Below are 115343 nucleotides of genomic sequence, written 5' to 3'. Positions count from 1 at the left end.
ACGCGATAGACCAAGTGCGCGTCAAGGCGGCGATGGCGGCTTATTTTGTGCGGCACAATCAGCCGTTTATCCTCAGCGGCGGCGCGGGCGGACAGAAAAATCCGGCATTGATTCAAACCGCTGATTTGAGCCGCGTTACCCACGACCCGCTGCTTGCCAACCTGCGCTACACCTTGCGCAAACGCTACGGCTTCAGCCGCGATACCAAAGAAAAAATGCGCGTGCCGTGTGTGTTCTCGACTGAAAACATTACGCCGCCGCAATCGGGCGAAGCGTGTTCGACCGATACCGCGCCGCAAGGGCTGTCCTGCGCGGGCTATGGCGCGAGTATGCTGGTGACGGCTTCGTTCGGTCTGTACTGCGCGCAGGCGGCGGTAGAACATATTGCGGGACGGAAGTGAGATGAACCGATTTTTTAAAACCTATTTTATCGCCAGCTTGATTTATGCGGTTGTCTTCGGTTTGATGGTGTACAGTGTCGGTTTGCTGTTTTCAGGATTCGAATGTTTTGATATTGACGCTGACAATGAACAGTATGCAGAGTATTGCCTGCGAGCTGCTGAAATGTCGGCTTTTGAGAAAGTGTCTTTGAAGTTTTTCTTCTTTCCGTTTTTATCTGTAATGTTATTGTCCCTTGTATATCGGAACTCCCGTATCATAGCAACAAACCGCCCGGCCGCCATCCGTACACACCCAAGGCAAACAACCGTTGAGTAGCTTAGGGAGCGGTCGGGCAACCCATCGACACAACCGGACAGTTGCCAGACAACACAACCGAATGCAAGGCAGGTTTATGATGAGTACCCAATACAACTGTGCAGGCATCGACATCGCCAAACGAAACTTCGTCATCGCCGTTTCGTCTTTGTCTAAAACCAAAACCGAAACCAACAACCCCAAAGGTATCGCCCATACTATCGAATACCTTAAAAAGCACAACGTCGCCCTCGTTGTGATGGAAAGCACCGGCGGTCTCGAAATCCCCGCCGCCAAAGCCATCCACCGCGCAGGTATGGCCGTGATCATCGCCAACCCGCGTCAGACGCATCAGTTTGCCCAATCGCAGTCGCTGACCAAAACCGATGCCAAAGATGCCCAAATGCTCGCCTTCTTCGCACAGATGATGATGCAGAAAGAAGATTGGCAAACCATGCTCTACCAACCGCCCACCGAAGCGGAAGAAGTGTTGGAAGCATTGGTCAACCGCCGCAACCAACTGGTGGATATGCGGACTGCCGAGAAAAACCGTCTGCATCAGGTTCACGAAACGCAAGTCGAAAGCGTCAAACAACTGATTGCCCATTTTGACCGTCTGATTGACGAATTGGACAAACAAATCGACGACCACACCCACACGCATTTTGACGGCAAAGCCAAAGTGGCGGAACAAATCAAAGGCATTGGTTCGATAACGACGGCTACGCTGATGGCGATGCTGCCCGAATTGGGGCGGCTGTCGCACAAACGGATAGCGAGTTTGGTCGGCATTGCCCCGCACCCGAGGGAGAGCGGGGAAACCAAATTCAAAAGCCGCTGCTTCGGCGGAAGGTCTGCGGTGCGTAAGGCACTGTATATGGCTACCGTGGTAGCGACACGTTTTGAACCGCTTATTCGGGATTTCTACCAACGCCTGCTGTCCAAGGGTAAGCCGTATAAGGTTGCCGTTACGGCATGTATGCGCAAACTGCTGACGATATTGAATGCCCGGATGCGTGATTACTTTGCCGAAAACGGTATCACCGAAAACGGTATCCAAACGTCTTGATTTGAGTTTTTGTATTTTTGCCCGACGGGGTGAAAAATACAGTTGCTACTCAATGCCGGCATTATGAAGTGGACCAAACGCTGTACAACTTCGATGACTCTTGCCTTGCCTATTGTCGAATGGTTGATTGTTTGGTTCGTTTTTTTGCTGTGGGAGTGGAGTAGTCTGGATAGTTGGACGTCAATAGGAGGACTTCTTCTTTTCGGATTGCCTGTTTATGGCATGGCAGCAGTTCAAGCCCTGAGTGTGTTGGTCTCTTCTGCAAATGCCAATCAGAAAATTTGATGTGGGTTTAAGCCTTTTGAAATTTATTTTTTCAGACGACCTTTTTTGCCTATGAACCGATTTTTCAAAGCCTATTTTATTGCCAGCCTGATTTATGCGGTGTGGTTCGGCGTGTTGATGTATGCCGTCGATCTGATGTTTGGCGCAATGGGATGCGACATGCAGTCGGGCGATTATTTGTGTTTTCAGGACGGCTCTCCGCGGCCGTTTACCAATTTCCTTTATCCTTTCCTGTCCGTTCCGATATTCAGCCTTTTGCACGCTGCCATCATGAAGTGGCGCAAACGCTTGCCATCGCTTCTTTGAAAAGCCAACGCAAAAAAGGCTGATTTTTGTTTTGCCGCATTCGTTTTGACGAAACCCGCTGCGTTTTCAGACGACCCCGTTATTGATTAACCACCCATCAAACCTAATAAGAAAAAGCTCCTCTAATCATGCCTTCAGAACACCTTATCTCTCCCGCTGCGGCAACGTCGTCTGAACACACGGTCGCGTGGGTATTCGGTCAGCCCGTTACCGATTTGCCGCAGGATTTGTTTATTCCGCCCGATGCTTTGAAGGTTGTCTTAAGCAGCTTCCAAGGGCCGTTGGATTTGCTGCTTTACCTTATCCGCAAACAGAATATCGACGTTCTCGATATTCCGATGGTGAAGATTACCGAGCAATATCTGCACTATATCGCCCAAATGGAAGCGTATCAGTTTGATTTGGCAGCGGAATATCTTTTGATGGCGGCGATGCTGATTGAAATCAAATCGCGCCTGCTCTTGCCGCGTCCCGAAGAGGTTGAGGATGAAGAGGCGGATCCGCGTGCCGAGCTGGTGCGTCGCCTTTTGGCTTACGAACAGATGAAGCTTGCGGCGCAGGGTTTGGATGCGTTGCCGCGCGCGGGACGGGATTTTGCTTGGGCGTATCTGCCGTTGGAAATCGCGGTCGAGGCGAAGCTGCCGGAGGTGTATGTCGCCGATTTGACGCAGGCGTGGCTGGGCATTTTGTCGCGGGCGAAACATACGCGCAGCCATGAAGTGATTCAGGAAACCATTTCCGTGCGCGCGCAGATGACGGCGGTTTTACGTCGCCTGAACGAGAACGGGATATGCAAATTCAGCGATTTGTTCAAACCGGAGCAGGGCGCGGCGTATGTGGTTGTCAATTTCATCGCGCTCTTGGAGCTTGCCAAAGAAGGTTTGGTCCGCATCGTCCAGCCGGACAGCTACGGCGAAATCGAAATCAGCCTGAAACAGGAAAATTTAGAACGCCCGGAAGCGGAAGAGGGCGTTTCAGACGACCCCTCTGCCGACGTTGAAGGCGAAACGGCATGATGATTTCACGCTTGGCAAACCCATACCCATTTCCATCAACTGTCCTTTATATAGTGGATTAAATTTAGATCAGGACAAGGCGAGGCAACGCCGTACTGGTTTAAAGTTAATCCACTATAAACAAACAGGTACGAATTTATGAACAGTGTTTCCCCGCTCAACCGTAAAGCCTCGCTGTGGGCGGTCGGTTTGATGTTGTTCGCTTTGTTTTTCGGTGCGGGCAATCTGATTTTCCCCGCTTATCTCGGACAACAGGCGGGGGAAAACTGGTTCTCTGCGATGACAGGTTTCCTGTTGACCGGCGCGGGTCTGCCGCTGTTGGGCGTGATTGCCATCGGCTATTCCGGTTCGCGCGACGTGCAGGCGCTGGCTTCAAGGGTTGCCCCTTGGTACGGCGTGGCGTTTGCCGTCGCACTGTATTTGTCCATCGGGCCTTTGTTTGCCATGCCGCGTACGGCGACGGTGTCGTTTGAGATTGCCGTTGCGCCGTTTTTGAATGAAAGCCAAAAAACAGTCGGGCTGGCGGCGTTCAGCGTGGCGTTTTTCGGCGTGGCGTATTGGCTGTCGATGTCACCGGGCAAACTGGTGGACCGCATCGGTAAAATCCTGACGCCCGTATTGCTTTTGACGATTGCCGTTTTGGTCGGCTACGCCGCGTTGAATCCGATGGGCGTTCCCGCCGCGGCGCAAGGCGATTTTGCCCTCCGTCCGTTCATAAAAGGCATTTTGGAAGGCTACGGCACAATGGACGCACTCGCTTCACTGGTGTTCTCCATTATCGTCATTGACGCCGTGCGCGCGATGGGCGTGGACAACCGCTCCGAGCTGCTGCGGACGACCGCCGTTTCAGGCATCGTTGCCGCATCTTGTCTGGCATTGGTGTACCTCTTCATCGGCTATATGGGCGCGACCAGCGTGTCAGGCTTGGGACTTCAGGAAAACGGCGCGGAAGTGTTGTCGAAAACCGTGCATTTCTACTTCGGCGTCCCCGGAAACATCCTCTTGGGCGTCATCGTCCTGCTCGCCTGCTTGAGTACCGCCGTCGGACTGATTACATCATGTTCCGAATATTTCAACCGCCTGTGTCCCGGCATTCCTTACAAAATGTTCGTCGTCATCAATACGGTCGTGTCTATGGCGTTGGCGAACAAAGGCCTGTCCTCCATCCTGACCTTCTCCATTCCGATGCTGATGCTGCTGTACCCGCTGACCATCGTCATCATCCTGCTGGTCTTCCTACACAAACTGTTCGGCGGCAGCCGCATCGTCTATTTCTGCACCATGATGGCAACGCTGGCAGTCGGTTTGCTCGATGCCTATAAAGCCGCGTTCGGTTTCAGCGAAGAAGTCGCCACCGACATCAACGGCGCACTGCCGCTTTACAACGTCGGACTGGGTTGGCTGCTGCCCGCAACCGTCGGCTTTATTTTAGGGTGCATCCTGAACGCCGCGATCAAGAAAAAACATAAGGCTTAAATCACAAAACAAAGGTCGTCTGAAAGATTTCAGACGACCTTGGATTCGGATTTCAAGTGCAACACTAGGGTACCAGTGGTTGGAACAGATTCAAGAATAAAACACTTGGCGTTTCGTAGCCAAGTGTTTTTCTCGGACGGTGGTTCAACTCATCTTGAACCCTGCGTATCTCCCGATCGCTGATGTTTCGGAAATCGGTTTGTTTGGGGAAATATTGCCGGATGAGTCCGTTGGTGTTCTCATTCAGCCCTTTCTCCCAAGAATGGTAAGGGCGGCAAAAATAGGTTTCCGCCTTCAATGCTTTGGCTATTTTGGTGTGTTGGTAGAACTCTTTGCCGTTATCCATGGTAATGGTGTGGACTCTGGCTTTATATGCCTTTAATACCCTAATGGCCGCCCGGGCAGTGTCTTCGGCTTTTAAGTTCTTTAATTTGCAGATGATGGTGTAGCGGGTAGTGCGTTCGACCAAGGTCAATAACGCGCTTTTCTGATTTTTGCCGACGATGGTGTCGGCCTCCCAATCGCCGATGCGGGTTTTTTGGTCGACGATGGCGGGTCGGTTTTCTATGCCGACGCGGTCGGGCACTTTGCCTCTGGTCCATGTGCTGCCGTAGCGTTTGCGGTAGGGTTTGCTGCATATTCTGAGATGTTGCCACAAAGTGCCGCCGTTGCTTTTGTCTTGGCGGAGGTAGCGGTAAACGGTGCTGTGATGGAGTATGATCTCGTGGTGTTTATGCAGGTAGGCGCATACTTGTTCGGGACTGAGTTTGCGGCGGATAAGGGTGTCGATGTGTTAAATCAGCTGCGAATCGAGCTTATAGGGTTTTCGCCGGTGCTGTTTGGTCAGCCGGCTTTGCTTCTGTGCTTTTTCGGCGCTGTATTGCTGTCCTTGGATGCAGTGCCGCTTGATTTCTCGGCTGATGGTGCTTTTGTGGCGGTTAAGTTGTTTGGCGATTTCGGCGATGGTGCAGTGGCGGGACAGGTATTGGATATGGTATCGTTCGTCTTGGGTCAGTTGTGTGTAGCTCATGGCAATCTTTCTTGCAGGAAAGGCCGTATGCTACCGCATACTGGCCTTTTTCTGTTATGGAAAGTTGCACTTCAAATGCGAATCCGCCGACCTTTTCAGCATTTCCCCTGTCAAAAAAAAGTAACACCCGTCCGTCTAACCGTGTTCTAATAATGCTTTACATTTACGCTGAACGAGAGAAAAGCCATGACCGCACCTCAAACGCCCGTTATCCGCTCCCTGCTCGACACCGACCTGTACAAGTTCACCATGCTTCAGGTGATACTGCACCAATTCCCCCAAACCCACAGCCTTTATGAGTTCCGCTGTCGCAACGTCGACATGGTTTACCCGCTTGCCGACATCCAAAGCGACTTGGAACGAGAACTCGACGCACTCTGCCAACTGCGCTTCACCCACGACGAACTCGACTACCTGCGCAGCCTGCGCTTCATCAAAAGCGACTTTGTCGATTATCTCGAACTCTTCCAACTCCAACGCCGCTTCGTTAAAGTCAGCCCTGATTCAGAAGGTCGTCTGAACATCCGCATCGAAGGGCCTATGATTCAGGCGATGTTCTTTGAAATCTTCATCCTCGCCATCGTCAACGAACTCTACTTCCGCCGTCTCGAAACCCCCGCCGTCATTGAAGAAGGCGAACGCCGCCTCCAAGCCAAAGCGCAACGCCTCAAAGAAATCTCCGCTGCGCAAAATCCCGATGATCCGCCGTTCCTCATCTCCGACTTCGGCACCCGCCGCCGCTACACCCTCGATTGGCAGGAACACGTCATCCGCACCCTGATTGAAGCCGCCCCCGACATCGTGCGCGGTACCAGCAACGTTTATCTCGCCAAAAAAATCGGCATCACCCCCATCGGCACGATGGCGCACGAGTTCCTCCAAGCCTTCCAAGCCCTCGATGTGCGCCTGCGCAATTTCCAAAAAGCTGCCCTCGAAAGCTGGGTACACGAATACCGCGGCGACCTCGGCATCGCGCTGACCGACGTGGTCGGCATGGACGCCTTCTTGCGCGACTTCGACCTCTATTTCGCCAAACTCTTCGACGGTCTGCGCCACGACAGCGGCGACCCCTATGTATGGGGCGACAAAGCGCATGCCCACTATAAAAAACTCAAAATCGACAGCCGCACCAAAATGCTGACCTTCTCAGACGGTTTGGACATCGAACGCTCGTGGGCGTTGCACCAATATTTCAAAGACCGATTCAAAACCAGCTTCGGTATCGGTACCAACCTCACCAACGACATGGGCCATACCCCGCTGAACATCGTTTTGAAACTCGTCGAGTGCAACGGTCAGTCCGTCGCCAAACTCTCCGACTCTCCGGGCAAAACCATGACCACCAACAAAACCTTCCTCGCCTACCTGCGTCAGGTGTTTGACGTTCCCGAGCCGAAGGCAGAGGAGTGATTAACTGAAAAACGGCAAAAGGTCGTCTGAAAACCTTGATTTGGGGTTTTCAGACGACCTTTTGATTGAAACGCTTGAGATATAGTGGATTAAATTTAAATCAGGACAAGGCGACGAAGCCGCAGACAGTACAGATAGTACGGCAAGGCAACGCCGTACTGGTTTAAAGTTAATCCACTATATAAGATTTGAGACAGTCAAAGGCAAAAAAAACAGCCCGGTCAAAAATGACCGGGCTGTTGAATTTTTGGTCGGAGTGAAAGGATTCGAACCTTCGACCCCTTGCACCCCATGCAAGTGCGCTACCAGACTGCGCCACACTCCGACTCGAGAAGTTTGGGATTATAGTTTTCTTGTCCGGCTTTGGCAAGCGTAAGGCAGGGCGGTTTGGGCTATCTGTTTGAAGCGGCTTTGAATTTGTTTGACGTAAGGTCGGGTAGGGCAGACGGGATGTCTTGTTTTTCACTTGAATCCGCCATATTTTCAGACGACCTTTGTTCGGTAAACGAGTGTGGCGGAATTTTATGGCTGCTATATAATTGCTGCTTTGATTTTTAATGAAAAAACAGGGCTGATGGACAATATTTTGCATGAATTGTTTGCGCGTCAGGCGTTTACGTCTAGCTTGGTAGAGCGCAATTTCGGACAGGTTTCGGGCTGGATTGAGCTGGTCGGCGTATTGATACTGATGGCGGTAGCGTTTTGGTTGTCAAACCGACTAAAAAACCGTTATTTCTTTGCGGAACAAGGTAACTTCGCGCTATTGCGGCATATCGGCAGGCGGATTTTGTGGCCGGTGCTGATGATGATTTTCGGCGCGGCGGCTTTGTTTGTCTGCAACCTGACGGAGTTTCGCGCGGTATGGCTGCATCTGCTGATTTTGGCGGCGCGCTGGATGATTTTGATTCGGGTCAGCGTGGCGGTCGTTCATGCCGCTTTGCCGCAAAACAAACTGACCGACTGGCTGGAGAAATCAGTCTCTATGGTTTTGTGGGTAGGGTTCGTGCTTTGGCTGTCGGGCTTGGACGATAAGATTTTGGCGATGCTCGACGGCATCAGCTTCTCGGTCGGTTCGGGCAAACTGAGCCTGTTGATGATTCTGAACGGGATTTTGTGGGTCGGGCTTCTGATGATAGGCGCGTCGTGGTTGGCGCGTTTTATCGGCGAGCGTTTGGAGAAAAGCAGCCTGGACAATAACCTGTCCATGATTTTGTCCAAAATCATCAAAACGGTGATGATGGTTTTGGCGGTCTTGATTGCGCTGCCGCTGGTGGGGATTGATTTGACGGTATTGTCGGTGTTCGGCGGTGCGTTGGGTGTCGGTATCGGTTTCGGTCTGCAAAAAGTGGCGAGCAACTATATTTCCGGCTTTATCATTTTGGGCGACCGCTCTATCCGTATGAACGACCGTCTGACGGTCAATAACTTTACCGGCTATGTCACCAAAATTACCTCGCGTTTTGTCGTGTTGCGCAATGCAAACGGCACGGAAGCGCTGATTCCGAACGAGACGTTCGTTACTTCAATGGTGGTCAACGAATCGTATACCAGCCGCGAATTACAGCAGGCATTCAATATACAGGTCGCCTATCATTCCGACTTGATTAAAGCTTTGGAAATCATAAAAAGCGCCGCCGCCGCACAATCCCGCGTATCAGAAAATCCTGCACCTTTGGCAGTGGTTACCAATTTCGGCGACAACGGTATTGATTTGCGCGTGACATATTGGGTAAAAGATCCTGAAAACGGTTTTGCCGCGCTGCAATCGGCGATTTTTCTGGATATTTGGCGGCAGTTTAACGAACACGGCATCGAGTTCCCTTATCCGCAGCGCGAAGTCCGCATCCTGAACGAAAGCCAGGCACCGAGCAGCATCGCGATGATTAAGGCGGGAATGCAGGCGCGCAGCGATACCAAATCCGATCCCGCGATGGATTCCGGCGGAGACGATTGATGGCAAAGCCCTTGAAGTATCCCGTGTCCGCGCTGGTGGTTTTGCATGATTCAGACGGTAATATTCTCCTAATCGAACGCACTTCGCCGCAAGGCTTTTGGCAGTCGGTAACCGGCAGCATCGAGCCGGACGAAACCATAGAGGAAACCGCCAAGCGAGAAGTTTGGGAGGAAACCGGCATCCGCCTTGCGGACGGACAGCTCTGCAACTGGCACGACAGCACGGTTTACGAAATTTACCACCACTGGCGGCACCGCTATCCCAAAGGCGTGTTCGAAAACCGCGAACACATCTTTTCCACCGAAATTCCGCGCGATGCGGTGATTGTTTTGCAGCCTGACGAACACGTCGCTTACGGATGGTTCGGCATTGAAGAAGCGGCGGAAAAAGTGTTCTCCCCGTCGAACAAAAGGGCGATTTTGGCATTGGGGAAAAGGTTGGGGAAATAGAACCGGCCTGATTGCTTAAAGGTCGTCTGAAAGAAGGAATTGCGTTTTCAGACGACCTTTTTCCGCATTTTCAGAGAGTCTTTTGTTTGCTATACTTCCGCCGTTCAAACTTCCGTAAAATAAAGGAAATCAAATGGCAGACTTCAATAAAATCCTGACTCCGGGCGATGTGGATGGCGGCATCATCAACGTCGTCAACGAAATTCCCGCCGGCAGTAACCACAAAATCGAATGGAACCGCCGCCTCGGCGCATTCCAACTTGACCGCGTCGAACCCGCGATTTTCGCCAAACCGACCAACTACGGCTTCATCCCGCAAACCTTGGACGAGGATGGCGACGAATTGGACGTATTGCTGGTTACCGAACAGCCCTTGGCGACAGGCATCTTCTTGGAAGCGCGCGTCATCGGTGTGATGAAGTTTGTCGATGACGGCGAAGTGGACGACAAAGTCGTCTGCGTCCCCGCCGACGACCGTAACAACGGCAACGCCTACAAAACCCTTGCTGATTTGCCGCAGCAGTTGATCAAGCAAATCGAGTTCCACTTCAACCACTACAAAGACCTGAAAAAAGCAGGTACAACCAAAGTCGAATCTTGGGGCGATGTGGAAGAAGCAAAAAAAGTAATTAAAGAATCCATCGAGCGTTGGAATAAACAGGCTTGATGTTTCATTTCAATAAATAAAGAAAGGTCGTCTGAAAATGGTTTTCAGACGACCTTTTGTATTTTGATAGTAACCCGTACTGAAAGAATGGATGCTTGTATCCGGCGTACTCTTTAATGGGGCGCCCCCTGCGCAGCTTTCGGATGCATATGAAAAAGTCGGATTTGAGAATCTGAACTTTATTTTTACAAATAAAGAGGTCGTCTGAAAATTGAAAACAGGTTTTCAGACGACCTCTTGCTTTTCCTCTAAATCCAACCGTCACACCGATAATTGTTCCAACAAAGCCTGTTTCAACGACGACTGCGTTTTCGGGTTTTTCAAATCGGGGCTGAAGACGATGAAGCTGTCTTCGACGCGTTCGTCCAGCGTGGAAATTTTGGCGTAGCGCAGGCTGACGTTGTGGGCGAAGAAGACTTCCGCCATGTCGGCGAGCAGGAAAGGGCGGTTGACGGCGGTGATTTCGACGGAGTACCAGTCGGGGTAGTCTTCTTCGGGGGTGATGGTGATGCTTGGCGCAATTGGCATGTAGCGGCTGCGGCGGCTGATGCGGCGGCTGTGGCTTTGGGTTTCGGCAACAGTGTGTCCGTGGATAAAGCTGTTGAGTTCGGCTTCGAGCGCGCTTTGGATGTCGGGGTAGTCTTCGGGGGCGTGTTGTGAGGGGATTTGCACGATGAAGGTGTCGAGGATGTAGTCGTGTTCGGTGATAAAGGCGCGGGCGGCGAGGATGTCGAAGCCGTGGCGGCTGAAGATGCGGCAGAGGCGGGCGAACAGGCGCGGACCGTTAGGCATGAAGACCATGACTTGGAAGCTGTCGCTTTTGGGCAGGATGCGGCTGCGGACGATAGGGGTTTCAAAGTCGTGTACGAGGTTGGCGGCGTGCCACAGGATTTCGCGGGACTGATGGCGGGCGAAATAGGCGGAACCGAGCGCGTTCCATAGTTTTTTCTGCTGTTTTTCGGGGACGGCAGCACGGGTGAGCAAATCGGCGGCTTCTTGTTGGCGGCGGCCGAAGAGGGCATGCGGATTGCCTCCGTTGCCTGCGAGGTAGCGTCCGGCGGCGTGGAACAGGCTTTCCAGCAGGCTGGCGCGCCATGCGTTCCACAGTTTGGGATTGGTGCCGCGTATGTCGGAAATGGTCAGGAGGTAGAGTGCGCTGAGGCGTTCGTGGGTTTGTACGCGTTTGCAGAAGGTATCGAGTACGTCGGGGTCTTGGATGTCTTCTTTTTGGGCGACGGTGGACATGAGCAGGTGGTTTTCGACCAGCCAGGCGAGCAGGCCGCTTTCTTCTTCGGTGAGGAAGTGGTCGGCGGCAAATTGGCGCGCGTCTGCGATGCCTTGTACGGCATGGTCGCCGCCGCGTCCTTTGGCGATGTCGTGGAAGAAGGCGGCGAGATAGAGGATGTCTTGTTTTTCAAAGGACTGCATCAGTGCGGAGGCGTAGGGCAGCTCATGGCTGTGCATGTCTAGGGCAAGGCGGCGGACATTGCGGACGACGGCGAGGATGTGGTCGTCCACGGGATAGATGTGGAACAGGTCATGCTGGAGCAGGCCGACGATTTTTTCCCACGCGGGCAGGTAGCGGCCCAACACGCCGTAGAGGTTGAGAAAGCGCAGGGTTTGGGTCAGTCCGTTGCCGCGGCGGAAAAAGCCGGCGAAGCGGCGGCGGTTTTCGGGATTTTGGTAGAAGCTGCGGTTGATTTTACGCGTCGCGCCCCACCAAGCGCGCAGGGTTTGCGGTTCGAGCGCGGTAATGTCGTTGCGCTGCTGCATGATTTCAACGATTTTGAAAATGTGTTCGGGTCGTCTGAAAAAAATATCGGTGTGTCGCGCAGCGATTTGGTTGTTCACTTGGATGTAGTCGTCGTCAATCCGCAGGGTAACGCGCATCGGCGTCGAAGAAACGCGGCTTTGTAGCATGGGCGTGAGGATGCCGCTCAGTTGTTTGACGGTTTTAATCGCGCGGTAAAACACGCGCATCAGTTCTTCGCTTTGGCGGCGGAGGTTCAAGCCTTGATAGCCCATGCTTTCGGCGACTTGCGGCTGCAAATCGAACAGCAGGCGGTCTTCGGCGCGTTTTGCGTTTAAATGCAGATGGATGCGGATGTGGGCGAGGCGGCGGTAGCCGTGTGAAAGCATGCCGGCTTCGGTGCGCGTCAGAATACCTTGTTGTACCAACGCAGGAAGATTGGTTGCCAAACCTTGCGCTTTCGCTATCCAAAGCAGGGTATGGATGTCGCGCAGACCGCCCGGACAGCTTTTGATGTTCGGCTCCAATACCGCACCCGAACCTTGCGATTTGGCATGGCGGTGTTCCATCTCCACCAGTTTTGCTTCGATAAACGCCGCTACATTGCGTTGCGCGTTCATTTTTTCCGTCAACTCGTCCGCGGTTTGGCGGTTGCCGAACAAAAAACGGGCCTCTAAAAACGCCGTATCCCCCGTAATATCATCGCGCACGCTTTCGCACAGTTCGTCAACGGTGCCGCTTTTGACCGACGGCGAAAGTTTCATATCCCATAAAGCCTGCACGAAAGCCGCAATTTTTTCCTGAAGGTCGTCTGAAACGGTTTCAGACGACACGACTGCCAAATCTAAATCAGAATAAGGATACAGTTCGCCGCGCCCGAAGCCGCCGGTCGCCATCAGGCATAATGCGCTGTTTTGAAAATGCTCTGCCCACAATGCCGCCAACAAGGTTTCGACTGCCGCCGTGTATTCCCTGAAAAATACCGACACGCGGTTGGCTTTCAAATAATGCGCTTCGGCGGCAGCACGCTGCTGATTGAAGGTTTCCAATGCTGAAGACAGGTTTGCAGACATTTTTTATTCTTTCAAGTAGTGGGGAGAGGGGGCGGATGATTTGGTGGTCAAATATCGTTTTCAGACGACCTCTGTTGGGCATCAGAGGGATTGGTCATCAGGTTTAGCAGCTCCTGCGGCGACAGCAGCAACTGATACGCCGCTACACCCAAAGCCGTCGCCATTTTTTCAATATTCGACAACGCAATGTTCCAGCGTTTGCGCTCCACAGCCGATACATAAGTCCTGTCCAAACCGCATTGCCGCGCCAGCTCTTCCTGAGACCAGCCTTTATTCACGCGGAAAAGCCGCATGTTGTACGCCAAGACCGCCCGTAAATCCTGCTCATCAGGCAGTTCGGCAGGCGGAGTCAATTTATTGCTCATGATTTTGTTTCCGGATAAATGGTTGAAGTTAAGAATTTGCTGTTACGGATTTTACTTCACATAAAAGCCAAAAAAAAGGGGTGGCAACAGCCACACCCAAACACACACACATCAAGAGGAAAGAGATAGAGAGTATTAAATCAAAGCAGATGTATCATCTACTGATCAGAAAATCTTGAGGACTTTGAGAAGTGTCGTCTCAGTTCCAATGTCGGCGATTATAAATGAAACTCAATTTGGAGCTTTGATTCAAATCAAGTAGTTATATATTTATAAAATATATTTTTTAAATAGATTATTTTAATAATAAAAAATAAAAAACCGCACCATTCGGTGCGGTTTTTTATTTCCACATAAGGAATTAGCGTTTTTTACCGGTAACGGTAGCAACCGCCAGGTTTTCGTTACGTTTCAGAGAAACGCTTTCTACACCTTCAGGCAGTTGGATGTCAGACAGGTGAAGGATGTCGCCGGCAACGACTTTAGTGCAGTCCAAATCCAAGTATGCAGGGATGTTGGCAGGCAAAGCAACCACTTCAACAGTAGTGTTCAACAGGGATACGCGACCGCCTTGCAGTTTCACGGCTTGAGAGTTTTCAGCGTTAACAATGTGCAGGGGAACACGGATGCGTACCGGTTGGTCGGCTTTAACGGCCTGGAAGTCGATATGTTGAACTTCGCGACGGAATGGGTGCATTTGGAAATCACGGACGATAACGTCTTTGGTTTCACCGTTCAGGGACAGTTTGATCAGTGCAGTGTGGAAAGATTCTTTTTCCAATGCGTAGAATACAGTTTTGTGATCCACAGCAATTGCAACGGGCTCTTGACCTTCACCGTACAAAATACCGGGGATTTGGCCTTCGCGACGCAGGCGGCGGCTCGCACCAGTGCCTTGTGCTTCACGAACAGAGGCTTGAATTTCATAAGTCATGTTAAATACTCCAAATTAAATAAAACTACCGTCATCGGCCGCGACCAGCTTAAGACGGCTTCGGGGTTATGGCAGCAACATGCTGCCTGTCATCACTTCTTCATTGAAAAGATATGAGACGGATTCTTCATTGCTGATGCGGCGGACCGTTTCAGCCAAAAGGCCGGCAATCGTCACTTGACGGATACGGTCGCATTGTTTGGCCGCTTCAGACAGAGGGATGGTGTCGGTAACGACAACTTGGTCGATTTCGGACGAGGCAATACGGCTGACTGCCTCTCCGGAGAATACGGCGTGGCTGGCATATGCCAAGACACGTTCTGCTCCGCGCTCTTTCAAAGCGACGGCAGCTTTACACAGCGTATTCGCAGTATCAATCATGTCATCCACAATCAGACAGGTACGGCCTTGAATATCGCCAATAATATTCATGACTTCCGCCACATTGGCTTTCGGGCGGCGTTTGTCGATAATTGCCAAATCGGCATTTAATGATTTTGCAACAGCACGGGCGCGGACTACACCGCCAATATCGGGGCTGACTACGGTCAGGTTTTCAATCCGCTGCTGTTTGATGTCATTCAACAGAATAGGAGTGGCGTAGATGTTGTCAACAGGGATATCAAAGAACCCCTGAATCTGGTCGGCATGCAAATCAACAGTCAAAACACGGTCGATACCTGCGGAATACAACATATTAGCCACCAGTTTGGCGGAAATCGGAACGCGCACAGAACGCGGACGGCGATCTTGGCGGGCATAGCCGAAATAAGGAATTGCCGCGGTAATACGACCGGCGGAAGCGCGTTTCAGCGCATCGGCCATCGTCAGGATTTCCATCAGGTTGTCATTGGTTGGGGCGCAGGTGGGCTGCAGGATAAAAACATCACGACCACGGACGTTTTCCATTAATTCGATGGCAATTTCGCCGTCTGAGAATTTGGATACGGAGGCTTCGCCTAACGAAATATCCAAGTGTTTGACAACGCGTTGCGCCAACTCCGGATTTGCGTTGCCGGTAAATACCATCAAACTGTCGTATGCGGCCATATTTTCACCTGTTTTTATGTTTAACTTCCGCTCAGAAAACGTCATGCTTCCCTCTGCTTTATGTCCAAGACATTATGGGCGTTATTATACGCATAATGACCGGCATAGTGAATTAAATTTGCGGCGTTGCATTACCGTTCCGTCTTTTTTCGCCCCAAATTTATCACGACAAAACAAAGTTTTTCAGCGTTGTCATTGATTCTTAACATAAAAGAGCGTGTAAGGAAACTTACACGCTCTTATTTGGCTGGGGAGGAAGGATTCGAACCTTCGCATGCTGGAATCAAAATCCAGTGTCTTAACCGCTTGACGACTCCCCAATAAAGGGTGTTGGCTGGGGAGGAAGGATTCGAACCTTCGCATGCTGGAATCAAAATCCAGTGTCTTAACCGCTTGACGACTCCCCAACAAAGGGATTTGGCTGGGGAGGAAGGATTCGAACCTTCGCATGCTGGAATCAAAATCCAGTGTCTTAACCGCTTGACGACTCCCCAACTTTATTAAATCATTTGAAACAAAGGATGAATGTCTAAACCTTCAACACAATATGCTTCATATGATTGTGAAACTTGTTGGTATATATTGTTTGCTTCTTGCTGACTATCCGTAGAGAGAAATACACATGCTCCAGATCCTGTCATTATTGCAGAACCGTATTTGGATAATTCACAATAAGCTTCCCAAACTTCAGGATATTCCTGAAAAACAACAGCCTGCATATCATTCCTGAATGGCTGCAAAGATTGGAAAGTCGGCATTATGCTTGGTTTGGAATTTCGTGTCAAGTTCCCATGCGAGAAAATTTTGGGAGTGGAAACATGAGCCTTGGGTTTGATGATGACATACCATTGCTTTGGTATGTCGATAGGGGATAATTGTTCGCCTATTCCTTTGGCAAAGGCATTTTTGCCGAAAAGGAAGAAGGGAATATCTGCACCCAGAGTCACACCTAAATCAATTAACTGTTGGCGGGATAATCGGCATTCCCACCAATGATTCAATACGGTGAGTGTGGTTGCTGCATCCGAACTGCCCCCTCCCAAGCCGGCGCCTGTCGGGATTTTTTTATCCAACCAAATTTCAACGCCTAATTTTGAGTTAGTGTGTTTTTGCAGTAAAGATGCGGCACGGTATGCCAGGTCTTGTTCCGGTGGAATATCGCCTGTCGGTGTGTGGAGTATGATAAGGTCGTCTGAACGTGGTTTCAGATAAACGGTATCGCATAAGTCAATCAGGCAGAAAATACTTTCTAGGTTGTGGTAGCCGTCTGCGCGTTTTCCAGTGATTCTGAGATCCAGGTTGAGTTTGGCAGGAGCTGGGAAGGCTTGTGCTTCGTTTGGAATCATTTTGTTTACGGTTGTGTTGCAAGATGGTTATTTTCTGGCGGCACATTGGGTTTGGGTGTTGCCCTCGGGATGATCGTCGAGGTTGTCAAATGCCAAGCGCAGAGTGAGTTTCGGGTTTTCCAATAAGAGGGTTTTGGGTTTGCCGTTGCTGTTGAGTGTGCGGGAAATTGTCCAGTCGAATTGTTGCAGGCGGCTGCCAGGGAGCAGTTGGTATGGTGCGTCGGCTACACGTTTTCCGCTTGCCCAAATGTGCAGGTATTGGATAGGGAGTTCGAATCCCAATAGGCGGTTGCTGAGTTCTTGTGCGGTAGCGGCTTCATATGTACGGCCTTTGTTATCGACAGCCAATACGCCTTGATTGTCTTGGCACAACTGCCCTACGGTGCTGCCGATTGGGGTGTTGATGTTGATGGTTTGGACTTGGTTTTGGTATGTCCAATCGAAGTTGGCGTAAGAGCCTTTGCCTTCGAGTTTGACGGCGATTCGTCCTTCGGCGGAAAAATCGTTGACTGTTTCAGCCGGTTGCCAACCATTTTGCTGCGGGAACTCGGGGCGGGCGCAGGCGGTGATGAGGAGGGTTAGGGCGGCTGCGGATAATATATTGGTCTGTTTCATGATAAATCCTGTGCAGGGGAAGGGTCGTCTGAAAAGTTTTCAGACGACCTGTTTTTATTTTGTTTTAGCGGAAGGGTGGTTTTTGCGCGGGGAAACGGGGATGTTAAATCGGCGCATGGTTTCTTTCAATAAACCGATGTCGCCTTCTTGTTTTAAACCTTCGGTCCAAACGGCTTTGGCATCTTCTTGCTTGCCGAGCTTCCACAAAACTTCGCCCAAATGCGAGGCGACTTCAGCGTCGGGATATTGTTCGAAGGCGTATTGCAGGTAGGGTAAGGCGGTTTCGGCATCGCCTTTCAGATAATATGCCCAACCGAGACTGTCGTTGATGGCGGGATTTTCCGGCTCAACCTGATACGCGGCCTGAATCAGTTTGAATGCTTCGTTTAAATCATATTTCGGGGAAGAAAGCATGATATAGCCTAGTGCATTCATGCCGCTGGTACTGTCGGGGGATATTTCCAACTGGCGGCGAAGGTCGGCAATAGCTTTGTCGCGCTCTCCAATTTTGTCGTAAACCATGGCGCGTTGATAGAGGATGTCGGGCAGCAGTTGGTTGGCATCAGGCTGTTTGGAAGCTTTTACCATGAGTGTATTCAACTCTGATAGTGCTTTTTTGGGGTTGTCATGTTTGGCGATGGCAAACAGGGAAACACGCTGTAATTCGCGCGCACCGAAAAAGCGTCCCTGCTGCTCGGGCAGTTTGAGCGCACGTTGTGCCAATTCCCACGCGGCTTTGCCGTTGCCTTGTTCGGCTTCGAGCGAAGCGCCGAGAACGGTTTTGTCGAAAATGTAATCCGCAGAATTGATTTTGCCGAGCCATTGTTTGGCCTTGACGTAATCTTTGGCATCGGCATAAGTCATGGCGCCGATCAGGGCGGCACGGCTTTGTTGTTGGCTTGTGCCGGATTGGTAGGCTTTTTCGAGGTAATGGTTGACAACGGATAAGTCATCTTTACGGCTGGAGGAGAGTATCGCAGCCTGGATAAACAAATCGGGCGAGGGATTGTCTTCCAGTAATGTTTTCAGACGACTGTATGCCTTGTCGGGGCGGTGGTTGGCAACCAGGTTGGTGATTTCAAGCTCCTGCCATACGGATGACAGTTTGCGCGTGTCGGTTTGTTCGAAGAATCCGTTGAGGATTTCCGGACTGCGTTGCGCCATTAGGCGCAAGGTGAGCATAGTCGGAGGCAGGATTTCCGAATCCAGTTTGGCGAGCCTTTGCAGGGCGGCAATGGCATTTTTTTTCTTGCCGTCGTATGCGCTGTAAATGGCATCTGCAATCGCCGCTTCAGGCATTTCAGGGTATTTGAGTGTTTCTTTATGAACTTGTGCCGAGGCCTTTTCTGCCAAATCAGGCTGCTGGACGGCGGTTTGGGCCAGAAGTAGGAAAATACGGCGGTTTTGTTCTTCGGTAGCGCCTGCAAGGACTTCATCCAAGCCGCTGAGGTGTTTGTCGTTTTTTTCGAGTAGAAGGTCGCGTAGCCAAGTCATGCGTTTTTGCGCTGCACCCGGAACAGGTTCGATTTCCCGCCATTTTTGATAAATCAATTCGGCCTGTTCAAATGCATTGAGTGAAACCGCCATTTCCAATGCGCGTTCTGCTACGTCGGGTGATTTTGTGCGGTCGAGCATATGCATATAGGTGCCCAAAGCCATACCAGCATCCCCTTTTTGCAAAGCTATCTCGCCGCCTAAAAGCGTGAAAACTTTCCAAGCGCGATCGTTTGCAGCAATCAAGCGCTCTTGTTCGGCGAGCCTTGCTTCAGGCGTACGGCGGTTTTTTTTCTGAATGGTTTGGGATTGGATTTTAACTTCTGGTACAGATTCTTGTTTGGCGGCGATGGTTTGGGCAGAAAAAAGCAGCATGACGGCGGCTGTCAGTGTGCGGATATGGGACGGAGACAAAAACATGATAAGCCTTTATTCAAAAAAACGGACTGAAGCGCAGATAATCCGTCGTGAAAACAGCCGATACTTTATCACAAGCGCTTGTCTTTGTAGATTCGTGAGCTTTAAGCAACCGTAAACCTAATGTAATATTCTTTTTTCAGACGACCTATCAATCATTATTTTCGGAGTCTGTATATGGAGATGAGGCAGAACGATCTTGTGGATTTTTTCGGGCAGGCATTTCGTTATGCCAGCATAGCGCAAGAGGAACGAAACCGTTTTGTCCGGCAGGAAGGTAAAACAGCCGCCGTTTTGCTGGCAGTCGTTCGGCGGGAAGGGCGGTGGCAAATTGTGCTGACGCGTCGCGCCGACACCCTGCGACACCATACCGGGCAGATTGCTTTTGCCGGTGGCAGGTCAGACGAAGGGGATAAAGACTTTATTGTGACGGCATTGCGTGAAACTGAAGAGGAGACGGGGATTGCATCGCATTTTTGGCAGGTTTTTCCACCGTTGCCGCCTTATTACACGCCGTCCGGTTATGAAGTGCATCCGGTTTTGGCACTCTGTCCGGAAAATCCGCCAACTTGCGTCAATAGTGGGGAAGTGGCTGAAATCTTTTACTTGCCATTGGATTTTGCATTAGATATGGACAACTATAGCAGCCGCAGCTTCATCTATGAAGGCAATATGATCGCTACGCCTGTTTTGCCGTATTTGCATTACGATATTTGGGGATTAACTGCACTGATATTGTATGGGTTGGCAGAACGTTACCAGTATTATTGTGTCGATCGGAAGGGTATAAAGTGAAAGTACGGATACAGGATTTTGCTGTGCTTTACGGTTGAGGTTGTTACAGTGAAATTATGTCATGATACAATTAACACATTGATGATTATTACAAAATCATTTTTTGTTTGATAATGTGGTCTGGGAATGAAGTCAATGAATTATTGTGCGCCCGGATAGCTGGTACTTTGAAATATAAAGTAAGAGGAAAGTTTATGAGACCGATTAAAAAAGCCGTTTTCCCCGTAGCCGGTATGGGTACGCGCTTTCTGCCTGCCACCAAAGCCAGTCCGAAAGAAATGCTGCCTATCGTCGATAAGCCGTTGATTCAATATGCGGTAGAAGAAGCAGTAGAAGCCGGTTGCACAGAAATGGTGTTCATTACAGGCCGCAACAAACGCAGTATCGAAGACCATTTCGACAAAGCCTACGAGCTGGAAACCGAGCTGGAAATGCGTCAAAAAGACAAGCTGCTGGAACACGTCAAAGACATCTTGCCTTCTAACATTACCTGCCTTTACATTCGTCAAGCCGAGGCTTTGGGTTTAGGACACGCCGTATTGTGTGCTCGTGCCGCAGTGGGCGACGAACCCTTTGCCGTTATTCTCGCCGACGACCTGATTGACGCGCCCAAAGGCGCGCTCAAGCAAATGGTCGATATCTACAATCAAAGCGGCAACAGCGTTTTGGGCGTGGAAACCGTTGATCCGTCACAAACCGGCTCTTACGGCATTGTAGAAGTGGAAAAATTAAACAGCTTTCAACGGATTACCAATATTGTAGAGAAACCGAAACCTGAAGAAGCACCGTCCAATCTTGCCGTTGTCGGCCGTTATATCCTGACTCCTCGCATTTTCAGCCTTCTGGAAAACCTGCCGCGCGGTGCAGGCAACGAAATCCAACTGACCGACGGCATTGCCCGCCTGTTGGATCACGAGTTCGTTCTCGCACATGCCTTCGACGGCAAACGCTACGACTGCGGCAGCAAACTGGGTTATCTCGAAGCTACCGTTGCCTACGGCTTGAAACATCCGGAAACCGGCGTGCAGTTCCGCGAACTCTTAAAACAATATTCTTAAGCCTGATCTAGTCTTGAAAAGATAAGGTCGTCTGAAAGAGTCTCTTGATTTCTTTTCAGACGACCTTTCCTATTGCAGTGATATAATCCGTTTTCTCTTTTAAATTCAGACATATTATGGACAATACATCCGAAGAAACCATGCGTCTTTCCAAGCGTATGGCGCAATTAGGCTTATGCTCGCGCCGCGAGGCAGACAGCTACATCGAGCAAGGCTGGGTCAAGGTCAACGGGCAAACCGCCGTACTCGGTCAGAAAGTAACCGAACGCGACCGCATCGACCTCAACCGGCAGGCGCATGAAAGACAGGCAGAGCGCGTTACCATCCTGCTCAACAAGCCCGTCGGCTACGTCAGCGCGCAGGCGGAAAAAGGCTACAAATCCGCTGCCGAGCTGATTACTGCGGACAACCGTTGGGAAGGCGACGACAGCCGCATTCCGTTCAGCGAAAAACACAAATTCGGCTTGGCGCCCGCCGGCAGGCTGGACATCGATTCCGTCGGGTTGCTGGTGTTGACGCAGGACGGCCGCATCGCCAAGCAGCTTATCGGCGAAAACAGCGGCAGCGAAAAAGAATATCTCGTGCGCGTGCGCGGCAAATTGGACGAAAAAGGACTTGCCTTGCTCAACCACGGATTGAGTTTGGACGGAGAGAAACTGCGTCCCGCCAAAGTAGAATGGCAAAACGAAGACCAGTTGCGTTTCGTGTTGAAACAAGGCAAAAAGCGGCAAATCCGCCGTATGTGCGAACTCGTCGGTTTGCGCGTCGTCGGGCTGAAGCGGATTCGGATGGGTAAAGTCAAACTGGGCAAACTGCCGCCCGGCAAATGGCGTTATCTGCGGGCGGATGAATCGTTTTAAATGTCGTAAGCCTGATGTTTGCAGTAAGATAAGGTCGTCTGAAAACTGGTAGGTTGCATTTCAGACGACCTTATTCTTGGGGATGCCAATTATTTATTTTGTAATAAAGGAGGAACTTTTCGTATTAAATGGATGATTTAGGTAAGTTGGGTATGTGGTAGAAGAGTGGTGTTTTTAGAGTGATTTCTTATTGATTTTTAAGTATTTTATTTTAGATGTTTGTATTGTATTTTCTAGAATCATTCCCAGACTTCCAAATAGCACCCTGTTTAATTTTTGTCATAAATGTTTAAATTTAATCATCATTCTTGAAAATTAGCTTATAATAGGCAAGTTTCCGTTGAAACAGTTACAAAAATTTTAATAAGGTAACGGCAAAGTCTGAAAAGGGATGCGAGGTTTGTCCGGGTTTGCCATAGAATTTAAATTACCTACATGAAGATAAGACGTTTTCTCCTACATTTTCTCAACCGTCACGCCGTTGCCCGCATTTTGGTATACGGCAAGCTGATGCGCATCGACAAGCCTATCGGCACGTTGTTGCTGCTTTGGCCGACCTATTGGGCGTTATGGGTTGCTTCGGAAGGGATTCCTGAAGCGGATATTTTTTGGGCGTTTACCGCCGGTACGTTCTTTATGCGCAGCGCAGGCTGCGTGATCAACGACTTTGCCGACCGCGATTTTGACGGTTCGGTCGAGCGCACGAAAAACCGCCCCTTTGCCCGCGGGCTGGTTTCTAAAACCGAAGCGATTTTGCTGACGGTCATCCTCTGCCTGCTTGCCGCCCTCTGCATGACGCCGCTGAACCTGTTGACTTGGGTGATGAGCGTTCCCGCGCTGTTTTTGGCGATGACTTACCCCTTTACCAAACGGTTTTTCCCGCTGCCGCAGTTTTATTTGGGGCTGGCGTTTTCTTTCGGGATTCCGATGGCGTTTGCTGCCGTCCGCAGTGGCGTACCTTCTACGGCGTGGCTGATGTTTACCGCCAATGCTTTGTGGACGCTTGCCTACGACACGATTTATGCGATGTCGGACAAGGAAGACGATTTGAAAATCGGGATTAAAACTTCGGCCATCACGTTCGGCGATCACGATATTTCCGCTTCTATGCTCTGCCATTTTTGGTTTACCGCGCTGATGGCGGTGTTGGGCGTGAAAATCGGCGCGACATGGCCGTACTGGATCATGCTGCCTGCGGTGGTGTGGCTGCAAATCGGTCAATACCATGCCATTAAAACGCGTGACCGCCAAACTTGTTTTAAAGTGTTTTTGGATAACAACTATATCGGTCTGCTGTGGTTTTTGGGTCTGGCGGGGCATTATTTGTGGGCTTTGGCTGCCACGCGGTTGTAAGGTAATAAAATGGTTAACACGTCGTCTGAAAAGGTTTTCAGACGACGTTTTGCTTTTGGGGCAGGGCGGGTTGACGATGGTGGCGGGGTTTTATCTGGTATCCAAACCCGCGGTAAACCACTTGCCGCCGTTTTCAGACGACCTTGTGTATGAGTTAAGAAATATCAAAGAAGCAGCATTTCTTGTTAGCAATCTGAGTGTAAATTGCGTGTTCAGGATTGAGGTTTGTACAGACAGTCGGTACAATTCCATTTCATTTTGCCACATCAAAAGAGATTTCTATGAGCCTTATCGGCGAAATTTTGCCTTTGTCCCATATCGTTTTAGACTTGGAAGTCGGCAGCAAAAAACGCTTGTTTGAAGAAGCGGGCCTGCTGCTTGAACATGAAGCAGAATTACCTCACGGCGATGTCTTCGACTGCCTGTTTGCCCGCGAAAAGCTGGGTTCGACCGGCCTGGGGCAGGGCGTCGCTATCCCGCACGGCCGTCATGCCTGCGTGAAAAAAGCCACCGGCGCGTTTATCCGCACGAAAGAACCGGTCGCTTTCGATGCGCCCGACGGCAAACCCGTATCCCTGATTTTCACGTTGTTGGTGCCGGAAAATGCGACCGGCGAGCATTTGGAAGTCTTGTCCAAACTGGCGGGCAGGTTCTCGCAAAAAGCCGTCCGTGAAGCCTTGATGTCCGCAACCTCTGCCGAGGAGGTGCGCAAACTTCTGGCAGAAGAGTAAAGAATGCCCAGTATATCCGTCCGCCGCCTGTTTTCCGACAATCAGCACAAGCTCCAACTTGCTTGGGCGGCAGGCAATTCGGGTGCGGACAACCGCATCGGAGTAGAGGCCGACAAACCCGTTTTGGCGTTGGTCGGCCATTTGAATTTTATCCATCCCAATCAAATCCAAGTCGTCGGTGTTGCCGAAGCCGAATATCTCAAACGCCTCGAATCGGGTGAATTGAATTACGATTTCGGTGAACTCTTCGATATCCCCATGTCGCTGGTCATCGTTGCCAACGGTCTGGCGGTTTCGCCCAAATTGCGCGACTACTGCCATAAAAACGACATCCCGCTGCTGACCTCCAAGCTCGAAAGCCCGTATTTGATGGACGTGTTGCGGATTTATCTGCAACGCACGCTGGCAACTTCCATCGTCAAACACGGCGTATTCCTCGATGTATTTGAAGTCGGCGTGTTGATTACCGGTCATTCCGGCTTGGGTAAAAGCGAATTGGCGTTGGAATTGATTTCGCGCGGACACAGCCTGATCGCCGATGATGCGGTCGAGCTTTTCCGTACCGGCCCCGAAACGCTCGAAGGCCGCTGCCCGCCGATGTTGCGTGATTTCCTTGAAGTGCGCGGTTTGGGCATACTCAACATCCGCCACATTTTCGGCGAAACCTCCATCCGTCCGAAAAAAATCCTCCAATTGATTATCAACCTGGTCGCTGCCGACGACGATTATATGAAGCAGCTCGACCGCTTGAGCATACGCACGGAAACCGAGTCCATCCTCAACGTCAACGTCCGTTCCGTCACCCTGCCTGTCGCCGTGGGCCGCAACCTTGCCGTATTGGTTGAAGCGGCAGTGCGCAACTACATCCTCCAGTTGCGCGGCAAAGACAGTACCAAAGAATTCCTCGAACGCCATCAAACACAACTCAAAGAAAACGAACAAAACCATGAAAATCGTCCTGATTAGCGGATTGTCCGGCTCGGGCAAGTCCGTTGCCCTCAAACAGCTTGAAGACCTCGGCTATTTCTGCGTGGACAACCTGCCGCTGGAAATGCTGCCTTCGCTGGTGCTGCACCATATCGAGCGCGCCGATGAAACCAAACTCGGCGTGAGCGTCGATGTCCGCTCCGGCATCAACATTCAGGAAGCGCAGGAGCAAATCCAATACCTGCGCGATGAAGGCCATCAGGTCGAAGTATTGTTTGTGGAGGCAGAAGAAAGCGTGCTGGTGCGCCGTTTTTCCGAAACGCGGCGCGGCCATCCGCTGTCGGGACTGAACCTTACCCTGCTGGAAAGCCTGCAAAAAGAGCGCGAATGGCTGTTCCCGCTCAAAGACATCGCCTACTGCATCGATACATCCAAAATGAACGCGCAGCAGCTGCGTTACGCCGTTCAACAATGGCTCAACATCGAGCGCAGGGGGCTTTTGGTTATCCTCGAGTCTTTCGGCTTCAAATACGGCGTGCCGAACAACGCCGATTTCATGTTCGATATGCGCAGCCTGCCCAATCCCTATTACGATCCCGAGCTGCGCCCCTACACCGGCATGGACGCCCCCATTCAAGCGTATCTCGACCAGCAGCCCCTGGTGCAGGAAATGGTGGACGACATCGACCACTTTATGAACCACTGGCTCCCGCGCCTGCAAAAAGAAAGCCGCAGCTACGTTACCATCGCCATCGGCTGTACCGGCGGGCAACACCGTTCCGTCTATGTCGTCGAAAAACTCGCCCAACGCCTGCAAGGACATTACGAACTGCTGGTCCGCCACAGACAGGCGCAAAACCTGTCCGGACGCTGATTCCCCTTTTCAGACGACCTTTTCGATATTTAGTGGATTAAATTTAAATCAGGACAAGGCGACGAAGCCGCAGACAGTACAAATAGTACGGCAAGGCGAGGCAACGCCGTACTGGTTTAAATTTAATCCACTATAAAAGGAGAAACCCATGAAACACATCCTCACCCTCGCACTCGCCTGCACACTCGCCGCCTGCGCCACCGAAGTCCCCGCCTACCGCTGGCACCGCACCGGCGCAAGCGAAGCCGAAGTTTCCCGCCAAATCAACGTTTGCAAATCACAAGCGCAACACGACGCCAAACACGGAGGCGAATCCAAATCCCTTGAACAATGTATGGACGAAGCCGGCTACTACCGCTACGAACACGGCAACCTCTAAACCTTGAGCGCCCCAAACCAAAAGGTCGTCTGAAAAACCGCGAAGGCTTTCAGACGACCTTTGCACAGAAAACGGACAAACCTCAGGTCGTCTGAAAACACCGCCGAACCACTTTTCAGACGACCCACCGCAAATCATACAGAAAGAACAAAACATGGCAATCCAATGGTTTCCCGGCCACATGAACAAAGCAAAAAAAGCCATCGCCGAGCGCGCCAAAAGCGTCGACATGGTGATTGAAATGCTGGACGCACGTATGCCCGCCTCCAGCGAAAACCCCCTGCTAGCCCAGCTTTCCAAAGGCAAGCCCAAACTCAAAATCCTCAACAAACAAGACCTTGCCGACCCCGAACGCACCAAAATCTGGCTCGAACACTACAACAGCCGCCTCGACACCCGCGCCATCGCCCTCGATTCCTCCGAAACCGGCGTGCACGGCAAAATCACCCAAGCCTGCCGCGCCATGATTCCCCACCGCCAAGGCATAGAAAAACCCCTGCGCGTCCTCATCTGCGGCATCCCCAACGTCGGCAAATCCACCCTCATCAACGGCATGATAGGCAAAAAATCCGCCAAAACCGGCAACGAACCCGGTATTACCAAAGCCGAACAACGCCTCTTCCTCGCCGACGACTTCTGGCTCTACGACACCCCTGGAATGCTGTGGCCGAAAATCATCGTCGAAGAAGGCGGCTACAACCTCGCTGCCGGCGGCGCAGTCGGACGCAATGCGCTGGACGAAGAAGAAGTCGCCCTCGAGCTCCTAGACTACCTCCGCCGCCACTACCTCGCCATGTTGCAAGAACGCTACCAAGCCGACAAAGATCCCAGCAGCCACTGGGACGACAACTCATGGCTCGAATGGATAGCCAAAAAACGCGGCGCAGTCCTCAGCGGCGGACGGATCAACTACCAAAAAGCCGCCGAGAACATCCTCACCGACTTCCGCGAAGGTAAAATCGGCAGAATCACCCTCGAAACGCCGAACCAATGGGAAACATGGCTCAAAAAAGCCCGTCAAAAAGAAGCCGAACTCAAAGCCATTCGCGAAGCCAGAAAAGCGGAACGCAAAGGGCAGAAGCCCGCGGACGAGTAGGGCGGTATGGTGGGCTAAAATAGAAAATATCCGTGTCTCCATTTCCGCATAGGAATGAATTCAAGCATCGAACGCTATATAATTTGCTACAAAAAGGTCGTCTGAAACCCGAAACTGATTTTCAGACGACCTGTTCCAAATATTCACAATCAACAAGAAAACCAAAAAATGACCGAAACTCAATCCCTAGAACTCGCCAAAGCGTTGATTTCCCGCCCGTCCGTTACCCCCGACGACCGAGATTGCCAAAAACTGCTTGCCGAACGCCTACACAAAATCGGTTTTGCGGCTGAAGAACTCCATTTCGGCGACACCAAAAACATCTGGTTGCGACGCGGCACGCAGGCTCCCGTCGTCTGTTTTGCAGGACATACCGACGTCGTGCCGACAGGTCCTGTTGAAAAATGGGATTCGCCCCCGTTCGAGCCGACCGAGCGCGACGGAAGATTATACGGGCGCGGCGCGGCGGACATGAAAACCAGCATCGCCTGTTTCGTTACCGCCTGCGAACGCTTTGTTGCCGAACATCCCGATCACCAAGGCAGCATTGCGCTTCTGATTACTTCCGACGAAGAGGGCGACGCGCTGGACGGTACGACCAAAGTCGTCGATGTGTTGAAAGCGCGCGACGAGCTTATCGACTACTGCATCGTCGGCGAGCCGACCGCCGTGGACAAATTGGGCGATATGATTAAAAACGGCCGGCGCGGCTCGCTGTCGGGCAACCTGACCGTCAAAGGCAAGCAAGGACATATTGCCTATCCGCATTTGGCAATCAATCCCGTGCATACTTTTGCCCCGGCCTTGTTAGAGCTGACGCAGGAAGTCTGGGACGAAGGCAACGAATACTTCCCGCCGACCAGCTTTCAAATTTCCAATATCAACGGCGGCACAGGCGCGACCAATGTCATTCCGGGCGAGCTGAACGTCAAATTCAATTTCCGCTTCTCCACCGAGTCCACCGAAGCAGGGCTGAAACAACGCGTCCACGCCATTTTGGACAAACACGGCGTGCAATACGATTTGCAGTGGTCGTGTTCGGGGCAGCCCTTTCTGACCCATGCAGGCAAACTGACCGACGTGGCACGCGCAGCCATCGCCGAAACCTGCGGCGTAGAGACCGAATTGTCCACCACCGGCGGCACTTCGGACGGACGCTTCATTAAAGCCATTGCGAAAGAACTCATCGAATTAGGCCCGTCCAATGCCACCATCCACCAAATCAACGAAAACGTGCGGCTGGACGATATTCCGAAGCTGTCGGCGGTGTATGAGGGGATATTGGCGCGGTTGTTGGCTGAAAAGGCCGTCTGAAAAGAAAATGGGCTGTCGGATATGGATGTCCGACAATTTGATTAGACCTAACGTGAGTTTGAGATAACGCATTGATTTTTATGTAGAACGATTTATTTGAACGGCAATCCATTCCCTCTCCCGTGGGAGAGGGTTAGGGAGAGGGCATTAGGGTGGCAACGGAAATATTGTCTGTATCTGCCCCGTTTTACCCTCTCCCCAACCCTCCCCCACAGGGGAGGGAGCCAAGTTGCAGGCACACCGACGGAATTTGGCTTCGCATCAACTGCCTTATTTCGAACGCACGTCAAACTTAAATTTGCAAGGTCGTCTGAAATCTTTAATTCCTTTCCCTGAGGCTTTAGAAATATCGAATATTTAGGAATTGCCGCAACCCAACCCTCAAGATTTCCGTCGTAGCCCGTTCCTGCATCGGCGTGCGGGAATGGCGAAAATTGGGGATTTTGCCGTCAAATCCATGATAGAGATACGGAGCAAACGAATGATTACCCTGCCTTCCTTAAACAACCTGCCGTCAAAATGGGATGAAATCCGCCATTGGCTCGAAACCCAAGTTTTTGAGTGTGAAGTCATGCCGTATCCCAATCTGACGGAACACGAAGCCAAACAGTTCGAGCAGGATTTTATCGACCGTATCGGCTGCGCGCCTGAAGAATATGTCCGTATCCGCCGTGCCATCCGTCTCTTGGAAGCGCGTTATCCTGATAGCTCGAACGAACTGACCGCCGCCGCCATTGTCACGCCTTTGGGCGAGATGCTGGCGGTGTTCGGCGGTAAAGGCTTGTGTTTGCTGGAGTTTGTCGGGCAGAAACATATGGAGCAGGAAATTACTGCCGTCCAAAAAGCCTTGCGCGGACGGTTTGTGTTTCGGGAAGATGAGCGAACGCAACTTCTGCGGCAGGAATTGGACTTATACTTCAAGGGTCGTCTGAAAACCTTTGCCACGTCCTTGGAGCAGATTGGCACTGAATTTCAAAAGCAGGCATGGGATGCGCTCTTGGCGATTCCTTACGGCGAAACGCGCAGCTACAAGGAGCAGGCGCAGCGTTTGGGCAATCCCAAAGCCGTCCGCGCCGTTGCCGCCGCCAACGGGCAGAACAAAGTGTCCATCCTGATTCCCTGCCACCGCGTCATCGGCAGTGACGGCAAGCTGACCGGCTACGCAGGCGGCCTGAACCGCAAACAATCGCTGCTTGCTTTGGAACGCGGCGAAGTTCAGACGACCTTGTTTTGATTTTGAGGTAACAACGTCGATTGAAATTACCGGATTCGAAAATCCGACCTGACTATAGTGGATTAAATTTAAATCAGGACAAGGCGACGAAGCCGCAGACAGTACAGATAGTACGGCAAGGCGAGGCAACGCCGTACTGGTTTAAAGTTAATCCACTATAAAATAGAGCAGCGGCAGATTGCTCATCAATACCCGACCTGCCGGAAAGGAGAAATACGAATATGAACCTGAAAAACCGCCATTTCCTGAAACTTTTGGATTTCACGCCCGAAGAAATCACCGCCTACCTCGACCTTGCCGCCGAGTTGAAAGCCGCCAAAAAGGCAGGGCACGAAGTGCAGCGGATGAAAGGGAAGAACATCGCCCTGATTTTTGAAAAAACATCGACCCGCACCCGCTGCGCGTTTGAAGTCGCCGCACGTGACCAAGGGGCGGGGGTGACTTATCTGGAGCCGTCCGCCAGCCAAATCAGGCATAAGGAAAGCATCAAAGACACTGCCCGCGTGTTGGGCAGGATGTACGACGGCATCGAATATCGCGGCTTCGGGCAGGACGTGGTCGAAGAATTGGCGAAATACGCCGGCGTGCCCGTGTTCAACGGCTTGACCAACGAGTTCCACCCCACCCAAATGCTCGCCGACGCGCTGACCATGCGCGAACACAGCGGCAAACCCTTGAACCAAACCGCGTTTGCCTACGTCGGCGACGCGCGTTACAACATGGCAAACTCGCTGCTGGTGTTGGGCGCGAAGCTCGGCATGGACGTGCGTATCGGCGCACCGAAAACCTTGTGGCCGTCTGAAAACATCGTCGCCCGCGCCCGCGCCGTCGCCGAAGAAACCGGCGGAAAGATTTTGCTGACCGAAAACGCGGAAGAAGCTGTCAAAGGCGTCGATTTTATCCATACCGACGTGTGGGTCAGCATGGGTGAGCCGAAAGAAGCGTGGCAGGAACGCATTGATTTATTGAAAGATTACCGCGTTACTCCCGAGCTGATGGCGGTATCGGGCAACCCGCAGGTCAAATTCATGCACTGCCTGCCCGCCTTCCACAACCGCGAAACCAAAGTCGGCGAATGGATTTACGAAACCTTCGGCTTAAACGGCGTGGAAGTAACGGAAGAAGTGTTCGAAAGCTCCGCCAGCATCGTGTTCGACCAAGCGGAAAACCGGATGCACACGATTAAAGCGGTAATGGTGGCGGCGCTGGGGGATTGACGGCTAACGGCAGTGCTATATCAAAAAAATGATTAAATCAGTCATATAATAAATCTGAATAACAGGCACTTACACTCCCTTCCCTCGAAGGCAGGAATCTAGACTTCTATTTTGGGCGAATGTACAGAGATTGTTGCGATTCCAAACTTTTAGATTTCCACAAAACAAAAGTCGTCTGAAAACAAGCATGATTGTTTTTCAGACGACCTTCAAACCGCTTCCTAAATTGTCCAACCAAGAAACAGGAGAAACCAAATGGAAGAAACATTTGTCCAAACGCTGACCATCGCCGGCTCGGATTCCGGCGGCGGGGCGGGGATACAGGCGGATTTGAAGACGTTTCAGATGCGCGGCGTGTTCGGCACCAGCGTGCTGACAGCCGTGACCGCGCAAAATACGCTCGGCGTATCGGCGGTGCATCTGATTCCGACCGACATCATCACTGCTCAAATCGAAGCCGTCCGCTCCGATTTTGAAATCCGCGCCTATAAAATCGGGATGCTGGGTACGGCGGAAGTGATTGAATGCGTTGCCGAAAATCTGAAAAAATGCTGTTTCGGCAAGCGCGTCCTTGATCCGGTGATGATTGCCAAAGGCGGCGCGCCGCTGTTGCAGGACTCCGCCGTTGAAGCGATGAAACGTCTGCTTCTGCCTGATACCGACATTCTGACGCCGAACCTGCCCGAAGCGGAAACCTTGACGGGCGTGCGCATTGAAAACCGCCAAGACGCGGAACGCGCTGCCAAAATCCTGCAAGATTGCGGTGTGAAAAACGTGGTGATTAAAGGCGGGCATTTGGGCGACAGCCGCAGCGAATACTGCACAGACTGGCTGTTTACGCCGGATGATGTGTTTGAATTTACCGACCGCCGCTTCCCGACGGCGCATACGCACGGTACAGGCTGCACGTTCTCCGCCTGTATCGCCGCCGAGCTGGCAAAAGGTTTCGAGACACTCGAAGCCGTGCAAACCGCCAAAAAATACATTACCGAGGCGATTCGCAACCCTTTGAACATCGGCGCGGGACACGGTCCGGTCAATCATTGGGCTTATCGGGATTGAGGGATATGGAAAGGTCGTCTGAAAACAGAAAATCCGTTTTCAGACGACCTTTTGTTGTGGCATCCGTTGATGGCAAACATCAAGCCGGATTCATGAAGCTTTCGATTTCTTGTAAGGAAATGTCGGGCGTCGCGCCGTGTCTGGAGGCGACTAGGGCGCCGAGAGCGCAGGCGAAAGTGATGGCTTCTTGAGGCTCGGCATTGTTGAGCAGTTTGTAAGTCAGTCCTGCCAAGAAGCTGTCGCCGGAGCCGACGGTATCGGCGACTTTGATGCGGAAGCCGCAGTGGCGGTAGAGTTCGCCGTCTTTGTATAAAATCGCGCCGTGTCCGCCTAAAGTGACGCAGATGGTTTGTGCGCCGGTCAAGCGGTTGAGGTAGGCGATGTTTTGTTCGATGCTGTGGTAGGGAGAGCCGTAAACTGCGGACAGTTCGTACAATTCGTCGTCATTGAGCTTGAGCATATCCGCACGCTTCATGGTGGCGAGCAGGCGGTCGGTGTCGTAGTGGGGTTTGCGCAGATTGACGTCGAAGATTTTGAATTTGGCTTTTTCCATCAGTTTGTCTAATGCCGCACGGGAAATCTCGTCGCGGGTGGCAAGGCTGCCGAACACGAAGGCATCGGATTCGGCGACACGCTGCAAGGCGGCATCTTCGACGATGATGCGGTCCCACGCGCAGGGATATACGATTTCGTATGACGCGCTGCCGCATTTGTCCAAGATGACTTTGACAAGGCTGGTATCGCATTCTTTGCACACTTGCAGCAGGTCGGTATTGACGTTTTTCGCTTGGATTTGGCGCAGCAGCTCTTCGCCGTCGGCATCATCGCCGCGGCGGCTGATGATGGCGGTATCGACCCCGAAGGATTGCAAACGGACCAAAACGTTCAGCGGCGCACCGCCCAACACTTTGCCGCTTGGAAAATCGTCCCACAACACTTCGCCGAAACTGGTTACTTTCATTTTAGACCTTCCTTGCTTTGAGTTGATTGGATGGAACTGCTGCGCTGCGTACGGCTTACCTATCATGTATTTGTAGTAAAACTCCAATACTTAGGCGCGTAAGTATTATGTTTTAAAATCTACCGACTGACAAGCAATCGTAGGCTTATCCGTCAGGAAGTTTGATTCATCACAATATTGCGTTACAGGCGGCCTGATTCGGCAAATTAGCAGGGTTTATTTTTCTTTCATTTTATAAGTGCTTTGGGAAGGGGATATGCTGATTTTTGAAATTTAAATACAAATCGGCAGAATATGTTTGAACAGACGGGCTATATATTCCAATTTTCTTCATTTCATTACGATATTTAAAAACCCTCTCTTTAAGCCTATAATGTGGTCGTTAAAAATACCGAAAGGTCGTCTGAAAACGTGAATATCCATTTTCAGACGACCTTCATTAACGGAAAGAACAAATCATGCGTCCATTAAATGCCCGAATCCGCTTGGACAATCTGCGCCACAATTACCAAACCCTGAAACAGATTCACGGCGGCAAGATGCTTGCCGTCATTAAAGCAGACGCTTACGGACACGGCGCGGTACGGTGCGCCCACGCATTGTCTGACCTTGCCGACGGGTTTGCCGTCGCCACCGTGGACGAAGCCGTCGAATTGCGCGAGAGCGGCATTACCAATCCCATCGTTTTGCTTGAAGGCGTGTTTGAAGCATCGGAATACGCCACCGTTGATAAATACAATTTGTGGCCGGGCGTCGGCAGCCAGTGGCAACTCGAAGCCTTAATCGCCCATCATTGGCAAAATCCCGTCAAAGTCTGGCTCAAAATGGATTCCGGTATGCACCGCGCCGGCTTCTTCCCGCACAATTACACTTCCGCCTACACCGCCCTGAAACAGTGCAAACACGTTGACAGCATCGTCAAATTCAGCCATTTTGCCTGCGCTGACGAACCCGACAACGGCATGACCGAAATGCAGCTTGAAGCCTTTGATTTGGCGTGTGAAGGCTTGGAAGGCGAAGAAAGCCTCGCCAACTCCGCCGCCATCTTGAACGTTCCCGAAGCGCGCCGCGATTGGGGGCGTGCCGGACTGGCGCTTTACGGCATTTCTCCGTTCGGCGGCGTGGACGAACGCCTGAAACCCGTCATGCGCCTGACTTCCCGCGTATTCGGCGAACGCGTCCTGCAACCTCATTCTCCTATCGGCTACGGCGCGACGTTTTATACCAGCAAATCTACACGCGTCGGCCTAATTGCCTGCGGTTACGCCGACGGCTATCCGCGCCGAGCCTCGACCAACTCGCCCGTTGCCGTCGAAGGCAAACGCAGCCGCATCATCGGCAGGGTGTCAATGGACATGATCACCGTCGAACTCGATGCTTCCAAAGAAGGTTTGGGTGCGGAAGTCGAATTGTGGGGCGACATTGTTAATATCAACGAAGTCGCCGAAGCCGCCGGTATGATTCCGTATGAAATCCTTTGCAACGTCAAACGCGCAAAGTTTACCTATTCGGAGTGATTTAGGCGGCGGTTTGAACTGAAGGTCGTCTGAAAACAAAGTTAACGGTTTCGTTAAATGGTTTTCAGACGACCTTATTCATAAGGCTTTTTGAAAATCCAAATATTTTAAGAGTGGCCGTCATTCCCGCGCAGGCGGGAATCCAGAACATATAGTCGATTAACTTTAAACCAGTACGGTGTTGCCTCGCCTTGCCGTACTATCTGTACTGTCTGCGGCTTCGTCGCCTTGTCCTGATTTAAATTTAATCCACTATAAAATTTAGGAAACTTTTTCTTTGACGATTTCTGCACGGATAAATCTGGATTCCCACCTGCGCGGGAATGACGGCAGACGGAATATCAGGTTCGGGCAATGCAAAATTGTCAACAATCCAAGTCATATTATTCTAAAGCGGTGCTATAATTTCCCAAATCAATTTTTCAGACGACCCCTACAAGGACCCTGACTTATGAACAATTCAGTCATCACCGTCATCGGCAAAGACCGCGTCGGCATCGTGTACGACGTTTCCAGAATTTTGGCGGAAAACCAAATCAACATCCTCAATATCAGCCAGCAGCTGATGGACGATTTCTTCACCATGATTATCTTAGTGGATACCTCGAAATGCCCCAAATCGCGGCAAGAAATGCTGGATTTGTTTGCGGAAGAGAGCAAAAAACTCGCGCTCGACATCCGCATGCAAAACGAAGAAATCTTCCAAGCCATGCATCGCATTTGATTTTAGGAACTCTAAAATTATGTCAAAAAATAAAATTAGTTTTAATGTAGCTGAAGAGAAATCTGCACGGCTGGCTGTTTTAATTGATGCTGATAATGCGTCAGCGCAAACCATTGATGCGATTTTAGAAGAAACAACTAAATTCGGTGAAGCAATGGTAAAACGCATCTATGGCAACTTTGTTGGTGACAACGGTAAATGGAAAGCTGTCATTAATGAGCATGCTATCAAACCTATGCAGCAATTCGCCTACACCACAGGTAAAAATGCCACTGACGGTTTTATGATTATTGATGCGATGGATTTACTCTATACCGGCCGTTTTGATGGTTTTTGTTTGGTATCTAGTGATAGTGACTTTACTGCACTGGCTATCCGGTTGAAGGAACAAGGTGTAACAGTTTACGGTTTCGGCAAAAAGCAAACGCCTGAAGCTTTCCGTAATGCGTGCAGCCAATTTATCTATGTAGAAAACTTGATGCCTGAACCCGCACAAAAAGAAACAGTAACCGATAAACCACAGAAACCAACAGAGAAACAGATTCAAACAGTCTCTCCCGAAAATGCTCAAGCTCAACCGAAAATTGCCGAACAACTTGAGAACAAACTACCGTTGGAGACTATACATAAAATTTTCGAACATGCGGATAGTGAATGGATGGCTATGACTGCATTCGGTGCCACTTGGAAACGCTTGCAGGTAGATTTTGACCCACGTAATTACGGTTGTAAGAAATTTACCGATTTAGTAAAAAAATATTCTGATGTGTTTGATTACGAGATGCGAAAAACTGCTGAAGGCACGCAAGAGCATATGTATGTCAAGCTTAAAGTCTAATCGAAGGTCGTCTGAAAATATTTTTCAGACGACCTGCAAGAAAGGCCGAATCCCATGAACAATTTCCACAGTAATGAGATACTTGAAACCGTCAAAATGGTTGCCGACCAGCATTTCGACGTCCGCACCATTACCATAGGCATTGATTTGCACGACTGTATCAGCACCGACATCGATGTGTTGAACCAAAACATTTACAACAAAATCACCACCATCGGCAAAGATTTGGTCGCTACGGCGAAACACCTTTCCGCCAAATACGGCGTGCCGATTGTGAATCAGCGTATTTCCGTCACGCCGATTGCCCAAATCGCGGCGGCAACCAAAGCCGATTCTTACGTCAGCGTGGCGCAGACTTTGGACAAGGCAGCCAAAGCCATCGGCGTGTCTTTTATCGGCGGTTTTTCCGCGCTGGTACAAAAAGGCATGTCGCCTTCAGACGAGGTGTTAATCCGCTCCATTCCCGAAGCGATGAAGACTACCGACATCGTGTGCAGCTCCATCAATATCGGCAGCACGCGCGCCGGTATCAATATGGATGCGGTCAGACTGGCGGGCGAAACCATCAAACGCACGGCTGAAATCACGCCCGAAGGTTTCGGCTGCGCTAAAATCGTCGTGTTCTGCAATGCGGTGGAAGACAATCCGTTTATGGCGGGCGCGTTTCACGGGTCGGGCGAAGCGGACGCCGTTATCAACGTCGGCGTATCGGGACCGGGCGTGGTCAAAGCCGCGCTGGAAAATTCGGACGCGGTCAGCCTGACCGAAGTCGCCGAAGTCGTGAAGAAAACCGCCTTCAAAATCACCCGCGTGGGCGAACTCATCGGCCGCGAAGCCTCGAAAATACTGGGCATCCCGTTCGGTATTCTTGATTTGTCGCTGGCACCGACCCCCGCTGTCGGCGACTCGGTGGCGCGCATCCTTGAAGAAATGGGTTTAAGCGTCTGCGGTACGCACGGCACGACGGCTGCCTTGGCATTGCTGAACGATGCCGTGAAAAAAGGCGGCATGATGGCTTCCAGCGCGGTCGGCGGTTTGAGCGGCGCGTTTATTCCCGTTTCCGAAGACGAAGGCATGATTGCCGCCGCCGAAGCAGGCGTGCTGACGTTGGACAAACTCGAAGCGATGACCGCCGTCTGCTCGGTCGGGCTGGACATGATTGCCGTTCCCGGCGACACGCCCGCGCACACGATTTCCGGCATCATCGCCGACGAAGCCGCCATCGGTATGATCAACAGCAAAACCACCGCCGTGCGCATCATTCCGGTAACGGGCAAAACCGTCGGCGACAGTGTTGAGTTCGGCGGCCTGCTGGGCTACGCGCCCGTGATGCCGGTCAAAGAAGGTTCGTGCGAAGTGTTCGTCAATCGCGGCGGCAGGATTCCCGCGCCGGTTCAGTCGATGAAGAACTGATTGCCTGACCATGAAAAAGGTCGTCTGAAAACAAGCTTTGCGAGTTTTCAGACGACCTTCTCTATCCTTGCGCCTATATTTATCCGTAAAAAATGTTTACAATATGAAAATGCGCCTGTTTCTCAGGCATTTTTGCGATAGAAAGGCAATCATGCAAGTTACATCAAAATGGATAGACGGAATGTGCTTTGTCGGCACGACCGAAAACGGACACAGCGTCGTTATGGAAGGCGCGGCGGCGGAAGGGCAGGTGAAACGCGGCCCCAGCCCGATGGAAATGCTGCTTTTGGGCGTGGCGGGCTGCTCCAGCATCGATGTCGTGATGATTGCCGAGAAACAGCGTCAAAAGGTAGTGGACTGCCAAGCGACGGTTACCGCGAAGCGCGCCGACGATGCCCCGCGCGTATTTACCGAAATCCATATCCATTTTAAAGTTATCGGACACAATTTGACCGAATCCGCCATCGAGCGCGCCGTGCAGATGTCCGCCGAAAAATATTGTTCCGCTTCGATTATGCTGGGCAAGGCTGCAAAAATCACCCACAGTTTTGAAACCGTCGAAGCAGAGTAATTTTTCAGACGACCCCGTATCCTTGAGGTCGTCTGAAAAGCGTTTAGAGGCGGAATATTGTTAAAGCGTGAATAAAGGCCGCCCGACAAAAAAGCAGATATATTCACGCTACACTATGAATATATCTGCTTGCTTATTGTGGATTCTCTCTCTATCAGCCTTCATAACTTGGCCTTGTGAGGATATTGTGCAAGCTTCACTAGAGATTGTCAACAATTTTTAATTATATCTTAATCAGATTTTGTGCTATATCGAAATGGAATCAAGCAAAAAGCGATAAGGGGCGGGTTGCTGCCGTTGCAAAATTTCTGTGATTTCAAACGATATGACACGCCAGACTATGAGGAGAGCTTAAATAATGAATACCGATAACGATACCCTCCATGCGCCTACCCCTTCTTCCATGATGCCGCCAGGCAGGCATGATTCGGAGCTGTTCCGCGTTTACGCCCTGATTTTGGATGGCATCACCGACCATGTTTTGCTGCCCGGCAAAAAACTGACCGAATCCGAGCTTTGCCGCCAAATGGTCTGCTCGCGCAATACTGTGCGCGGCGCGCTGTCCCTGTTGGCGCACGACAAAATCGTCGATTTGCAGCCCAATCGCGGCGCGTTCGTCCATGTTCCCGATTTGAAGGAAATGCAGGACGTGTTCAACGCGCGTATCGAAATGGAAAGCATGATTTTGAACCTCCTGTCCGATATGCCCGATTTGGAAACCCGCCTCCAGCCGCTCTACGCGATGATCGAGCGTGAAGAACAGGCATCCGACAGCGGCGACCGCGTGGGTTGGAACCGCCTGTCCAACGCCTTCCACGTCGAACTCGCTCGCCTCATCGACAACCACGTCTTGTTCGACATCATGAACACCCTGTGCGCCCGCTCTTCGCTCATCGTCGCCGTTTTCGATGCGCAGCGTCATGAAAAACGCACCATCAACACCCACACCCATTCCGAACACCGCGAAATCCTCGACCTGCTGGTCAACGGCAAACGCAACCGCGTCGTCAAAGTCATGCGCAAACACTTAAGCGCGTGCGTAGAGCGTTTGGAACGCAAATACGAAGGCGAGTAATCAAATGCCGATAAAAGGTCGTCTGAAAACAAGCGTAGTAAGTTTTCAGACGACCTTTGTCAGCATTTTCGGTGTTGTCAAGCAGCTTTACGCCAACCTGCCGACCAAACCGACATTCCGACATCTTTTCCATGAGACATTTCTCCAATGACCGCTTATACGCAACAGCTCGACCAAAAAATCCAATACTTGCAACAGCTTTTCCAAGGTTTGGATTTTCCTGAAATTCAAGTTTTCGAATCCCCCGAACAGCATTACCGGATGCGCGCCGAATTCCGCATCTGGCACGAAGGCGGCGAAATGTTTTACGCCATGTTCGAGCGCGGGCAGAAAGCAAGCGGCGCAAGCTTGATACGTTGCGACCAATTTCCCGCCGCCTCCGAATCCATCAACGCCTTGATGCCCAAGCTCATCGAAGCCGCCGCAAAAAATCCCGAACTCAAAAACCGCTGGTACGCCGTAGAATTTTTGTCTGCACTGAGCGGCGAAATGCTCGTTACCATGATTTACCACAAAAAACTGGGCGAAGCGTGGCAGTGTGCCGTCGAAACCTTGGCGCGTGAATTGGGCATCCATATCATCGGTCGGAGTAGGGGGCAGAAAATCGTTTTGACTCAAGACTATATAATCGAAGAGCTGAACGTAAACGGCAAGACCTTCCGCTACCGCCAAGTCGAAGGCAGTTTCACGCAGCCCAACGCCCGCGTGTGCGAAAAAATGCTCGGCTGGGCATGCGATGTCGCGCAAAACCTCGGCGGCGACCTGCTCGAACTCTACTGCGGCAACGGTAATTTCACCCTGCCGCTCTCGCAGCATTTCCGTCAGGTGTTAGCGACCGAAGTGTCCAAAACTTCCGTTTATGCCGCACAGTGGAATATCGAAGCCAACCAAAGGGACAACATCAAAATCGCCCGCCTCTCTGCGGAAGAATTTACCGAAGCCTATACCCAAAGCCGCGAATTCCGCCGCCTACAAGAACAGGGTATCTCGTTGAAAGATTATGATTTTTCCACGATTTTTGTCGATCCGCCCCGAGCCGGCGTCGATGATGAAACGCTGAAGCTGGTTTCCCAGTTTGACAACATTATCTATATTTCCTGCAATCCTGAAACACTGCGCGCGAACCTCGATACCCTCTGCCAAACCCATACTGTCGAACGCGCCGCGTTGTTTGACCAGTTCCCGTTTACGCACCATATCGAAAGCGGCGTTTATTTGAAGAAGAAATAAAGAAGCGGATTTGAAAAAGGTCGTTTGAACATTTTAAAACCATGGATTTTCATGTGCAGAACTGTTTTCAGACGACCTTTTCCCTGATAACAAATTTCCAATAAAGCCTAAATCATCATGCCCGTAGATTCCTTTTTCTACCTCTTACTGCTTACAGGATTTTGCGCCGGACTGATGGACGCGGCGGTCGGCGGCGGCGGGTTGTTGCAAATACCTGGGCTGTTTAACTTGCTGCCAACTTCCACACCTGTTGCTTCGGTGATGGGCGTGAATAAGTTTGCCTCCTGCTGCGGGACGGTTACTGCCACGGGGCAATATCTGCGCAGAATCCCCGTGCCGTGGAAAATGCTGCTGCCCGCTGCCGTACTGGCGTTTGCTGCTTCCTATCTGGGCGCGAAAGCCGTGGTCTTTTTCCTCGTGCAATATATGAAACCGGCGATGCTGGTCATCATGATTGCCATGTGTGTTTATACCTTTATCAAAAAAGATTTGGGACAAACGGTGCGCACTGAAAAGCTGACGCGTCGCGAAACCTTGTGGGGCTTGTTTTTCGGCGCATTAATCGGCTTTTACGACGGGATTTTCGGGCCGGGGACGGGCAGCCTTTTGGCTTTCGTGTTCGTCCGTTTTTACGGCTACGATTTTTTGACGGCAAACGCATCGGGCAAAGTCATCAACTCGACCACCAATCTCGCCGCGCTGACATTTTTTATCCCGCAAGGGCACGTCGTTTGGGCGTGGGCAATCCCGCTTGCGCTGGCGAATTTGTGCGGCGGCGTGGTCGGCGCGAAATTGGCGATACGCGGCGGCACCCAGTTTCTGCGTTATGGATTTATGGTGTTGCTGTGTCTGACCATAGGCAAATTCGCTTGGGATTTGATTCGATAACAGAAGGCGTGTCAAAGGCAGGATTCGCCCGCCGAAAGCGTTTCAGACGACCTTTGTATGCTAAAATCCGTCATCTTTCAGCAAATGACCGATAGAGGGAAACATGGCAGGCAACACTTTCGGACAACTCTTCACCGTTACCACCTTCGGCGAAAGCCACGGCGCAGGTTTGGGCTGCATCATCGACGGCTGCCCGCCCGGACTGGCATTGGCCGAATCAGACATCCAAGCCGACCTCGACCGGCGCAAACCCGGCACCAGCCGCCACGTTACCCAACGCCGCGAAGCCGACCAAGTCGAAATCCTCTCCGGCGTCTTCGAAGGCAAAACCACCGGCACACCCATCGCCCTCTTAATCCGCAATACCGACCAACGCAGTAAAGACTACGGCAACATCGCCACCAGCTTCCGCCCCGGCCATGCCGACTATACCTATTGGCACAAATACGGCACGCGCGACTACCGCGGCGGCGGCAGGAGCTCTGCCCGCGAAACCGCCGCCCGCGTTGCCGCCGGAGCCGTTGCCAAAAAATGGCTGAAAGAAAAATTCGGCACGGAAATCACCGCCTACGTCACCCAAGTCGGCGAAAAAGAAATTCAGTTTGAAGGCTACGAACACATTTCCCAAAATCCCTTCTTCGCCGCCAACCAAAGCCAAATTGCCGAGCTGGAAAACTATATGGACAGCGTACGCAAATCGTTGGATTCCGTCGGCGCGAAACTACATATCGAAGCGGCCAACGTCCCCGTCGGCTTAGGCGAACCTGTTTTCGACCGCCTCGATGCCGAAATCGCCTACGCCATGATGGGCATCAACGCCGTCAAAGGCGTGGAAATCGGCGCAGGCTTCGGCAGCGTCGTCCAACGCGGCAGCGAACACGGCGACGAACTTACCCCGCAAGGCTTCTTGTCCAACCACTCAGGCGGCATCCTCGGCGGCATCAGCACCGGACAAGACATCCACGTCAACATCGCCATCAAGCCCACCAGCTCCATCGCCACCCCGCGCCGCAGCATAGACATCAACGGCAACCCCGTCGAACTTGCCACCCACGGCAGACACGACCCCTGCGTCGGTCTGCGCGCCGCCCCCATCGCCGAAGCCATGCTCGCGCTCGTGCTTATCGACCACGCCCTGCGCCATCGCGCACAAAATGCCGACGTAGTTGTCGATACGCCCGATATTGCCAAATAGTGCGGATAAAATTGAAAGAGGTCGTCTGAAAACAAACATGACAGATTGTGCCGAACATTTTCAGACGACCTTTCTCAACGCCTATTGAGATAAGTGTGCCGGCCCGTCCGCAACATAAACATTTACAATCGAACATTCGCAAAAAAACTTAGCCAAAACACAGGCTTTATACTAAAATACCGCCATTACCGTGCCATAGAGAAACGCACGGCTTTATTTTAGAGGAATACAAACGACATGACACAAGAAACCGCTTTGGGCGCAGCTTTGAAATCCGCCGTCCAAACCATGAGCAAGAAAAAACAGACCGACATGATTGCCGATCACATCTACGGCAAATACGACGTCTTCAAACGATTCAAACCGCTGGCCGTCGGCATCGACCAAGACCTTGTTGCTGCGCTGCCCCAATATGATCCTGTCCTGATTGCCCGCGTCCTCGCCAACCATTGCCGCCGCCCCCGCTACCTTAAAGCCTTGGCGCGCGGTGGAAAACGTTTTGATTTGAACAACCGCTTCAAAGGCGAAGTCAGCGCGGAAGAACAAGCCATCGCCCAACAGCATCCGTTTGTCCAGCAGGCTTTGGCAGAACAAGCCGAGCGCCAAGCGGCCAAACAGGCAGCGAAAACTGAGGCAGTAGAAGCCGAACAAGTCGGCGCAGCAGTCGAAACTGAAGAAACGGCACAAAACAACGCCGAATAATATCGAATGATTTTAAAAGGTCGTCTGAAAACGGATTTTCTGTTTTCAGACGACCTTTTTTATGGATATTTCAAACCAACGGAGGAGGGGTAGAGGAACACACTCTGCGGCCATGATTTCTGCTTTGACAGGGATTCACAAACGTGTTTTTTGTTGATTTTTTATCGGGGATTACACGTTTTCAAAGATGGATTTTTGTATGCGTGAGGATTGAAGTAGATGGGAATATCTTGTTTTGTTTGATTTTATTTTAAACTTGGAAAATCAAGATAAAAAAATGCGCATATCGTTTGGGATATGCGCCAAGTCTACAAAGGAGAAATAGAGGAGAAAAATCAAGCTGCATCAAGCAACTCAACGGGCATCATTCTGACACAATAAAGAATTCTTGTCAATAGTTTTTATGAAAATTCTTAAATTGTTGCATTACATGCAACATATTGAATCAGTATTGGAAAATAGCGGCATTTGGTGTCGGGAATTATCATCAAGACAAAACAAAAGGTCGTCTGAAAACCTTTCCCACCTATAATGGGAGAAGTTTCAGACGACCTTTCAGACGGTTAAATCAAGCCGTAATTGACGGTACTATCCATACCTAAAGCTTTCAGGAATTGGGCAGTGGTATAGCTTTCGCCACCTTCAAATTTAAAGGTGTCAACCGTATCATGACCGGATGGGGAATGAACCATATCCTTGATAGTCAATGCGTTATTTGAACCTTTCAGCTTCACAACCCAGTCTTTGCCTGTGGTCAATTCGACATCTTTAATCGTTAAATTTCCTGAGAAGAGAACGGTAGTATCTGCTTCTGTACGGATATTGTGCAATGTATCGTGTCCGCTTTCTTTTCCTAACATAATGGTATTTTTAACCGAGTGTCCGGAGTCAAAAATGGCATCATTACCCGCACCGCCGTCAATGACGTTGTATCTTCCTAAGGTGATAATATCTTCTCCTTTGCCACCGTAGAAGGTAACTTTACCGATCACGTCTGAAAAGTCCGCAGTATCGTTATCAGCCGATCCGTAAACAACGCGGTTGTATCCCCTCTGGTCAACACCATACCAGTCAATTTTATCGGTAAGGTCGTGGACAAGGTTACCGGCTTTGTCAAAGTGAGGCACATTCAGACCGAAATGCTCAATGATTTCGCCAACGGTATAGGTTTTGGAATCAAACTGGAATTCGCTGATTGCGCCGTAAATGCCGGATTGGTTTTTAATAGTCAGGACATCGTTTGTCCCTTTGATTGAAATGTTCCAAGTATCGCCGTTCAGACGGGGAATAATAATGAATTCGGAATCGGAAGGGATATGATCAATGCCGGATTTGTCATAGCCTTGGGTCATCGAAATTTCTAAATCATCCAAAGTCAGACCGCCGGTAAATTTAACGGTATTGGCGTTTTGCATTCCGTTTGGGTTGAATTCGGGATCAAGATTGAAATTGTAGTCAAAGATGGTATCGTGTCCGTATCCTTTACCAAAGACGTAAGTATCTCTGTGTTGTCCGCCTTCTAGATGGTCATCGCCGGCGCCGCCGTCCAGATAATCATCACCGACGTCGGCATACAATTTATCATTGCCGTCGCCGCCGTAGAGTTCGTCATCGCGTTCATTACCGAAATAGCTTGTTCCGCTATCACGCAATATGTCATCTCCGCCTAGTCCGTACAGACGGTCGCGTCCGTCGATTCCGCTGTCGATGGTATCGTTTTGCTCTGTACCGGTAAGGATGTCGTCTCTTGCTGTGCCGGTGATGGTCGAACCTTGTTTCTTTGAATTGGCAACAGCTTTGAGCAGGGATCCGTGGGTATAGGTTTCGCCGAGCAGTTCAAAACGTCCGATAGCAACTTTGCCGTCTGAGCTGATTTGGTCCCGAATCAATGCGGAGCCGTTTGCGGACGTAATCAACCAGTCTTTCCCGCCTTGTGCGTTGTCATTGATGCTGATTTTGAGGTCTTTGATACGGAGGTCGTCTGAAAAACGCAAAGTGTTGTTTCCTTGATTGTCGATAATCGTATCATCGTCGCTGAAAATATAGGTGTCGTTACCTGCGCCGCCTTTTAGGGTATCTTTTCCTTTGCCGCCGATTAAAGTGTCGTTGCCTGCGTCGCCATTGATGTTGTCGTTCCCTTCGCCACCATCCAGGTAATCATCACCATCACCGCCGTTAAGGTTGTCATTTCCACCCATGCCGTAAACGGTATCGTTGCCGCGCCCGCTGTTGAGACGGTTGTGTCCGGCATTGCCGGTCAAGATATTGTCGTTGTTGTTGCCTGCGCCGAAGATATTGGCATTGCCGGTCAAGGTAACGTTTTCAACATTGGTTGCTGCTGTGTAGGAAACACTGCTGATTACGGTATCGGTACCTGCATCTTTCTTTTCGATAATGACATCCTTGACATTATCAACATAATAAGTATCGTCCCCCCATCCTCCGCTCATCGTGTCGGCACCAGCTTTGCCGTCAATAGTGTCATTGCCATCACTACCATTTAAAACGTCGTCTGAATCGGTTCCATTAATGGTCAGGTTTTGTGGTTTCGCTGTTTCAATATTGGCTTTTGTTGCACGGATAAATTCGGCTACGTCCAAAACACCACTGTCAAAAATAAATTGATGGATGGAAGGAACACTGCTTCCGGCAGTATATTGGTTGCTGATGGTTAGTACGGAATCTGTGTTATTAATGGAGATTTTCCAATCCTGCCCGCCTTCATTGTTAGTAACAGCCATTATGGTCAAATCTTCGGCACGCAAGCCTCCGGTAAAGCGGACGCGGTTGCTTCCCTCGGTATCGACGATGGTATCCCTGCCGCCTGCCGCATTGAAAATGTAAGTATCGTTACCTGTACCACCGTTAAGTACATCGTCACCGGCTTCCCCGTTTAATGTATCGTCGCCATCTTCACCGAACAGTAAATCAAAGCCTTCCCCACCGTTGATGGTGTCATCGCCACCACCGCCGTAAACGGTATCATTGCCGCGTCCGCTATTAAGACGGTTACGTCCGCTGTTGCCAATAAGTATGTTATCCCCGTTATTCCCTGCTCCGAAGATATTGGCATCACCTTCTAGAATTAGATTTTTTTCTCCGGCAGCAAGCGTGCGGCTGATATTGCTGCGGATGTAGGTCCCGTTATTGGTATTTACCGTATATGCCGAGGTAGATACACCGTGAATGTGCTGTGTTGAAGGAGTTGTTTTAATATTCATAGATATTGTTTTCCGTAGAAATGAAGGATTAAACGGTGATGATGGGAACTATTTGGTTTGTTGGTGTTCCTGACTAAATAAACAATTTAGCATGGCATTGGGAGAATTGTTGGATTTAGGTACGAACGGATATAAATATGGCATGGGCGGTTTGACTGAATATTTTATTTAAAGTTCTGATTTTACGAAAAATAAATATTTTATCTTCATTTTTTATAAATAATGTGATGAGTTAATTGAATTTTTGTTATGGTTTTGCAGCATTTAAATTTGCGAAAATCTGTACTTTAAGGTACTTAAATCAAGCCTGTTTTGTATATATCATGCCGTATTACCGTTTTTCTTTTCGCTATGAAGTCAAAAAATACATTTGTTTTTCTGTGAATTTTTCATTTTCTATGTTCTAAGGCTATAATTTTTAAAAAATAAAATATCGAATAAATAATAACTCGTTAAGAATATTTGATAAATGAGCTGTTGAGTATCAAGCCGTTCGGGGATGGGGTAGGGTTTTGAGGTATTGTTTCACTGAATACGCGCCTATTTTTTATATTTAACGTACAAAAAGGTCGTCTGAAAACCTGATGGATAAGGTTTTCAGACGACCTTGGATTCGGATTTCAAGTGCAACACTAGGGTACCGGTGGTTGGAAAGAATAAAACACTTGGCGTTTCGTAGCCAAGTGTTTTTCTTGGCCGGTGGTTCAACTCATCTTGAACCCTGCGTATCTCCCGATCGCTGATGTTTCGGAAATCGGTTTGTTTGGGGAAATATTGGCGGATGAGTCCGTTGGTGTTCTCATTCAGCCCTTTCTCCCAAGAATGGTAGGGGCGGCAAAAATAGGTTTTCGCTGCTAATGCTTTGGCTATTTTGGTGTGCTGGTAGAACTCTTTGCCGTTGTCCATGGTGATGGTGTGCACTCTGGCTTTATATGCCTTTAATACCCTAATGGCCGCCCGGGCAGTGTCTTCGGCCTTTAAGTTATCCAATTTGCAGATGATGGTGTAGCGGGTAGTGTGTTCGACCAAGGTCAATAACGCGCTTTTCTGATCTTTGCCGATGATGGTGTCGGCCTCCCAATCGCCGATACGGGTTTTTTGGTCGACGATGGCGGGTCGGTTTTCTATGCCGACGCGGTTGGGCACTTTGCCTCTGGTCCATGTGCTGCCGTAGCGTTTGCGGTAGGGTTTGCTGCATATTCTGAGATGTTGCCACAAAGTGCCGCCGTTGCTTTTGTCTTGGCGGAGGTAGCGGTAAACGGTGCTGTGATGGAGTGTGATCCCGTGGTGTTTATGCAGGTAGGCACATACTTGTTCGGGACTGAGTTTGCGGCGGATAAGGGTGTCGATGTGTTGAACCAGCTGCGAATCGAGCTTATAGGGTTTTCGCCGGTGCTGTTTGGTCAGCCGGCTTTGCCGTTCGTCTTGGGTCAGTTGTGTGTAGCCCATGGCAATCTTTCTTGCAGGAAAGGCCAGTATGCTACCGCATACCGGCCTTTTTCTGTTATGGAAAGTTGCACTTCAAATGCGAATCCGCCGACCTTTTATTTACAACGGGAAATTACAGCGAGCGGGCGACTTCGACGATGTCGAAGCATTCCAGTTGGTCGCCTTCCATAATTTCGTTGTAGCCTTTGATCATCAAGCCGCACTCGAAGCCCATGCGGACTTCTTTGACGTCGTCTTTGTAGCGTTTCAAAGAAGACAGTTCGCCAGTGTGGATGACCACGTTGTTGCGGATGAGGCGGATATGGGAATCGCGTTTGACCACGCCGTCGGTAACCATACAGCCTGCGATGTTGCCGACTTTGGATACGCTGATGACCTGACGGATTTCGACCATACCGGTAACCTGCTCTTTCTCTTCCGGCGCCAGCATGCCGCTCATGGCCGCTTTGACGTCGTCGATGGCATCGTAAATGATGTTGTAGTAGCGGATTTCCACGTTTTCATTTTCGGCAAGTTTGCGCGAAGAAGCGTCTGCACGCACGTTAAAGCCGATGATGAACGCGCCTGAAGCGATGGCAAGGTTGACGTCCGATTCGGTAATGCCGCCCACGCCGCTGTGCAATACGTTTACTTTCACTTCGTCGGTGGACAGTTTCTTCAGGCTGCCCGCCAAAGCTTCGTAAGAACCTTGTACGTCTGCTTTGATGATGACCGACAAGGATTGGGCTTGGTTTTCGCCCATGTTGTTGAACATATTTTCCAGCTTCGCCGCCTGCTGTTTGGCAAGGCGCACGTCGCGGTATTTGCCTTGGCGGAAGAGCGCGATTTCGCGGGCTTTTTTCTCGTCTGCCAACACCATTGCGTCTTCACCGGCGTTCGGTACGTCGGACAAGCCGAGGATTTCGACCGGAATAGACGGGCCGGCTTCGTTGACGGCTTTACCGTTTTCATCGACCATCGCTCGGATTTTACCGAACGCAGTACCGGCAAGCAGCATATCGCCTTTTTTCAGCGTACCGCTTTGCACCAAGAGGGTAGCGACCGCGCCGCGTCCTTTGTCCAGACGGGCTTCGACGATGATGCCTTTGGCGGGCGCATCGACAGGGGCAGTCAGTTCCAAAACTTCGGCCTCAAGCAATACGGCTTCGAGCAATGCGTCGATATTGATGCCTTTTTTGGCGGACACGTCGATAAATTGTACATCGCCGCCCCATTCGTCCGGCACGACTTCGTGTGCGGTCAACTCTTGGCGGATACGCTCGGGATTGGCCGCCTCTTTATCGATTTTGTTCACGGCTACCACCATCGGCACGCCCGCTGCTTTAGCGTGGGCAATGGCTTCGATGGTTTGCGGCATCACGCCGTCGTCAGCTGCGACCACGAGAATCACGATGTCGGTTGCTTTCGCACCGCGCGCGCGCATGGCGGTAAACGCTTCGTGACCCGGGGTATCTAAGAAGGTAATCACGCCGCGCGGGGTTTCAACGTGGTATGCGCCGATGTGCTGGGTAATGCCACCCGCTTCGCCTTGTACCACTTTGGCGCGGCGGATGTAGTCCAACAGCGAGGTTTTACCGTGGTCGACGTGACCCATCACGGTAACGACCGGCGGACGCGGCAACGCTTCGGCTTCCACAGCTTCCACGCCTTCATCCAAGAATGCTTCGGGATCGTCGGCGGCGGCAGGTTTGCCGATGTGGCCGAGTTCTTCCACCACAATCAGGGCGGTGTCTTGGTCGATGGATTGGTTGATGGTCACCATCATGCCCATTTTCATCAGGGCTTTGACCACTTCCACGCCTTTGACTGCCATTTTGTGCGCCAAATCGGCAACGGTAATGGTTTCGGGAACCAAGACTTCGTGAACGACAGGTTCGGTCGGCGCTTGGAAGGCGTGTTGGTTCGGCTCGAGTTTGAGTTTCTTGCCTTTTTTACCACTGCGTACGCGCTCGTCGTCGCCGTTGCGCGCATTGCGGTCGCGTCCGCCTTTACCGCCTTTACCTTTGGCGTTGCGGCCTTGGTTGTCATCGTCGCGGTTGTGGCGGTCTTCTTTTTTCGCACGGGCAGGATTGGCGGCTTTGCCTTCTGCAGGCGCGGCTTTGGCTTTTTCGGCAGGCTTGCGCTGCTCGGCAGCTTTGGCTTCGGCTGCAGGCTTGGCTTGCTGATCCGTCTGTTGTTTCATGGCTTCGCGGCGCGCCTGACGCTCTTGTTTTTCTTTCAACAAGGCTTCTTGATGGGCGCGTAAAGCGGCGGCGCGGCGTGCTTCTTCGTCGCGTTGCGCTTGCTCTTCCGCGCTGACCACAGGTTGCGGAGCGGCAGGGGCAGCGGGTTTTGCTGCTTTTTTCGCGTCTTTGCCTTTATTGCCTTTGTCTTGTTTAGACTTGGCTTTGCCTTCGGCAGGTTTTTCAGACGACCTTTGGGCAGGTTTGTCTTCAGCCTGAACTGCTTGTGCAGCGGGTTCTGCCGGTTTGTCGTCGGCTTTGCTTCCAGCTGCTTTCACTTCGGCAGGTTTTTCAGCCGCTTCAACAGGTTTCGCTTCTTCCGCTTTGACTTTCGGCTCGGCTTTTGCTGCTTTGGCAGCCTTCAACTTCGCAGCTTCCGCTTCGGCTTTCGCACGCGCTTCGGCACGGGCGGCGGCCTCAGCTTCGGCTTTCGCCTGTTCTGCGGCTTGGTCTTTCGCTTCTGCCTGCTCGGCTTTTTGTGCTTCAGATGCTGCTTTGGCTTTAGCTTCGGCGGCAAGCTCTTCCGGCGAAGGAATCGTTACGGAACGGCCGCGTTTGCGTTCGACTTTGACGCCGCTGACAGTGCTGACTTCGGTTTTTTTGCGGCGGATACTGATGGTTCCGCCGTCATTGCCGTTTTTCTTTTTCAGATAGGCGTTCAGCAGTTGTTTGTCGTCCAGCGTCAGGGAATCGCTGCCGCTACTTTTATTGACGCCGGCTTCTTTCAGTTGTTTCAGCAAATCATCGACGGGGCGTTTCAGTTCGGCGGCAAATTGTTCTACGGTTGTGTTACTCATCTGTACCCCCATTAGTTCTCTTCAGTAAACCAGTGTTCGCGGGCGGCAAGAATCACTTTTTTCGCCGCTTCTTCATCTACACCGGTTATTTCAATCAGTTCGTCAACGGCCAGTTCCGCCAGGTCGTCGCGGGTGGTTACGCCGGCTTCCGCCAGTTTGCGGAGCATATCGGAATCTACGCCGTCCAGATTGCGCATGTCGTCTGAAACTTCTTCCAGCTTCTCTTCGGACGCAATCGCCATGGTCAGAATCGCATCACGCGCGCGGTTACGCAGGGTTTCGACGATTTCTTCATCAAAGCCTTCGATGGCGAGCAATTCTGCAGCCGGAACGTAAGCGACTTCTTCCAGCGTAGCAAAACCTTCTTCAACCAAAATATCGGCGGTTTCGTCGTCGATGTTCAAATGCGCGGTGAAGAGGTCTCGGATCGCTGCGTCTTCGGCGGCGGTGCGTTCGTCCGCTTCTTCGACAGTCATGATGTTCAACTGCCAACCTGTCAAATCAGATGCCAAGCGCACGTTTTGACCGCCGCGGCCGATGGCAAGCGCAAGCTGGTCTTCGGCGACGATCACGTCAACCGCGTGTTTGTCTTCGTCAATCACGATACGGCTGACTTCGGCAGGAGACAGCGCGTTCATCACGAACTCGGCAGTTTCAGACGACCACAACACCACATCAATGCGCTCGCCTGCCAATTCGTTGCTGACGGCGTTCACACGGGAGCCGCGCACGCCGATACAAGTGCCTTGCGGATCGATGCGTTGGTCGTTGGCTTTGACCGCCACTTTCGCACGTTGGCCCGGATCGCGCGCCACTTCACGGATTTCCAACAAGCCGTCTGCAATTTCAGGCACTTCCATTTCGTACAGCTTCGCAAGGAAATCGCCCGAGGTACGGCTGAGGATAACTTGTTTGCGGCCGGTGTTGCCGATTTCGTCCACACGCAAAAACAGCGCGCGGATACGGTCGCCGCCGCGGAAGTTTTCGCGCGGAATCATTTGTTCGCGCGGAATCAGCGCGTCCAGCTTGCCCGGAACGACTTCGACGATGATGCCGTGGCGCTCTACGCGTTTTACCGTACCGGAAACGATATCTTCTTTAACAGCAAGAAACTCGTTCAAATTTTGCTCGCGCTCGGCATCGCGGATGCGTTGCAGGATGATTTGTTTGGCAGTTTGCGCGGCTTGGCGGCCAAAGCCTTCGTTCGGCAGCGTTTCTTCGTAGTAGTCGCCGATTTGAATGTCGGTACCCGGAATTTCTTCTTGGATTTCTTCGATGGTTTTTTCCAGGTCGGGATAGGTGTAATCCTCGTCGGCAACAATCAGCCAGCGACGGTAAGTATGATATTCGCCAGTATCGCGGTCGATTTCGACGCGCACGTCCATGTGCTCGCGGTCGGCTTTTTTCTTGGCTGCGGTAGAAAGGGCAAATTCCAATGCTTGGAACACCACTTCCGCTTCAACGTTTTTCTCGCTTGCCAACGCTTCGGCAAGTTGCAACATTTCGCGACTCATTTTTTAGAATCTCCAATATCAAGTTTTAAAATTTAAATTCGGGGCGCAGGCGGGCTTTATCGATATTATCTAAGCCGATTTGCGCGGTTTTGCCGTCGAAAGAGAGCGTTACGGTATCGTTTTCACAACCCTCGATGCGGCCGATAAAATTCTTTTGTCCGTCAACCGGCAGGCGGGTTTTGATTTTTGCCTGCTGTCCTGCAAAGCGCACGAAATCGGCGGCTTTTTTCAGCGGCCGGTCAAGGCCGGGGCTGGAAATTTCCAGATTTTTATAATCGATGTCTTCCACCATGAACACGCGGCTCAAATGATTGCTGACGGTCGCGCAGTCTTCGACGGTAATCCCGCCTTCCTTATCGATGAACACGCGCAGCGTGCCTTGCGCAGTCAGCTCGAAATCGACCAGTTCGTAGCCCAAACCCGGCAGGGTTTTTCGAGAATTGTTTGAATATCCATGAATCTCCCGGAGTACATAAACAAAAAAATGGCCCCGTGGCCATTTTTCGTCAAAATTGAAAAATTGGCTTATTATAACCGCTTTCCACTCAAAAGAAAAGCGTTGATTTATCGCGGCTTTTTTCAGGCGACCTCATAGAATGAATATGCTTGACAGCATAAAACCAAGCTTAAAATTGTTGACAAAAACGGTCGTCTGAAAAATCGCCATTAAACCTTATCCATTGATAATCACCATTTTATTTCCAACCTTTCTTTTTCAGACGACCCCATTTCCCTTCCATACGGCTTGCACGAAGCACGCCGTCATTCTAAAATCCAAAGCTGTTATCATCGAAACAAAAAGGCATTGCCATGTCCGCCCGCCCCATCTACAACTTTTCCGCAGGTCCCGCCGTCCTGCCCGAAGCCGTATTGCGTACCGCGCAGCAAGAAATGCTCGACTACAACGGCACAGGCTTCCCCGTCATGGCGATGAGCCACCGCTCGGAAATGTTCCTCAGCATCCTCCATCACGCCGAACAAGACTTGCGTACGCTGCTGAACATTCCTTCCAACTACAAAATCCTGTTCCTGCAAGGCGGCGCGACCACGCAATTCAACATGGTTGCGATGAATCTGGCGCATGGCTTTCCGTCTGCCGATGCAGTGGTAACCGGCAACTGGAGCCGCATCGCCTACGAACAAATGAGCCGCCTTACCGATACCGAAATCCGACTGGCGGCGCACGGCGGCGAACAATTCGACTATACCGCCCTGCCACCCGTCGAAACTTGGGACATAGACAAAAACTCTGCCTTCGTCCACTTCGCCATCAACGAAACCGTCAACGGCCTGCAATACCAAACCGTTCCCAAACTTTCAGACGACCTACCGCCGCTCGTTTGCGATATGTCCAGCGAAATCCTCTCACGCGAGTTTGACGTTTCCGACTACGGGCTGATTTACGCGGGCGCGCAAAAAAACATCGGCCCCGCCGGCGCGACCGTCGTCATCATCCGCGAAGACCTTCTCGACCGCTGCCCCGACAGTATTCCCGACGTCTTCAACTACCGCTCGCACATCAACCGCGACGGCATGTATAACACCCCGTCAACCTACGCCATTTATATGTCAGGTTTAGTGTTCCGCTGGCTGCTGACACAAGGCGGCGTGAAGAAAATCGAAGCCGTCAACAACATCAAAGCCCAAACGCTTTACGACGCCATCGACGGCAGCGGCGGCTTCTACATCAACCGAATCCGCCCCGATGCCCGCTCGAAAATGAACGTCGTTTTCCAAACCGCCTCAGCCGAACTCGACCGCCGCTTCGTCCTCGAAGCCGAACTGCAAGGTCTGTGCCTGCTCAAAGGCTACAAAACCGTCGGCGGCATGCGCGCCAGCATCTACAACGCCATGCCGCTCGAAGGCGTACAGGCGTTGGCGGACTTTATGAGCGATTTCCAACGGCGTTACGGCTAAGGGTTTTATTTCTATATATAAAGGTCGTCTGAAAATTTGCCGCGCTTGTTTTCAGACGACCTCTATATTGGAGGCGGCAGATTAACGGCTTCTATTTATATAGAGTAAATTTATGTAATGATTTTAGTGCCTATTGTATTGTTATGCTTCTTAACCGCGTTTCCAAACATGGTGTTTCAATTCGCTTTGTGCTATAAAATCCGCTGTTTTAACTGATTCGAAAGAAAAAAATGGACGCTTTACACCTTCTCACCACACGTCGTTCATCTAAAAAACTGACTGCTCCCGCGCCGAACGCAGAACAACTGGAAGCGATGCTTCAAGCCGCTACGCAGGTTCCCGATCATGGCAATATGCGTCCGTTCCGCTTCACTGTCATTCAAAGCGCGGAAGGATTGCAACGTTTCCGCGAAATTTTGTGCCGGACCGTTACCGAATTGAATTTTGGCGACGATGTTATGAGAAAGGCCGAGCGGGTGGGCAGTATGGCTCCGATGGTTATCGGCGTAACTTTTGCGCCTAATCGCGAAGTGGCGAAGCCCAAACCCGAATGGGAACAGATGTTGAGCGCGGGCTGTGCCGCCTACGGGTTGCAGCTTGCCGCTTCCGCGCAGGGCTTCGACAACGTGTGGATTACGGGAATGTGGGTCAACAGCCCGCTCTTGCGCGAAGCATTCGGTTGTTCGGACAAAGACAAAATCATCGGGCTGATGATGATCGGCTCTTCTGTGGAAGAGGGGGGCGGTGCGAAAAATACCGATTTGGAACAATTCGTAACAACTTGGTAAACGGTTCGCAATGTAAAAAGGTCGTCTGAAAACCACGATTCAGGTTTCAGACGACCTTTGGTTTTGGGCAAAGCCGAATCGGCAGCTGCCTTTTCCGGCTTCGGGCAAAAGGCGTACAATCCGAATTCAAACGAACCGGAACGAATTGAAACGAATCCAGATGAAACCGAAAATACAAAGACACGAACACATCCTCGCCCTGGTGCGTGAGCAGCATTTCATGACGGTCGAGCAGCTTGCGGAAGCCTTGGACGTTACCCCGCAGACCATACGCCGCGACATACAGGAATTGAGCGAAACGCGGCAGTTGAAGCGTTATCATGGCGGAGCGTCGGTCGGCGATATTTCCGGCGGCGTGGCACAAGGCAAGCGCAATCATTGCCAAAATGAAAAAAACGCCATCGCCCGCCTGATTGCTGCCCACATTCCCGACAATTCGTCGCTGTTTATCAGTATAGGCACGACGATGGAAGCCGTTGCCGCCGAGTTGGTCAAACAGCGTAAAAACCTGCGGATTATCACCAACAATATTTACGTCGCCTCCATCACGTCCGCGCGCACCGACTACACCGTCATCATCACCTCCGGCGTCGTTCGCCCCTTGGACGGCGGGATTACGGGCGTGGCGACGGTCGATTTTATCAATCAGTTTAAAGTCGATTATGCCGTCATGAGTACGCACGGCGTGGAAAGCGACGGCTCGCTTTTGGACTACGACTATAAAGAAGTCAGCGTCATGCAGGCGATGATGACCAATGCGCGGGTCAGGTATTTAGGCGTGGACCACAGCAAATTCAACAGCAACGCCTTGGTCAGGCTGGGTGACATCGGCTCGTTTGACAAAGTATTTACCGACCGCGTACCGGAAGCCGCCATGCAGAAGGTTTTGGGTGATGCGGGCGTAGAATGGCTGGTTGCCGAACCTGTGCCGCTTTGAGTGCGCCACTATAACGATAGAGTCAAGTCGGGTACAATAAAGCCCTTTTCAGACGACCTTTTATAGATACGTCGTCTGAAACCAAATCCCTTCCCAATAAAGAACCATTATGCTCAATAAAGACCAATTCGCGGACAACCATTTCATCCGCACCATCATCGAAGAAGACCTCAAAAGCGGCAAACACGAAGCCATCCAAACCCGTTTCCCGCCCGAACCCAACGGCTACCTGCACATCGGCCACGCCAAATCCATCTGCCTGAACTTCGGTTTGGCGTATATTTACGACGGCTTGTGCAACCTGCGTTTCGACGATACCAACCCCGAAAAAGAAAACGACGAATACGTCAACGCCATCAAAGAAGACGTTGAGTGGCTCGGTTTCCATTGGGCGGGTGAGCCGCGTTTCGCTTCCAATTATTTCGACCAGCTTTACGACTACGCCGTCGGCTTAATCAAAGACGGCAAAGCGTATGTCGATGATTTGACGCCCGAAGAAATGCGCGAATACCGCGGTACGCTGACCGAAGCAGGCAAAAACAGCCCTTACCGCGACCGCAGTATCAAAGAAAACCTCGACCTGTTTACGCGCATGAAAAACGGCGAGTTCCCCGACGGCAGCAAAACCCTGCGCCTGAAAATCGACATGGCATCAGGCAACATCAATATGCGCGACCCCGTCATCTACCGCATCCGCCGCGCCCATCACCACAATACCGGCGACAAATGGTGCATCTACCCGATGTACGACTACACGCATTGCATTTCCGATGCCATCGAAGGCATCACGCATTCCTTGTGTACGCTCGAATTTGAAGCCCACCGCCCGCTGTACGACTGGGTGTTGGACAATATCCCCGCGCCGCACGCCACCCGCCCGCGCCAATACGAGTTTTCCCGTTTGGAGCTTTTGTATTCCATCACCTCCAAACGCAAGCTGAACCAACTGGTTTCAGACGGCCACGTTACCGGCTGGGACGACCCGCGTATGCCGACCATTTCCGGTATGCGCCGCCGCGGCTACACGCCCGAAGGCCTGCGCCTGTTTGCCAAACGCGCCGGTATTTCCAAATCTGAAAACATCGTCGATATGAGCGTGTTGGAAGGCGCGATTCGCGAAGAGCTGGAAAACTCCGCCCCGCGCCTGATGGCGGTTTTGAACCCGCTCAAAGTCACCCTGACCAACTTCGAAGCAGGCAAAACCCAAAGCCGCCGTGCCGCGTTCCACCCCAATCACGAAGAAATGGGCGAGCGCGAAATCCCCGTGTCCCAAACCATCTACATCGAGGCAGACGACTTTGCCGAAAATCCGCCCAAAGGCTTCAAACGCCTGACCCCGGGCGGCGAAGTGCGCCTGCGCCACGGCTATGTGATCAAGTGCGACGAAGTCGTAAAAGACGCAGCGGGCAATGTAGTCGAACTCAAATGCAGCATCGACCATGACACCTTGGGCAAAAATCCAGAAGGCAGAAAAGTCAAAGGCGTGATTCACTGGGTTTCCGCCGAACACGCCGCCGAAATCAAAGTCCGCCTGTACGACCGCCTCTTTACCGTCGAGCGTCCCGATGCCGTGCGCGGCGAAGACGGCGAATACCTGCCGTTTACCGATTTCCTCAACCCCGAGTCCGTCAAAGAAATCACCGCCTATGCCGAACCTGCCGCCAAAAACCTGCCCGCCGAAAGCCGTTGGCAGTTTGAACGCATCGGCTATTTCGTCACCGACCGCAAAGACCACAGCAAAGACACGCCGGTGTTTAACCGCACGGTAACGCTGAAAGATTCTTGGCAGGCAAAATAATTGGTAAGAAGGCAGTCAGTATGCACTGGCTGCCTTTATTGTGTTTAAATTTTTGATTTTATAATAGGAATTTTATGGAAAACCAAATACCCACTTCACAGGAAGTTCGATATCACGAACCCAAACGCCTTCCTGCTTCTGCAGGCATCAAGTGGATTACCGACGCTTTCGGTATTTTCAAACTTCATCCGTGGAAATGGATAGGCGTATTATTGGCCTATATGATCGTAGGCTTTGTGGTTTCTATTATTGACTTACTAGGAATTAATGCGCTTTCTAGTTTAAAAGGTATTGTATTCAGCTGGGTGGGTTCATGCTTAGTAGGCGGAGCTATGTATGTTGCTAACAATATCAATAATGGAAAAGCATTTGATGTGAAAGATTTTTTTATTGTTTTTTTAGATAAAAAAATGAGTTTTTTCATTTTATTGTTACTTCAGGTGCTGTTCAGTATAGCTGTTAGTTTGCTTATCATTCCGCTATATTTTGCAGGTCATTGGGCAATGATGATAGGTGTTGTATTGATTGTTATTGTCCTTTTGTCTATATTTTTATTAACCCCCGCTTTGATTGTTTTAGATGGTCTGAAGCCATGGGAGGCTATTAAAGCTAATGTTAAAGCGGCTATGTGTAATATTCCTGCAATATTAGTTTATGTTGTAGGTGTGGCTCTCTATTCTTTTATGTGGGGCGTATTAGGCAGCATGTTAGGCCAGTGGATTATCATGATCATACTTTTACTATTCCTACCTGTCAGCGCAGTTTTACTGCTGTCCCCTTATATTGCTTACCGCAGTATTTACCCTAATGGTCGTATTGTAAAATCCTAAGTGGATAAAGGCCGTCTGAAACATTTGAACTGCACCCCAAAAGTTGGACATCCCCTCCAACTCACAAGGTGCAGTTTTTTTATGAGCAAATATACATTACACTTCAAATACCAAGCCGTACTCCACTACCTGCATATACGCAGCCAACAACGTACCGCAGACCACTACGGCATTTCCCGAACCCACCTGAGACGATGGATACGCGCCTATCAAGAAGGCGGTATCGGCGCACTCGAACATCCCCAATCCAAAACCATGCCCCAACACCGCAAAAACCCCTTCATCGCAGATAAACCCGACCAAGAAAAAACGCAGGCAGAGCTTATCGAAGAGTTGTGCTATATGCGCGCAGAGGTCGCCTACCTAAGAACGTGTTCATTGTCTCAGCCTCTGCTGTAAACTATAGTGGATTAACTTTAAACCAGTACGGCGTTGCCTCGCCTTGCCGTACTATTTGTAATGTCTGCGGCTTTGTCGCCTTGTCCTGATTTAAATTTAATCCACTATATCGGCATGAACAGAAAAACCTACCCAAGCGATATCAGTCGCGAGCAATTTGCGCCTCTCCTTCCCCTGCTGGAAAGTGCCCGTAAACGCACAGCGCCACGCCAGGTGGACTTGTACGATGTCTTTTGTGCCATTCTCTACCTGCAACGCACTGGCTGCTCCTGGCGCGCTTTGCCGGGCGACTTCCCCAAATGGCGCACCGTGCATTCCTACTTCCAGAGATGGACCGAACCACGCGAGAGTGACATCAGCATCCTTGAGGAAGCATTAAAAAAATCAGGTAGTTGCGGAGCGCCGCAAGCAGGGGCGCCATGAAGCAACTACTTTCCTGATTATTGATGCGCAGAGTGTGAAGAACACGGATACCGCCATGGAAAAAGGCTACAATGCGGGCAAGAAGGTTAGCGGTATCAAGCGACATATAGCGGTTTACACGCAAGGTTTGCCGCATGCCCTTGCGGTAACGACGGCGGATGTTACGGATAGAAAAGGCTGCCTGGTGGCATTGGAACGTGGGCGGGATAATCTTGGTGCGATACAAAAAATCCTTGCTGAAGGTGGTTACACGGGTAAAGGCATTTGCTTCGTCGGTACAGGAGTTGATTGGTGCGGAGGTAGAGATTGCCAAACGAAACGAATTGCACCGTTTTGCAGTATTGCCGAAGCGATGGGTAGTAGAGCGCAGCTTTTCCTGGTTGGAAAAGAACAGGCGGCATTGGAAAAACTGCGAGCGTAAGTTGAGTACCAGTCTGCAAATGGTAGCTTTGGCTTTCTTGGGAGTCCTGCTACGAAGACTATGAACACGCTCTAAAGGAGTTAAAAGCCCTCAGCCAAAAGCGGACCGCAAAGGACAAAGCCAAACCGTCCAAACACTGAGGGCGCAACACCCGCTCAAATACCTGCTGCACATCGCAAACCTACCCAAAAGCAGCTTTTACTACCACCACCAAGACCGACCCGACCCCGATGAAGCCGACAAAGCCCTCCTTGTCGAAACCTACCGGCGGCATAAAGGACGCTACGGACAAAGGCGCATTGCCGCCGCATTAGATTGGAACCGCAAAAAAGTGGCGCGGCTGATGAAGCAGTTGGAACTGAAAGCCCTCATACGGGCGAAAAAAGCCTACCGCCATCCCGCCATGGGCGAGATATCGGAACACCTCCTCAAACGCCGGTTCAAAGCCCGAAAGCCCAACGAAAAATGGCTGACCGACGTTACCGAACTTAAAGGGAAGGACGGCAAACTGTACCTATCGCCAATCTTGGACTTGTTCAACCGCGAGATCGTCGCCTACGCCATGAGCCGCAATGCTAACAGCGAAATGGTGAAGGAAATGCTCGAAAAAGCCGCACCCCGTCTGACTGATAAAGGAACGATGCTGCATTCGGACCAAGGTGTGCTGTACCGTACGGCGGGGTATAGGGAATTGCTTGCGGAGCATTCCATGGTTCAAAGCATGTCGCGAAAGGCGAACTGTTGGGACAATGCGTCGATGGAAAGCTTCTTTGCGGTGTTGAAGACGGAGTGTTTCTATAGTGGATTAAAATAAAAATGAGACAAGGCGGCAAAGCCCGCCGTGTACAGGTAGTACATAAGGGCGTTGGCAACGCCGTATCATTGCAATTTTAATCCACTATATAACGCAGGTGAATTGACGGTAGATGAATTGATGAAGCAGATAGATGACTATATGGATTACTACAACCGGGAGCGTTGCAGTTTGAAATTGAAAAAGCTGAGTCCTGTCGCATACAGAACCCAGCTTGCACAGAGCGCCTGAATAGGCTTTTATGAGTGTCCAAGATTTGGGGGCCAGTTCAAAGTTTCAGACGACCTTTTGTTTAAGCTGTCATCAGCTTAGTTTGCCGTGGCATTGTTTGTATTTCAGGCCGCTGCCGCAAGGACAGGGGTCGTTGCGGTGGACGATACGGCCTTGGGCGGTCAGCGCTTCGGGGCTGAAATCCGTTCCATCGGGGTCGAAAGCTTCGGTAACCAAATTAGTTTGGGATTGTCCGAGCAGTTCTTCCATGTCGGGCGCTTCGGAGTGGATGGTTTGGATGCCGACGGGTGCGGGTTCGGCAATTTCTTCTACGTCGGTGTTGCGCTCGATTTGGACGGAGGCTAAGAGGGAAGCGGTTTGATGCTTGATACCGCGCCACAGGTTTTCAAACATGGCGAAGGCTTCGCGTTTGTATTCCTGTTTCGGATTTTTCTGGGCATAGCTGCGCAGGTGGATGCCTTGACGCAGGTAGTCCATGGCGGCAAGATGTTCGCGCCATTGCAGGTCGATGACTTGCAGCATGACGTTGCGTTCGAAATCCGCCATCGGTTTTTTGCCGACCAGCTCGACTTTGGCTGCGTATTCTTCTTCCATGCGTTTAATCAGACGCTCTTTGATGTCCTGATTGTCCAATGTGGTGTCTGCTTTGAGCCATGCTTGGATGTCTTCGTGCAGGCGGAACTCGGCGGCAAGCTGGCTTTCGAGCCCAGGGATGTCCCATTGCTCTTCCATGCTGTCGGGCGGTATGTACAAATCGACCAAATCGCTGATGACTTCTTCGCGGATACCTTTAGTCAGGTCGCTGACGTCTTTGCTGTTGAGGATTTCGTTGCGTTGGTGGTAGATGACTTTACGTTGGTCGTTGGCAACGTCGTCGTATTCCAATACTTGTTTGCGCATGTCGAAGTTGCGGCCTTCGACTTTGCGTTGCGCGCCTTCGATTTGACGGGTCAACATGCCGTGTTCGATGGCGACGCCGCGTTCGGGCGCAAGGCGGTTGAGGATGGCGGCAGCGCGGTCGAGTGCGAAGAGGCGCAGCAGCGGGTCTTCAAATGAGAGGTAGAAGCGGCTGGAGCCGGGGTCGCCCTGACGGCCTGCGCGTCCGCGCAATTGGTTGTCGATGCGGCGGCTTTCGTGGCGTTCGGTGCCGATGATGTGCAGGCCGCCTGCCGCGACCACTTGGTCGTGTTCTGCCTGCCAGCCGTTTTCAAGAGCGGCGATTTGTGCGGTTTTTTCTTCGTCGCTCAGGTTTTCGTTGGACTGGATGGCTTCGATTTGGTGCTTGAGGTTGCCGCCAAGGACGATGTCGGTGCCGCGGCCCGCCATGTTGGTGGCGACGGTAATGGCGCCGACTTTACCGGCTTGGGCGACAATCAGGGCTTCGCGTTCGTGTTCTTTGGCGTTGAGGACGTTGTGCGGCAGTCCGGCTTTTTGCAGAAGACGGGAAACCAGCTCGGAGTTTTCGATGCTGGTGGTACCGACGAGGACGGGTTGTCCGCGTTTGTGGCATTCTTCGATGTCTTTGACGACGGCTTCGAATTTTTCTTCGGCAGAACGGAAAATCTGGTCGTTGAAGTCTTTACGCTGTACGGGGCGGTTGGTCGGGATAATGACGGTTTCGAGGTTGTAGATGCTTTGAAACTCGAAAGCCTCGGTATCGGCGGTACCGGTCATGCCGGAGAGTTTGGTGTACAGGCGGAAGTAGTTTTGGAAGGTAATGGAGGCGAGGGTTTGGTTTTCGCGTTTGATTTCCACGCCTTCTTTGGCTTCGACGGCTTGGTGCAGACCTTCGGACCAGCGACGGCCGGACATCAGACGGCCTGTAAATTCGTCCACGATAACGATTTCGCCGTCTTGGATGACGTAGTGTTGGTCTTTATGGAATAACGTATGCGCGCGCAATGCTGCCATGAGGTGGTGCATCAGGGCGATGTTGGCGGCGGAGTAGAGGGAGTCGTTTTCTTGCAGCAAACCCATTTGAATCAGGATTTGCTCGGCGTGTTCGTGACCCGCTTCGCTCAAGATGACTTGGTGTGCTTTTTCATCGACCCAGTAATCGCCTTCGCCTTCTTCGGTTTCTTGGCGGATGAGGTGCGCGGGAAGGCTGTTCATGATTTGGTACAGCTGGATGTTGTCATCCGCCTGACCGGAGATAATCAGCGGGGTGCGCGCTTCGTCGATCAGAATGGAGTCCACTTCGTCCACTACGGCAAAATTCAATTCGCGCTGAACTTTGTCGTATTGGTCGGTTACCATATTGTCGCGCAGGTAGTCGAAGCCGAATTCGTTGTTGGTACCGTAGGTAATGTCGGAGCCGTAGGCGTTTTGACGGTCAAACGGCTGCATATCGGCGATGATGACGCCGACGGTTAAGCCGAGGAAGTTGTAGAGCGGTGCCATGATGCCCGCGTCGCGCGAGGCAAGATAGTCGTTGACGGTAACGACGTGTACGCCTTTGCCGGACAGGGCGTTGAGATAGACGGCAAGGGTGGCGACCAAGGTTTTACCTTCACCGGTACGCATTTCGGCGATTTTGCCGTCGTGCAGCACCATGCCGCCGATAAGCTGGACGTCGAAGTGGCGCATACCGAGTACGCGGCGGGACGCTTCGCGGCAGACGGCGAAGGCTTCGACCAAGATGTCGTCCAGAGTCTGTCCGTCGGCAAGACGTTGTTTGAATTCGGCTGTTTTAGCCTGTAAATCCGCATCGCTCAAGGCTTTCATTTGTTCTTCGAGTGCGTTGATTTTGGCAACGGATTTACGGTATTGTTTGAGCAGCCGGTCATTGCGGCTGCCGAAGATTTTCTTAGCAATGTTTGTCAGCATGAAATAGTTCCTGCGCCTGATATAAAATAATGGCGAAACGGGGATTTTAACACAAGCCTCGCGGCAAGGCAGTCATGCCGTTTGAAATAAAGGCAGTTTTACCGGATTTCAATCTTGATAATACAACCGTACACTTTGAAAAGGTCGTCTGAAACATATGAATTTGGAACAATTGGGCAAGCGGGATGCGCGGTTGGCCGGTTTGTTGCAGCAGTCGCAACAATGGCGCAGGCTGGATGCGGCAGTCAAACGCATCCTGCCAGCAAACCTGCACCCGCACTTTCAAACTGCCTGCATCGAAGAGGGCAGGTTGGTGTTGCTGGCGGCAAACGGTATGGCGGCTTCGCGCCTGAAAATGATATTGCCCGCGCTTGTGCCGCAGCTTCAGGAGTTGAACGCGGGGATTCGGGATGTGGTGGTCAAAGTCGTGCCGAAGCCGCCGGCGCAACCCAAAGTCAACAGCCTGCATTTGAGCGGGGCGGCATTGGAGAGTTTTGATGCGGCGGCGGCAAAATTGGAAGACAAGCATCCTGAATTGGCTGCCGCGCTGGCGGAGTTGGTGCGCAAACACAGCCGTTAAGTTAGGAATTATTATTTAAATTGTTAATATAAGTTAAATTTCATTCGTTCGAATGAGAGGGTCTAATACTAAAGGAATAATACCTGAATAGTAGTCATTCTTTTTTAGGTAAACTGATGTAAATTTGCTATGGAATCTTGGACTTGTTTGGGTTGTTGTAGCAGAATACGGCTTCATTATTTCTTTGGTTCCGCTTGTAGATAGTAAACTCGAATATGGGTTTATTAATATATTCGCAAGTTTTGTTTTGTAAAATTTAACAGACTCTCATCATTAGGAGATACAAATGAAAGCATATTTAGCCCTGATTTCTGCCGCCGTTATCGGTTTGGCTGCCTGCTCGCAAGAACCTGCAAAACCTGCTGAGAATGCAGCGCCTGCCGCTTCTGAAGCCACTCCTGCGGAAACTGCTGCACCTGCCGATGCTGCTCCTGCTTCCGAAGCAGCGCCTGCCGATTCTGCCGCAGCACCTGCCGCCGGCAACTGCGCGACTACTGTCGAAGCCAACGACGCTATGCAGTTCAACACTAAAGAAATCCAAGTCAGCAAAGCTTGTAAAGAATTCACCGTTACCCTGAAACACACCGGTACCCAACCTAAAGAAAGCATGGGTCACAACATCGTCATCGGTAAAGCCGAAGACATGGACGGTATTTTCAAAGACGGTGCCGGCGCTGCTGCAACCGACTACGTGAAAGCTGACGATGCACGCGTTGTTGCCCACACCAAACTGGTCGGCGGCGGCGAAGAAGCTTCCCTGACTCTGGATCCTGCCAAACTGGCGGGCGGCGAATACAAATTTGCTTGCACCTTCCCAGGACACGGTGCTTTGATGAACGGCAAAGTGACTTTGGTCGACTAATCCGTCCAAGCTTCAAAATACAGACAGCCTGCTTTATGCAGGCTGTTTTGTTATAAAATGGTTGTCTGAAAAGTACCCCATTGAGAACACAAACATGAATCCGTTTGAAACCAAAAGCGTTACCTTTGCCGAACCGATTGAAATGCTGTACGCCTGCCACGGCAAAGTGCGCCGTTTCTGCGGCCAGGTCGCCATGCTGTCGGACTATATCGCCGAAAACGGCTGCAATCAGATTGTTTTGCAAACCATCCGCCAAATCGCCCAGTATTTCAACGTCGCCGCCCCGCTGCACCATGAAGACGAAGAAGAAAACTTCTTCCCGCTCCTGCTGCAATACGCGCCGCAAGCCCAAGAAAGCGTGAACGAGCTTTTGCGCCAGCATGTGAGCCTGCATGGCAACTGGGATGCCGTGGCTGCCGAATTTGCCAAACTCGAAGCAGACAACGCCTATATCCCCGATGCGGAAGCGTTCAAACGCTTTGTGGCAGGTTACGATGTGCATCTGGCGATTGAAGAACCTTTGTTCGACATGGGCAAAACGTTTATCCCCAAAGAGAAACTGACCGAAATCGGCGAAATCATGGCAGCGCGCCGGCGCAGATAAGGTCGTTTACAGATTACCGTTTCTTCAAATAAAGGTCGTCTGAAAACTTGAAAACAGAGTTTCAGACGACCTCAATATCCCCCGTAACACAACCACGTCGTCTGAAAAGGAAGCAAACCATGCTGACGCCAAAAAGCTGCGATTTGTTCAATATCCCATTTTTCCAGTTTGCCCAGCTCAAAAAATACCAGCCTGAGAGCATTCCGCAAATCAAAGCCGACTACAAGGAAAACTGGCAGATATGGCAGCAGCTGATACAGCAGGTCGCCGCAGACTTGGGCGAACCTTTCGCCCCGCCGCATATCGAACGCTGGTGTAACGGCTGGCAGGTGCGCGCCCATTTCTTCGCCTACTTCAAATACGCCCAATACAAAAACTCCGCCGCGATTTTATCGATTTTATTGAACCACCGCCGCCTGAGCGTCAGCCTAGACTGGCATTGCTACAAAGCCGACGTGTCGCCGATTGCGCTGCCGGAATACAACCGCTGGCTGGATGATTTCGATACCGAAAAATACGCCGCATTCGATATGTGGCACGGCGCGGAAAGCGAATATGACGACTACCGCACCGTCGCACAACAAAGCGAATCCGACCGAAGGTTGCAAAACGACGAAGACTTTTTCTGCATCGGCAAACACATTGAACGCGACGATTTGGGCAAGCAGGATGTAGCGAAATGGATAGCCGAAACGGTGGAAGATTTGCTGCCGCTTTATGAAGCCTGTCATGGCGGATAAAGACGGTTTCTGTCCGAATGTGCCGTAGGTTAAAATAGGAAAAACGCACATCGTCATTCCCGCTCCGATGAGAGGCCGAAACAGGTACTTCATTTAAATTTGCCCTGTCAAACATATCCTGCTGTTTCCGTTTTTCAGACAACCGCCAAGTGCTTAAAGGTCGTCTGAAAACTTGTTATGTCGAACAACAATCTTAAATCATGAACGAAAAACTCCCTCCCGACGCGCTCATCGAAGCCGCGCTTTTGACCCAAACCGAACCCCTAAACGAAAAATCCATGCGCGAATTGTGTGTGCCGCCGCTGTCGAAGGACAAATTAATTGATGTATTGGCGCAGTTGAAAACGCGTTGGCAGGGTAGGGCGTTGCAACTGGTGCATACGCACGAGGGCTGGCGGTTTCAGATTGCTCAGGCGGCTTTCGAGCGGCTGGGCAGCCTTCAGGAACAGCGTGCACCGCGTTATTCCCGCGCCGTAATGGAAACGCTGGCGATTATTGCCTACCAGCAGCCGGTGACGCGAGGCGACATTGAGGGCATACGCGGCGTGGCGGTGTCGCAGAACGTGATGCAGACTTTGCAGGACAGGGGCTGGATTGAAGTGATCGGGCATCGTGATTCGGTCGGGCGGCCTGCATTGTGGGCGACGACGGAAACATTTTTGAGCGATTTGCAGTTGGACAGTTTGGAAGAACTGCCGCCATTGACCGAGTTGGGTGAATTGGTGTTGCCCGATTTGGTGGAAACGCCGCCGACAGGCGATGAGAAAGGGCCTGCGGAAGAGTCTGAAAATTCGGGCAGGTTGGTCAACTGAATTGGGAGGGGTCGTCTGAAAGGGTTTTCAGACGACCTTTTATGTGTTGACGCCTTATTTGAACATTTATTCCTTGCGTTGCAAAACGGCGGCGAAGAATCCGTCGGTTTGGTGTTTTGCCGAATCGAGGCGCAGGTACTTGCCGGTGTTCAAATCGATTTTCAAACCGGCGAGCAGGTCGGCGCAGTCGAGGAGTTCGTATTCCAAGTGTTCTTCCAAAAAGCGTTCGACCTGCATTTCGTTTTCTTCGGGCAACACGCTGCAAGTGGCGTAAACCAGCCTGCCTTGCGGTTTGACCAGTTTGGCGGCGGCATCGAGGATGCTGTGTTGCTGCTCCAAAAGTTTGGCGACGGTTTCGGGCGACTGGCGGTATTTGAGGTCGGGATTGCGGCGCAGCGTGCCTAAGCCGGAGCAGGGGGCATCGACCAAAACGCGGTCGGCTTTGCCGGTCAAGCGTGCGATGCGGCCGTCGTGTTCGCTGCTGATGCGTTCGGGGTGGATGTTGGTCAGTCCGGCGCGGGTCATACGGGGCTTGAGGTTGGCAAGGCGTTTTTCGGCGATGTCGAAGGCGTAGATTCTGCCTTTGTTTGCCATTTGCGCGCCAACTGCGAGGGTTTTGCCGCCTGCGCCGGCGCAGAAATCGACGATGATTTCGCCGCGTTTGGCGCCGACGAGCAGGGCGAGGAGCTGGCTGCCTTCGTCTTGGACTTCCAGCGTGCCGTCTAAAAACAATTCGTGTTTGTTGAGGGCGATTTTGTTTTTCAGGCGGATGCCCCAAGGGGAATAGGGCGTGGCTTCTGCATCGGGGCTTTCGGTTTGAAGCAGTGGCAGCACTTTGTCGCGTCTGCCTTTGAGCGTGTTGACGCGGATGTCGAGCGGCGCGGCTTGGTTGATGCTGCGGCCGAAGGCGAGGATTTCTTCGTCGCTAAAATGTTTTTGCAGTTGTTCCACCAGCCATTGCGGCAACTCGGCGGCGGTATGGAGGTCGTCTGAAAATTCGGTTTTGCGTGCTTTCAGGCTGCTGAGGAACTCGGTTTCTTCTTCGTCGAGCAGGTCTTTGATTTGGCTGATGTTGGTGCTTCTGCCGAGAACGAGCGCGGCAAGCGCGGCTTTGCGCGGCTGGGCATGCGGGCGGCGCAGGACGGTACTGATTTTTTGATAATGGCGCAGGGCGGCGAAGGCGGTTTCGGCGATTTCGTGGCGGTCTTGCCTGCCGAGCTTTTTGTGTTCGCGGAAGTAGGCGGACAGAACGGCATCGGCAGGCTGTTTGAAAGTCAGCATTTCAGCCAGAACTTTGGCGGTATGGTCGAGTTGAATCGAGGTCATGGTGGGTTCGCAATCGGGGGAAAGGCTTGGATTATACTGGAAAGGTCGTCCGAAAACGTTGAATCAGGTTTCAGACGACCTGCTTGGACTACACAATCCGCGCCATCAGTAAATCGTGCATATTCAGCGCGCCGGTCAGCACGCCGTCGGCATCGGTTACCAAAAGCCCGTTCACATGGTTTGCCTGCATGACTTTGAGGGCTTCGGTGGCAAGGCGTTCGGCGGGGATGGTTTTTGGGGAGGGGTGCATGATTTCATCGACGGTCAGCCCGTCAAAGCGGTCGCGCTGTTGGAACAGGCGGCGCAAATCGCCGTCGGTAAACACGCCTTTCAGACGACCTTGATCGTCCGTTACCGCCAGCATACCCAAGCCTTTTTCGCTCATGCTGACGATGGCTTCTTTTAAGGGCGTACCGAGTCGGACGGCGGGCAGAGCGTCGTCTTGGTGCATGATGTCCGCAACGCGTAGAAGCAGTCGTTTGCCGAGGCTGCCGGCGGGGTGGCTCAAGGCGAAATCGTCGGGCGTGAACGCGCGTGCGCGCAAAAGGACAACTGCCAATGCGTCGCCCAAAGCCATGACGGCGGTGGTGCTGGTTGTCGGGGCAAGTCCCAGCGGGCAGGCTTCTTTGGAAACTGACGCGGTGATGTGGATGTCGGCATGGCTCGCCATGGTCGAATCGGGGCGGGCGGTAATGCAGATGAGGGTAATGTTTTTGCGTTTGAGCGCAGGGATGATGGCGGCGATTTCGTCGCTTTCGCCGGAATTGGAAATTGCGACGACGACGTCGTTGTCCACAATCATACCCAAGTCGCCGTGTGCCGCTTCCGCAGGATGGACGAAAAACGCGGGTGTGCCGGTTGAAGCCATAGTCGCCGCTATTTTGCGCCCGATATGTCCCGACTTGCCCATTCCTGTGATGACGACCCTGCCTTTGCAGTGCAACAGCGCGTCTGCCGCAAGGACGAAGTTTTCATCCAATTCCGCCGCAATTTCACGCAAGCCTTCCGCTTCGGTGTGCAACACTTCGCGCGCCCAATCGAGATATTGACCGTTTCCTGCCATAATTTCATGCCTTTTTGTGTTCGTGTTATATGATTTTGGACATCATTAAATGCCCTAATAATCTATCCAAATTTTCCGAATAGGGGTAGCATTACCGCCTGCTTCGCAAATAACCTATATTTAAAGGAATCAGAGATGACTATTTTATCGGACGTTAAAGCATTAGGACAACAAATCTGGCTGGACAACCTTTCCCGCTCGCTCGTACAAAGCGGCGAATTGGCGCAAATGCTGAAACAAGGCGTGTGCGGCGTCACTTCCAATCCCGCCATCTTCCAAAAAGCCTTCGCCGGCGACGCGCTTTACGCCGACGAGGTCGCCGCCCTCAAACAACAAGACCTCAGCCCCAAACAACGCTACGAAACCATGGCGATTGCCGACGTACAGGCAGCCTGCGACGTTTGCCTTGCCGAACACGAATCCACCGGCGGCAAAACCGGTTTCGTCAGCCTAGAAGTTTCCCCCGAGCTTGCCAAAGACGCACAAGGCACGGTAGAAGAAGCACGCCGCCTCCATGCCGCCATCGCGCGTAAAAACGCCATGATTAAAGTCCCCGCCACCGATGCAGGCATCGAAGCACTCGAAATCCTCATCGCCGACGGCATCAGCGTGAACCTGACCCTGCTGTTCTCACGCGCCCAAACCCTCAAAGCCTACGCAGCCTACGCGCGCGGCATCGCCAAACGCTTGGCAGCCGGGCAAAGCGTTGCCCATATCCAAGCCGTCGCCAGCTTCTTCATCTCCCGCGTGGACGGCGCGCTGGACGCCACGCTGCCCGACCACCTCAAAGGCAAAATCGCCATCGCCCTTGCCAAAGCCGCCTACCAAGACTGGGCGCAATACTTCGGCAGCCCCGAATTTGCCGCGCTGGAGGCCAAAGGCGCAAACCGCGTACAGCTCTTATGGGCATCCACAGGTGTCAAAAACCCCGCCTATCCCGACACGCTCTACGTTGACAGCCTGATCGGCGCACACACCGTCAACACCGTCCCTGACGCCACCCTCAAAGCCTTCATCGACCACGGTACAGCCAAATCCACGCTGACCGAAGGCGTAGAAGAAGCACAAGCGCAGCTTGCCGAAACCGCCGCACTCGGCATAGACGTAGAAACCCTCGCCAACCGCTTGCAGGAAGACGGTTTGAAACAGTTTGAAGAAGCCTTTGACAAACTGCTCGCCCCGCTGACTTGATTGTCAAACCGCAGGTAAGGCTTGCGGTTGAACTGGCCCCCAAATCTTGGACACTCATAAAAGCCTATTCAGGCGCTCTGTGCAAGCTGGGTTCTGTATGCGACAGGACTCAGCTTTTTCAATTTCAAACTGCAACGCTCCCGGTTGTAGTAATCCATATAGTCATCTATCTGTTTCATCAATTCATCCACCGTCAATTCTCCTGCGTTATAGAAACACTCCGTCTTCAACACCGCAAAGAAGCTTTCCATCGGCGCATTGTCCCAGCAGTTCGCCTTACGCGACATGCTTTGAACCATGGAATGTTTTGCAATCAATTTCCTATATTCCGCCGTACGGTACAGCACACCTTGGTCGGAATGCAGCATTGTTCCCTTATCAGTCAGACGGGGTGCGGCTTTTTCGAGCATTTCCTTCACCATTTCGCTGTCGGCTCTGCGGCTCATGGCGTAGGCGACGATCTCGCGGTTGAACAAGTCCAAGATTGGCGAGAGGTACAATTTGCCGTCTTTTCCTTTGAGTTCGGTAACGTCGGTCAGCCATTTTTCGTTGGGCTTTCGGGCTTTGAACCGGCGTTTGAGGAGGTTTTCCGATATTTCGCCCATAGCGGGATGGCGGTAGGCTTTTTTCGCCCGTATGAGGGCTTTCAGTTCCAACTGCCTCATCAACCGCGCCGCTTTTTTGCGGTTCCAACCCAATGCGGCGGCAATGCGCCTTTGTCCGTAGCGTCCTTTATGCCGCCGGTAGGTTTCGACGAGGAGGGCTTTGTCGGCTGCGTCGGGGTCGGGTCGGTCTTGGTGGTGGTAGTAAAAGCTGCTTTTGGGCAGGTTTGCGATGTGCAGCAGGTATTTGAGCGGGTGTTGCGCCCTCAGTGTTTGGACGGTTTGGCTTTGTCCTTTGCGGTCTGCTTTTGGCTGAGGGCTTTTAACTCCTTTAGGTAGGCGACCTCTGCGCGCATATAGCACAACTCTTCAATAAGCTCTGCCTGCGTTTTTTCTTGGTCGGGTTTATCTGCGATGAAGGGGTTTTTGCGATGTTGGGGCATGGTTTTGGATTGGGGATGTTCGAGTGCGCCGATACCGCCTTCTTGATAGGCGCGTATCCATCGTCTCAGGTGGGTTCGGGAAATGCCGTAGTGGTCTGCGGTACGCTGTTGGCTGCGTATATGCAGGTAGCGGAGTACGGCTTGGTATTTGAAGTGTAATGTATATTTGCTCATAAAAAAACTGCACCTTGTGAGTTGGAGGGGATGTCCAACTTTTGGGGTGCAGTTCATTTGCGAAAACTGTTTTTCAGACGACCTTGATGGTAGGGGGGGATTTATAGTGGATTAAATTTAAACCACTACGGCGTTGCCTCGCCTTGCCGTACTATTTGTAATGTCTGAGACTTCATCGCCTTGTCCTGATTTAAATTTAATCCACTATATTAATCGAACTTATCCGATTCGTACAATTCATCCCCACGCGACTTGCAGCTAGCGGGTGGTTAACCACAATCCCAGCTATATGCTACTTTGGAAAAATCTAGTTTGGCCAAATCGTCTGGGTGAATGAAGAAACCGCCCACACCCAAGTCTCCCCATATGATTTCTATCCCGTCCTCCCATTCACTTTGCAGTTGGAACAGCAGGATATAGTCTTTCAATTCATCGTGCTCTTCGCGTGGGTCATTTTGCGTGAAATCAGGGTAACCGCTTATCTGGTGGCTGCCGCTGAAGCTTTCCATGATTTCATATTCCAAATCTTCATTACTGTGAATCTGCCAGAAATTTTCGTTCTTACCGCCTTCATACCTTTCCAAAATTTGTGCGAAACGGTAGTCGCTGCAACTGACAAGCTGCGTTCCCTGTTCGAACGACATGGCAAAGGACTGTTCGGGATTATGCGGCAGGCCGAATTCTTCGCCGTAGTAATGCGGATAATCCGACTGCTGGAGGCTGTCGTCTTCCAATACGTCGGCATGATAAATTACGCGGAAGCCGTCATTGTTGAGCAGATTATCCAGATCGCAGCCGTATAAATCGTCACTGTGGATGAAAAACTGCAACAGACCTTGTCGGGGAAAATTCTCCAGCGGTGGTGTTTGGGCGAAGTTGATTTGTGCCAACAGCGTGAGCGGATCACCATTTGCCGTGTGTGGATATTCGGCACCGAGCGGCAAATAGGGAGCGCCTCCGACTTTGCTGTCCCAGCGGCGCAGGCTGCTTTTGTTTGCAGGTGACAGCTTGATGCGGACAACGGGTTTTTCAGTAGACAAAAGCTGCTGCCGATAGGGGGCGATGAGCGGATTTTCCCAGTTTATCATTTCATTTTCCTTTTAATTTTTCAGTGAATTAACGATATAAAGGTTGTCTGAAACCACATTATTGTCAAACCGAAATCAATTTTCAGACGACCTAAAACTTATACTTTTCTGGTTTTCATGGCTCATTTCAAAGCCGTTTTCCAGTCCAAACCGCCAAGGGATGGGACTTGGGTGATGCTGTGATCGGCAAGGTTGATGGCGGTCAGTTCGCCGCCCCAAAGTGCGCCTGTATCGAGGGAGAGGATGTTGTCGGTGTTCATAAAGCCCAGTGAAGACCAGTGTCCGAAGACGATGGTGTGGCTGAGGTTTTGCCTGTCGGGGGCTTTGAACCAAGGGCGCAGGTTCGGGGGCATTTTTTTGAGGGTGGATTTGTAGTCGTAGTCGAGTTCGTTTTTCGGCGTCAGTGCGCGCATTCGGGTGAAGACGTTGAGAATCATGCGCAGGCGGTCGTAGCCGGTCAGATCGTCGCGCCATTCGGCAGGTTTGTTGCCGTACATTTTGGAGAAAAACTTTTTGTATTTTTTGCCGCGCAGTTCGGCTTCGGTTTCGCTGGCAAGCAGTTCGGCGCGGGCGATGGTCCACTGGGGCAGGATGCCGGCGTGAACCATAACATGGCGCACGCCTTTAATCAGCAGGGGCTGGAAGCGCAGCCATTCGAGCATTTTTTTGCTGTCGGGATGTTGGAGGATGGGGGTGATGGTGTCGCTGCGCTTGACGGTGCCTTCGCCGTAGCCGACGGCGAGCAGGTGCAGGTCATGGTTGCCGAGAACCATGCGGACGCTGCTTTCGTGTTCCATGCAGAATTGGAGGACTTCGAGGGATTTGGGGCCGCGGTTGACGATGTCGCCGACGAGCCAGAGGGTGTCTGTACCGTGGTTGAAGTTGATTTTGTCGAGCAAAAGGGTGAGTTCGTCGAAGCAGCCTTGAATATCGCCGATTGCGTAGTGTGCCATTGTTGTTATTGTCCGATAGTGTGTGGTGTTTCAGACGACCTTTGGCTTGTGGGAGGTCGTCTGAAAACGGGTTGCGTGTCTTATGCGTTTAGTACCAGCACGGCTTCGGCTTCGACCTGCACGCCTTTGGGCAGGGAGGCGACACCGACGGCGGCGCGGGCGGGGAAGGGTTCTTGGATGAATTCTGCCATGACTTCGTTGAAGACGGCGAAGTTGGCGAGGTCGGTCAGGTAGGCGTTGAGTTTGACGATGTCGCCCAGCGTGCCGCCCGCGGCTTCGGCAACGGCTTGCAGGTTTTTAAAGACCTGGCGGGCTTCGGCGCGGAAGTCGCCGTTGCCGACAACGGTCATGGTGGCGGGATCGAGGGGGATTTGACCGCTCATGTAAACGGTGTCGCCTGCGCGCACAGCTTGGCTGTATGCGCCGATGGCGGCGGGAGCTTTGTCAGTGTGGATGATGGTTTTGGACATGATTTTCTCCTGTTGTCGGGGTCGTCTGAAAGATGGAAGCTTTGATGAAAACGGTGTCGATTATCGTATAAAACCGAGTGATTGTGTAGGGTATGGATATTTTCAGACGACCTTAATGAAGCGGCAGTCTGCGGATGTTACGGTTTGGTGTATCAAGGTCGTCTGAAAAAATCCAATCTTACAAAAAGCATTGCAACAAATCGTTTAAAAACAACCGTCCCCGTTCGGTCGGGCGGAACACGGTCGGATCGGTTGCCAACAAACCTTTTTGTCTTGCCGTTTCGATTTGCGCCATGATTTTGGCGGCGGGTACGCCCGTGCGTTCCTGCAACATTGCGGCGGGTACGCCGTCGGTCAGGCGCAGGGCGTTCATCATGAATTCGAACGGCAAATCTTCGGAAGCGACGGTTTTGCGTTCGACGGCAACACTTGGCTGACTTTGCATTAAGGCGAGGTAGTCGTTGGGATGGCGGCGGCGGACGGTACGCTCGATGCGGTCGGGGTAGGAAATTTTACCGTGCGCGCCCGCTCCTATGCCCAAATAATCGCCGAACTGCCAGTAGTTCAAATTGTGGCGGCACTGCATGGCGGGTTTCGCAAAAGCCGATGTTTCGTAGTGGATAAAACCCGCGCCTTCCAGCGCGCCGTGTACCGCGTCTTCGATGTCGAGGGCGGCTTCGTCTTGCGGTAAACCTTTCGGCGGCGTATGGCCGAACGGCGTGTTCGGCTCCATGGTCAGATGATACGCGCTGATGTGGGTTGCGCCCGTGGCGATGGCGGTTTGCACGTCGTCCAATGCCGTCTGAACGGTCTGGTTCGGCAGGGCGTACATCAAGTCGATATTGACTTTGTCAAATAATTTCAAGGCGGTAGCTATGGCGGTTAAGGCTTCTTTACCGTTGTGGACGCGCCCCAGCCGTGCAAGCATATCGTCGTTGAAACTCTGCACGCCAATAGAAAGCCGCGTGATACCTGCGTCTTTAAATCCTTGAAACTTCTCGATTTCAAACGTGCCCGGATTGGCTTCCAAAGTAATTTCCGCTTCGGGCTGCAAACGCAACAGCGAACGCACGCCGCTCAACAAACGGTCAATCGATTCCGCCTGAAACAGGCTGGGCGTACCGCCGCCGAAAAAGATCGTTTCCACCGGCCTGCCCCAAATATTGGGCAATTCAAGCTGCAAATCGGTCAGCAGCGCGTCGATATAGGCGGCTTCGGGCAATCCGTTTTTCAGGCTGTGGGAATTGAAGTCGCAATACGGGCATTTTTTGATGCACCACGGGATGTGGATATAGAGCGACAGGGGCGGCAGGGCGGTAAGTTGTCCGGCTTGGGGGAATGTGATTTGGGTCATGGGTTGTTTTGGGTTTTGAGGTCGTCTGAAAACATGGAATACATTTTCAGACGGCCTGTTACGGGTTTATAAATGCTTGCGGATCTGGCGGCTGATAAACGGTGCGCCGAAAATCAGGAGGATGCCGATCAAGGTTTGGACGGTGGCTGCAAGCGTGGTGGCTTTGTCTTGGTTCGTCATCGTGGTCCAGATGCCGTCCGCCGAGGCGGTGATACCGTTTTGGGCGATTTGGTAAAAACTATACAGGTAAGTCAGGTCGGCCAGTGCGAGGGATAGGGAGTAAAAGCCGATTAAAATCAGACCTGTGGTTAACCAAGGGGCAGGGTTTTTGGGCAATTCTTGCGGCTTTTGATGGATTTCGGGCAGGAGGAAATTGGCGGTCGTGGCGGAAAAAAACCATAAAAACAACCACACTATGCTGTAAAAACCGAATACGCCCAGTATTTCTGAGACGGGAAACCTGATGTCGTTGTCGGACGCGAAATCCATCAGGGGAATGGCGGTTGACATGGTTTTGACTATCCAAATGATGACGGTCAGGCGGATGGCAACAATCAGGATTTGTTTAGGGGACATGGGTTTCCTTTCATAATGTAGTGGTTAGGCCGTCTGAAAAAACGTTTTGGGGTTTTCAGACGGCCTATATACTTTATAAGGCTTCAATTTTTCTCAACAATTCCCGCAACGCCTGCCCTCTATGGCTTTCGGCATTTTTGATTTCGGGGTCAAGCTCGGCGGCGGTGCAGTTGTGTTCGGGCAGGTAGAAATGAGGGTCGTAGCCGAAGCCGTGGGTTCCTGCGGCTTCTGCCTGCCATTGTCCGTGCCAAATGCCTTCGGCGATGATGGGTTGCGGGTCGTTTTCGTGGCGGACGAGAACGAGGACGCAGACGTAGTGGCAGCTTTTGTCGGCTTGGTCGGAGAGGTCGTCTGAAAGGCGTTTGTTGTTGGCGGCATCGGATTTGGGATTGGCTCCGGCATAGCGGGCGGAGAGGATGCCGGGTGCGCCGTTTAATGCGGCGGCGCAGATGCCGGAGTCGTCGGCGAGCGCGGGCAGTCCGCTGTGTTTGGCGGCGTGGCGGGCTTTGGCGAGCGCGTTTTCGATGAAGGTGTGGTACGGCTCGGGGCATTCTGGCGTGTCGAACTGCGATTGCGGCAGGACTTCGATGTTCAAATCGGCGAAAAGGCGTGAAAATTCTTTGAGTTTGCCTACGTTGCCGCTGGCGAGGACGATTTTTTCGAACATGGTTTTTCCTTAACGGGATTCGGTTTGTTGCGAGCGCATGATTTGTGCGCGGGCTTTGTGGCGGATGTAGAGGGCGAGGCTGCCGATTTGGGCGAAGACGGCGCCGAATGCGAACAGGAAGGCGGCGACAGCGAATTGTTTGCTTTGGATGGAAAGCAGGTAGCCGCCGAGCATGATGAGTGCGATGAAAATCAGGGTGAAAAGGGCGGTCAGCAGGAGGTAGGTTTTTTGTCGGTTCATGATTGGAAGGGTGAAGGTGAATGAGGCGGATTATAGCTCAGGCTGTTATTTGAAATCTGAAAAAAGTATTGCGCGGGTTTTGTTGTGATACACATTTTGTCAGGCAAACTGTGTGAACAGCCTGTGTATAAATCGGTTTGACGATTGATATACAGGCAAAAAATCATGTTGCTTAAAAATAATGCACATCCGGCAAGGTCGTCTGAAACGGGAGTCGGCTTTTCAGACGACCTCCAACATTTCCCTGTATAATCACGCTTTTGTTCAAACGCTTGTACTTTCTAATATGATTTATCCATGGCATCAAAACCAGTGGCGGCAGCTTGCCGGCCATTGGGAAAACCGTCCGAACGCTTGGCTGTTTACCGGCAAGGAAAACACCGGTAAGACAGCGTTTGCACGGTTTGTAGCGCAGGCTTTGCTGTGCGAATCGCCTCGGGAAGATCATCAGCCTTGCGGCGTATGCGCTTCGTGTCATTTGTTTTTGCAAAACAGCCATCCCGATTTTTACGAACTCACTCCTGAAATCCCCGAAGACGGTGCGGTCGGGCGAAAATTGTTGCAGATCAAAATCGATGCCGTGCGCGATATTGTGGAAAATATTTATCTGACGGCTGTGCGCGGAGGATTGCGGGTGGTATTGGTGCATCCCGCTGAAAGTATGAACGTACAGGCGGCAAACGGCTTGCTCAAAGCTTTGGAAGAGCCGCCGCAACATGTTGTTTTTTTGATGGTTACGCATGCACGCGACAAGCTTCTTCCGACCATTAAAAGCCGTTGCCGCCAGATGGTTTTGCCCGCACCTTCGCGCGACGAAGCTTTGGCGTATCTTCAGGGAGAGGGTGTGGACGATGCGGAATCGTTGCTGGCTTTTCACAGCGGTGCGCCTTTGTTTGCGCATACGCCCGAAATGGATGACTTACGCGAAGAGCTGCTCACTTTACTTGCCGCGCCGCGTCTGTTGACGATACTCGACTACGCCGCTGCGTTTGACAAACACAAACAGCCGTTGGCAGTCTTCATCGATTGGATGCAGAAATGGCTGTTGGATGTCGGCTTGGCGCAACAACAAATGCCGCCGCTTTATTATCCCGATTACGCGCAGGCATTGTCGCAGACGGCTTCCAAAACCGATCCGCGCCGCCTGTTTGCGCTGACAGGTCGTCTGAACGCACTCAGCCCTTACGGATACCACACCTTGAGTGTTAAAATGCAGCTTGAGTATCTGCTGACTGAATATCTCGAATTTTGGCAAAACAAATAATTAGATAAGGTAAAACAAAATGGTAAACAACAATAAAGACATTCCGGCGAAAATGATGGCGTTGCAGCTTAAAGACCCGACCCTGCTCTACAACTGCTATATGCCGTTTCTCGAACACGGTGGACTTTTCGTTCCGACCGAAGACGTATTTTCATTAGGCGAAGACATCCTGCTCGCCGTTGAAATCGCCGATTACCCCAAACGCTTCCTGCCTACCAAAGTCGTCTGGATCAATCCCGCCCGTACTTCCGCACACCGTCCTAAAGGCGTCGGGCTGGCATTTTCCGAACACGAAAGCTGCCTTCAGGCGAAAACCCTGATTGAAGGCGAGCTGGGACCGAAACTGCGCAGCGACCGTGTTACCTTTACGCTTTAAAATCATGCATTTAATTGATTCACACTGCCACCTCAATTTCGAAGGCTTAAGCAACCGCCTGCCTGAAGTGCTTGCCAATATGGAAGAACAAAGCGTCAAGCAGGCGCTTGCCATCAGCGTAAGCAAACAGAGTTTTGCCGAAGTCTTCGACATTGCCCAAGCCAATGAACAGATTTACTGCACCATAGGCGTCCACCCCGACAGCCAAGAAGCCGAAGAATTTACCGTCGCTGAAATGGTCGAAGCGGCAAAACACCCGAAAGTCGTCGGCGTAGGCGAAACGGGCTTGGATTATTACTGGTGCAAAGGCGATTTGGCATGGCAGCACCGCCGCTTCGCCGAACACATCCAAGCCGCCAACGAAAGCGGTTTGCCCGTGATTGTCCACACCCGCGATGCCGCCGCTGATACTTTGGCGATTCTGAAAGAAGGTCAAACCAATTCCGGCGTTATCCACTGCTTCACCGAAGATACCGTTTTTGCCAAAGCCGCTTTGGATTTGGGGCTGTACATTTCCTTCTCCGGTATTGTTACCTTCAAAAATGCCCCGCAAATTCAAGAAGCTGCCAAATACGTCCCTGCGGACAGAATGCTGGTCGAAACCGACTCCCCCTTCCTCGCCCCTGTTCCCAAACGCGGTAAGCCTAACGAACCTTCCTATGTCCGTTATACCGCCGAGTTTGTGGCGAAACTGCGCGGCGAACCCGTAGAAACGCTTGCCGCTTACACTAGCGACAATTTCTATCGTTTGTTCAATAAAGTACCCGACATCCGTGTTTGATTCGAATGGAAAAAGGTCGTCTGAAAATGCTTCAGACGACCTTTTTTGATGTTTGAAACCGTCAAACGGCTTGCTTATTTGTCGTGGCGCACCATCTTCGGCGCGTAGCGTCCGGCGCGTTCTTTGAGGCGTTTGACCAGGCCTTCGGTGGTGTTCGGTACACCGTCGACACAGAAGGCCTGGTAGAGGACGGCACGCATTGCGTCGTTTTTGTTGAAGGTTGAGCCTATGGGTTTCCATTCGGCTTTGCGCGGCTCGATCCAGCGGCGGTTGACGGTGTCGCCGTAGCCGAACACTTTATAAGACGAGCGTTTGTCTTTGCCGTATGTGAAGGAAGAGCGGGCGCAGAAGAGGCCTTCGACGGTCAGGTTGTCATGGCCTTTGTCGGAACGGACGTTGAGGATGTAGCGGATACTGCCGTCGGGAGAGGGCATGATTTGCAGGCTGCTGAGGAGGATTTTGGGCTGTTTGCCGTAGTCTTCGCTGACGTAGAGGTCGAACCAGTCGCCGGATTGGGTGTCGGGCAGCGGCGGGAGTGCAGTTTTTTGTTCGGCGAACTCGCGGGCTGCGGCTTCTTCGGGGCTTTCTTTGTAGCGTGTGTTGAAGGGGGTATCTTTTTCGCTGAATCCGGCGGCGTTGACTGCCGTGGCGGCGAGGCAGAGGGTTAGGAGGGCGAGACGGCGCATGGTGTGCTCCAAAGTGAAAAACGGCTTTATTTTATGGGTTCGGCGGGGTGGGGTGCAAGTAAGTACGGTATAATTCATGTTAATCCTGTTAACGGAACATCCGAAAATATGAACGCACACACCTTAGACCTGAAGGGGCTCAGATGCCCTTTGCCGATTTTGAAAACCAAAAAAGCCTTGGCGCAAATGGAGGCGGGCGAAGTCCTGACCGTGTTGGCGACCGACGGCGGCGCGCCCGGCGATTTTGAGGCTTTCTGCCGCCAGACCGGGCATGTCTTGCTCGAATCGCGCGAAGAAGACGGCGTGTTCACGCTGGTCGTGAAACATAAATAGAGGTCGTCTGAAAATGGCGAAACGTCCGATTTCAAGGCTTTTGACGCTTGCCACTTTCTCCGTTTTATTGGCGGCGTGCGGCAGGGAAGAAGTGCCGCCCGAGCAGATGGCGGATCGTGCGAACGCGGCGGCGGAATTGTTCCGTCAAGGCTGCGTCGCTTTTGACGGGGCTGCCGATAAAGTGCGCGCGTTTGCCGATAATGAAAAACTGACGGCTTTGAACGCGGAAGAAATCGGCAGGCTGCCCGCAGGTTTCATTGAGCCGGATGCGCTTGCCGTTTGGAAGAAAACGCAGGACGGCGCGGATTATTATTTGAGCCTGACCGGCGACAGTTGCAGCGTGAAGACGGCGCGGGCGGACGAAAACTTGATACGCAAGCAGTTTATGGTGTTGGTCGAAAACCCGCCGAAGGGTTTGAACAACGAATTGCGCACCGATCAAGCCTCCGAATCTCCGATAGCGATCCGTCAGCTTTCTTATGCGTGGCGAGCTTCGGGCAGCCCGGAAGAAACCCTGCTGACCGTCAAAACCACCCCGTCCGACCAGTTGCCCGTGCAGGCGGTGTTTTACCTGACGCATCAGTCCTATAACGGCAAGCCTGTCCTTGTGCAATAGCCTTTTCAGACGACCTTAGCGGCTGTTGCTATTCAATAGTTTCCGTGTCTTTTTATCCTCAAAGCGGCATCTGCCACGTTGGAAATCCTCACAAGGTGTCCAACCTTGTTGCGGTTTCCGCCTTGAATCTTCCGCTTTGTGAACAAAAATCCACTGGGAAAATTAAATGTCGACAGCCCCTAGGAAACATCACGGGGTCGTCTGAAACCCAAAAATCTAAAAAGGAACACTCATGCAAACCCTGACCATAACCCGCCCCGACGATATGCACCTGCACCTGCGCGACGGCGACGCGCTCAAAGCGGTTGCCCCCTATACTGCCCGCCAGATGGGGCGTGCCGTCATCATGCCCAACCTCAAGCCGCCCGTCGTCAGCGTTGCCGACGCGCTTGCCTACAAAGCGCGTATCATGGCGGCATTGCCCGAAGGCAGCGCGTTTGAGCCGTTGATGACGCTTTACCTCACCGACCAAGCCACGCCCGAGCTGGTGCGCGAAGCCAAAGCCGCCGGTATCGTCGCCTTCAAACTCTACCCCGCAGGCGCGACGACCAATTCCGATTCCGGCGTAACCGACCTGTTCAAACTCATACCCGTTTTGGAAGAAATGGCAAAACAGGGCATCCTGTTCCTCGTTCACGGCGAAGTAACCGACTCCGAAATCGACATCTTCGACCGCGAAGCCGCCTTTATCGAGCGCGTGATGAAACCCGTTTTGGCGCAAGTGCCAAATCTTAAAGTCGTGTTCGAACACATCACCACCGCCGAAGCCGCCCGCCTGGTTTTGGAAGCAGGCGACAACGTTGCCGCCTCCGTGACCCCGCAACACCTCCTGCTCAACCGCAACGACCTCTTGGTCGGCGGCGTGCGCCCCCATCATTTCTGCCTGCCCGTACTCAAACGCGAAACCCACCGTCAGGCATTGGTCGCTGCCGTTACCGGCGAGAAGGCGCACAAATTCTTCCTCGGCACCGACTCCGCGCCGCACGCCAAATCCGCCAAAGAAAACGCCTGCGGCTGCGCCGGCATGTTCAGCGCCATGACCGCCATCGAGCTTTACGCCGAAGTGTTTGAAAAAGCAGGCGCGTTGGACAAACTTGAAGCCTTCGCCTCGAAAAACGGCGCAAGGTTCTACGGTATTCCCGAAAACACCGACACGATCACCCTCGTCAAACAAAGCCAAACCGTCCCCGCAAGCGTCCCATACGGCGACGGCGAACTCGTCCCGATGCGCGCGGGCGGCGAGATAGGCTGGACAGTCAAATATTGAGCCGAACCTGATTGAACTGACGTATGAAAATGCCTGCCCGAAAAAGGGGCAGGCATTTTGGTTTTATGGTGAATTCAAATGGAAAATACTCAATCATCGTCATTCCTGTGTAGGTGGGAATCCAAAAGTTTAGATTTACAGTAATCTTTAAATATTTCTGAAATGCAGAGGTCTGGATTCCCGCCTGCTCGAGAATGACGGTAATTGGTTAGTATTCGTATACAAAAGAACGCAAAAAGGTCGTCTGAAAACAGATAGAGCGGGGTTCGCTAAATCGTTTTCAGACGACCTTAAGTCAACGGACTGTTCAACACTTTCTATTCTTCTTTTTGGAAAACGTGGTTGCGGTGATACTCGAAATATTTTTCGCTTTTCGGTCGAATTTTTAATTTCATATCGGGAGAAATTCCAAGCCGCTTTTGATTTTCCAGATCGATTTTCGGACTGATTTTTATCGTACCGTCGGTCTCAAACGTAATCAGACCGCTATCGAATAATGCGTCGATATTGGGGGCGAGCATCAGACCATTGAAGGGATCTAACCTCTCTTCATTATTGCACTTGCTCCAAGGTTTGATATGGCTGGCAACAAGTAAAGACCGAACATCTAGATCTGTCAGTGGACAGCTCGGATACAGTTCGAGTAGTTTTTGCCGGAATCTGCCTTGCCCTTGACGGGCTTTTATTAAGGTTTCGATTTCGGTTCGTTTTTCTGGTTCAATTTCAGATGCTAATTGTTCTTTGAGTTTACCGAGATCTTGTTCCAAAGATTGGGTTGAGTTTATTTGAAAATTTGTTGGTTTGTATAATTCAAATATTCCTCCTTTTTTCCACCATAAAAAGTCTTGGTGCATTGATTCGTGATAATGCTTCCTTGAGTTTGAATTAACACTAAGTACATACAAAGAAGCACGTGTATCATCATTATAGTCAGGAGTAATCTGCCATTGGTTTTTTAGTTCTTCAATCTGTTCATCTACATCTTTTACCTTAAATTGTGTTTTGCCCATATTATGCAGATGTAAGACGATTCTTTTTATAATTTCTATTGTCCCATCAATATGTTCTCCATTGATCCGTGCGGAATATTTTGTTTTTGCCATTTAAGTCTTCCTACCAAAGTTAAGTTTTCTAATTTAATTATTTTGGGTAATGCATTGATTTTCCTATGACCGTCATTCTTGCGAAGGCGGGAATGACGGCGGTCGGTTCGGTCTTCATACGCAAAAGAACATATAAAGGTCGTCTGAAAACGATTTAGCGGATTCTGCTATATTCGTTTTCAGACGACCTTTTTCTTTAAAGCCGAATCAAATCAGCCTGCCGGTTAACCCAAAGCTTTCCTTGCTCCGGCGAAGAGGCGGTACCAGCCGGACAGTTCCGTCCAGTCTTCCGGTTTCCAGCTCATTTGCGCGGCGCGGTACACGCGTTCGGGGTGGGGCATCATGATGGTAACGCGGCCGTCGGTGTTGGTAACGCCGGCGATGCCTTGCGGCGAGCCGTTGGGGTTGAGCGGGTAGGTTTGGGTAACTTGGTTTTGTCCGTCGACGTATTGCAGCGCGATGCCGAGGCCGTCTGAAATTTTGCCGCCGTGAAGCGCGAAGTCGGCGCGGCCTTCGCCGTGGCTGACGACGACGGGCAGGCTGGAGCCTTGCATTTCGGCGAGTATCAGCGAAGGCGATTTGGGGACATGAACCATGCTCAGGCGTGCTTCGAACTGTTCGCTCAGGTTGCGTTTGAACTTCGGCCAGCCTGCCGTGCCGGGAATGATTTCGGCGAGGTTGCTGACCATTTGGCAGCCGTTGCACACGCCCAATGTCAGCGTGTCCGGGTCGGCGAAGAAGGCGGCGAACTGGTCGCGCAAGGCGGGGTGGAACAGGATGGATTTCGCCCAGCCTTCGCCTGCGCCGAGTACGTCGCCGTAGCTGAAGCCCCCGCACGCCGCCAGCATTTTGAAGTCGGCAAGGTGGACGCGGCCTGCCATCAGGTCGGACATATGCACGTCGTAGGCATCGAATCCGGCGCGGGTGAAGGCGGCGGCCATTTCGATTTGTCCGTTCACGCCTTGTTCGCGCAGAATGGCGATTTTGGGTTTTGCGCCGCTGTTGACGAAAGGCGCGGCGATGTCTTCGTTTACGTCAAACTTCACGTCGGCAAACAATGCACTGCGTTCGTTGTCGCCAATCAGGGCGAACTCGCTGTCGGCGCAGGCGGGGTTGTCGCGCAGGCGTTGGATGGCGTGGCTGGTTTCTTGCCAGGTTTGTTGCAGTTTGATTAGATTGTCAGAAATAAGGTGCGTTTGCCCGTCGCGGATGATTAACGTGTTCTCGTCAGTTAACGTACCGATTTCAAAGACATTATGATGCAGCTGTTGTTGATAGAATAAATTGATAATATCGGCAACATCTTGTTTTCTAACTTGGATAACAGCACCCAACTCTTCATTAAATAATGTGCGGGCAATGGTTTCTTGCCATTCAGCCAACGCTTTTACCTCTTCAGTCCGCAATGATTGAGACAGAGCGGTATGGTTGGTAATAAATGTTTGTGCAAGCAATAAATTTAAATCTATATCCAAGCCGCAACGTGCCGCAAACGCCATTTCTACCAGCGTCGCAAACAAGCCGCCGTCGCTGCGGTCGTGGTAAGCCAGCAGTTTGTCTTCGGCTACAAGCTGCTGAATCACTTGGTAAAACGCTTTCAGACGGCCTGCTTCGATATCCGGCGCTTCTCCTGCCATATCGTTATACACTTGGCTTAAGGCCGAGCCGCCCATACGCGCTTTGCCGAAGCCCAAATCGATAAACAGCAATACGCTGTCTTCGACGTTTTTCAATTCGGGCGTAACGGTTTTGCGCACGTCTTTTACCGGCGCGAACGCGGAGATAATCAGGCTCAACGGCGAGACGACGGATTTTTTCTCTTCGCCGTCCTGCCACACGGTTTTCATCGACAGGCTGTCTTTGCCCACGGGAATACTTAAATCCAATGCTTGACAGGCTTTGGAAACGGCTTCGACGGTGCGGTAGAGTTTTTCGTCTTCGCCTTCGTTGCCGCACGCCGCCATCCAGTTGGCGGAAAGTTTGATGTTGCCGATGTCGCCGATGTTGACCGCCGCGATGTTGGTGATGGCTTCGCCGACGCACATTCTGCCCGAGGCGGGTGCGTCAAACAGGGCGACGGTCGGTTTTTCGCCCATAGACATCGCTTCGCCGCGATAGGTGTTGAAGCCCATCATGGTAACGGCGCAGTCGGCTACGGGGGTTTGGTATTTGCCGACCATTTGGTCGCGGTGGGTCATGCCGCCGACGCTGCGGTCGCCGATGGTAATCAGGAAGTTTTTGGCGGCTACGGTAGGCAGACGCAAAACGCGGTAGGCGGCTTCGGTGATGTCGATGTTTTGGGCATTAAATGCCTTTTCAGACGACCTCACGGTTTGGTCGCTGCGCGTGGTTTTGGGCGGTTTGCCGAGCAAGACGTTCAGCGGCAAATCAACAGGATTGTTGGAGAACAAGTCGTCGCGTACTTTCAAATGGCCGTCGTCAGTCGCCGTGCCGACAACGGCAAACGGGCAGCGTTCGCGTTCGCAGATGGCGCGGAAGGTGTCCAAATCTTTTTCCAAAATCGACAACACATAACGCTCTTGCGATTCGTTGCACCAGATTTGCAGCGGATTGAGGCCGTGTTCTTCCAGCGGCACTTCGCGCAGCTTGAATACCGCACCGCGTCCGGCATCGTTGACGAGTTCGGGGAAGGCGTTGGACAGGCCGCCCGCGCCGACGTCGTGGATGGAGATAATCGGGTTTTTGTCGCCGAGCTGCCAGCAGCGGTCAATCACTTCCTGCGCGCGGCGTTCGATTTCGGGGTTGCCGCGTTGTACGGAGTTGAAGTCCAAAGAGGCGTCGTTTGTTCCAGTATTCATCGAAGAAGCCGCGCCGCCGCCCAAGCCGATGAGCATACCCGGGCCGCCCAGTTGGATCAGCAACGCGCCTTCGGGGATTTCGTCTTTATGCGTCTGCTGCGCCTGAATGCTGCCCAAGCCGCCCGCAATCATAATCGGTTTGTGGTAGCCGCGAACTTGACCGTCGAATTTTTCTTCAAAGGTGCGGAAGTAGCCCAAGAGGTTCGGGCGGCCGAATTCGTTGTTGAACGCCGCGCCGCCGATGGGGCCTTCAATCATGATGTCCAGCGGTGAGGAAATGTGTTCCGGCTTGCCGTAGTCTTGTTCCCACGGCTGTTTGATGTCGGGGATGTTGAGGTTGGAGACGGTAAAGCCGGTCAAGCCCGCTTTCGGGCGCGAACCTTTGCCCGTTGCGCCTTCGTCGCGGATTTCGCCGCCCGCACCCGTTGCCGCGCCCGCAAACGGCGCGATGGCGGTCGGGTGGTTGTGCGTTTCCACTTTCATGATGATATGCGTGTCTTCCTCGTGGAAACGGTAGCCTTGATTTTCCGCCGCATTCGGATAGAAACGCTCGACTTTTGCGCCTTCAATCACGGACGAATTGTCTTTATAAGCGACGACCGTGCCTTCGGGATGCGCGTTGTGCGTGTCGCGTATCATGCCGAAGAGCGATTTTGGCTGTTTTTCGCCGTTGAGGATGAAATCGGCGTTGAAGATTTTGTGGCGGCAGTGTTCGCTGTTTGCCTGCGCGAACATCATCAGCTCCACATCGGACGGATTGCGCTGCAAAGCCTGATAGTTTTCAACCAGATAATCGATTTCGTCGGCGGAGAGCGCCAAACCCATTTCGGTATTGGCTTTGACCAAAGCCTCTTTACCGCCGCCCAAAACATCGACGGTGGAGAAAGTTTCGGATTCGAGATGGTGGAATAATTTGGAGGCCGTCTGAAAATCAGGCAGCACGGATTCGGTCATGCGGTCGTGCAGCAAAGCCGCCCATTGTTGTTTCTGTTCATCATTCAGACGACCTTCCAGCCACACCGCCATGCCGCGTTCGATGCGCTCTATGCCTTCCAAACCGCAGTTTTCCGCGATATTGGTCGCCTTGGAAGCCCACGGCGAAATCGTACCCAAGCGGGGCGTTACCAAAAATAAATGCAAGCCCTCGCGCGCTTCGGGCGTTTGTTCAACGCTTTGCGCCGCCAACAAGGCTTGCAGTTTTTCGACAGTCGCGGCATCCAGTGCTTTCTCGCTGCCGACAAAATACCAAAATTCGCTTTTCAGTTTCACTTCGGGCAGACCGAGTGCGGCCGCTTTTTGCAAGAGTTTTTCAACACGGAAATCGGAAAGGGCGGTAACGCCGCGCAAGGGCAAAACAACAGACATGATTCAGCTCTCAAATGCGGTTGGGAAAGGCTGTATTATACGCCGAATGGGTCTGGGTTGCTTGGTAATTTGGGTGAAAATGTTGACAATTTTTCAGACGACCTGCGGCCGGGGGGAATGTGCGTGTCGTCTGAAAATATTAAGGAATAAGGGCTTTATCTGTTTTTCTGATTTTCGTCGAAAGTCGGGTATGTGGAAAATTGCAGGAAGTAGAAGGAAGCAACTGTTTCCTTATGTCTTTATGTCAAATACCGCCATGCCCGCATCGCTGAGTGAAACGTATCGCTTATCGTTTCACTGCTGCTTCTGTTATATTTGCCGTTTATTCTTATTCCAATCGGAGTGTGCCATGAAAAAAATCGAAGCCATCATTAAACCTTTCAAACTCGACGATGTGCGCGAAGCCCTTACCGAAATCGGCATCACCGGCATGACCGTCAGCGAAGTCAAAGGGTTCGGCCGTCAGAAAGGGCATACAGAAATCTACCGCGGCGCGGAATACGCCGTCGATTTTCTGCCCAAAGTCAAAGTCGAATTGATTATTGCCGATGAAGATGTCGAACGAGTGATTGACGTTATTATCGAAAACGCCCGTTCCGGCAAAATCGGCGACGGCAAAATCTTTGTGCTGCCTGTGGAAGAAGCTATCCGCATCCGTACGGGCGAACGCTCCGAAGCGGCGATTTGACGGTTTTTAGACGACATTGGGGGTGTTTAAGGTCGTCTGAAAGACTTTCTGGCTGTCCATCAATCGTTGTTTCCAATATAATTCCGTTTTCAAATCTCATACGGAACAGGCCGTCTTTTTTCAGACGACCTGTTTCTTTATTTCCGCTTTTTTAAAGTCCTACAAACACTTATGCTACTCGACCTCAACCGCTTTTCCTTTTCCGTCTTCCTGAAAGAAGTCCGCCTGCTGACCGCCCTTGCCCTGCCCATGCTGTTGGCGCAAGTCGCACAGGTGGGTATCGGTTTCGTCGATACCGTGATGGCGGGCGGTGCGGGTAAGGAGGACTTGGCGGCGGTGGCTTTGGGCAGCAGCGCGTTTGCCACGGTTTATATTACCTTTATGGGCATTATGGCGGCGCTGAACCCGATGATTGCCCAGCTTTACGGCGCGGGTAAAACCGGTGAAGTGGGCGAAACGGGGCGGCAGGGGATTTGGTTCGGGCTGTTTTTGGGGATTTTCGGCATGGTATTGATGTGGACGGCGATTACGCCGTTCCGCAACTGGCTGACCTTGAGCGATTATGTGGAAGGCACGATGGCGCAGTATATGTTGTTCACCAGCCTGGCGATGCCGGCGGCAATGGTGCACCGCGCCCTGCACGCCTACGCTTCCAGCCTGAACCGCCCGCGCCTGATTATGTTGGTCAGCTTCGCGGCGTTTGTGTTGAACGTGCCGCTGAACTATATTTTTGTTTACGGCAAATTCGGCATGCCCGCTTTGGGCGGCGCAGGCTGCGGACTGGCGACGATGGCGGTGTTTTGGTTCAGCGCGCTGGCGTTGTGGATTTATATCGCCAAGGAAAAATTCTTCCGCCCGTTCGGACTGACGGCGAAATTCGGCAAACCGGATTTGATGGTGTTCAAACAAATTTGGAAAATCGGCGCACCCATCGGACTGTCTTATTTTTTGGAAGCCAGCGCGTTTTCGTTTATCGTGTTTTTGATTGCGCCTTTCGGCGAGGATTATGTAGCGGCGCAGCAGGTCGGCATCAGTTTGTCGGGGATTCTCTATATGATTCCGCAAAGCGTCGGTTCGGCAGGGACGGTACGCATCGGCTTTTCATTAGGACGGCGCGAATTTTCGCGGGCGCGTTATATTTCGGGCGTATCGCTGGTGTCGGGCTGGGCGCTCGCCGTGATTACCGTGCTTTCCTTAGTATTATTCCGTTCCCCGCTGGCAAGCATGTACAACAATGATCCGGCGGTTTTAAGTATCGCTGCCACCGTCCTGCTGTTCGCCGGCTTGTTCCAACCGGCAGATTTCACCCAATGCATCGCATCCTACGCCCTGCGCGGCTACAAAGTCACCAAGGTGCCGATGTTCATCCACGCCGCCGCCTTCTGGGGCTGCGGCCTGCTGCCGGGCTACCTGCTCGCCTACCGTTTCGATATGGGCATTTACGGCTTCTGGACGGCATTGATCGCCTCGCTCACTATCGCCGCCGTCGCCTTGGTGTGGTGCTTGGAATTGTGCAGCAGGGAGATGGTCAGATCGCATAAGGTCGTCTGAAAACTCCGCCGATTAAAATATCGAAACAATGGGCTGAAGCCCGCCACTGACAATACCCATTTTAAAGTTTAAACCCATGCAACCCATCCAATACCAAACCGACCTCACCCCCTACAATACCTTCGGCCTTCGCGCCCAAGCCCAAGCCTTTATCGCGCTTGAACACGCCGACGAGTTGCGCGACATCGTCCGACTGCCCGAGTTCGACCGCGATACCGTTTTATGGCTCGGCGGCGGCAGCAACATCCTCTTGATGCAGGATTACGCCGGATTGGTCGTCCATATGGAAAACAAAGGCATACGCGAAATTGCGCGTTCAGACGGCCTCGTTTACATCGAAGCGCAGGCAGGCGAAATCTGGCACGATTTTGTCCTGCACACCGTCGCGCTGGGCTTGAACGGCCTGGAAAACCTGAGCCTGATTCCGGGTACGGTCGGCGCGTCGCCCGTGCAGAACATCGGCGCATACGGCGTGGAGGCGAAAGACGTGATTCACAGCGTGCGCTGCTTCGATTTGGATACGGAAACCTTTGTCGAGCTTTCCAATGCCGACTGCCGCTTCGCCTACCGCGAAAGCCTGTTCAAGCAGGAAGGCAAAGGGCGTTATGTGATTGTTTCGGTCGTATTCGCCCTGAAAGAGCGTTTCGAGCCGAATTTGGGTTACGGCGATTTGGCAGCCGCCGTTGCCGAACTGAGCGCGGACAGGGCGCCGACGGCGAAAGACGTTTCCGATGCAGTGTGTGCAATCCGCAACAGTAAACTTCCTAATCCTAACGTACTTGGTAATGTCGGCAGTTTCTTTAAAAACCCCGTCGTCAGCGCGGAAAAAGCCGCCGCCTTGTTGCAGCAGCATCCCAATATGCCGCGCTATCCGCAGCCCGATGGTTCGGTCAAGCTTGCGGCAGGCTGGCTGATCGACCAATGTCGTCTGAAAGGCTTCCAAATCGGCGGCGCGGCGGTACACGACAGGCAGGCTTTGGTTTTGGTGAACAAAAACAATGCCTCTTCAGACGACGTTCGGAAATTGGCGCAACATGTCTGCGATACAGTATTTACTCGATTTCAGGTAGAATTACACGCTGAACCCAATTGGCTGCCCGCTTCGTACAGCCTGTAAATCCAAGGAGTATGCCCGTGACCCGCATTGCAAAAACCAATACTTACACCCGCATCATCGACGCCAGCCTTGCGCTCTTCAACGAGGAAGGCGAGCGCAACATCAGTACCAACCATATCGCGGCGCATTTGGGCATCAGTCCGGGCAATCTTTATTACCACTTCCGCAACAAAGACGAAATCATCGTCCAACTGTTCAAACGTTACAGCGAAGCCCTGCTGGCATACCTGAATGAAGCCGTGTTGCCGTCCGATGTGGAAGACTCCATCAACTATATGGCGGGCATTTACGACGTTATGTGGGAATACCGCTTCCTCTTCAGCGACGTGAACACCCTGCTTGCGCGCAGTGCCGAACTTTTGGGCGAGCACAACACCTTCACCCAAGCCAAAGTCTCTCCGCTCTTGGTCAACCTGCTCACCCAGCTCAACGGCCTGAACATCATCCAAGCCGACCAAACCGCCATGAACGACCTCGCCGTCAATATGTGGATGGTCACGAAATACTGGTTCGACTTCGACAGCTCCCTACGCGGGCGAACCAAGTTGACCGAAGACTCCAAAGCACGCGGCATCCGCCGTACCTTAAGCCTCCTGCGTCCCTACCTCTTGCCGGAACACCGCGAGGAATACGACCGAAGAATTACAGCGGCAGCCGATATTTTGACATCATAATCATTGGGGCAAGGTTAAAGGTCGTCTGAAAAAAGATGATGCGGCAAATCTCTGCCTGAGTATCCATGCCTAGTTGCCAATATCTAAAAAACATCTCAATTCGATTACAAACAGGAAAACTGATGAAAACTTTGAAATTTACCAAAATGCACGGTTTGGGCAATGATTTTATGGTGGTAAACGGTATCGGGCAGGATTTTGATCCGCTGACTGCGCCGCTTGCCGAATGGTCCGACCGTTTTAGAGGGGTGGGCTTCGATCAGTTGCTGTTGGTGGAAAAGCCTTCTTCCGATGCGGTGGATTTCCGTTATCGTATATTCAATGCGGACGGCAGCGAGGTGGAGCAGTGTGGCAACGGCGCGCGCTGTTTTGCCCGATTTGTGGCGGATAAAGGTTTGACCGATAAAAAGGAAATTTTGGTGGAAACGGCTAAGGGCGTGATTATTCCCAAGCTGTTGGATAATGGTTTGGTGACCGTGAATATGGGCAAACCGCGCTTTACGTCGTCTGAAATTCCGTTTGTACCGGTTCCTGACGAAGCAGATGATGCTTTGACGCATATGGTGATGGTCGGTTTGGAAACGGTGCAGGTCAGTTGTGTGAATATGGGCAATCCTCATGCTGTGATTGTGGTGGAGGATGTTCAGACTGCGCCCGTGGCTCATTGGGGAGAAGCCATTGAGTCGCACGAACAGTTTCCGGAACGTGTCAACGTCGGCTTTATGCAGATTGTCGATAGGGAATCTATCCGCCTGCGCGTATTTGAGCGCGGTGTGGGTGAAACGCAGGCTTGCGGTACGGGGGCTTGTGCGGCTGTGGTTGCGGGCGTCCGGTTGGGGCTGTTGGCGGAAGGCGTGCCTGTGAAGGTTTCGCTGCCGGGCGGGGATTTGTTTATTACTTGGTCGCATGGTGAGGACGTTTTGATGACCGGGCCTGTTCAAACGGTTTTTGAAGGCGAGTTGCAGTATTCATGATTTGGACGAATTTGGATTTTCTCGCCGTTGTTGCTTATGGGCTGGTGTTTTTTGGATTGATTTTCCGCGCTGAAATGTTCCAGTGGTTTTGGGCTTCGGTTGTTTTGTGGCTGGGCGTGTCGACTTTGGGATCGCAGCTTTTGCCGGGAATGTGGGGGATTACCCATGTCGGTCCGTTGTTTGTCCCGCATTTTTATCTGACTTTTGCCAGTGTGTTTTTCTTTGCTTTTCATTGGAAAAAGCAGGCGGATACTGGTTTTTGGCAGGCGGATTTGCAGCATCCGTTTTTGAGCGTGTTTGCCGTCAGCAATGTATTGATGACTTTGGCTTTTGTGTCGATTGCCGCGATATTGTATTTTCTGATGCCGGGCCGTTCTTTGGCTTTTACGTTTCCGGCTTTGTTGAAACTGTACGCGCTCAAGCCTGTTTATTGGTTTGTTTTGCAGTTTGTCATGATGGCGGTTTTTTATCTGCACCGCAGAAGTATTGCCAAGCAGTCGCCGGCGGTGTTCAGTAAAGCGCAACTCAGACTGGGCTGGCTGATGGCTTTGGTCATGCAGACTTTAGTCACGGGGGCGATAGTCGGAGAAATCGGACTTCATTAGGACGCATCAAGCCAAACAACCAAAAGTTATAAATAAAGAAACATTCGATATTGGTTTTTCAGACGACCTGTCTTTAATATACAGGTCATATCACATCAAAATCTGGAGTAGAAAATGAAGATTGCAAACAGCATTACCGAGCTGATCGGCAACACCCCGTTGGTCAAATTAAACCGTCTGACTGAAGGTTTGAAAGCCGAAGTCGCCGTCAAACTGGAATTTTTCAATCCCGGCAGCAGCGTGAAAGACCGCATTGCCGAAGCAATGGTTGAAGCCGCCGAAAAAGCGGGCAAAATCGGTAAGGATACTGTAATTGTGGAAGCGACCAGCGGCAATACGGGTATCGGTTTGGCAATGGTGTGCGCGGCGCGCGGCTACAAGCTGGCAATCACGATGCCTGAAAGCATGAGTAAAGAACGCAAAATGCTGCTGCGTGCGTTCGGTGCGGAATTGATTTTGACTCCTGCGTCCGAAGGTATGGCAGGGGCGATTGCAAAAGCACAAGCCTTGGTGGACGAGCATCCCGATACTTATTTCATGCCGCGCCAATTCGATAACGAGGCGAACCCGCAAATCCACCGCGAAACGACCGCCGAAGAAATTTGGCGCGATACTGACGGTAAAGTTGATATTTTTGTGGCGGGTGTCGGTACGGGCGGTACGGTTACCGGCGTGGGTGAAGTGTTGAAAAAATACAAACCCGAAGTCAAAGTCGTTGCCGTCGAGCCTGAAGCTTCTCCGGTGTTGAGCGGTGGCGAAAAAGGTCCGCACCCGATTCAAGGTATTGGCGCCGGCTTTATCCCTACCGTGTTGAATACCAAGGTATATGACAGCGTTTCCCAAGTTCCGAACGAAGCGGCGTTTGAAACCGCCCGCGCGATGGCGGAAAAAGAAGGTATTTTGGTCGGTATTTCTTCCGGTGCGGCAGTATGGAGCTCGCTGCAGCTTGCCAAACAGCCTGAAAACGAAGGCAAACTGATTGTCGTGCTGCTGCCTTCTTATGGCGAACGCTATCTTTCTACGCCTCTGTTTGCCGATTTGGCATAATAGGGTTGGGAGAAAATAAGTGATGAAAAAGACCGCTTCGGCGGTCTTTTTTGCGGTCTTGCGGCATGGTGTGGCGCAAAAATGGATTTATAGTGGATTAAATTTAAATCAGGACAAGGCGACGAAGCTGCAGACAGTACAGATAGTACGGCAAGGCGAGGCAACGCCGTACTGGTTTAAAGTTAGTCCACTATAAACCACCATATCGTGTAAAGATTGGAATGTAAGGCGAAAGTTGTTGTAATTCAGTCAACAGAAAAAGTCAGATTGATATAGAATTTGGTTATCTGGATAATCCTGATTATAATGGTAGACATGAAAAAATATATTCCCATCTTATTTGCGTTGGCGGCACTTGCCGGTTGTGAGACCATTTATGTCCCAAGCTTGCAAGAAGTGCCTGTCCGTCCGACTAATGTTAAGCCTAATGTTAAAACGACTAAGGGTGAAAAATCTGCGGCGTTCAGTTTGGCTTCTTCGCATTGGAGTGATGTTTCAAAAATCCGCGATGAGGCGACGCGTTTGAGCTATCAGGTCAGCCAAGGAAAAATGACCAAAGTTCAAGCTGCCCAATATCTGAACAAGTTCCGTATCCAGCTTGTCGGCCGTAATGTCGTGGATGACAGCGTATATGAGGTTTATCTGCGTTCTGCCGTTGACAGCCAACGAGGCGAAATCAATACCGAACAATCCAAACTGTATATCCAAAACGCCCTGCGCGGATGGCAGCAACGCTGGAAAAATATGGGTAACAAGCCTTCTAATCTGGCATTTACCAACTTCCTGATGGAAGTCATGAACATGACTCCGTTGAAATAAGTTTCTCATTTCAAACAAAAGGTCGTCTGAAAATTTTCAGACGACCTTTTGTTTTGGATACTGATATTTATGATGTTTTACGCAGCAGCTTCTCGGTTGCCAGTCTTGCCCGCTCTTTGATGTCTTCCGTCAGATAAGTTTTCATCTGGCTGTACACCAAAGTAATAACGGCAATGTCGTCGCTGAATCCCAAAGGACCCAGCAAATCGGGAATGCTGTCGATAGGGCTGAGGAAGTAAACCAATGCGCCGACGATAATCATCTTGGCGCGTCTGGGGGTGTGAGGGGAGTCCCAAAGATAATACAGTGCATACAACTGGCGTACGATGGGCTCGCCCAACCGGCCTGCAAAACGGGCGAGTTTGTTGAGAAAGCCCGTTTTGTCCAAATTACGCCTTCTGAATTTTGGGATAAAGTTTTCCGGATCGGAAGACTGGGTGTATTGTTTTTCTTCGGAATGTTTCATAACAAGCCTCGCAGTAATTGAGTGGAAAGGGTTTGCCGTAATGCGGGCACAGTATAAAGCGGAGTAAGGCAAAGAAATGTCAGTTTTGCCTAAACGAGGCAAAATTATGGTTGACTACTTCTTTATCGTAGCTGTTTCATATTATAAATAAATATTATTTCGATTAATGGAAAAGATAGAAAAATCAAATGGCTTTGATAGCTAATAACATCTTAAAAATACTCGATTTACTCCCCATTTTGTTTAGAATACAAAGGGGCCTTGACATAAATTTGACATAAAAAGGAGATATAAATGAAATTTAAAACACTCGTAGCTGTTGGTATCAGTGCAATCTGTGCTGCGGGAGTGGTCAATGCGCATGAACACAAACATGACCACATGACACCTGCCGGTGCTTCTATTAAAGTGAAAGTGCAACAACTTGACCCGGTTAATGGTAATAAAGATGTAGGCACTGTAACGATTACCGAATCCAAGTACGGTTTGGTCTTTACGCCAAACTTAAGAGGATTAGAAGCCGGCTTGCATGGCTTTCACATTCACCAAAACCCAAGCTGTGAGCCGAAGGAAAAAGACGGTAAACTGACTGCAGGCTTGGGTGCCGGCGGTCACTGGGATCCGAAAGAAACCAAAAAACACGGTTTCCCATGGCAAGATGATGCCCACTTAGGCGATTTGCCTGCATTAACCGTATTGCACGACGGCACAGCCACCAATCCGGTTCTTGCGCCACGCATCAAACACCTTAATGAAGTTCGTGGTCATTCTATTATGATCCACGTTGGTGGCGACAATCATTCCGATCATCCTGCTCCGCTTGGTGGTGGCGGTGCGCGTATGGCGTGTGGCGTGATTAAATAGGTTAATTGTTAGAAACAAAAAGTGCGGTTAAAAATGTTGAACGTTTTAACCGCACTTTTATTTGCAATGAGATCTACTTCAGCACTTCAGCTGTGTTATTTAATTTATGAATAGCGTCAATCAGCTGTTTGTCTGAAGCCCGTATCATTCCGCTATGGTTGCAGCGCTGTCTTTTTGAAGGCATTAGTAGAAATCACATCATCGATATGACGTATGACGCAAATCTTTATTCACTAAAATATTGCAGTTTTGTAATAGAAAAATAAGAGAGTCGTCTGAAAAGTTGCCTGTTGAAATTTTGTTTTGAATGCAACGTTTTATCCCATAAGGTTATGGTTGTTTTGCTTGTGGATGCGTTGGTAAATGATATTAATTCATATTTTTATCACAAGAAACAAGATATTAATACTATTTTGATGGTGTGAGATTATGCGAAACTGATTAAGCGGTAGTGGAAAAAATGTTGGTTTAAGTATTAATAGAGATGTTTATTGTTATTGGTACAGTTTATGATGTTTTTTGGTAAAATTTATTAGATTGTTTATAAATTAGACTGTTCAAAATCGGATAAAACAGGTAAATTATAGTTTATGTAACTCGATGTAATTTGAGTTATTGGTTTTGAGCTGATAAAAAATACAGAGGAACTGGCTATGTCCGTCAAACCGCGTCCTGTCTTTTTGGAGATTCCCAATATACGGTTGCCTATACCGGGAATTGTCTCCATCTTGCACCGCATCAGCGGGGTAGGGTTATTTATAATGCTTCCCGTTTTGCTGTATCTCCTGTCCGGTACGTTGAGCCGCGAGTCGGCGTTTGAAACTTACCGTGCCATCGTTTCCAATCCTTTGGTCAAGTTGATTTTAATCGGCGTGTTATGGGCTTATCTGCACCATTTTCTCGCCGGTATCCGTTTTTTATTTTTGGATGCACACAAAGGCCTTGAGCTGAATACTGCGCGCAATACCGCCAAATTGGTGTTTGCTGCCGCGCTGGTGTTGACCGTCGTTTTGGGAGCGTTGTTATGGTAGAGCGTAAATTGACCGGTGCCCATTACGGTTTGCGCGATTGGGCGATGCAGCGTGCGACTGCGGTTATCATGTTGATCTATACCGTCGCGCTTTTAGTGATTCTGTTTACCTTGCCTAAAGAATATTCGGCTTGGCAGGCATTTTTCGATCAAGTTTGGGTGAAAGTGTTCACCCAGGTTAGCTTTATCGCCGTATTTTTGCACGCTTGGGTGGGTATCCGCGATTTGTGGATGGACTATATCAAACCCTTCGGCGTGCGTTTGTTTTTGCAGGTTGCCACCATCGTTTGGCTGGTCGGCTGCTTGGTGTATTCAATTAAAGTAATTTGGGGGTAAGTATGGGTTTTCCTGTTCGCAAGTTTGATGCCGTGATTGTCGGCGGTGGTGGTGCAGGTTTACGCGCAGCCCTCCAATTATCCAAATCCGGTCTGAATTGTGCCGTTTTGTCTAAAGTGTTCCCGACCCGTTCGCATACTGTAGCGGCGCAGGGCGGTATTTCCGCTTCGCTGGGTAATGTGCAGGAAGACCGTTGGGACTGGCACATGTACGATACCGTGAAAGGTTCCGACTGGCTGGGCGACCAAGACGCGATTGAGTTTATGTGTCGCGCCGCGCCTGAAGCGGTGATTGAGTTGGAACACATGGGTATGCCTTTTGACCGCGTGGAAAGCGGCAAAATTTATCAACGCCCTTTCGGCGGCCATACTGCCGAACACGGTAAACGCGCGGTAGAACGTGCCTGCGCGGTTGCCGACCGTACAGGTCATGCAATGCTGCATACTTTGTATCAACAAAACGTCCGTGCCAATACGCAATTCTTTGTGGAATGGACGGCGCAAGATTTGATTCGTGATGAAAACGGCGACGTCGTCGGTGTGACCGCCATGGAAATGGAAACCGGCGAAGTTTACATTTTCCATGCTAAAGCCGTGATGTTTGCTACTGGCGGCGGAGGTCGTATTTATGCTTCTTCTACCAATGCCTATATGAACACCGGCGACGGTTTGGGTATTTGCGCCCGTGCAGGCATTCCGTTGGAAGATATGGAGTTCTGGCAATTCCACCCGACCGGCGTGGCAGGTGCAGGTGTGTTGATTACCGAAGGCGTACGCGGTGAGGGCGGTATTCTGTTGAATGCTGACGGCGAACGCTTTATGGAACGCTATGCGCCGACCGTAAAAGACTTGGCTTCGCGCGACGTAGTTTCTCGCGCGATGGCGATGGAAATCTACGAAGGTCGAGGCTGTGGCAAAAACAAAGACCATGTATTGCTGAAAATCGACCATATCGGTGCCGAAAAAATTATGGAAAAACTGCCGGGCATCCGCGAGATTTCCATTCAGTTTGCCGGTATCGACCCGATTAAAGATCCGATTCCCGTTGTGCCGACTACCCACTACATGATGGGCGGTATTCCGACCAACTACCACGGCGAAGTCGTTGTTCCGCAAGGCGACGAATATGAAGTGCCGGTGAAAGGTCTGTACGCAGCGGGCGAGTGCGCTTGTGCTTCTGTGCACGGTGCGAACCGTTTAGGTACCAACTCTCTGTTGGACTTGGTGGTGTTCGGTAAAGCTGCCGGCGACAGCATGATTAAATTCATCAAAGAGCAAAGCGATTGGAAACCGCTGCCTGCCGATGCCGGCGAGCTGACCCGTCAACGTATCGAACGCTTGGATAACCAAACCGGCGGCGAAAACGTTGATGCATTGCGCCGTGAACTGCAACGCTCTGTCCAACTGCACGCCGGTGTGTTCCGTACCGATGAGATTCTCAGCAAAGGCGTTCGAGAAATTATGGCGATTGCCGAGCGTGTGAAGCGTACTGAAATCAAAGACAAGAGCAAAGTGTGGAATACCGCGCGTATCGAAGCTTTGGAATTGGATAATCTGATTGAAGTGGCAAAAGCGACTTTGGTGTCTGCCGAAGCACGTAAAGAATCACGCGGCGCGCACGCTTCAGACGACCATCCTGAGCGCGATGACGAAAACTGGATGAAACACACGCTGTATCATTCAGATACCAATACCTTGTCCTACAAACCGGTGCACACCCAGCCTTTGAGCGTGGAATACATCAAACCGGCCAAGCGCGTTTACTGATGCGTTTTCAGACGACCTCTGTATCACAAGGGGTCGTCTGAAAATCAAATACACCACCACACTGAACAGCCTGAACCCATAACATAAAACCATCAGGCGGTTTATGAGAAAAGGAACACTTCTCATGGAAAAAATGAGTTTTGAAATTTACCGTTACAATCCGGATGTTGATGCCAAACCATATATGCAACGTTACGAGTTGGAACTGGAACCTACCGACGTCAAACTTTTGGACGCGCTGGTGCGCCTGAAAGCGCAAGACGACACCCTGTCTTTCCGCCGTTCCTGCCGCGAAGGTATTTGCGGTTCTGACGGTATGAACATCAACGGCAAAAACGGCTTGGCATGTTTGACTGACTTACGAGGTTTGAAACAACCTGTCAAAATCCGCCCGCTGCCCGGTCTGCCTGTCATCCGCGACCTGATTGTGGACATGACCCAGTTCTTCAAACAATACCACTCCATCAAACCTTATGTCGTCAACGACAATCCGATCGATGCCGACAAAGAGCGTCTGCAAACTCAGGAAGAGCGTAAAGAGCTGGACGGCTTGTACGAATGTATTTTGTGCGCCTGCTGCTCGACTGCCTGCCCGTCGTTCTGGTGGAATCCCGACAAATTCGTCGGTCCGTCCGGTTTGCTGAATGCCTACCGCTTCATTGCCGACAGCCGCGATACCATCACCAACGAGCGTTTGGATAATTTGAACGACCCGTATCGCCTGTTCCGCTGCCATACCATCATGAACTGCGTGGACGTATGCCCTAAACACTTGAATCCGACCCGTGCCATCGGTAAGATTAAAGAAATTATGTTGAAACGAGCCGTTTAAGAAATGATGGTTTTTGACGATATTGCCAAACGGAAAATCCGTTTTCAAACCCGCCGGGGATTATTGGAGTTAGATTTGATTTTCGGCAGGTTTATGGAAAAAGAATTCGAGCATTTGAGCGATAAAGAGCTGTCCGAGTTTTCCGAAATCCTTGAGTTTCAAGATCAGGAGCTTCTTGCCCTGATCAACGGACATTCGGCGACAGACAAGGAACACCTTATCCCCATGCTTGAAAAAATCAGACGAGCTTGACGTATTGGAAATCCGCCTGCCTTTCGGCGGATTTCTAGGATACGGAGGTCGTCTGAAAATAAAGACCGTGCTGCATAGGCAGCAACGAAAGCCCCAACCTACAAAGGAGCGATAAATATGTCCAAATCAATTAAACTCAACGTACCCAATCAAGAGGATTTAGAACTGCCCGTATTGGAAGCGAGCATCGGTCATGACGTGGTCGATATCCGCGCACTGACGAAAAACACAGGCTTATTCTCATTCGACCCCGGGTTCGTTTCAACAGCAAGCTGCGAATCCAAAATCACTTATATCGACGGCGACAAAGGTCTGCTGTATTACCGTGGTTATCCCATCGAACAACTCGCCGAAAAATCCGATTATTTGGAAGTCTGCTACCTGCTGATTTACGGCGAACTGCCGACGCCTGAGCAAAAGGCAGAATTTGACAATACCGTCCGCCGTCATACGATGGTGCATGAACAGCTGACTTGGTTCTTCCGCGGCTTCCGTCGCGATGCGCATCCGATGGCGATGATGGTCGGCGTGGTTGGTGCATTGTCTGCGTTCTATCAAGACAGTCTGGACATTACGAACCCCGAACACCGCAAAATCGCAATTTACCGTCTGATTTCCAAAATTCCGACGATTGCGGCGATGTGCTACCGCTATTCCAACGGTCTGCCGTTCAATTATCCGAGAAACAACCTCTCTTATTCCGAAAATTTCATGCACATGATGTTTGCCACACCATGTGAAGACTACAAACCCAATCCCGTATTGGCACGCGCGCTTGACCGCATCTTTATCCTTCATGCCGACCACGAGCAAAACGCATCGACTTCGACCGTCCGTCTGGCAGGTTCTTCAGGTGCGAACCCGTTTGCCTGTATCGCTGCCGGTATTGCCTGTCTGTGGGGTGCATCCCACGGCGGCGCGAACGAAGCCGTCTTGAAAATGTTGGACGAAATCGGCGATGTATCCCGTGTTGCCGAATATATGGAAGGCGTGAAACAGCGTAAATACCGCCTGATGGGCTTCGGACACCGCGTGTACCGCAATATGGATCCGCGCGCCAGCATCATGCGCGAGACCTGTTATGAAGTGCTGAAAGAATTGGGCTTGGAAGACAGTCCGAAATTCAAGCTGGCAATGGAATTGGAACAAATTGCCCTGAAAGACCCGTTCTTCGTGGAGCGCAAACTGTACCCCAACGTCGACTTCTACTCCGGTATCGTCCTGTCCGCGCTGGGCATTCCGACCGAAATGTTTACCGTCATCTTTGCCCTGTCACGCAGCGTGGGCTGGATTTCGCACTGGCATGAAATGATTGGCGATCCTTCGCTGAAAATCGGCCGTCCGCGCCAACTTTATACCGGTGCCGTACGTCGTGATTATGTACCGGCGGATAAACGCTGAAAATCAGTATATTAATATGTTGTCGGAACTTCATTTGAGAAAGCCGAATAGTTTTTTTAAATAAGTTTGTCTGCAGCAAACGAAACAGATACAAGTAATTTGGCTGGAAATAGGGTAGAATGAAGTGTCATTTCAAACGGCATGGATTCCGTTGAAACACATGGAATTCTACCCTTTGTTTATATTTTAAAGAAAAGAGCTCGCGTCATGATGGATGAAAAACTCAATTTTTCTTATCTGTTCGGTTCAAATGCTCCCTACATCGAGGAGTTGTATGAGAATTTCCTGGAAAACCCCAATTCGGTCGATGAAAAATGGAAGCAGTATTTCACCGACTTAAGCAAGCAGCCTGGTGCGGCGGATGTTGATATCGCCCATGCTCCGATCCGTGAATCCTTCGCTAATTTGGCAAAAACCAAATCGACAGCGGCTATTGCCGGCGGTATGGATGAAGCCATGATGAAGAAACAGGTCGGTGTATTGCGGTTGATTTCTGCTTACCGTATTCAAGGTGTGGGTGCTGCCCAGCTTGACCCGCTCAAACGTATCCCGCCACGCAACATTGAAGCCCTCGATCCCAAATTCCACGGACTGAATGATGCCGATATGGCGGTTCAGTTCAATATGGGCGAGGGCGATTTTTCCGGCCAAAGCAAGCTGCCTCTGTCCCAAATCATCAGCAACCTCAAACAAACCTACTGCGGTCACCTCGCATTGGAATACATCTACATTCCCAATACAGAAGAACGCCGCTGGTTGCGCAATTATTTTGAGGATGTGCTGTCCACCCCGAGTTACAGCGCCGAACAGAAACGCCGCATCCTGAAAGAAATGACCGCTGCCGAGACTTTGGAGCGTTACCTGCATACCAAATATGTCGGTCAGAAACGCTTCGGCGTAGAAGGCGGCGAGAGCGTGATTGCCGGTCTGAATTACCTGATTCAAAACGCAGGTAAAGACGGCGTCGAAGAAGTCATCATCGGTATGGCACACCGAGGTCGTCTGAATGTCTTGGTCAACATTTTGGGCAAGAAACCGGGCGATTTGTTTGCCGAATTTGAAGGCCGTGCCGAAATCAAGCTGCCCAGCGGCGACGTAAAATACCACATGGGTTTCAGCTCCGACATCGCTACGCCGAACGGTCCGATGCACGTTTCTTTGGCGTTCAATCCGTCGCATTTGGAAATCGTGAATCCTGTCGTTGAAGGTTCTGCACGCGCCAAACAAAAACGCCTGGGCGAAAACGGCCGCGACAAAGTATTGCCCGTATTGATTCACGGCGACTCTGCATTTGTCGGACTGGGTGTCAACCAAGCAACGTTCAACCTGTCCAAAACGCGCGGCTACACCACCGGCGGTACGGTCCACATCGTCATCAACAACCAAATCGGCTTTACCACCTCCGATACCCGCGACACCCGTTCGACCGTGCATTGTACCGACGTGGCGAAAATGGTTTCCGCTCCGGTCATCCATGTCAACGGCGACGATCCGGAACGCGTTTGCTTCGCCATCCAAGCCGCTTTGGACTACCGTAAGAAATTCAACAAAGACATCGTGATCGATGTCGTCTGCTACCGCAAATGGGGCCACAACGAGGGCGACGATCCGACCCTGACCCAGCCGATGATGTACAAAAAAGTATCGCAACACCCCGGTGCGCGTGCTTTGTACACTGAGCAACTGATTGCAGAAGGCGTGGTAACGCAGGCAGAAGCCGACGGCTATATCCAAGCCTACCGCGATGCTTTGGACAAAGGCGAACATGTCGAGCAAACGACGTTGAGCAACTTCCAACGTACGCAAATCGACTGGAGCAAATACCAAGGTAAAGACTGGCGCGAAGATGTGGAAACCGGCCTGCCCGCTGCCGACATCGAGCGTCTTGCCGAGAAATTTACCGCCGTTCCCGAAGGCTTTGCACTGCATCCGACTGCCAAACGCGTGCTCGAAGCGCGCAAAGGCATGGCTGCGGGCAGTCAGCCGATTGACTGGGGTATGGCGGAAACCCTCGCATACGCCAGCCTGGTCACCAAAGGCCACGGCGTGCGCATTTCCGGCGAAGACTCCGGACGCGGTACGTTCTCACACCGCCATGCCGTATTGCACGACCAAAAACGCGAAAAATGGGATGACGGCACTTATGTACCGCTGCGCAATATGGGCGAAGGCGCAGGCGAATTCCTCGTCATTGACTCCATCTTGAATGAAGAAGCGGTCATGGCGTTCGAATACGGTTTTGCCTGCTCCGCGCCCGACAAACTGACCATTTGGGAAGCGCAGTTCGGCGACTTTGCCAACGGCGCGCAAGTGACCATCGACCAATTCCTGTCGTCCGGCGAAACCAAATGGGGCCGTCTCTGCGGTCTGACCACCATCCTGCCGCACGGTTACGACGGTCAGGGCCCGGAACACTCATCCGGCCGCGTAGAACGCTGGTTGCAATTGTGTTCCGAACACAATATGCAAATCATCATGCCGTCCGAAGCGTCGCAAATGTTCCACCTGCTGCAACGCCAAGTCTTGGGTTCGTACCGCAAACCGCTGGTGATTTTCATGTCCAAACGCCTGTTGCGCTTCAAAGGCGCGATGAGTCCGCTGGAAAACTTTACCGAAGGTTCGCGCTTCCGTCCCGTCATCGGCGATACCGCCGAGCGTGGCAACAATGAAAGCGTGAAACGCGTGATTCTGTGTGCCGGACAGGTTTACTACGATTTGGAAGCAGGCCGTGCCGAGCGCAAACTGGAAAACGATGTCGCCATCGTCCGCGTCGAGCAGCTTTATCCGTTCCCATACGACGAGGTGCGTGCAGAGTTGGCGAAATATCCGAACGCGAAATCCGTGGTTTGGGCACAAGAAGAGCCGAAAAACCAAGGTGCGTTCTACCAAATCCGCCACCGCTTGGAAGACGTTATCGGCGAAAGCCAAAAACTGTCTTATGCCGGTCGTCCGAGCAGCGCATCGCCAGCCGTCGGCTATATGAGCAAACACGTCGCCCAGCTGAAACAACTGGTTGAAGACGCAATGACGCTGTAACGCAATACGGTGCGGCGTTCCGAATGAAACACTCCAGACGGAACGCCTACCAAACAAAAGAGATAACACACAACAGGTCGTCTGAAAACCAACGACCATCCGGAGACACAAAATGATTATTGATGTAAAAGTACCCATGCTGTCCGAAAGCGTATCCGAAGGCACGCTCTTGGAATGGAAGAAAAAAGTCGGCGAAGCCGTAGCGCGCGACGAAATCCTGATTGACATCGAAACCGACAAAGTGGTTTTGGAAGTACCTTCCCCACAAGCCGGTGTATTGGTTGAAATCATTGCCCAAAACGGCGAAACCGTTGCCGCCGAACAAGTATTGGCACGCATCGACACCGCAGCAACCGCTTCCGCTTCTGCTGAAGCCCCAGCCGCCGCGCCTGCACCTGAAGCCGCTCCCGCCGCTGCGCAAACCAATGCCGCCATGCCTGCTGCCGCCAAACTGGCAGCCGAAACCGGCGTGGATGTGAACGCGCTGCAAGGTTCCGGTCGTGACGGTCGCGTCTTGAAAGAAGACGTGCAAAACGCTACCGCCAAACCTGCTGCCGCACCCGCTGTCGCGTCTGTACCTGCACCTGTTCCCGCGGGTGCACGTCCGGAACAACGCGTTCCGATGAGCCGCCTACGCGCCCGTGTTGCCGAACGTCTCTTGGCTTCGCAACAAGAAAACGCGATTCTGACTACGTTCAACGAAGTCAACATGAAACCCATCATGGACTTGCGTGCGAAATACAAAGAAAAATTCGAGAAAGAACACGGCGTCAAACTCGGCTTCATGTCTTTCTTCGTCAAAGCAGCCGTTGCCGCGCTGAAAAAATATCCGGTGGTCAATGCCTCCGTTGACGGCAGCGACATCGTTTATCACGGTTACTTCGACATCGGTATCGCTATCGGCAGCCCGCGCGGTCTGGTCGTTCCGATTCTGCGAGATGCCGACCAAATGAGTATTGCCGACATCGAACAAGCCATCGTTGATTACGCCAAAAAAGCCAAAGACGGTAAAATCGCGCTGGAAGATTTGACCGGCGGTACGTTCAGTATTACCAACGGCGGTACGTTCGGTTCAATGATGTCCACCCCGATTATCAATCCGCCGCAATCCGCCATTTTGGGTATGCACGCGACCAAAGAGCGCGCAGTCGTGGAAAACGGCCAAGTTGTCGTCCGTCCGATGATGTATCTGGCACTCTCTTACGACCACCGCATCATCGACGGCCGCGAAGCCGTGCTGACTTTGGTTGCCATCAAAGACGCGCTGGAAGATCCGGCACGCCTGTTGTTGGATCTGTAAACGCCGCCAAAGGGATATAAAGCGGATAAAAACAGAGCAGTTTGAAATCGGGCTGCTTACTGGCTTTCAGACGACCTTGAAACGAAAAAGGTCGTCTGAAAACAGCAGGATGTTTGAAATCTAAGGGAGAAAGTTTGTTGCTGCCATTTTTCGTGCAGAAGCAAACGCTTGAAAATCCATAGGAGCGTATCCATGAAACCCATCTCCCTGTTTCCGCTTTTGGCTGTCGTTTCCCTGCTTGGCGCGTGTGCCGCATTCGAAGGCAAGGAATATTCCGTCAACGCTTATGATGCGCGCGGCAGAATGTTGAACAAGCGTTTTGAAATGGACAGCAACAAAGCAGGCATTCCCGTCGCCCGCAGCGTTTTGTGCAAACGTTATCCGCACGCTACCGTGCGCGTTTACAACAATTTTACCGGACAGGAAGTCAGGGAATACAGTCCGCATTCCTGCCGCCGCTGATGCGTCCGAACCAATCGGGCTGAAATTTGAATAGGTCGTGCCTGTGAGCAGGCTTCGCACTCTGAAAAAGGCAGAATAAGTTTTAATTTTGTTGAAGCCGCGTTTTCAGACGACCTCTCATGCAAAATATAGTGGATAAACTTTTGCTGAAGGTTTTCCTGCGGCAAAAATATCAAACAACAAAGGATTTTTCACATGTCTCAATACGATGTAGTAGTCATCGGCGCAGGTCCCGGCGGATACGTTGCCGCCATCCGCGCCGCCCAACTGGGTTTCAAAACCGCCTGTGTCGATGCAGGCGTCAACAAAGCAGGCGACGCGCCCGCGCTGGGCGGTACCTGCCTGAACGTCGGCTGCATTCCTTCCAAAGCCCTGTTGCAATCCAGCGAACATTTCCATGCTGCGCAGCATGATTTTGCCGAACACGGCATCAGCGTCGGCGACATCAAATTCGACGCGGCGAAAATGATTGCGCGCAAAGACGCTATCGTAACCAAGCTTACCGGTGGCGTGAAATTCCTGTTCCAAAAAAACAAAGTAACCAGCCTGTTCGGTACGGCTTCATTTGCCGGCAAAAACGGCGATGCCTACCAAATCGAAGTCGATAACAAAGGCGAAAAAACCGTTATCGAAGCCAAACACGTCATCGTAGCGACCGGCTCCGTGCCGCGTCCGCTGCCGCAGGTTGCCATCGACAATGTAAACGTTTTGGACAACGAAGGCGCATTGAACCTGACCGAAGTGCCCGCCAAACTGGGCGTTATCGGTTCGGGCGTGATTGGTTTGGAAATGGGTTCGGTGTGGAACCGCGTCGGTTCGCAGGTCACCATCCTCGAAGCCATGCCGACTTTCCTTGCCGCCGCCGACCAGCAAATCGCCAAAGAAGCCTTCAAATATTTCACCAAAGAGCAGGGCCTGAACATCGAACTGGGCGTGAAAATCGGCGACATCAAATCTGAAGGCAAAGGCGTGTCCGTTGCCTACCAAACTGCCGCAGGCGAAGCCAAAACCGAAGTCTTCGACAAACTCATCGTCGCCATCGGCCGTATTCCGAATACTAAAGGCTTGAACGCCGAAGCCGTCGGCTTGGAAAAAGACGAGCGCGGCTTTATCAAAGTGGACGGCGAATGCCGCACCAACCTGCCTAATGTCTGGGCAATCGGCGACGTGGTTCGCGGCCCGATGCTGGCGCACAAAGCCAGCGACGAAGGCGTTGCTGTTGCCGAGCGCATCGCCGGACAGAAACCGCATATCGACTTCAACAGCGTACCGTTCGTGATTTACACCGATCCCGAAATCGCTTGGGTCGGTAAAACCGAAGAGCAGCTCAAAGCCGAAGGCGTGGAATACAAAAAAGGCACTTCCGGCTTCGGCGCAAACGGTCGCGCGTTGGCAATGGGTAAAGCCAAAGGTACGGTCAAAGTGTTGGCAGATGCCAAAACCGACCGCATCTTGGGCGTACACATGATCGGTCCGGTCGTCAGCGAATTGGTTACTGAAGGCGTCACTGCGCTCGAATTCTTCGCCAGCAGCGAAGACATCGCCCGCATCATTCATGCCCATCCGACCTTGTCCGAAGTGGTTCACGAAGCCGCACTGGCCGCCGACAAACGCGCTTTGCACGGCTGATGAGGTCAAGTAAAGCATAAAAGGTCGTCTGAAACTTTTTCAGACGACCTTTTCGGAAAGATGAATGTTCGGAAGCAATGTTCCGATAGGTATAGAGAGAAAATAGAGCGTATCAGTTGCTATTGTTCCCTGGCCGGAATGACGATTTAAGCAGAATCTACTATATAATCGGCGACACATTCACAGACAGCATTTGATTATGAATAAAGAAGTAATCGGTATCCTGTTTATACCGATGGGCATCATCAGCATGTGTATGGCCGCGTTGTGGCAAATGTATGTGATGATGACCGAAACTTATACGCTCAACCGCTTCAAAGACAAAGAATTGGTTTGGCGCGTGGCATTGTTGTTTATCAGTTTCAGCCTTGCCGTTTACCTGCTCTGCCCGAATTCGCGTAAAAAAGGCATCGTCTTTTTTATCCTCGGGGGCGGCGGCGCAATCATGTATCTGCTTGCGCGGATGTTGTTGCCGTTCAGCAAGTGAAACGACGATTTTCCGACCGCCGAAAGGTCGTCTGAAACGCACGGGGTTGCCATTTATGGGCAGTCTCAGGGCATTCCACTAATCTAAAGGAGAAATCCATGAATCTACACGAGTATCAGGCTAAAGAACTGCTGGCAGGCTACGGCTTGCCTGTGCAAGGCGGTATTTTGGCACACAACGGCGAGGAAGCCGCAGCCGCTTACGACAAACTGGGCGGCAAATTTGCTGTCGTCAAAGCCCAAGTCCACGCAGGCGGACGCGGTAAAGCGGGCGGCGTAAAAGTCGTCAAAAGCCGTGAAGAAGCCAAAGAAGTGGCAGAAAGCCTGATTGGTACCAATCTGGTTACTTATCAAACCGATGCCAACGGTCAGCCGGTCAACAGCGTTTTGGTTTGCAAAGACATGTATCCGGTGCAAACCGAGCTGTATTTGGGCGCGGTGGTCGACCGTTCTACCCGTCGCATTACGTTCATGGCTTCGACCGAAGGCGGTGTGGAAATCGAAAAAGTTGCCGCCGAAACCCCTGAAAAAATCTTCAAAGTAACCGTTGACCCGCTGGTCGGCCTGCAACCTTGCCAAGCGCGTGAAGTGGCGTTCCAACTGGGCTTGAAAGACAAACAAATCAACGAGTTCGTCAAACTGATGACCGGCGCGTACAAAGCGTTTGTCGAAAACGACTTCGCTCTGTTTGAAGTGAACCCGCTGGCAGTCCGCGAAAACGGCGCGCTGGCCTGCGTGGACGGCAAAATCGGTATCGACAGCAACGCGCTCTACCGCCTGCCGAAAATCGCCGAATTGCGCGACAAATCTCAAGAAAACGAACGCGAGCTGAAAGCCTCCGAATTCGACCTGAACTACGTTGCGCTGGAAGGCAACATCGGCTGTATGGTGAATGGCGCAGGTTTGGCGATGGCAACCATGGACATCATCAAACTCAAAGGCGGCCAACCTGCCAACTTCCTCGACGTAGGCGGCGGCGCGACTAAAGAGCGCGTGGTTGAAGCGTTCAAACTGATTCTCGAAGACAAATCCGTCAAAGGCGTATTGATCAACATCTTCGGCGGTATCGTCCGTTGCGACATGATTGCGGAAGCCATTGTGGCAGCCGTTAAAGAAATCAACGTTGACGTGCCTGTCGTTGTCCGTTTGGAAGGCAACAACGCCGAACTCGGCGCGAAAATCCTGAACGAATCAGGTCTGAAACTGACTTCCGCCGACGGCCTGAATGACGCAGCCGAAAAAATTGTCGCAGCCGTAAACGCCTAAGGAGAAAAGAATGAGCGTATTGATTAATAAAGACACCAAAGTATTGGTTCAAGGTTTCACCGGTAAAAACGGTACTTTCCACTCCGAACAAGCTCTGGCTTACGGCACTAAAGTCGTCGGCGGCGTTACCCCGGGCAAAGGCGGCCAAACCCACCTGAACCTGCCCGTGTTCAACACCATGAAAGAAGCCGTTAAAGAAACCGGCGCGGACGCATCCGTGATTTACGTTCCGGCTCCGTTTGTGTTGGATTCTATCGTTGAAGCCGTTGATTCCGGCGTAGGCTTGGTGGTTGTGATTACCGAAGGCGTGCCGACTCTGGACATGCTCAAAGCCAAACGCTATTTGGAAACCAACGGCAACGGCACACGTTTGGTCGGCCCTAACTGCCCGGGCGTGATTACTCCGGGCGAGTGCAAAATCGGCATTATGCCGGGCCATATCCACCAACCTGGCCGTATCGGCATCATTTCCCGTTCCGGTACATTGACTTACGAAGCCGTGGCACAAACTACCAAACTGGGCTTGGGTCAATCAACCTGTATCGGTATCGGCGGCGACCCGATTCCGGGTATGAACCAAATCGACGCGCTGAAACTCTTCCAAGAAGACCCAGATACCGACGCCATCATCATGATCGGTGAAATCGGCGGTACTGCGGAAGAAGAAGCAGCCGAATACATCCAATCCAACGTAACCAAACCTGTTGTAGGTTACATCGCAGGTGTTACCGCTCCTAAAGGCAAACGCATGGGCCACGCCGGTGCGATTATCTCCGGCGGCAAGGGTACTGCGGAAGAAAAATTTGCCGCTTTCGAAAAAGCCGGCATCGCCTACACCCGCAGCCCTGCCGAATTGGGCAGCACCATGCTGGAAGTGTTGAAAGCAAAAGGCTTGGCGTAATAACGCTTAGTCGTTTTGACTGAAAAACCGAAAGGTCGTCTGAAAACTTGGAAACAGGTTTTCAGACGACCTTTTTATCTCTAGCGTTAATCTTTACATGTTTTCAAACCAACTTTAGCCGAATTGACTTGAGAAGAAGTGTAAAGGGGTTATAATCAGTTAACAGATGAATAATCTGTTATTTCACCCATATGGACATCAAGGAGAAGGTAATGAAAAAACATGATTTTGAATCCCGCAAAGAAGCTTTGTTGAAAGACATTCAAGATGTAATGAACGATGTCGAAGAGCTGTACACCAAAGGCGTGGAAGCCGGCTCGGAAGAAGGTAAAAAAGCCAAAGCCAAATTGCAGGAAAAACTCGAAGCCGCCAAAGAGCGTTTGTATCGTTTTGAAGACGAAGCAGGCGAGCGCATCAGACATCATGCCGACCGCGCGCGCGAAAAATACGACGAATTTGAAGAATTGGCAGAAGAGCGTTTCAAAGAAGGCAAAAAACGCTTTGCCGAGTTTGGAGAAGAAGCGGGTGACCGCATCAAACGCGGCGCACGCCAAGCCGATGCAGCCGTACACGACAAACCTTATTACGCAATGGGCTTTGCTGCACTGGCAGGCTTGGTCGTCGGCGTCTTGCTGAACCGCCGATAATCGGTCAAACAGGAATGCCGTCCGGACACGATTTTTAGAAGTCTTGTTCCGGCGGCGTTTGCTTATGAGGGGCGGCAAAGGTTTCAGACGACCCCAAAGCCTTCGGATTGTCCGTTTCGGAGCAATCAGGGAAATCGGAATATGGGTATCAGACAAAATATCGAACATACGAAAACGCTGCTGAATCAAGGTATCGATTTGCTTTTGCTGCGGTTGCAGATTTTGAATCTGGATTTGGCGGAGCAGGCGGAAAACGTGTTCCGCATCATCATATGGCTGGTCGTATCGGGCATATTGCTGCTGATTGCATTCATCAGCCTGCTTTTTGGACTAAACCGCGCGTTGTCAGATACCGCGGCGATATGGGTATTTTTCGGGATAACTGCCGTCAGCCTGATCGTCATTGCAATTTTGTTCGGTAAAGTGTCAAAAGACTGGCGCAGCCAAAACAACCAAATCGCGGCAACCTTGCAGGACATCCGGGCAGACATCGCCTGCCTGCGCGGTCAAGATATGCAGGAAGGAGGGGGCGATGAATAAAACGGAACGCGATGAAGCACGCGAACTGCTGCAACTGGAAGCCAAACTCGTCCGCCTGAGGATTGAGGCATCGTATTTGAAACAGCGTAAATTGAAGGAACAGGAAGAGCGCAAGTCGGACACGCTGATGAAGCTGCTGGATTTGGGCAACGAGCTGACGCAGACAAGCCTGCTGTATAAAACGGCAGGACTCGCCATTCCGCGCAAATACCGCTTCGGCGCACTGCTGGCAGCGTTTGCGTTGAAGGCTGCGATGAAGTAGATGGGATTAGAAAGAAGGTCGTCTGAAAGTTGGGTTTCAGACGACCTTTTTGTATAGTGGATTAAATTTAAATCAGGACAAGGCAACGAAGCCGCAGACAGTACAGATATAGTCAATTAAAAACAAAATAGTACAATACTCAACATTGAAGGTCTAACCATGGCATACTCTGCGGACTTAAGAAACAAAGCTTTAAACTATTACGAACAATGCAAAAACATCAGCCAAACCGCAGCAACATTTAACTTGTCAAGAAACACGCTTTACCTGTGGATTCGCCTTAAAAAACAAACAGGCAGCCTAAAACATCAAGTTACCGGTCTAAATGCCGTCAAATTGGATAGGCAAAAACTGGCTCAATATGTTGAGCAACACCAGGATGCCTATCTGCATGAAATCGCCAAACATTTTGATTGTACGCCAGCCGCCGTTTGCTATGCACTCAAACAGATGGGGATGACGCGCAAAAAAAGACCACCACTTACAAAGAACAAGACCCGGCCAAAGTAACGCATTATTTGACACAGCTGGCCGAATTTTCTGACTACCAACGTGTTTATTTGGATGAAACAGGATTTGACCGCTACCTGTTCCGTCCCTATGCCCGCAGCCCGAAAGGGCAAATAGTGAAAGCGCAGATAAGTGGAAAAAGATACCGACGCTTATCTCTGGTGTCCGCACAAGTCGGCAACCGGCTGATTGCTCCGATGGTTTATCAAAATACGATGACCGGAGTCTTTTTTGAAGCGTGGTTTCAGCAATGCCTACTGCCCGCATTGACTCAAAAATCGGTGATTATTTTAGATAATGCACGATTTCACCGTATGGGTGTTTTACGGGAAATGGCGGAAAAATGGGGACATAAGGTATTGCCTCTTGCACCTTATTCACCTGAGCTCAACCCGATTGAGAAGGTGTGGGCAAATATTAAGCGGTATCTGCGAACCGTATTGTCTGATTACGCCCGATTTGACGATGCGCTAGTGTCCTATTTTGATTTTAATTGACTATAGTACGGCAAGGCGAGGCAACGCCGTACTGGTTTAAAGTTAATCCACTATATTTGTGGGGTTCGTGGGCGAAGCCCACGCTACGGTGGGTTTCAGACGATTTTTGGTTGTCGGTGTAGGTTGGGATAACCGTATCCGACGGGATATTTTTCTGCCGTCATTCCCGCGCAGGCGGGAATCCATCGGAAACCCTAAGAAACAGATATTCAAAAACAGTTGCCGAAATTCAAAAGTGGATTCCCGCCTGCGCGGGAATGACGGCTGCTGGAGGTAATTATGGGTTGGATTGGTAAAGTTTGCGTTGAAATTTGCGATGAAGTAGATGAGATTAGAAAGAAGGTCATCTGAAAGTTGGGTTTCAGACGACCTTCTGAGGTTGGCAGGATTCGTGGGCGAAGCCCACGCCACATCTAGTTTTCAGACGACCTTGGGTCAGAGGTCGAAGGCGGCGTTGATGAGGCGTTTGGTGTAGTCTTTCTGCGGGTGGTGGAAGATTTGGTCTGCGCTGCCGTATTCGACGAGTTCTCCGTGCTGCATGACGGCGACGTTGTCGCTGACAGCGCGGACGACGGAGAGGTCGTGGCTGATGAAGATGTAGGTCAGTCCGTATTTGGTTTGGAGTCCGCGCAGCAGTTCGACGACTTTGATTTGGACGGAGCGGTCGAGGGCGGAGGTGGGTTCGTCGAGGAGGATGAACTTGGGCCGCAGGATGAGGGCGCGGGCGATGGCGATGCGTTGGCGTTGTCCGCCTGAGAATTCGTGCGGATAGCGGTTGAGTGCGTCGGCGGGCAGGGAGACTTCGTCCAGGACTTTGAGGACGAGTTCGGTGCGTTGGGCTTTGGTCATTTCGGGGCGGTGGACGGTGAGGCCTTCGCCTATGATTTCGCCGACGGTGAGGCGGGGGGAGAGTGAGCCGTAGGGGTCTTGGAAGACGATTTGGCGTTCGGCTTTGAGCTGGCGCGCTCGCTCGGGGCTGAGGGCGGCGAGGTCGCTGCCGTCGAAGTGTATGCTGCCTTGGTAGGGG

At 51.5% G+C, this 115343-nt stretch carries 108 protein-coding genes, 4 tRNA genes and 10 pseudogenes (2 of these 122 cut by a window edge); 84 read left to right on the top strand and 38 right to left on the bottom strand.

Annotated features, from left to right (window positions below; genetic code table 11):
* The 7 genes and pseudogenes from NM96_07490 to brnQ all read left to right on the top strand — a co-directional run.
* Window positions 1-401: the 3' portion of a tRNA threonylcarbamoyladenosine dehydratase gene (locus NM96_07490; protein ID AVR79191.1), read on the top strand. 376 nt of this gene lie to the left of the window's left edge; 401 of the gene's 777 nt are visible here — the last part of the coding sequence; the start codon falls outside the window, past its left edge; the stop codon is at window positions 399-401.
* A 1-nt stretch (window position 402) separates the two neighbouring features.
* Window positions 403-717, top strand: a complete 315-nt coding sequence (locus tag NM96_07485; protein AVR79190.1) for a hypothetical protein — start codon at window positions 403-405, stop codon at window positions 715-717.
* Window positions 718-796: 79 nt separating this feature from the next.
* Complete coding sequence (locus NM96_07480) at window positions 797-1765, top strand: IS110 family transposase (GenBank protein AVR79189.1); 969 nt, start codon at window positions 797-799, stop codon at window positions 1763-1765.
* A gap of 45 nt (window positions 1766-1810) precedes the next feature.
* Window positions 1811-2050: pseudogene (locus NM96_07475) on the top strand (hypothetical protein).
* A gap of 51 nt (window positions 2051-2101) precedes the next feature.
* Window positions 2102-2335 (top strand): annotated as a pseudogene (locus NM96_07470) (hypothetical protein).
* 149 nt (window positions 2336-2484) lie between these two features.
* Window positions 2485-3372 carry a segregation/condensation protein A gene (locus NM96_07465; GenBank protein AVR79188.1) on the top strand — a complete coding sequence of 296 codons (888 nt, stop codon included), beginning with the start codon at window positions 2485-2487 and terminating at the stop codon, window positions 3370-3372.
* 138 nt (window positions 3373-3510) lie between these two features.
* Window positions 3511-4848: a branched-chain amino acid transport system II carrier protein gene (gene brnQ / locus NM96_07460; protein AVR79187.1), complete on the top strand. Its 1338-nt coding sequence runs from the start codon at window positions 3511-3513 to the stop codon at window positions 4846-4848.
* A 64-nt stretch (window positions 4849-4912) separates the two neighbouring features.
* On the opposite strand, the pseudogene NM96_07455 reads toward brnQ, so the two are convergent.
* Window positions 4913-5878: pseudogene (locus NM96_07455) on the bottom strand (IS30 family transposase).
* 186 nt (window positions 5879-6064) lie between these two features.
* Between NM96_07455 and pncB the strand changes: the two are divergent.
* Window positions 6065-7288, top strand: a complete 1224-nt coding sequence (gene pncB / locus NM96_07450; protein ID AVR79186.1) for a nicotinate phosphoribosyltransferase — start codon at window positions 6065-6067, stop codon at window positions 7286-7288.
* Window positions 7289-7536: 248 nt separating this feature from the next.
* Here pncB and NM96_07445 read toward each other — a convergent pair.
* Window positions 7537-7613, bottom strand: a tRNA-Pro gene (locus NM96_07445).
* A 249-nt stretch (window positions 7614-7862) separates the two neighbouring features.
* Here NM96_07445 and NM96_07440 point away from each other — a divergent pair.
* The 3 genes from NM96_07440 to NM96_07430 all read left to right on the top strand — a co-directional run bounded on the left by NM96_07440 (window position 7863) and on the right by NM96_07430 (window position 10358).
* Window positions 7863-9242, top strand: coding sequence for a hypothetical protein (locus tag NM96_07440; GenBank protein AVR79185.1), 1380 nt, complete (start codon window positions 7863-7865; stop codon window positions 9240-9242).
* Window positions 9242-9691: a dihydroneopterin triphosphate diphosphatase gene (locus NM96_07435; protein AVR79184.1), complete on the top strand. Its 450-nt coding sequence runs from the start codon at window positions 9242-9244 to the stop codon at window positions 9689-9691. The genes NM96_07440 and NM96_07435 overlap by 1 nt, the downstream gene beginning before the upstream one ends.
* Window positions 9692-9824: 133 nt before the next feature.
* On the top strand, window positions 9825-10358 hold the full coding sequence (locus NM96_07430) for an inorganic diphosphatase (GenBank protein ID AVR79183.1): 534 nt from the start codon (window positions 9825-9827) through the stop codon (window positions 10356-10358).
* Window positions 10359-10619: 261 nt separating this feature from the next.
* Here the strand turns inward: NM96_07430 and glnD are convergent, their stop codons facing one another.
* The 10 genes from glnD to NM96_07380 all read right to left on the bottom strand — a co-directional run bounded on the left by glnD (window position 10620) and on the right by NM96_07380 (window position 19405).
* The gene (glnD, locus tag NM96_07425; protein AVR79182.1) at window positions 10620-13181 is read right to left on the bottom strand and encodes a [protein-PII] uridylyltransferase; all 2562 of its coding nucleotides are present in this window, start codon (window positions 13179-13181) and stop codon (window positions 10620-10622) included.
* 47 nt (window positions 13182-13228) lie between these two features.
* Complete coding sequence (locus NM96_07420; GenBank protein ID AVR79181.1) at window positions 13229-13546, bottom strand: XRE family transcriptional regulator; 318 nt, start codon at window positions 13544-13546, stop codon at window positions 13229-13231.
* A gap of 361 nt (window positions 13547-13907) precedes the next feature.
* A complete protein-coding gene (locus tag NM96_07415; GenBank protein AVR79180.1) occupies window positions 13908-14480 on the bottom strand; it encodes a 50S ribosomal protein L25 in 573 nt (190 codons plus the stop codon).
* A gap of 66 nt (window positions 14481-14546) precedes the next feature.
* Window positions 14547-15530 (bottom strand): ribose-phosphate pyrophosphokinase, encoded by a 984-nt coding sequence (locus NM96_07410; GenBank protein AVR79179.1) that lies wholly within the window; start codon window positions 15528-15530, stop codon window positions 14547-14549.
* Window positions 15531-15774: 244 nt separating this feature from the next.
* Window positions 15775-15850 (bottom strand) — tRNA-Gln (locus tag NM96_07405).
* Window positions 15851-15861: 11 nt separating this feature from the next.
* Window positions 15862-15937: transfer RNA gene (locus tag NM96_07400), tRNA-Gln, on the bottom strand.
* 11 nt (window positions 15938-15948) lie between these two features.
* Window positions 15949-16024 (bottom strand) — tRNA-Gln (locus NM96_07395).
* A gap of 6 nt (window positions 16025-16030) precedes the next feature.
* A complete protein-coding gene (locus tag NM96_07390; protein AVR79178.1) occupies window positions 16031-16876 on the bottom strand; it encodes a 4-(cytidine 5'-diphospho)-2-C-methyl-D-erythritol kinase in 846 nt (281 codons plus the stop codon).
* Between the two features lie 27 nt (window positions 16877-16903).
* Window positions 16904-17491, bottom strand: a complete 588-nt coding sequence (gene lolB / locus NM96_07385) for an outer membrane lipoprotein LolB (protein AVR79177.1) — start codon at window positions 17489-17491, stop codon at window positions 16904-16906.
* 54 nt (window positions 17492-17545) lie between these two features.
* Window positions 17546-19405 carry a hypothetical protein gene (locus NM96_07380; protein ID AVR79176.1) on the bottom strand — a complete coding sequence of 620 codons (1860 nt, stop codon included), beginning with the start codon at window positions 19403-19405 and terminating at the stop codon, window positions 17546-17548.
* A gap of 180 nt (window positions 19406-19585) precedes the next feature.
* Between NM96_07380 and NM96_07375 the strand changes: the two genes are divergently transcribed.
* The 14 genes from NM96_07375 to thiD all read left to right on the top strand — a co-directional run bounded on the left by NM96_07375 (window position 19586) and on the right by thiD (window position 32302).
* Window positions 19586-20197, top strand: a complete 612-nt coding sequence (locus NM96_07375) for a CoA pyrophosphatase (protein ID AVR80295.1) — start codon at window positions 19586-19588, stop codon at window positions 20195-20197.
* 194 nt (window positions 20198-20391) lie between these two features.
* Complete coding sequence (gene galU, locus NM96_07370; protein AVR79175.1) at window positions 20392-21255, top strand: UTP--glucose-1-phosphate uridylyltransferase; 864 nt, start codon at window positions 20392-20394, stop codon at window positions 21253-21255.
* 116 nt (window positions 21256-21371) lie between these two features.
* Window positions 21372-22115, top strand: a complete 744-nt coding sequence (locus tag NM96_07365) for an rRNA pseudouridine synthase (protein ID AVR79174.1) — start codon at window positions 21372-21374, stop codon at window positions 22113-22115.
* A 435-nt stretch (window positions 22116-22550) separates the two neighbouring features.
* Window positions 22551-23468 carry a 4-hydroxybenzoate octaprenyltransferase gene (locus tag NM96_07360; GenBank protein ID AVR79173.1) on the top strand — a complete coding sequence of 306 codons (918 nt, stop codon included), beginning with the start codon at window positions 22551-22553 and terminating at the stop codon, window positions 23466-23468.
* A 281-nt stretch (window positions 23469-23749) separates the two neighbouring features.
* Complete coding sequence (gene ptsN, locus NM96_07355) at window positions 23750-24199, top strand: PTS IIA-like nitrogen-regulatory protein PtsN (protein AVR79172.1); 450 nt, start codon at window positions 23750-23752, stop codon at window positions 24197-24199.
* 3 nt (window positions 24200-24202) lie between these two features.
* Window positions 24203-25165, top strand: coding sequence for an HPr kinase/phosphorylase (locus tag NM96_07350; protein AVR79171.1), 963 nt, complete (start codon window positions 24203-24205; stop codon window positions 25163-25165).
* On the top strand, window positions 25146-26000 hold the full coding sequence (locus NM96_07345; GenBank protein AVR79170.1) for an RNase adapter RapZ: 855 nt from the start codon (window positions 25146-25148) through the stop codon (window positions 25998-26000). Before NM96_07350 ends, NM96_07345 begins: the two co-directional genes overlap by 20 nt.
* A complete protein-coding gene (locus tag NM96_07340; protein ID AVR79169.1) occupies window positions 25912-26136 on the top strand; it encodes a transposase in 225 nt (74 codons plus the stop codon). The genes NM96_07345 and NM96_07340 overlap by 89 nt, the downstream gene beginning before the upstream one ends.
* Before the next feature lie 12 nt (window positions 26137-26148).
* Window positions 26149-26379 carry a protocatechuate 3,4-dioxygenase gene (locus NM96_07335; protein AVR79168.1) on the top strand — a complete coding sequence of 77 codons (231 nt, stop codon included), beginning with the start codon at window positions 26149-26151 and terminating at the stop codon, window positions 26377-26379.
* Window positions 26380-26533: 154 nt separating this feature from the next.
* Window positions 26534-27475 carry a ribosome biogenesis GTPase YlqF gene (locus NM96_07330; protein AVR79167.1) on the top strand — a complete coding sequence of 314 codons (942 nt, stop codon included), beginning with the start codon at window positions 26534-26536 and terminating at the stop codon, window positions 27473-27475.
* A gap of 168 nt (window positions 27476-27643) precedes the next feature.
* On the top strand, window positions 27644-28789 hold the full coding sequence (gene dapE / locus NM96_07325; protein AVR79166.1) for a succinyl-diaminopimelate desuccinylase: 1146 nt from the start codon (window positions 27644-27646) through the stop codon (window positions 28787-28789).
* Window positions 28790-29213: 424 nt separating this feature from the next.
* Window positions 29214-30023 carry a methylated-DNA--[protein]-cysteine S-methyltransferase gene (locus NM96_07320; GenBank protein AVR79165.1) on the top strand — a complete coding sequence of 270 codons (810 nt, stop codon included), beginning with the start codon at window positions 29214-29216 and terminating at the stop codon, window positions 30021-30023.
* 221 nt (window positions 30024-30244) lie between these two features.
* Window positions 30245-31240, top strand: coding sequence for an ornithine carbamoyltransferase (gene argF / locus NM96_07315; protein AVR79164.1), 996 nt, complete (start codon window positions 30245-30247; stop codon window positions 31238-31240).
* Window positions 31241-31495: 255 nt separating this feature from the next.
* Entirely contained in the window at window positions 31496-32302 is an 807-nt protein-coding gene (gene thiD / locus NM96_07310; protein ID AVR79163.1) for a bifunctional hydroxymethylpyrimidine kinase/phosphomethylpyrimidine kinase, read from the top strand.
* A 79-nt stretch (window positions 32303-32381) separates the two neighbouring features.
* Here thiD and NM96_07305 read toward each other — a convergent pair whose 3' ends face one another.
* A complete protein-coding gene (locus NM96_07305; GenBank protein AVR79162.1) occupies window positions 32382-33263 on the bottom strand; it encodes a carbohydrate kinase in 882 nt (293 codons plus the stop codon).
* A gap of 458 nt (window positions 33264-33721) precedes the next feature.
* Here NM96_07305 and alr point away from each other — a divergent pair, with 458 nt between their 5' ends.
* The gene (alr, locus tag NM96_07300; GenBank protein ID AVR79161.1) at window positions 33722-34780 is read left to right on the top strand and encodes an alanine racemase; all 1059 of its coding nucleotides are present in this window, start codon (window positions 33722-33724) and stop codon (window positions 34778-34780) included.
* 107 nt (window positions 34781-34887) lie between these two features.
* On the opposite strand, the gene NM96_07295 is transcribed toward alr, so the two are convergent.
* Window positions 34888-35073, bottom strand: a complete 186-nt coding sequence (locus tag NM96_07295; GenBank protein AVR79160.1) for a hypothetical protein — start codon at window positions 35071-35073, stop codon at window positions 34888-34890.
* Between the two features lie 158 nt (window positions 35074-35231).
* Between NM96_07295 and NM96_07290 the strand changes: the two genes are divergently transcribed.
* The 8 genes from NM96_07290 (at window position 35232) to aroC (ending at window position 42714) form a co-directional block, all read left to right on the top strand.
* Window positions 35232-35504 (top strand): ACT domain-containing protein, encoded by a 273-nt coding sequence (locus NM96_07290; GenBank protein AVR79159.1) that lies wholly within the window; start codon window positions 35232-35234, stop codon window positions 35502-35504.
* A gap of 19 nt (window positions 35505-35523) precedes the next feature.
* Entirely contained in the window at window positions 35524-36342 is an 819-nt protein-coding gene (locus tag NM96_07285) for an NYN domain-containing protein (GenBank protein ID AVR79158.1), read from the top strand.
* Between the two features lie 54 nt (window positions 36343-36396).
* A complete protein-coding gene (locus NM96_07280; protein AVR79157.1) occupies window positions 36397-37755 on the top strand; it encodes a hypothetical protein in 1359 nt (452 codons plus the stop codon).
* Window positions 37756-37906: 151 nt separating this feature from the next.
* Window positions 37907-38326, top strand: coding sequence for an OsmC family protein (locus NM96_07275; protein ID AVR79156.1), 420 nt, complete (start codon window positions 37907-37909; stop codon window positions 38324-38326).
* Window positions 38327-38684: 358 nt separating this feature from the next.
* The gene (locus NM96_07270; GenBank protein ID AVR79155.1) at window positions 38685-39401 is read left to right on the top strand and encodes a GntR family transcriptional regulator; all 717 of its coding nucleotides are present in this window, start codon (window positions 38685-38687) and stop codon (window positions 39399-39401) included.
* A gap of 147 nt (window positions 39402-39548) precedes the next feature.
* A complete protein-coding gene (trmA, locus tag NM96_07265; protein AVR79154.1) occupies window positions 39549-40631 on the top strand; it encodes a tRNA (uridine(54)-C5)-methyltransferase TrmA in 1083 nt (360 codons plus the stop codon).
* A gap of 117 nt (window positions 40632-40748) precedes the next feature.
* The gene (locus NM96_07260) at window positions 40749-41519 is read left to right on the top strand and encodes a hypothetical protein (protein ID AVR79153.1); all 771 of its coding nucleotides are present in this window, start codon (window positions 40749-40751) and stop codon (window positions 41517-41519) included.
* A gap of 103 nt (window positions 41520-41622) precedes the next feature.
* Entirely contained in the window at window positions 41623-42714 is a 1092-nt protein-coding gene (aroC, locus tag NM96_07255) for a chorismate synthase (protein ID AVR79152.1), read from the top strand.
* On the opposite strand, the gene NM96_07250 is transcribed toward aroC, so the two are convergent.
* Window positions 42641-42850, bottom strand: a complete 210-nt coding sequence (locus tag NM96_07250; GenBank protein AVR79151.1) for a hypothetical protein — start codon at window positions 42848-42850, stop codon at window positions 42641-42643. The two genes, aroC and NM96_07250, sit on opposite strands and share 74 nt — an antisense overlap.
* A 101-nt stretch (window positions 42851-42951) precedes the next feature.
* Here NM96_07250 and NM96_07245 point away from each other — a divergent pair, with 101 nt between their 5' ends.
* Window positions 42952-43416 carry an osmoprotectant transport activator ProQ gene (locus NM96_07245; protein AVR79150.1) on the top strand — a complete coding sequence of 155 codons (465 nt, stop codon included), beginning with the start codon at window positions 42952-42954 and terminating at the stop codon, window positions 43414-43416.
* A gap of 563 nt (window positions 43417-43979) precedes the next feature.
* On the opposite strand, the gene NM96_07240 is transcribed toward NM96_07245, so the two are convergent.
* The 5 genes and pseudogenes from NM96_07240 to NM96_07220 all read right to left on the bottom strand — a co-directional run bounded on the left by NM96_07240 (window position 43980) and on the right by NM96_07220 (window position 53093).
* Window positions 43980-46637, bottom strand: a complete 2658-nt coding sequence (locus NM96_07240) for a type 1 secretion protein (GenBank protein ID AVR79149.1) — start codon at window positions 46635-46637, stop codon at window positions 43980-43982.
* Between the two features lie 597 nt (window positions 46638-47234).
* Window positions 47235-48157 (bottom strand): annotated as a pseudogene (locus tag NM96_07235) (IS30 family transposase).
* A gap of 41 nt (window positions 48158-48198) precedes the next feature.
* On the bottom strand, window positions 48199-51105 hold the full coding sequence (locus tag NM96_07230) for a translation initiation factor IF-2 (GenBank protein ID AVR79148.1): 2907 nt from the start codon (window positions 51103-51105) through the stop codon (window positions 48199-48201).
* Window positions 51106-51116: 11 nt separating this feature from the next.
* A complete protein-coding gene (nusA, locus tag NM96_07225) occupies window positions 51117-52619 on the bottom strand; it encodes a transcription termination/antitermination protein NusA (GenBank protein ID AVR79147.1) in 1503 nt (500 codons plus the stop codon).
* Between the two features lie 25 nt (window positions 52620-52644).
* A pseudogene (locus tag NM96_07220) lies at window positions 52645-53093 on the bottom strand (ribosome maturation factor RimP).
* A 336-nt stretch (window positions 53094-53429) separates the two neighbouring features.
* Between NM96_07220 and NM96_07215 the strand changes: the two are divergent.
* The 6 genes from NM96_07215 (at window position 53430) to NM96_07190 (ending at window position 59288) form a co-directional block, all read left to right on the top strand.
* Window positions 53430-54536: a 3-phosphoserine/phosphohydroxythreonine transaminase gene (locus tag NM96_07215; GenBank protein ID AVR79146.1), complete on the top strand. Its 1107-nt coding sequence runs from the start codon at window positions 53430-53432 to the stop codon at window positions 54534-54536.
* Between the two features lie 230 nt (window positions 54537-54766).
* Window positions 54767-55324 carry a nitroreductase gene (locus NM96_07210; GenBank protein ID AVR79145.1) on the top strand — a complete coding sequence of 186 codons (558 nt, stop codon included), beginning with the start codon at window positions 54767-54769 and terminating at the stop codon, window positions 55322-55324.
* 160 nt (window positions 55325-55484) lie between these two features.
* Complete coding sequence (locus tag NM96_07205; GenBank protein AVR79144.1) at window positions 55485-56261, top strand: DeoR/GlpR transcriptional regulator; 777 nt, start codon at window positions 55485-55487, stop codon at window positions 56259-56261.
* Between the two features lie 109 nt (window positions 56262-56370).
* On the top strand, window positions 56371-58059 hold the full coding sequence (locus NM96_07200) for a glutamine--tRNA ligase/YqeY domain fusion protein (protein AVR79143.1): 1689 nt from the start codon (window positions 56371-56373) through the stop codon (window positions 58057-58059).
* Window positions 58060-58133: 74 nt separating this feature from the next.
* Window positions 58134-58889: a hypothetical protein gene (locus NM96_07195; protein ID AVR79142.1), complete on the top strand. Its 756-nt coding sequence runs from the start codon at window positions 58134-58136 to the stop codon at window positions 58887-58889.
* A gap of 81 nt (window positions 58890-58970) precedes the next feature.
* Window positions 58971-59288 (top strand): helix-turn-helix domain-containing protein, encoded by a 318-nt coding sequence (locus NM96_07190; protein ID AVR79141.1) that lies wholly within the window; start codon window positions 58971-58973, stop codon window positions 59286-59288.
* A 1-nt stretch (window position 59289) separates the two neighbouring features.
* On the opposite strand, the pseudogene NM96_07185 reads toward NM96_07190, so the two are convergent.
* Window positions 59290-59406 (bottom strand): annotated as a pseudogene (locus NM96_07185) (transposase).
* On the opposite strand from NM96_07185, the pseudogene NM96_07180 reads away from it, so the two are divergent.
* The 3 genes and pseudogenes from NM96_07180 (at window position 59403) to NM96_07170 (ending at window position 61177) form a co-directional block, all read left to right on the top strand.
* Window positions 59403-60196, top strand: a pseudogene (locus NM96_07180) (IS5/IS1182 family transposase). The pseudogenes NM96_07185 and NM96_07180 sit on opposite strands and share 4 nt — an antisense overlap.
* Window positions 60197-60463: 267 nt before the next feature.
* A complete protein-coding gene (locus tag NM96_07175) occupies window positions 60464-60946 on the top strand; it encodes a hypothetical protein (protein AVR79140.1) in 483 nt (160 codons plus the stop codon).
* Window positions 60947-61048: 102 nt separating this feature from the next.
* Window positions 61049-61177, top strand: a complete 129-nt coding sequence (locus NM96_07170; GenBank protein ID AVR79139.1) for a hypothetical protein — start codon at window positions 61049-61051, stop codon at window positions 61175-61177.
* Window positions 61178-61249: 72 nt separating this feature from the next.
* Here NM96_07170 and NM96_07165 read toward each other — a convergent pair whose 3' ends face one another.
* Window positions 61250-64003: a preprotein translocase subunit SecA gene (locus NM96_07165; protein ID AVR79138.1), complete on the bottom strand. Its 2754-nt coding sequence runs from the start codon at window positions 64001-64003 to the stop codon at window positions 61250-61252.
* 157 nt (window positions 64004-64160) lie between these two features.
* On the opposite strand from NM96_07165, the gene NM96_07160 reads away from it, so the two are divergent.
* The 5 genes from NM96_07160 to NM96_07140 all read left to right on the top strand — a co-directional run bounded on the left by NM96_07160 (window position 64161) and on the right by NM96_07140 (window position 67601).
* Window positions 64161-64583 (top strand): DUF721 domain-containing protein, encoded by a 423-nt coding sequence (locus tag NM96_07160; GenBank protein ID AVR79137.1) that lies wholly within the window; start codon window positions 64161-64163, stop codon window positions 64581-64583.
* A 286-nt stretch (window positions 64584-64869) separates the two neighbouring features.
* Complete coding sequence (gene azu, locus NM96_07155; protein ID AVR79136.1) at window positions 64870-65445, top strand: azurin; 576 nt, start codon at window positions 64870-64872, stop codon at window positions 65443-65445.
* A 94-nt stretch (window positions 65446-65539) separates the two neighbouring features.
* Entirely contained in the window at window positions 65540-66049 is a 510-nt protein-coding gene (locus tag NM96_07150; GenBank protein AVR79135.1) for a hemerythrin domain-containing protein, read from the top strand.
* A gap of 119 nt (window positions 66050-66168) precedes the next feature.
* The gene (locus NM96_07145; protein ID AVR79134.1) at window positions 66169-66789 is read left to right on the top strand and encodes a diadenosine tetraphosphatase; all 621 of its coding nucleotides are present in this window, start codon (window positions 66169-66171) and stop codon (window positions 66787-66789) included.
* A 200-nt stretch (window positions 66790-66989) separates the two neighbouring features.
* The gene (locus tag NM96_07140) at window positions 66990-67601 is read left to right on the top strand and encodes a segregation and condensation protein B (GenBank protein AVR79133.1); all 612 of its coding nucleotides are present in this window, start codon (window positions 66990-66992) and stop codon (window positions 67599-67601) included.
* A gap of 66 nt (window positions 67602-67667) precedes the next feature.
* On the opposite strand, the gene NM96_07135 is transcribed toward NM96_07140, so the two are convergent.
* A complete protein-coding gene (locus tag NM96_07135) occupies window positions 67668-68927 on the bottom strand; it encodes an RsmB/NOP family class I SAM-dependent RNA methyltransferase (GenBank protein ID AVR79132.1) in 1260 nt (419 codons plus the stop codon).
* A gap of 88 nt (window positions 68928-69015) precedes the next feature.
* On the bottom strand, window positions 69016-69990 hold the full coding sequence (locus NM96_07130) for a KpsF/GutQ family sugar-phosphate isomerase (GenBank protein AVR79131.1): 975 nt from the start codon (window positions 69988-69990) through the stop codon (window positions 69016-69018).
* A 135-nt stretch (window positions 69991-70125) separates the two neighbouring features.
* On the opposite strand from NM96_07130, the gene tal reads away from it, so the two are divergent.
* Complete coding sequence (gene tal / locus NM96_07125; protein AVR79130.1) at window positions 70126-71181, top strand: transaldolase; 1056 nt, start codon at window positions 70126-70128, stop codon at window positions 71179-71181.
* 68 nt (window positions 71182-71249) lie between these two features.
* Here tal and NM96_07120 read toward each other — a convergent pair whose 3' ends face one another.
* The 9 genes and pseudogenes from NM96_07120 to NM96_07080 form a co-directional block, all read right to left on the bottom strand.
* Window positions 71250-71879, bottom strand: a complete 630-nt coding sequence (locus NM96_07120; protein ID AVR79129.1) for a hypothetical protein — start codon at window positions 71877-71879, stop codon at window positions 71250-71252.
* Window positions 71880-72049: 170 nt separating this feature from the next.
* Window positions 72050-72457, bottom strand: a pseudogene (locus NM96_07115) (transposase).
* Window positions 72458-72669: 212 nt separating this feature from the next.
* Complete coding sequence (locus tag NM96_07110; GenBank protein AVR79128.1) at window positions 72670-73488, bottom strand: DUF1963 domain-containing protein; 819 nt, start codon at window positions 73486-73488, stop codon at window positions 72670-72672.
* Window positions 73489-73610: 122 nt separating this feature from the next.
* Window positions 73611-74441 (bottom strand): symmetrical bis(5'-nucleosyl)-tetraphosphatase, encoded by an 831-nt coding sequence (locus NM96_07105; GenBank protein AVR79127.1) that lies wholly within the window; start codon window positions 74439-74441, stop codon window positions 73611-73613.
* A gap of 80 nt (window positions 74442-74521) precedes the next feature.
* Window positions 74522-74911, bottom strand: coding sequence for a RidA family protein (locus NM96_07100; protein AVR79126.1), 390 nt, complete (start codon window positions 74909-74911; stop codon window positions 74522-74524).
* Between the two features lie 178 nt (window positions 74912-75089).
* Complete coding sequence (locus NM96_07095; protein AVR79125.1) at window positions 75090-76265, bottom strand: oxygen-independent coproporphyrinogen III oxidase-like protein; 1176 nt, start codon at window positions 76263-76265, stop codon at window positions 75090-75092.
* Between the two features lie 66 nt (window positions 76266-76331).
* Window positions 76332-76841, bottom strand: a complete 510-nt coding sequence (locus NM96_07090) for a hypothetical protein (GenBank protein AVR79124.1) — start codon at window positions 76839-76841, stop codon at window positions 76332-76334.
* A gap of 73 nt (window positions 76842-76914) precedes the next feature.
* The gene (gene rdgB / locus NM96_07085; GenBank protein ID AVR79123.1) at window positions 76915-77508 is read right to left on the bottom strand and encodes a non-canonical purine NTP pyrophosphatase, RdgB/HAM1 family; all 594 of its coding nucleotides are present in this window, start codon (window positions 77506-77508) and stop codon (window positions 76915-76917) included.
* A gap of 9 nt (window positions 77509-77517) precedes the next feature.
* Window positions 77518-77748 (bottom strand): hypothetical protein, encoded by a 231-nt coding sequence (locus NM96_07080; protein AVR79122.1) that lies wholly within the window; start codon window positions 77746-77748, stop codon window positions 77518-77520.
* Between the two features lie 286 nt (window positions 77749-78034).
* Here NM96_07080 and holB point away from each other — a divergent pair, with 286 nt between their 5' ends.
* Genes holB through NM96_07065 form a run of 3 tightly spaced genes read left to right on the top strand, consistent with a single transcriptional unit; the run spans window position 78035 to window position 80169 of the window.
* Window positions 78035-79012, top strand: a complete 978-nt coding sequence (gene holB / locus NM96_07075; GenBank protein ID AVR79121.1) for a DNA polymerase III subunit delta' — start codon at window positions 78035-78037, stop codon at window positions 79010-79012.
* 19 nt (window positions 79013-79031) lie between these two features.
* Window positions 79032-79388 (top strand): pilus assembly protein, encoded by a 357-nt coding sequence (locus NM96_07070; protein ID AVR79120.1) that lies wholly within the window; start codon window positions 79032-79034, stop codon window positions 79386-79388.
* A 4-nt stretch (window positions 79389-79392) separates the two neighbouring features.
* On the top strand, window positions 79393-80169 hold the full coding sequence (locus NM96_07065; protein AVR79119.1) for a DNAase: 777 nt from the start codon (window positions 79393-79395) through the stop codon (window positions 80167-80169).
* 74 nt (window positions 80170-80243) lie between these two features.
* Here NM96_07065 and NM96_07060 read toward each other — a convergent pair whose 3' ends face one another.
* The gene (locus NM96_07060) at window positions 80244-80933 is read right to left on the bottom strand and encodes a cryptic protein cnp1 (GenBank protein ID AVR79118.1); all 690 of its coding nucleotides are present in this window, start codon (window positions 80931-80933) and stop codon (window positions 80244-80246) included.
* A gap of 30 nt (window positions 80934-80963) precedes the next feature.
* Here NM96_07060 and NM96_07055 point away from each other — a divergent pair, with 30 nt between their 5' ends.
* From NM96_07055 to NM96_07040, 4 genes are read left to right on the top strand one after another with little or no spacing between them, the layout of a single operon-like run.
* Window positions 80964-81188: a hypothetical protein gene (locus tag NM96_07055; protein ID AVR79117.1), complete on the top strand. Its 225-nt coding sequence runs from the start codon at window positions 80964-80966 to the stop codon at window positions 81186-81188.
* A gap of 13 nt (window positions 81189-81201) precedes the next feature.
* On the top strand, window positions 81202-81804 hold the full coding sequence (locus NM96_07050) for a hypothetical protein (GenBank protein ID AVR79116.1): 603 nt from the start codon (window positions 81202-81204) through the stop codon (window positions 81802-81804).
* Between the two features lie 44 nt (window positions 81805-81848).
* Entirely contained in the window at window positions 81849-82049 is a 201-nt protein-coding gene (locus NM96_07045) for a hypothetical protein (protein AVR79115.1), read from the top strand.
* Entirely contained in the window at window positions 82037-83071 is a 1035-nt protein-coding gene (locus NM96_07040; GenBank protein AVR79114.1) for a dihydroorotase, read from the top strand. Before NM96_07045 ends, NM96_07040 begins: the two co-directional genes overlap by 13 nt.
* Window positions 83072-83388: 317 nt before the next feature.
* Here NM96_07040 and NM96_07035 read toward each other — a convergent pair.
* Window positions 83389-83865, bottom strand: a pseudogene (locus tag NM96_07035) (HNH endonuclease).
* 533 nt (window positions 83866-84398) lie between these two features.
* Window positions 84399-88358, bottom strand: a complete 3960-nt coding sequence (gene purL / locus NM96_07030; protein AVR79113.1) for a phosphoribosylformylglycinamidine synthase — start codon at window positions 88356-88358, stop codon at window positions 84399-84401.
* A 349-nt stretch (window positions 88359-88707) separates the two neighbouring features.
* Between purL and NM96_07025 the strand changes: the two genes are divergently transcribed.
* The 8 genes from NM96_07025 (at window position 88708) to NM96_06990 (ending at window position 95833) form a co-directional block, all read left to right on the top strand.
* A complete protein-coding gene (locus NM96_07025; GenBank protein AVR79112.1) occupies window positions 88708-89046 on the top strand; it encodes a P-II family nitrogen regulator in 339 nt (112 codons plus the stop codon).
* 171 nt (window positions 89047-89217) lie between these two features.
* Window positions 89218-90597 carry a multidrug efflux MATE transporter NorM gene (gene norM, locus NM96_07020; GenBank protein AVR79111.1) on the top strand — a complete coding sequence of 460 codons (1380 nt, stop codon included), beginning with the start codon at window positions 89218-89220 and terminating at the stop codon, window positions 90595-90597.
* Between the two features lie 76 nt (window positions 90598-90673).
* A complete protein-coding gene (locus NM96_07015) occupies window positions 90674-91714 on the top strand; it encodes a UDP-N-acetylmuramate dehydrogenase (protein ID AVR79110.1) in 1041 nt (346 codons plus the stop codon).
* A gap of 11 nt (window positions 91715-91725) precedes the next feature.
* A complete protein-coding gene (locus NM96_07010; protein AVR79109.1) occupies window positions 91726-92388 on the top strand; it encodes a TetR family transcriptional regulator in 663 nt (220 codons plus the stop codon).
* Window positions 92389-92510: 122 nt separating this feature from the next.
* The gene (locus tag NM96_07005; protein AVR79108.1) at window positions 92511-93362 is read left to right on the top strand and encodes a diaminopimelate epimerase; all 852 of its coding nucleotides are present in this window, start codon (window positions 92511-92513) and stop codon (window positions 93360-93362) included.
* Window positions 93359-93967, top strand: a complete 609-nt coding sequence (locus NM96_07000; GenBank protein ID AVR79107.1) for a hypothetical protein — start codon at window positions 93359-93361, stop codon at window positions 93965-93967. Before NM96_07005 ends, NM96_07000 begins: the two co-directional genes overlap by 4 nt.
* Before the next feature lie 114 nt (window positions 93968-94081).
* The gene (cysK, locus tag NM96_06995) at window positions 94082-95014 is read left to right on the top strand and encodes a cysteine synthase A (GenBank protein AVR79106.1); all 933 of its coding nucleotides are present in this window, start codon (window positions 94082-94084) and stop codon (window positions 95012-95014) included.
* Between the two features lie 306 nt (window positions 95015-95320).
* Window positions 95321-95833: a prokaryotic membrane lipolipid attachment site family protein gene (locus NM96_06990; protein ID AVR79105.1), complete on the top strand. Its 513-nt coding sequence runs from the start codon at window positions 95321-95323 to the stop codon at window positions 95831-95833.
* Window positions 95834-95900: 67 nt separating this feature from the next.
* Here the strand turns inward: NM96_06990 and NM96_06985 are convergent, their stop codons facing one another.
* Window positions 95901-96299, bottom strand: a complete 399-nt coding sequence (locus NM96_06985) for a DUF1232 domain-containing protein (GenBank protein AVR79104.1) — start codon at window positions 96297-96299, stop codon at window positions 95901-95903.
* 294 nt (window positions 96300-96593) lie between these two features.
* Between NM96_06985 and NM96_06980 the strand changes: the two genes are divergently transcribed.
* From NM96_06980 to NM96_06890, 19 genes and pseudogenes are all read left to right on the top strand, one after another.
* Window positions 96594-97163 carry a superoxide dismutase gene (locus NM96_06980; protein AVR79103.1) on the top strand — a complete coding sequence of 190 codons (570 nt, stop codon included), beginning with the start codon at window positions 96594-96596 and terminating at the stop codon, window positions 97161-97163.
* A 653-nt stretch (window positions 97164-97816) separates the two neighbouring features.
* Entirely contained in the window at window positions 97817-98194 is a 378-nt protein-coding gene (gene sdhC / locus NM96_06975; GenBank protein AVR79102.1) for a succinate dehydrogenase, cytochrome b556 subunit, read from the top strand.
* Complete coding sequence (gene sdhD, locus NM96_06970) at window positions 98188-98529, top strand: succinate dehydrogenase, hydrophobic membrane anchor protein (protein ID AVR79101.1); 342 nt, start codon at window positions 98188-98190, stop codon at window positions 98527-98529. The genes sdhC and sdhD overlap by 7 nt, the downstream gene beginning before the upstream one ends.
* Window positions 98530-98531: 2 nt before the next feature.
* Window positions 98532-100295: a succinate dehydrogenase flavoprotein subunit gene (gene sdhA, locus NM96_06965; protein ID AVR79100.1), complete on the top strand. Its 1764-nt coding sequence runs from the start codon at window positions 98532-98534 to the stop codon at window positions 100293-100295.
* A gap of 124 nt (window positions 100296-100419) precedes the next feature.
* A complete protein-coding gene (sdhB, locus tag NM96_06960) occupies window positions 100420-101127 on the top strand; it encodes a succinate dehydrogenase iron-sulfur subunit (protein ID AVR79099.1) in 708 nt (235 codons plus the stop codon).
* A 3-nt stretch (window positions 101128-101130) separates the two neighbouring features.
* Window positions 101131-101379 (top strand): succinate dehydrogenase assembly factor 2 family protein, encoded by a 249-nt coding sequence (locus NM96_06955; GenBank protein ID AVR79098.1) that lies wholly within the window; start codon window positions 101131-101133, stop codon window positions 101377-101379.
* Window positions 101380-101496: 117 nt separating this feature from the next.
* Complete coding sequence (gltA, locus tag NM96_06950; GenBank protein AVR79097.1) at window positions 101497-102780, top strand: citrate (Si)-synthase; 1284 nt, start codon at window positions 101497-101499, stop codon at window positions 102778-102780.
* 207 nt (window positions 102781-102987) lie between these two features.
* Window positions 102988-105816 (top strand): 2-oxoglutarate dehydrogenase E1 component, encoded by a 2829-nt coding sequence (sucA, locus tag NM96_06945; protein ID AVR79096.1) that lies wholly within the window; start codon window positions 102988-102990, stop codon window positions 105814-105816.
* A 112-nt stretch (window positions 105817-105928) separates the two neighbouring features.
* On the top strand, window positions 105929-107116 hold the full coding sequence (locus NM96_06940; GenBank protein AVR79095.1) for a 2-oxoglutarate dehydrogenase complex dihydrolipoyllysine-residue succinyltransferase: 1188 nt from the start codon (window positions 105929-105931) through the stop codon (window positions 107114-107116).
* Window positions 107117-107308: 192 nt separating this feature from the next.
* On the top strand, window positions 107309-107578 hold the full coding sequence (locus tag NM96_06935; protein ID AVR79094.1) for a hypothetical protein: 270 nt from the start codon (window positions 107309-107311) through the stop codon (window positions 107576-107578).
* A gap of 195 nt (window positions 107579-107773) precedes the next feature.
* Entirely contained in the window at window positions 107774-109207 is a 1434-nt protein-coding gene (lpdA, locus tag NM96_06930) for a dihydrolipoyl dehydrogenase (GenBank protein ID AVR79093.1), read from the top strand.
* 199 nt (window positions 109208-109406) lie between these two features.
* Window positions 109407-109694 carry a hypothetical protein gene (locus NM96_06925; protein AVR79092.1) on the top strand — a complete coding sequence of 96 codons (288 nt, stop codon included), beginning with the start codon at window positions 109407-109409 and terminating at the stop codon, window positions 109692-109694.
* A 98-nt stretch (window positions 109695-109792) separates the two neighbouring features.
* Window positions 109793-110959: an ADP-forming succinate--CoA ligase subunit beta gene (locus tag NM96_06920; GenBank protein ID AVR79091.1), complete on the top strand. Its 1167-nt coding sequence runs from the start codon at window positions 109793-109795 to the stop codon at window positions 110957-110959.
* A 10-nt stretch (window positions 110960-110969) separates the two neighbouring features.
* Window positions 110970-111860, top strand: coding sequence for a succinate--CoA ligase subunit alpha (locus tag NM96_06915; GenBank protein ID AVR79090.1), 891 nt, complete (start codon window positions 110970-110972; stop codon window positions 111858-111860).
* A 15-nt stretch (window positions 111861-111875) separates the two neighbouring features.
* Window positions 111876-111941 (top strand): annotated as a pseudogene (locus tag NM96_06910) (FAD-binding protein).
* A 131-nt stretch (window positions 111942-112072) separates the two neighbouring features.
* Entirely contained in the window at window positions 112073-112507 is a 435-nt protein-coding gene (locus NM96_06905) for a DUF883 domain-containing protein (GenBank protein ID AVR79089.1), read from the top strand.
* Between the two features lie 141 nt (window positions 112508-112648).
* Window positions 112649-113047, top strand: a complete 399-nt coding sequence (locus NM96_06900) for a phage holin family protein (protein ID AVR79088.1) — start codon at window positions 112649-112651, stop codon at window positions 113045-113047.
* Window positions 113040-113309, top strand: coding sequence for a hypothetical protein (locus NM96_06895; GenBank protein AVR79087.1), 270 nt, complete (start codon window positions 113040-113042; stop codon window positions 113307-113309). Before NM96_06900 ends, NM96_06895 begins: the two co-directional genes overlap by 8 nt.
* A gap of 159 nt (window positions 113310-113468) precedes the next feature.
* Window positions 113469-114316, top strand: a protein-coding gene (locus NM96_06890; protein AVR79086.1) for an IS630 family transposase whose coding sequence is annotated in 2 segments (ribosomal slippage) — window positions 113469-113784 and window positions 113784-114316 — 849 coding nt in all. Because the reading frame shifts where the segments join, the coding sequence is not laid out codon by codon here.
* 435 nt (window positions 114317-114751) lie between these two features.
* Here NM96_06890 and NM96_06885 read toward each other — a convergent pair.
* Window positions 114752-115343: the end of an ABC transporter ATP-binding protein gene (locus tag NM96_06885; protein AVR79085.1), read on the bottom strand. It continues 1013 nt past the right edge of the window; the window shows 592 of its 1605 coding nt (coding positions 1014-1605); the start codon falls outside the window, past its right edge; it ends in the stop codon at window positions 114752-114754.

The organism is Neisseria mucosa (assembly GCA_003028315.1).
In the GTDB taxonomy this organism is placed as follows: Bacteria; Pseudomonadota; Gammaproteobacteria; order Burkholderiales; family Neisseriaceae; genus Neisseria; species Neisseria mucosa.
Note: the sequence above shows the minus strand (reverse complement) of the source record. Positions and strands in the feature narration are given on the sequence as shown.

Excerpts from the sequence above, each read along its gene's own strand:
- NM96_07350 (AVR79171.1), top strand. The coding sequence starts at position 24,203 with ATGCCCAGTATATCCGTCCGCCGCCTGTTTTCCGACAATCAGCACAAG.
- tal (AVR79130.1), top strand. The coding sequence starts at position 70,126 with ATGACTATTTTATCGGACGTTAAAGCATTAGGACAACAAATCTGGCTG.
- NM96_07100 (AVR79126.1), bottom strand. The coding sequence starts at position 74,911 with ATGTCCAAAACCATCATCCACACTGACAAAGCTCCCGCCGCCATCGGC.
- lpdA (AVR79093.1), top strand. The coding sequence starts at position 107,774 with ATGTCTCAATACGATGTAGTAGTCATCGGCGCAGGTCCCGGCGGATAC.
- NM96_07280 (AVR79157.1), top strand. The coding sequence starts at position 36,397 with ATGAACAATTTCCACAGTAATGAGATACTTGAAACCGTCAAAATGGTT.
- NM96_07260 (AVR79153.1), top strand. The coding sequence starts at position 40,749 with ATGCCCGTAGATTCCTTTTTCTACCTCTTACTGCTTACAGGATTTTGC.
- galU (AVR79175.1), top strand. The coding sequence starts at position 20,392 with ATGAGACCGATTAAAAAAGCCGTTTTCCCCGTAGCCGGTATGGGTACG.
- purL (AVR79113.1), bottom strand. The coding sequence starts at position 88,358 with ATGTCTGTTGTTTTGCCCTTGCGCGGCGTTACCGCCCTTTCCGATTTC.
- NM96_06920 (AVR79091.1), top strand. The coding sequence starts at position 109,793 with ATGAATCTACACGAGTATCAGGCTAAAGAACTGCTGGCAGGCTACGGC.
- NM96_07375 (AVR80295.1), top strand. The coding sequence starts at position 19,586 with ATGAGGCAGAACGATCTTGTGGATTTTTTCGGGCAGGCATTTCGTTAT.
- NM96_07365 (AVR79174.1), top strand. The coding sequence starts at position 21,372 with ATGGACAATACATCCGAAGAAACCATGCGTCTTTCCAAGCGTATGGCG.
- ptsN (AVR79172.1), top strand. The coding sequence starts at position 23,750 with ATGAGCCTTATCGGCGAAATTTTGCCTTTGTCCCATATCGTTTTAGAC.
- dapE (AVR79166.1), top strand. The coding sequence starts at position 27,644 with ATGACCGAAACTCAATCCCTAGAACTCGCCAAAGCGTTGATTTCCCGC.
- NM96_07290 (AVR79159.1), top strand. The coding sequence starts at position 35,232 with ATGAACAATTCAGTCATCACCGTCATCGGCAAAGACCGCGTCGGCATC.
- NM96_07005 (AVR79108.1), top strand. The coding sequence starts at position 92,511 with ATGAAAACTTTGAAATTTACCAAAATGCACGGTTTGGGCAATGATTTT.
- NM96_07415 (AVR79180.1), bottom strand. The coding sequence starts at position 14,480 with ATGACTTATGAAATTCAAGCCTCTGTTCGTGAAGCACAAGGCACTGGT.
- sdhD (AVR79101.1), top strand. The coding sequence starts at position 98,188 with ATGGTAGAGCGTAAATTGACCGGTGCCCATTACGGTTTGCGCGATTGG.
- NM96_07285 (AVR79158.1), top strand. The coding sequence starts at position 35,524 with ATGTCAAAAAATAAAATTAGTTTTAATGTAGCTGAAGAGAAATCTGCA.
- NM96_07110 (AVR79128.1), bottom strand. The coding sequence starts at position 73,488 with ATGATAAACTGGGAAAATCCGCTCATCGCCCCCTATCGGCAGCAGCTT.
- NM96_07345 (AVR79170.1), top strand. The coding sequence starts at position 25,146 with ATGAAAATCGTCCTGATTAGCGGATTGTCCGGCTCGGGCAAGTCCGTT.
- NM96_07080 (AVR79122.1), bottom strand. The coding sequence starts at position 77,748 with ATGAACCGACAAAAAACCTACCTCCTGCTGACCGCCCTTTTCACCCTG.
- NM96_07410 (AVR79179.1), bottom strand. The coding sequence starts at position 15,530 with ATGGCCGCATACGACAGTTTGATGGTATTTACCGGCAACGCAAATCCG.
- sdhC (AVR79102.1), top strand. The coding sequence starts at position 97,817 with ATGTCCGTCAAACCGCGTCCTGTCTTTTTGGAGATTCCCAATATACGG.
- alr (AVR79161.1), top strand. The coding sequence starts at position 33,722 with ATGCGTCCATTAAATGCCCGAATCCGCTTGGACAATCTGCGCCACAAT.
- NM96_07465 (AVR79188.1), top strand. The coding sequence starts at position 2,485 with ATGCCTTCAGAACACCTTATCTCTCCCGCTGCGGCAACGTCGTCTGAA.
- NM96_07430 (AVR79183.1), top strand. The coding sequence starts at position 9,825 with ATGGCAGACTTCAATAAAATCCTGACTCCGGGCGATGTGGATGGCGGC.
- NM96_06985 (AVR79104.1), bottom strand. The coding sequence starts at position 96,299 with ATGAAACATTCCGAAGAAAAACAATACACCCAGTCTTCCGATCCGGAA.
- NM96_07210 (AVR79145.1), top strand. The coding sequence starts at position 54,767 with ATGGACGCTTTACACCTTCTCACCACACGTCGTTCATCTAAAAAACTG.
- NM96_07090 (AVR79124.1), bottom strand. The coding sequence starts at position 76,841 with ATGTCCCCTAAACAAATCCTGATTGTTGCCATCCGCCTGACCGTCATC.
- NM96_07390 (AVR79178.1), bottom strand. The coding sequence starts at position 16,876 with ATGATTCCAAACGAAGCACAAGCCTTCCCAGCTCCTGCCAAACTCAAC.
- NM96_07135 (AVR79132.1), bottom strand. The coding sequence starts at position 68,927 with ATGACCTCGATTCAACTCGACCATACCGCCAAAGTTCTGGCTGAAATG.
- NM96_06925 (AVR79092.1), top strand. The coding sequence starts at position 109,407 with ATGAATAAAGAAGTAATCGGTATCCTGTTTATACCGATGGGCATCATC.
- NM96_06915 (AVR79090.1), top strand. The coding sequence starts at position 110,970 with ATGAGCGTATTGATTAATAAAGACACCAAAGTATTGGTTCAAGGTTTC.
- NM96_07340 (AVR79169.1), top strand. The coding sequence starts at position 25,912 with ATGTCGTCGAAAAACTCGCCCAACGCCTGCAAGGACATTACGAACTGC.
- NM96_06900 (AVR79088.1), top strand. The coding sequence starts at position 112,649 with ATGGGTATCAGACAAAATATCGAACATACGAAAACGCTGCTGAATCAA.
- holB (AVR79121.1), top strand. The coding sequence starts at position 78,035 with ATGATTTATCCATGGCATCAAAACCAGTGGCGGCAGCTTGCCGGCCAT.
- glnD (AVR79182.1), bottom strand. The coding sequence starts at position 13,181 with ATGTCTGCAAACCTGTCTTCAGCATTGGAAACCTTCAATCAGCAGCGT.
- NM96_07380 (AVR79176.1), bottom strand. The coding sequence starts at position 19,405 with ATGTTTTTGTCTCCGTCCCATATCCGCACACTGACAGCCGCCGTCATG.
- NM96_07435 (AVR79184.1), top strand. The coding sequence starts at position 9,242 with ATGGCAAAGCCCTTGAAGTATCCCGTGTCCGCGCTGGTGGTTTTGCAT.
- NM96_07250 (AVR79151.1), bottom strand. The coding sequence starts at position 42,850 with ATGTTCGATTGTAAATGTTTATGTTGCGGACGGGCCGGCACACTTATC.
- NM96_07010 (AVR79109.1), top strand. The coding sequence starts at position 91,726 with ATGCCCGTGACCCGCATTGCAAAAACCAATACTTACACCCGCATCATC.
- NM96_07195 (AVR79142.1), top strand. The coding sequence starts at position 58,134 with ATGGAAAACCAAATACCCACTTCACAGGAAGTTCGATATCACGAACCC.
- NM96_07160 (AVR79137.1), top strand. The coding sequence starts at position 64,161 with ATGAATTTGGAACAATTGGGCAAGCGGGATGCGCGGTTGGCCGGTTTG.
- NM96_06955 (AVR79098.1), top strand. The coding sequence starts at position 101,131 with ATGATGGTTTTTGACGATATTGCCAAACGGAAAATCCGTTTTCAAACC.
- NM96_07095 (AVR79125.1), bottom strand. The coding sequence starts at position 76,265 with ATGACCCAAATCACATTCCCCCAAGCCGGACAACTTACCGCCCTGCCG.
- NM96_07105 (AVR79127.1), bottom strand. The coding sequence starts at position 74,441 with ATGGCACACTACGCAATCGGCGATATTCAAGGCTGCTTCGACGAACTC.
- thiD (AVR79163.1), top strand. The coding sequence starts at position 31,496 with ATGGAAGAAACATTTGTCCAAACGCTGACCATCGCCGGCTCGGATTCC.
- NM96_06940 (AVR79095.1), top strand. The coding sequence starts at position 105,929 with ATGATTATTGATGTAAAAGTACCCATGCTGTCCGAAAGCGTATCCGAA.
- rdgB (AVR79123.1), bottom strand. The coding sequence starts at position 77,508 with ATGTTCGAAAAAATCGTCCTCGCCAGCGGCAACGTAGGCAAACTCAAA.
- NM96_07360 (AVR79173.1), top strand. The coding sequence starts at position 22,551 with ATGAAGATAAGACGTTTTCTCCTACATTTTCTCAACCGTCACGCCGTT.
- NM96_07230 (AVR79148.1), bottom strand. The coding sequence starts at position 51,105 with ATGAGTAACACAACCGTAGAACAATTTGCCGCCGAACTGAAACGCCCC.
- NM96_07440 (AVR79185.1), top strand. The coding sequence starts at position 7,863 with ATGGACAATATTTTGCATGAATTGTTTGCGCGTCAGGCGTTTACGTCT.
- NM96_07025 (AVR79112.1), top strand. The coding sequence starts at position 88,708 with ATGAAAAAAATCGAAGCCATCATTAAACCTTTCAAACTCGACGATGTG.
- NM96_07150 (AVR79135.1), top strand. The coding sequence starts at position 65,540 with ATGAATCCGTTTGAAACCAAAAGCGTTACCTTTGCCGAACCGATTGAA.
- brnQ (AVR79187.1), top strand. The coding sequence starts at position 3,511 with ATGAACAGTGTTTCCCCGCTCAACCGTAAAGCCTCGCTGTGGGCGGTC.
- NM96_07480 (AVR79189.1), top strand. The coding sequence starts at position 797 with ATGAGTACCCAATACAACTGTGCAGGCATCGACATCGCCAAACGAAAC.
- sucA (AVR79096.1), top strand. The coding sequence starts at position 102,988 with ATGATGGATGAAAAACTCAATTTTTCTTATCTGTTCGGTTCAAATGCT.
- argF (AVR79164.1), top strand. The coding sequence starts at position 30,245 with ATGAACCTGAAAAACCGCCATTTCCTGAAACTTTTGGATTTCACGCCC.
- NM96_06935 (AVR79094.1), top strand. The coding sequence starts at position 107,309 with ATGAAACCCATCTCCCTGTTTCCGCTTTTGGCTGTCGTTTCCCTGCTT.
- NM96_07270 (AVR79155.1), top strand. The coding sequence starts at position 38,685 with ATGAATACCGATAACGATACCCTCCATGCGCCTACCCCTTCTTCCATG.
- sdhA (AVR79100.1), top strand. The coding sequence starts at position 98,532 with ATGGGTTTTCCTGTTCGCAAGTTTGATGCCGTGATTGTCGGCGGTGGT.
- NM96_07145 (AVR79134.1), top strand. The coding sequence starts at position 66,169 with ATGCTGACGCCAAAAAGCTGCGATTTGTTCAATATCCCATTTTTCCAG.
- NM96_06905 (AVR79089.1), top strand. The coding sequence starts at position 112,073 with ATGAAAAAACATGATTTTGAATCCCGCAAAGAAGCTTTGTTGAAAGAC.
- trmA (AVR79154.1), top strand. The coding sequence starts at position 39,549 with ATGACCGCTTATACGCAACAGCTCGACCAAAAAATCCAATACTTGCAA.
- NM96_07070 (AVR79120.1), top strand. The coding sequence starts at position 79,032 with ATGGTAAACAACAATAAAGACATTCCGGCGAAAATGATGGCGTTGCAG.
- azu (AVR79136.1), top strand. The coding sequence starts at position 64,870 with ATGAAAGCATATTTAGCCCTGATTTCTGCCGCCGTTATCGGTTTGGCT.
- NM96_07305 (AVR79162.1), bottom strand. The coding sequence starts at position 33,263 with ATGAAAGTAACCAGTTTCGGCGAAGTGTTGTGGGACGATTTTCCAAGC.
- NM96_06990 (AVR79105.1), top strand. The coding sequence starts at position 95,321 with ATGGTAGACATGAAAAAATATATTCCCATCTTATTTGCGTTGGCGGCA.
- nusA (AVR79147.1), bottom strand. The coding sequence starts at position 52,619 with ATGAGTCGCGAAATGTTGCAACTTGCCGAAGCGTTGGCAAGCGAGAAA.
- NM96_07485 (AVR79190.1), top strand. The coding sequence starts at position 403 with ATGAACCGATTTTTTAAAACCTATTTTATCGCCAGCTTGATTTATGCG.
- NM96_07320 (AVR79165.1), top strand. The coding sequence starts at position 29,214 with ATGGCGAAAATTGGGGATTTTGCCGTCAAATCCATGATAGAGATACGG.
- norM (AVR79111.1), top strand. The coding sequence starts at position 89,218 with ATGCTACTCGACCTCAACCGCTTTTCCTTTTCCGTCTTCCTGAAAGAA.
- NM96_07190 (AVR79141.1), top strand. The coding sequence starts at position 58,971 with ATGAGCAAATATACATTACACTTCAAATACCAAGCCGTACTCCACTAC.
- sdhB (AVR79099.1), top strand. The coding sequence starts at position 100,420 with ATGGAAAAAATGAGTTTTGAAATTTACCGTTACAATCCGGATGTTGAT.
- NM96_07200 (AVR79143.1), top strand. The coding sequence starts at position 56,371 with ATGCTCAATAAAGACCAATTCGCGGACAACCATTTCATCCGCACCATC.
- NM96_06895 (AVR79087.1), top strand. The coding sequence starts at position 113,040 with ATGAATAAAACGGAACGCGATGAAGCACGCGAACTGCTGCAACTGGAA.
- NM96_07245 (AVR79150.1), top strand. The coding sequence starts at position 42,952 with ATGACACAAGAAACCGCTTTGGGCGCAGCTTTGAAATCCGCCGTCCAA.
- NM96_07140 (AVR79133.1), top strand. The coding sequence starts at position 66,990 with ATGAACGAAAAACTCCCTCCCGACGCGCTCATCGAAGCCGCGCTTTTG.
- NM96_07000 (AVR79107.1), top strand. The coding sequence starts at position 93,359 with ATGATTTGGACGAATTTGGATTTTCTCGCCGTTGTTGCTTATGGGCTG.
- NM96_07335 (AVR79168.1), top strand. The coding sequence starts at position 26,149 with ATGAAACACATCCTCACCCTCGCACTCGCCTGCACACTCGCCGCCTGC.
- cysK (AVR79106.1), top strand. The coding sequence starts at position 94,082 with ATGAAGATTGCAAACAGCATTACCGAGCTGATCGGCAACACCCCGTTG.
- pncB (AVR79186.1), top strand. The coding sequence starts at position 6,065 with ATGACCGCACCTCAAACGCCCGTTATCCGCTCCCTGCTCGACACCGAC.
- NM96_07055 (AVR79117.1), top strand. The coding sequence starts at position 80,964 with ATGAACGCACACACCTTAGACCTGAAGGGGCTCAGATGCCCTTTGCCG.
- NM96_06980 (AVR79103.1), top strand. The coding sequence starts at position 96,594 with ATGAAATTTAAAACACTCGTAGCTGTTGGTATCAGTGCAATCTGTGCT.
- NM96_07060 (AVR79118.1), bottom strand. The coding sequence starts at position 80,933 with ATGAATTATACCGTACTTACTTGCACCCCACCCCGCCGAACCCATAAA.
- NM96_07215 (AVR79146.1), top strand. The coding sequence starts at position 53,430 with ATGTCCGCCCGCCCCATCTACAACTTTTCCGCAGGTCCCGCCGTCCTG.
- lolB (AVR79177.1), bottom strand. The coding sequence starts at position 17,491 with ATGAAACAGACCAATATATTATCCGCAGCCGCCCTAACCCTCCTCATC.
- NM96_07040 (AVR79114.1), top strand. The coding sequence starts at position 82,037 with ATGCAAACCCTGACCATAACCCGCCCCGACGATATGCACCTGCACCTG.
- NM96_07065 (AVR79119.1), top strand. The coding sequence starts at position 79,393 with ATGCATTTAATTGATTCACACTGCCACCTCAATTTCGAAGGCTTAAGC.
- NM96_07205 (AVR79144.1), top strand. The coding sequence starts at position 55,485 with ATGAAACCGAAAATACAAAGACACGAACACATCCTCGCCCTGGTGCGT.
- NM96_07240 (AVR79149.1), bottom strand. The coding sequence starts at position 46,637 with ATGAATATTAAAACAACTCCTTCAACACAGCACATTCACGGTGTATCT.
- NM96_07275 (AVR79156.1), top strand. The coding sequence starts at position 37,907 with ATGCAAGTTACATCAAAATGGATAGACGGAATGTGCTTTGTCGGCACG.
- NM96_07330 (AVR79167.1), top strand. The coding sequence starts at position 26,534 with ATGGCAATCCAATGGTTTCCCGGCCACATGAACAAAGCAAAAAAAGCC.
- NM96_07015 (AVR79110.1), top strand. The coding sequence starts at position 90,674 with ATGCAACCCATCCAATACCAAACCGACCTCACCCCCTACAATACCTTC.
- gltA (AVR79097.1), top strand. The coding sequence starts at position 101,497 with ATGTCCAAATCAATTAAACTCAACGTACCCAATCAAGAGGATTTAGAA.
- NM96_07165 (AVR79138.1), bottom strand. The coding sequence starts at position 64,003 with ATGCTGACAAACATTGCTAAGAAAATCTTCGGCAGCCGCAATGACCGG.
- aroC (AVR79152.1), top strand. The coding sequence starts at position 41,623 with ATGGCAGGCAACACTTTCGGACAACTCTTCACCGTTACCACCTTCGGC.
- NM96_07420 (AVR79181.1), bottom strand. The coding sequence starts at position 13,546 with ATGAGCAATAAATTGACTCCGCCTGCCGAACTGCCTGATGAGCAGGAT.
- NM96_07130 (AVR79131.1), bottom strand. The coding sequence starts at position 69,990 with ATGGCAGGAAACGGTCAATATCTCGATTGGGCGCGCGAAGTGTTGCAC.
- NM96_07050 (AVR79116.1), top strand. The coding sequence starts at position 81,202 with ATGGCGAAACGTCCGATTTCAAGGCTTTTGACGCTTGCCACTTTCTCC.